At 37.5% G+C, this 106598-nt stretch carries 98 protein-coding genes, 2 pseudogenes, 1 riboswitch and 1 other annotated feature (1 of these 102 only partly in view); of the genes and pseudogenes, 76 read left to right on the forward strand and 24 right to left on the reverse strand.

The window, feature by feature from the left end; genetic code table 11:
* The 15 genes from ACAN53_RS15980 to ACAN53_RS16050 form a co-directional block, all read left to right on the forward strand.
* Positions 1-72 carry the final stretch of a LysE family transporter gene (locus ACAN53_RS15980; RefSeq protein ID WP_379971156.1) on the forward strand. The gene continues 810 nt to the left of window position 1, outside the view, so 72 of the gene's 882 nt are visible here — the last part of the coding sequence; its start codon lies beyond the left edge, outside the window; it ends in the stop codon at positions 70-72.
* A gap of 172 nt (positions 73-244) precedes the next feature.
* Positions 245-820, forward strand: coding sequence for a class D sortase (locus ACAN53_RS15985; RefSeq protein ID WP_379971157.1), 576 nt, complete (start codon positions 245-247; stop codon positions 818-820).
* A gap of 108 nt (positions 821-928) precedes the next feature.
* Positions 929-3052 carry a phospholipase C gene (locus ACAN53_RS15990; protein WP_379971158.1) on the forward strand — a complete coding sequence of 708 codons (2124 nt, stop codon included), beginning with the start codon at positions 929-931 and terminating at the stop codon, positions 3050-3052.
* 191 nt (positions 3053-3243) lie between these two features.
* Positions 3244-3591 carry an ArsR/SmtB family transcription factor gene (locus tag ACAN53_RS15995; protein ID WP_379971159.1) on the forward strand — a complete coding sequence of 116 codons (348 nt, stop codon included), beginning with the start codon at positions 3244-3246 and terminating at the stop codon, positions 3589-3591.
* A 57-nt stretch (positions 3592-3648) separates the two neighbouring features.
* Positions 3649-4008: an arsenite efflux transporter metallochaperone ArsD gene (gene arsD, locus ACAN53_RS16000; protein ID WP_379971160.1), complete on the forward strand. Its 360-nt coding sequence runs from the start codon at positions 3649-3651 to the stop codon at positions 4006-4008.
* Between the two features lie 17 nt (positions 4009-4025).
* Positions 4026-5786 carry an arsenical pump-driving ATPase gene (arsA, locus tag ACAN53_RS16005; protein WP_379971161.1) on the forward strand — a complete coding sequence of 587 codons (1761 nt, stop codon included), beginning with the start codon at positions 4026-4028 and terminating at the stop codon, positions 5784-5786.
* 25 nt (positions 5787-5811) lie between these two features.
* Entirely contained in the window at positions 5812-6093 is a 282-nt protein-coding gene (locus ACAN53_RS16010) for an adhesin (RefSeq protein WP_379971162.1), read from the forward strand.
* A gap of 199 nt (positions 6094-6292) precedes the next feature.
* Positions 6293-7348 (forward strand): ACR3 family arsenite efflux transporter, encoded by a 1056-nt coding sequence (arsB, locus tag ACAN53_RS16015; RefSeq protein ID WP_379971163.1) that lies wholly within the window; start codon positions 6293-6295, stop codon positions 7346-7348.
* Between the two features lie 18 nt (positions 7349-7366).
* Positions 7367-7771: an arsenate reductase (thioredoxin) gene (gene arsC, locus ACAN53_RS16020; RefSeq protein ID WP_379971164.1), complete on the forward strand. Its 405-nt coding sequence runs from the start codon at positions 7367-7369 to the stop codon at positions 7769-7771.
* A 139-nt stretch (positions 7772-7910) separates the two neighbouring features.
* Positions 7911-9077 (forward strand): iron-containing alcohol dehydrogenase, encoded by a 1167-nt coding sequence (locus tag ACAN53_RS16025; RefSeq protein ID WP_379971165.1) that lies wholly within the window; start codon positions 7911-7913, stop codon positions 9075-9077.
* A gap of 233 nt (positions 9078-9310) precedes the next feature.
* Positions 9311-9452: riboswitch (cyclic di-AMP (ydaO/yuaA leader) on the forward strand.
* 221 nt (positions 9453-9673) lie between these two features.
* Positions 9674-9751 (forward strand): K(+)-transporting ATPase subunit F, encoded by a 78-nt coding sequence (gene kdpF / locus ACAN53_RS16030; protein ID WP_379971251.1) that lies wholly within the window; start codon positions 9674-9676, stop codon positions 9749-9751.
* A gap of 45 nt (positions 9752-9796) precedes the next feature.
* Entirely contained in the window at positions 9797-11467 is a 1671-nt protein-coding gene (kdpA, locus tag ACAN53_RS16035; protein ID WP_379971252.1) for a potassium-transporting ATPase subunit KdpA, read from the forward strand.
* Positions 11468-11481: 14 nt separating this feature from the next.
* Positions 11482-13524, forward strand: a complete 2043-nt coding sequence (gene kdpB, locus ACAN53_RS16040) for a potassium-transporting ATPase subunit KdpB (protein ID WP_379971166.1) — start codon at positions 11482-11484, stop codon at positions 13522-13524.
* A gap of 19 nt (positions 13525-13543) precedes the next feature.
* On the forward strand, positions 13544-14107 hold the full coding sequence (kdpC, locus tag ACAN53_RS16045; protein ID WP_379971167.1) for a potassium-transporting ATPase subunit KdpC: 564 nt from the start codon (positions 13544-13546) through the stop codon (positions 14105-14107).
* 75 nt (positions 14108-14182) lie between these two features.
* Positions 14183-16516: a histidine kinase gene (locus tag ACAN53_RS16050; RefSeq protein WP_379971168.1), complete on the forward strand. Its 2334-nt coding sequence runs from the start codon at positions 14183-14185 to the stop codon at positions 16514-16516.
* A 42-nt stretch (positions 16517-16558) separates the two neighbouring features.
* Here the strand turns inward: ACAN53_RS16050 and ACAN53_RS16055 are convergent, their stop codons facing one another.
* The 3 genes from ACAN53_RS16055 to ACAN53_RS16065 all read right to left on the reverse strand — a co-directional run bounded on the left by ACAN53_RS16055 (position 16559) and on the right by ACAN53_RS16065 (position 20997).
* Complete coding sequence (locus tag ACAN53_RS16055) at positions 16559-17857, reverse strand: ABC transporter ATP-binding protein (protein ID WP_379971169.1); 1299 nt, start codon at positions 17855-17857, stop codon at positions 16559-16561.
* Positions 17858-17871: 14 nt separating this feature from the next.
* Positions 17872-19611 (reverse strand): ABC transporter permease, encoded by a 1740-nt coding sequence (locus tag ACAN53_RS16060; protein ID WP_379971170.1) that lies wholly within the window; start codon positions 19609-19611, stop codon positions 17872-17874.
* Between the two features lie 282 nt (positions 19612-19893).
* Positions 19894-20997 carry an AI-2E family transporter gene (locus tag ACAN53_RS16065; protein ID WP_379971171.1) on the reverse strand — a complete coding sequence of 368 codons (1104 nt, stop codon included), beginning with the start codon at positions 20995-20997 and terminating at the stop codon, positions 19894-19896.
* 216 nt (positions 20998-21213) lie between these two features.
* Here ACAN53_RS16065 and ACAN53_RS16070 point away from each other — a divergent pair, with 216 nt between their 5' ends.
* The 8 genes from ACAN53_RS16070 (at position 21214) to ACAN53_RS16105 (ending at position 29087) form a co-directional block, all read left to right on the forward strand.
* Entirely contained in the window at positions 21214-22776 is a 1563-nt protein-coding gene (locus ACAN53_RS16070) for a spore germination protein (protein ID WP_379971172.1), read from the forward strand.
* Positions 22754-23941 carry a Ger(x)C family spore germination protein gene (locus ACAN53_RS16075; RefSeq protein WP_379971173.1) on the forward strand — a complete coding sequence of 396 codons (1188 nt, stop codon included), beginning with the start codon at positions 22754-22756 and terminating at the stop codon, positions 23939-23941. Before ACAN53_RS16070 ends, ACAN53_RS16075 begins: the two co-directional genes overlap by 23 nt.
* Positions 23942-23956: 15 nt before the next feature.
* Positions 23957-25057 (forward strand): GerAB/ArcD/ProY family transporter, encoded by a 1101-nt coding sequence (locus ACAN53_RS16080; RefSeq protein WP_379971174.1) that lies wholly within the window; start codon positions 23957-23959, stop codon positions 25055-25057.
* A 419-nt stretch (positions 25058-25476) separates the two neighbouring features.
* A complete protein-coding gene (locus ACAN53_RS16085) occupies positions 25477-26508 on the forward strand; it encodes an AI-2E family transporter (protein WP_379971175.1) in 1032 nt (343 codons plus the stop codon).
* Between the two features lie 106 nt (positions 26509-26614).
* Positions 26615-27280, forward strand: coding sequence for a PspA/IM30 family protein (locus ACAN53_RS16090; protein WP_379971176.1), 666 nt, complete (start codon positions 26615-26617; stop codon positions 27278-27280).
* 91 nt (positions 27281-27371) lie between these two features.
* Positions 27372-27776: a DUF350 domain-containing protein gene (locus ACAN53_RS16095; protein ID WP_379971177.1), complete on the forward strand. Its 405-nt coding sequence runs from the start codon at positions 27372-27374 to the stop codon at positions 27774-27776.
* A 22-nt stretch (positions 27777-27798) separates the two neighbouring features.
* A complete protein-coding gene (locus ACAN53_RS16100; RefSeq protein ID WP_379971178.1) occupies positions 27799-28305 on the forward strand; it encodes a DUF4178 domain-containing protein in 507 nt (168 codons plus the stop codon).
* Positions 28306-28316: 11 nt separating this feature from the next.
* Positions 28317-29087, forward strand: coding sequence for a DUF4247 domain-containing protein (locus tag ACAN53_RS16105; protein WP_379971179.1), 771 nt, complete (start codon positions 28317-28319; stop codon positions 29085-29087).
* Positions 29088-29104: 17 nt separating this feature from the next.
* On the opposite strand, the gene ACAN53_RS16110 is transcribed toward ACAN53_RS16105, so the two are convergent.
* Together ACAN53_RS16110 and ACAN53_RS16115 are read right to left on the reverse strand one after the other, a co-directional pair.
* Positions 29105-30301 (reverse strand): MFS transporter, encoded by a 1197-nt coding sequence (locus ACAN53_RS16110; RefSeq protein ID WP_379971180.1) that lies wholly within the window; start codon positions 30299-30301, stop codon positions 29105-29107.
* Positions 30302-30485: 184 nt separating this feature from the next.
* Positions 30486-31253: a DODA-type extradiol aromatic ring-opening family dioxygenase gene (locus ACAN53_RS16115; protein WP_379971181.1), complete on the reverse strand. Its 768-nt coding sequence runs from the start codon at positions 31251-31253 to the stop codon at positions 30486-30488.
* 336 nt (positions 31254-31589) lie between these two features.
* On the opposite strand from ACAN53_RS16115, the gene tatC reads away from it, so the two are divergent.
* A complete protein-coding gene (tatC, locus tag ACAN53_RS16120) occupies positions 31590-32345 on the forward strand; it encodes a twin-arginine translocase subunit TatC (protein ID WP_379971182.1) in 756 nt (251 codons plus the stop codon).
* Between the two features lie 72 nt (positions 32346-32417).
* On the opposite strand, the gene ACAN53_RS16125 is transcribed toward tatC, so the two are convergent.
* The 6 genes from ACAN53_RS16125 to ACAN53_RS16150 form a co-directional block, all read right to left on the reverse strand.
* Positions 32418-33077, reverse strand: a complete 660-nt coding sequence (locus ACAN53_RS16125) for a lysozyme family protein (RefSeq protein ID WP_379971183.1) — start codon at positions 33075-33077, stop codon at positions 32418-32420.
* A 478-nt stretch (positions 33078-33555) separates the two neighbouring features.
* Positions 33556-34803 carry a DUF445 domain-containing protein gene (locus tag ACAN53_RS16130; RefSeq protein ID WP_379971184.1) on the reverse strand — a complete coding sequence of 416 codons (1248 nt, stop codon included), beginning with the start codon at positions 34801-34803 and terminating at the stop codon, positions 33556-33558.
* A gap of 330 nt (positions 34804-35133) precedes the next feature.
* Positions 35134-35838: an FTR1 family iron permease gene (locus tag ACAN53_RS16135; protein WP_379971185.1), complete on the reverse strand. Its 705-nt coding sequence runs from the start codon at positions 35836-35838 to the stop codon at positions 35134-35136.
* 231 nt (positions 35839-36069) lie between these two features.
* On the reverse strand, positions 36070-36594 hold the full coding sequence (locus tag ACAN53_RS16140) for a ferric reductase-like transmembrane domain-containing protein (RefSeq protein ID WP_379971186.1): 525 nt from the start codon (positions 36592-36594) through the stop codon (positions 36070-36072).
* Positions 36595-36596: 2 nt separating this feature from the next.
* Positions 36597-37469: an FAD:protein FMN transferase gene (locus ACAN53_RS16145; RefSeq protein ID WP_379971187.1), complete on the reverse strand. Its 873-nt coding sequence runs from the start codon at positions 37467-37469 to the stop codon at positions 36597-36599.
* A 1-nt stretch (position 37470) separates the two neighbouring features.
* On the reverse strand, positions 37471-37884 hold the full coding sequence (locus ACAN53_RS16150; RefSeq protein ID WP_379971188.1) for a hypothetical protein: 414 nt from the start codon (positions 37882-37884) through the stop codon (positions 37471-37473).
* 292 nt (positions 37885-38176) lie between these two features.
* On the opposite strand from ACAN53_RS16150, the gene ACAN53_RS16155 reads away from it, so the two are divergent.
* On the forward strand, positions 38177-38503 hold the full coding sequence (locus ACAN53_RS16155) for a YnfA family protein (RefSeq protein ID WP_379971189.1): 327 nt from the start codon (positions 38177-38179) through the stop codon (positions 38501-38503).
* A 65-nt stretch (positions 38504-38568) separates the two neighbouring features.
* Positions 38569-39414, forward strand: coding sequence for a YitT family protein (locus ACAN53_RS16160; protein ID WP_379971253.1), 846 nt, complete (start codon positions 38569-38571; stop codon positions 39412-39414).
* A gap of 76 nt (positions 39415-39490) precedes the next feature.
* On the opposite strand, the gene ACAN53_RS16165 is transcribed toward ACAN53_RS16160, so the two are convergent.
* Positions 39491-41083 (reverse strand): bifunctional metallophosphatase/5'-nucleotidase, encoded by a 1593-nt coding sequence (locus ACAN53_RS16165; protein WP_379971254.1) that lies wholly within the window; start codon positions 41081-41083, stop codon positions 39491-39493.
* Between the two features lie 194 nt (positions 41084-41277).
* Between ACAN53_RS16165 and ACAN53_RS16170 the strand changes: the two genes are divergently transcribed.
* From ACAN53_RS16170 to ACAN53_RS16210, 9 genes are all read left to right on the forward strand, one after another.
* Positions 41278-42216: a phosphate/phosphite/phosphonate ABC transporter substrate-binding protein gene (locus ACAN53_RS16170; RefSeq protein ID WP_379971190.1), complete on the forward strand. Its 939-nt coding sequence runs from the start codon at positions 41278-41280 to the stop codon at positions 42214-42216.
* A 144-nt stretch (positions 42217-42360) separates the two neighbouring features.
* Positions 42361-43134 (forward strand): phosphonate ABC transporter ATP-binding protein, encoded by a 774-nt coding sequence (phnC, locus tag ACAN53_RS16175; protein WP_379971191.1) that lies wholly within the window; start codon positions 42361-42363, stop codon positions 43132-43134.
* Positions 43131-43922, forward strand: coding sequence for a phosphonate ABC transporter, permease protein PhnE (gene phnE, locus ACAN53_RS16180; RefSeq protein ID WP_379971192.1), 792 nt, complete (start codon positions 43131-43133; stop codon positions 43920-43922). The genes phnC and phnE (ACAN53_RS16180) overlap by 4 nt, the downstream gene beginning before the upstream one ends.
* Complete coding sequence (phnE, locus tag ACAN53_RS16185) at positions 43919-44722, forward strand: phosphonate ABC transporter, permease protein PhnE (protein WP_379971193.1); 804 nt, start codon at positions 43919-43921, stop codon at positions 44720-44722. Before phnE (ACAN53_RS16180) ends, phnE (ACAN53_RS16185) begins: the two co-directional genes overlap by 4 nt.
* Positions 44723-44946: 224 nt before the next feature.
* The gene (locus ACAN53_RS16190) at positions 44947-45603 is read left to right on the forward strand and encodes a TVP38/TMEM64 family protein (protein ID WP_379971194.1); all 657 of its coding nucleotides are present in this window, start codon (positions 44947-44949) and stop codon (positions 45601-45603) included.
* Between the two features lie 250 nt (positions 45604-45853).
* Positions 45854-46489, forward strand: coding sequence for a TetR/AcrR family transcriptional regulator (locus tag ACAN53_RS16195; RefSeq protein ID WP_379971195.1), 636 nt, complete (start codon positions 45854-45856; stop codon positions 46487-46489).
* Between the two features lie 4 nt (positions 46490-46493).
* Positions 46494-49973 carry an efflux RND transporter permease subunit gene (locus ACAN53_RS16200; protein ID WP_379971196.1) on the forward strand — a complete coding sequence of 1160 codons (3480 nt, stop codon included), beginning with the start codon at positions 46494-46496 and terminating at the stop codon, positions 49971-49973.
* A gap of 151 nt (positions 49974-50124) precedes the next feature.
* On the forward strand, positions 50125-51039 hold the full coding sequence (locus ACAN53_RS16205) for a ketopantoate reductase family protein (RefSeq protein WP_379971197.1): 915 nt from the start codon (positions 50125-50127) through the stop codon (positions 51037-51039).
* A gap of 112 nt (positions 51040-51151) precedes the next feature.
* Positions 51152-52258, forward strand: coding sequence for a nitric oxide synthase oxygenase (locus ACAN53_RS16210; RefSeq protein WP_379971255.1), 1107 nt, complete (start codon positions 51152-51154; stop codon positions 52256-52258).
* A gap of 72 nt (positions 52259-52330) precedes the next feature.
* Here the strand turns inward: ACAN53_RS16210 and ACAN53_RS16215 are convergent, their stop codons facing one another.
* Complete coding sequence (locus ACAN53_RS16215; RefSeq protein ID WP_379971198.1) at positions 52331-53383, reverse strand: SepM family pheromone-processing serine protease; 1053 nt, start codon at positions 53381-53383, stop codon at positions 52331-52333.
* A 261-nt stretch (positions 53384-53644) separates the two neighbouring features.
* Here ACAN53_RS16215 and helD point away from each other — a divergent pair, with 261 nt between their 5' ends.
* The 6 genes from helD to ACAN53_RS16245 all read left to right on the forward strand — a co-directional run bounded on the left by helD (position 53645) and on the right by ACAN53_RS16245 (position 62844).
* A complete protein-coding gene (helD, locus tag ACAN53_RS16220; protein ID WP_379971199.1) occupies positions 53645-56002 on the forward strand; it encodes an RNA polymerase recycling motor HelD in 2358 nt (785 codons plus the stop codon).
* A gap of 31 nt (positions 56003-56033) precedes the next feature.
* Positions 56034-57017: a LacI family DNA-binding transcriptional regulator gene (locus ACAN53_RS16225; protein WP_379971200.1), complete on the forward strand. Its 984-nt coding sequence runs from the start codon at positions 56034-56036 to the stop codon at positions 57015-57017.
* 173 nt (positions 57018-57190) lie between these two features.
* Entirely contained in the window at positions 57191-58636 is a 1446-nt protein-coding gene (locus ACAN53_RS16230; RefSeq protein WP_379971201.1) for a sucrose-specific PTS transporter subunit IIBC, read from the forward strand.
* Positions 58637-58703: 67 nt separating this feature from the next.
* On the forward strand, positions 58704-60179 hold the full coding sequence (locus tag ACAN53_RS16235; protein WP_379971202.1) for a glycoside hydrolase family 32 protein: 1476 nt from the start codon (positions 58704-58706) through the stop codon (positions 60177-60179).
* Between the two features lie 21 nt (positions 60180-60200).
* Complete coding sequence (locus tag ACAN53_RS16240) at positions 60201-61178, forward strand: carbohydrate kinase family protein (RefSeq protein WP_379971203.1); 978 nt, start codon at positions 60201-60203, stop codon at positions 61176-61178.
* Between the two features lie 63 nt (positions 61179-61241).
* Positions 61242-61462 (forward strand) — a binding site (T-box leader).
* A 41-nt stretch (positions 61463-61503) separates the two neighbouring features.
* The gene (locus ACAN53_RS16245; protein ID WP_379971204.1) at positions 61504-62844 is read left to right on the forward strand and encodes an amino acid permease; all 1341 of its coding nucleotides are present in this window, start codon (positions 61504-61506) and stop codon (positions 62842-62844) included.
* Positions 62845-62991: 147 nt separating this feature from the next.
* On the opposite strand, the gene ACAN53_RS16250 is transcribed toward ACAN53_RS16245, so the two are convergent.
* On the reverse strand, positions 62992-64014 hold the full coding sequence (locus ACAN53_RS16250) for a YeiH family protein (protein WP_379971205.1): 1023 nt from the start codon (positions 64012-64014) through the stop codon (positions 62992-62994).
* 125 nt (positions 64015-64139) lie between these two features.
* Here ACAN53_RS16250 and ACAN53_RS16255 point away from each other — a divergent pair, with 125 nt between their 5' ends.
* From ACAN53_RS16255 to ACAN53_RS16295, 9 genes are all read left to right on the forward strand, one after another.
* A complete protein-coding gene (locus ACAN53_RS16255) occupies positions 64140-65030 on the forward strand; it encodes a LysR family transcriptional regulator (protein ID WP_379971206.1) in 891 nt (296 codons plus the stop codon).
* A gap of 140 nt (positions 65031-65170) precedes the next feature.
* Positions 65171-65539, forward strand: a complete 369-nt coding sequence (locus ACAN53_RS16260; RefSeq protein WP_379971207.1) for a rhodanese-like domain-containing protein — start codon at positions 65171-65173, stop codon at positions 65537-65539.
* A gap of 32 nt (positions 65540-65571) precedes the next feature.
* Complete coding sequence (locus tag ACAN53_RS16265; protein ID WP_379971208.1) at positions 65572-65868, forward strand: rhodanese-like domain-containing protein; 297 nt, start codon at positions 65572-65574, stop codon at positions 65866-65868.
* A gap of 362 nt (positions 65869-66230) precedes the next feature.
* Positions 66231-66899, forward strand: coding sequence for a response regulator transcription factor (locus ACAN53_RS16270; protein WP_379971209.1), 669 nt, complete (start codon positions 66231-66233; stop codon positions 66897-66899).
* 4 nt (positions 66900-66903) lie between these two features.
* Positions 66904-68145, forward strand: coding sequence for a sensor histidine kinase (locus ACAN53_RS16275; protein ID WP_379971210.1), 1242 nt, complete (start codon positions 66904-66906; stop codon positions 68143-68145).
* Positions 68146-68449: 304 nt separating this feature from the next.
* A complete protein-coding gene (locus ACAN53_RS16280) occupies positions 68450-70369 on the forward strand; it encodes an APC family permease (RefSeq protein WP_379971211.1) in 1920 nt (639 codons plus the stop codon).
* Between the two features lie 259 nt (positions 70370-70628).
* A complete protein-coding gene (locus ACAN53_RS16285) occupies positions 70629-71456 on the forward strand; it encodes a transporter (protein ID WP_379971212.1) in 828 nt (275 codons plus the stop codon).
* 327 nt (positions 71457-71783) lie between these two features.
* The gene (locus ACAN53_RS16290; protein WP_379971213.1) at positions 71784-72194 is read left to right on the forward strand and encodes a MerR family transcriptional regulator; all 411 of its coding nucleotides are present in this window, start codon (positions 71784-71786) and stop codon (positions 72192-72194) included.
* Between the two features lie 123 nt (positions 72195-72317).
* Positions 72318-73637, forward strand: a complete 1320-nt coding sequence (locus tag ACAN53_RS16295) for a hemolysin family protein (RefSeq protein WP_379971214.1) — start codon at positions 72318-72320, stop codon at positions 73635-73637.
* Positions 73638-73739: 102 nt separating this feature from the next.
* Here ACAN53_RS16295 and ACAN53_RS16300 read toward each other — a convergent pair whose 3' ends face one another.
* A complete protein-coding gene (locus tag ACAN53_RS16300) occupies positions 73740-75206 on the reverse strand; it encodes a nicotinate phosphoribosyltransferase (protein ID WP_379971215.1) in 1467 nt (488 codons plus the stop codon).
* A gap of 258 nt (positions 75207-75464) precedes the next feature.
* Here ACAN53_RS16300 and ACAN53_RS16305 point away from each other — a divergent pair, with 258 nt between their 5' ends.
* A complete protein-coding gene (locus ACAN53_RS16305) occupies positions 75465-75959 on the forward strand; it encodes an RNase A-like domain-containing lipoprotein (RefSeq protein ID WP_379971216.1) in 495 nt (164 codons plus the stop codon).
* Between the two features lie 15 nt (positions 75960-75974).
* Positions 75975-76247, forward strand: a complete 273-nt coding sequence (locus ACAN53_RS16310) for a hypothetical protein (protein ID WP_379971217.1) — start codon at positions 75975-75977, stop codon at positions 76245-76247.
* A 4-nt stretch (positions 76248-76251) separates the two neighbouring features.
* Here ACAN53_RS16310 and ACAN53_RS16315 read toward each other — a convergent pair whose 3' ends face one another.
* Positions 76252-77505: a VanW family protein gene (locus ACAN53_RS16315; RefSeq protein ID WP_379971218.1), complete on the reverse strand. Its 1254-nt coding sequence runs from the start codon at positions 77503-77505 to the stop codon at positions 76252-76254.
* Between the two features lie 286 nt (positions 77506-77791).
* Positions 77792-78878: pseudogene (locus ACAN53_RS16320) on the reverse strand (LCP family protein).
* 235 nt (positions 78879-79113) lie between these two features.
* On the opposite strand from ACAN53_RS16320, the gene gloA2 reads away from it, so the two are divergent.
* From gloA2 to ACAN53_RS16370, 10 genes are all read left to right on the forward strand, one after another.
* Positions 79114-79500: an SMU1112c/YaeR family gloxylase I-like metalloprotein gene (gloA2, locus tag ACAN53_RS16325; protein ID WP_379971220.1), complete on the forward strand. Its 387-nt coding sequence runs from the start codon at positions 79114-79116 to the stop codon at positions 79498-79500.
* Between the two features lie 120 nt (positions 79501-79620).
* Positions 79621-80946 (forward strand): hemolysin family protein, encoded by a 1326-nt coding sequence (locus tag ACAN53_RS16330; protein ID WP_379971221.1) that lies wholly within the window; start codon positions 79621-79623, stop codon positions 80944-80946.
* 114 nt (positions 80947-81060) lie between these two features.
* Positions 81061-82194, forward strand: a complete 1134-nt coding sequence (locus ACAN53_RS16335; protein ID WP_379971222.1) for an acyl-CoA dehydrogenase family protein — start codon at positions 81061-81063, stop codon at positions 82192-82194.
* Positions 82195-82369: 175 nt separating this feature from the next.
* A complete protein-coding gene (locus tag ACAN53_RS16340; protein WP_379971223.1) occupies positions 82370-84010 on the forward strand; it encodes a CoA-disulfide reductase in 1641 nt (546 codons plus the stop codon).
* A 139-nt stretch (positions 84011-84149) separates the two neighbouring features.
* Positions 84150-84464, forward strand: coding sequence for a thioredoxin (gene trxA / locus ACAN53_RS16345; RefSeq protein ID WP_379971224.1), 315 nt, complete (start codon positions 84150-84152; stop codon positions 84462-84464).
* A 99-nt stretch (positions 84465-84563) separates the two neighbouring features.
* Positions 84564-84851, forward strand: a complete 288-nt coding sequence (locus ACAN53_RS16350) for an ArsR/SmtB family transcription factor (protein ID WP_379971225.1) — start codon at positions 84564-84566, stop codon at positions 84849-84851.
* A gap of 102 nt (positions 84852-84953) precedes the next feature.
* A complete protein-coding gene (locus ACAN53_RS16355) occupies positions 84954-85217 on the forward strand; it encodes a metal-sensitive transcriptional regulator (protein ID WP_379971226.1) in 264 nt (87 codons plus the stop codon).
* Between the two features lie 23 nt (positions 85218-85240).
* Positions 85241-85537 (forward strand): rhodanese-like domain-containing protein, encoded by a 297-nt coding sequence (locus tag ACAN53_RS16360; protein ID WP_379971227.1) that lies wholly within the window; start codon positions 85241-85243, stop codon positions 85535-85537.
* Between the two features lie 144 nt (positions 85538-85681).
* Complete coding sequence (locus ACAN53_RS16365; RefSeq protein ID WP_379971228.1) at positions 85682-85861, forward strand: H-type small acid-soluble spore protein; 180 nt, start codon at positions 85682-85684, stop codon at positions 85859-85861.
* Positions 85862-85974: 113 nt separating this feature from the next.
* Positions 85975-86256, forward strand: a complete 282-nt coding sequence (locus tag ACAN53_RS16370; protein ID WP_379971229.1) for a hypothetical protein — start codon at positions 85975-85977, stop codon at positions 86254-86256.
* A 67-nt stretch (positions 86257-86323) separates the two neighbouring features.
* On the opposite strand, the gene ACAN53_RS16375 is transcribed toward ACAN53_RS16370, so the two are convergent.
* On the reverse strand, positions 86324-88198 hold the full coding sequence (locus ACAN53_RS16375) for a vWA domain-containing protein (RefSeq protein WP_379971230.1): 1875 nt from the start codon (positions 88196-88198) through the stop codon (positions 86324-86326).
* Positions 88199-88200: 2 nt separating this feature from the next.
* The gene (locus ACAN53_RS16380) at positions 88201-89091 is read right to left on the reverse strand and encodes an ATP-binding protein (RefSeq protein WP_379971231.1); all 891 of its coding nucleotides are present in this window, start codon (positions 89089-89091) and stop codon (positions 88201-88203) included.
* 176 nt (positions 89092-89267) lie between these two features.
* Here ACAN53_RS16380 and ACAN53_RS16385 point away from each other — a divergent pair, with 176 nt between their 5' ends.
* The 3 genes from ACAN53_RS16385 to ACAN53_RS16395 all read left to right on the forward strand — a co-directional run bounded on the left by ACAN53_RS16385 (position 89268) and on the right by ACAN53_RS16395 (position 91216).
* Positions 89268-89543, forward strand: coding sequence for a hypothetical protein (locus ACAN53_RS16385; protein ID WP_379971232.1), 276 nt, complete (start codon positions 89268-89270; stop codon positions 89541-89543).
* A gap of 158 nt (positions 89544-89701) precedes the next feature.
* Entirely contained in the window at positions 89702-90145 is a 444-nt protein-coding gene (locus tag ACAN53_RS16390; protein WP_379971233.1) for a hypothetical protein, read from the forward strand.
* A gap of 126 nt (positions 90146-90271) precedes the next feature.
* Positions 90272-91216 carry a CobW family GTP-binding protein gene (locus ACAN53_RS16395; RefSeq protein WP_379971234.1) on the forward strand — a complete coding sequence of 315 codons (945 nt, stop codon included), beginning with the start codon at positions 90272-90274 and terminating at the stop codon, positions 91214-91216.
* Positions 91217-91259: 43 nt separating this feature from the next.
* On the opposite strand, the gene ACAN53_RS16400 is transcribed toward ACAN53_RS16395, so the two are convergent.
* Positions 91260-91565: a DUF5658 family protein gene (locus tag ACAN53_RS16400; RefSeq protein ID WP_379971235.1), complete on the reverse strand. Its 306-nt coding sequence runs from the start codon at positions 91563-91565 to the stop codon at positions 91260-91262.
* Positions 91566-91721: 156 nt separating this feature from the next.
* On the opposite strand from ACAN53_RS16400, the gene ACAN53_RS16405 reads away from it, so the two are divergent.
* From ACAN53_RS16405 to ACAN53_RS16415, 3 genes and pseudogenes are all read left to right on the forward strand, one after another.
* Entirely contained in the window at positions 91722-92699 is a 978-nt protein-coding gene (locus ACAN53_RS16405) for a LacI family DNA-binding transcriptional regulator (protein ID WP_379971236.1), read from the forward strand.
* 133 nt (positions 92700-92832) lie between these two features.
* Entirely contained in the window at positions 92833-93930 is a 1098-nt protein-coding gene (locus ACAN53_RS16410) for a PcsB-like coiled-coil domain-containing protein (protein ID WP_379971237.1), read from the forward strand.
* A 51-nt stretch (positions 93931-93981) separates the two neighbouring features.
* Positions 93982-94522, forward strand: a pseudogene (locus tag ACAN53_RS16415) (NCS2 family permease); the annotation flags it as partial.
* Between the two features lie 62 nt (positions 94523-94584).
* Here the strand turns inward: ACAN53_RS16415 and qoxD are convergent.
* From qoxD to qoxA, 4 genes are read right to left on the reverse strand one after another with little or no spacing between them, the layout of a single operon-like run.
* Entirely contained in the window at positions 94585-94887 is a 303-nt protein-coding gene (gene qoxD / locus ACAN53_RS16420) for a cytochrome aa3 quinol oxidase subunit IV (protein WP_379971238.1), read from the reverse strand.
* A gap of 2 nt (positions 94888-94889) precedes the next feature.
* Positions 94890-95501, reverse strand: coding sequence for a cytochrome aa3 quinol oxidase subunit III (qoxC, locus tag ACAN53_RS16425; RefSeq protein ID WP_379971239.1), 612 nt, complete (start codon positions 95499-95501; stop codon positions 94890-94892).
* A gap of 13 nt (positions 95502-95514) precedes the next feature.
* Positions 95515-97446, reverse strand: coding sequence for a cytochrome aa3 quinol oxidase subunit I (qoxB, locus tag ACAN53_RS16430; RefSeq protein ID WP_379971240.1), 1932 nt, complete (start codon positions 97444-97446; stop codon positions 95515-95517).
* A 27-nt stretch (positions 97447-97473) separates the two neighbouring features.
* Positions 97474-98352: a cytochrome aa3 quinol oxidase subunit II gene (gene qoxA / locus ACAN53_RS16435; protein ID WP_379971241.1), complete on the reverse strand. Its 879-nt coding sequence runs from the start codon at positions 98350-98352 to the stop codon at positions 97474-97476.
* A 469-nt stretch (positions 98353-98821) separates the two neighbouring features.
* On the opposite strand from qoxA, the gene ACAN53_RS16440 reads away from it, so the two are divergent.
* The 8 genes from ACAN53_RS16440 (at position 98822) to ACAN53_RS16475 (ending at position 106238) form a co-directional block, all read left to right on the forward strand.
* Positions 98822-99277, forward strand: coding sequence for a hypothetical protein (locus tag ACAN53_RS16440; RefSeq protein WP_379971242.1), 456 nt, complete (start codon positions 98822-98824; stop codon positions 99275-99277).
* Between the two features lie 190 nt (positions 99278-99467).
* Positions 99468-100148, forward strand: coding sequence for a response regulator transcription factor (locus tag ACAN53_RS16445; protein ID WP_379971243.1), 681 nt, complete (start codon positions 99468-99470; stop codon positions 100146-100148).
* Positions 100141-101562, forward strand: coding sequence for a sensor histidine kinase (locus ACAN53_RS16450; protein ID WP_379971256.1), 1422 nt, complete (start codon positions 100141-100143; stop codon positions 101560-101562). The genes ACAN53_RS16445 and ACAN53_RS16450 overlap by 8 nt, the downstream gene beginning before the upstream one ends.
* Positions 101563-101656: 94 nt before the next feature.
* Positions 101657-102409 (forward strand): C39 family peptidase, encoded by a 753-nt coding sequence (locus tag ACAN53_RS16455; protein WP_379971244.1) that lies wholly within the window; start codon positions 101657-101659, stop codon positions 102407-102409.
* Positions 102410-102876: 467 nt separating this feature from the next.
* Positions 102877-103764 (forward strand): phosphate ABC transporter substrate-binding protein PstS family protein, encoded by an 888-nt coding sequence (locus tag ACAN53_RS16460; protein WP_379971245.1) that lies wholly within the window; start codon positions 102877-102879, stop codon positions 103762-103764.
* A gap of 80 nt (positions 103765-103844) precedes the next feature.
* Complete coding sequence (pstC, locus tag ACAN53_RS16465) at positions 103845-104741, forward strand: phosphate ABC transporter permease subunit PstC (RefSeq protein ID WP_379971246.1); 897 nt, start codon at positions 103845-103847, stop codon at positions 104739-104741.
* The gene (gene pstA / locus ACAN53_RS16470) at positions 104738-105652 is read left to right on the forward strand and encodes a phosphate ABC transporter permease PstA (protein ID WP_379971247.1); all 915 of its coding nucleotides are present in this window, start codon (positions 104738-104740) and stop codon (positions 105650-105652) included. Before pstC ends, pstA begins: the two co-directional genes overlap by 4 nt.
* A 253-nt stretch (positions 105653-105905) precedes the next feature.
* Complete coding sequence (locus tag ACAN53_RS16475) at positions 105906-106238, forward strand: hypothetical protein (protein ID WP_379971248.1); 333 nt, start codon at positions 105906-105908, stop codon at positions 106236-106238.
* The last annotated feature ends 360 nt before the right edge of the window (positions 106239-106598 follow it).

Genomic DNA, 106598 nt, shown 5'->3' on the forward strand with positions numbered 1-106598 from the left:
GGATTGATTCTATGGGGATTTTCTATTTATTTTGGTTATGAGTTTATTCGGGAGCTTGGGAAGTTGATGTAGTTTATCAGATTTAGTAAAAAATAGCCCTGCACAAATTGTGTGAAGGGCTATTTTTGTATACTCTTCTGTATATATTTGATTTATTTACCAAAAATTCATATTTTATTAATATTTTTTGGAAAAGGGAAGCGTATACTGATTCTTGTGTTTACACAGTAGAGGTGGGATAAACGTGAAACATCGCAGGATTATAGTAGGTAGCTTGGCAATTACGATAGGAGTTTGCTTACTTTTATCTATTCCCTATTTTTTTCTGCAATCGCAGTTCAATACAACGAAATTATTGCAGGAATATAATCAACAGGCTTCTTTGCAATCAAAAAACGATAAGCAAGGCGAAGGTACTGCAAAAGGAACCAATCAAGTTGAAGCAACTGGGAAATTGCTTATTCCAAGTATAGCCTTGGAAACACCAATTGTTGAAGGTACGGAGCAGGATCTTTTAATCAAAGGAGCAGGTCATCTGTCTACGAGTGTTATGCCGGGGATAAATGGGACCAGTGTAATAGCGGCGCATAATGTTACTTTCTTTCATAATTTAGGTCAAGTGAAATTAAATGATAGAATTCAAGTTCAAGAGAAGTCTGGAACACATACGTTTGTAGTGTATGCAACAAAAATTGTAAAGACAGGTGACCCAATCTATAATACAGAAACGCCTAGTCTAGTATTAGAAACCTGTTATCCCTTTAATGCAATGAATTTAACACCATATCGTTATCTTGTATTTGGTAGTTTATCAAGTTAATTAATTATTTAGGAAAAATTAACATTTAAGAAACGTGATTTACATAAAGAATTTATATATTTATAATGTTTCAAATTTTCATATTCCAATAAAAGGTGGAGAAATGAATTGAAGAAGCTTATGTGGGTTGCTTCTGGATTACTTGCTTTAAGTTCTGTTTTAGCTACACCGACTGCTTTTGCTCAGAAGGATACGAGCAGTACTACAACGCCAATTAAACACGTAGTTGTCATCTTTAGCGAAAATATTTCGTTTGATCACTATTTTGGTACGTATCCAAATGCAGCAAATCTACCGGGGGAAACACAATTTACAGCTAAGCCGAACACGCCAAATGTAAATGGACTACAAAAAAACGCATTAAATGGGAACCTTGATTTATTAACGCAGAATCCAAATGCAGCACAACCGAAACGGCTTGCACCTTCCCAGGCTATGACAGCTGACATGAATCATGAATACAAAGCTGAGCAAGAGGCAGTTAATGGCGGAAAAATGGATAAATTTGTTGAATCTACTTCCGGTGGAAGTGATAAAACATTAGTAATGAATTATTATGATGGGAATACAGTTACAGGATTATGGAACTATGCACAAAATTTTGCCATGAGCGATAATTCTTTCGGTACAGTCTATGGTCCATCTACGCCAGGTGCTTTAAACCTTATTTCTGGGCAGACCCATGGTGCAACAGGATATAAAGCTGGACAAGCTGTTGGCGACATTGCAGGGAATGTAGCAAATAGTACAGTAATTGGAGATCCAGATCCTTACTTTGATAAAGCATCAAATCCAAAACGCGCACAAACTGCGATGAACGGTAAAAACGTAGGTAATCTTTTAAATGATAAAGGTGTAACATGGGGCTGGTTCCAAGGTGGATTCCGTGATACATCAGCTACACACACAAATATTGGCGGCGGCTCATCTACCGATTACAATCCACACCATCAGCCATTTCAATATTATGAATCTACGTCTAACAAAGATCACTTGGCTCCTTCTTCCGTTCAAGCAATTGGTCATCAAGGAGATCAAGCTAACCATCAGTATGATTTAACAGATTTCTGGGATGCTGTAAGTGCACACAATATGCCTGCGGTTAGCTACTTAAAGGCTGCAAACTATCAAGATGGACATGCAGGTTATTCTGATCCACTCGATGAACAAACTTTTATAACGAATACAATTAATCATTTAGAAAATACACCTGAATGGAAAGACACTGCCGTTATTATTTCTTATGATGATTCCGATGGCTGGTATGATCATGTGTATCATGCTCCTGTTAATGGATCTAATGATCCTAACAATGATGCATTATTTGGAAATGGAAATGCTGGAACACCATCTCTAGGAAATTACCTTGATCGCGCTGGATACGGTCCTCGTCTTCCATTGCTTGTTGTTTCGCCTTATGCAAAGCAAAACTATGTCGATCATACGTTAACAGATCAAACTTCAATTTTAAAATTTATTGAAGACAACTGGAATTTAGGAAGAATTGGAGATAATTCTTTCGATGCGATTGCTGGTTCTATCAATAATATGTTTGATTTTTCAAAACCATCTGCACCTAAATTGTACTTGAATACAAAAACTGGACAACCACTTCCTTCTAGCGGTTCTGGCTTATTTCAAAATCTAACATCATTTTTAGCATCGAAGGATGGAGGGGTATTTGGACCAATCAATGATGGTACAAGTACAGCTACCGTAACGATTCCTGCAAATGCATTTACAAATGATACACAAGTGAATATTACGCATGCATCTGCAAGTTCATTAGGAAACCTAATTCCAAATGATAAAACATTTGCTGTTGCTTTTGGCGTGAATTTTCCAAGTGATGTAACGCCTGCTGAGCCTATTAAATTAACAATTACAGATCCTTCTATTCATGCGAATAGTGAAATGTATAAGGTTCAAGGTGGGAATCTGGTTAAAGTAGATGCCACTGTACATGAAGGACAAGCTGAGCTTTCCTTTACCACTGATCCAGATTTTGTAGTATTAAATCCAAAGGCAGCATCAACGGAATCAGCACAATCAACCCAGTCAACCCAGTCAACCCAGTCAACACCAACTGTTCCGAAATCTACAGGACAAGTAGTTGTAGGAGGAACTTCTCCAGTAACAGGAATTTCCTTTGTTACTACTTTACTAGGAGCACTAGCTTCTTTAGTAATAGGTTCTTCTCTCGTTCGTTCGTCATTACGGAAATCAAAATAAATTTAAAGTAAAAAAAGAAAGAGGTAATTGCAAATTGTGCAATCGCCTCTTTCTTTTTTATCCCCTATTATCGGGGCGTAGGATACTTACTTTAGTCTTATTCGGTGTGTTTTCCTTGCGAGATATAAGCATATGGTTATATAATTAAAAAAGAAGGAAGATTGAGATTACGTAGATAAAGGAGTGATGATATGGGAGAAGTTACCTTAGATATGGATCGAACAGCTCAAGCGTTAAAGCTACTTGGAGATAAAACACGTTTAACAATCGTGGGAATTTTAAGCAAGCGGGAATGCTGTGTTTGTGAACTACTTGAAGTGTTTGATATGAGTCAGCCATCGATTAGTCAGCACCTTCGTAAACTCAAGGATGCTGGACTTGTGAAAGAAGAACGAAGAGGGCAATGGGTCTATTATTCCTTACATTCACAAAGCGATTTGTATCAAATCATAATAGATGTTTTAAAATATGTACCGGATCAGACGGATAAAATTAAACAAATCGAAACGAGTAACCCAACTCTTCGTTGCGGCTGTTAGAACAAACGGGAAGTAAGTTTGTTCTATCGTACTTTTCGAAAAAGGAGATGACAGATGATGACAAAAATTGAAATTTTCGATCCAGCGATGTGTTGTTCTACGGGAGTTTGTGGACCAGTCGTTGATCCAGAATTAGTCCGCATTTCTATTGCAGTTAACAATTTGAAGAAAAAAGGGATCGATATTACGCGTTATAATTTGACTAGTGAACCGGATGCTTTTGTGATGAACAAAACGATTAGTACTTTACTGAATGAAAAGGGATCTGACGTACTACCGATTATGCTAGTAGACGGAAATGTAAGGAAAGAACAAGGCTACCCATCTAATGCTGAATTAGCCGAATTATCCGGAATGACGGAAGAGGAATTAAGCCAAAAGCCAAGAGTTCGATTAAATTTGAACGTGAATAAATAAGGGAAGGAGTGACTAGCATGTTTGATATGTTTGATCCAAAATCCATTCCGTTAACTCCTTTTTTATTTTTTACAGGTAAGGGAGGAGTTGGGAAAACGTCCATTGCGTGTGCAACAGCCATTTCCCTCGCTGATAGGGGGAAACGTGTACTTCTTGTGAGCACAGATCCTGCATCAAATTTACAAGATGTATTTGACATAGAGCTGCAAAATAGACCGACTTCAATCCCTTCTGTTCCTAATTTATTCGCAGCTAATTTGGATCCAGAGGCGGCAGCGCATGCATACAAAGAAAAAGTGGTGGGTCCGTACCGGGGCAAGCTTCCGGAATCCGTTCTTACTTCGATGGAGGAGCAGCTATCGGGAGCGTGTACGGTAGAAATCGCCGCATTTGATGAGTTTTCCGGTTTATTAACGGATCAAGAATTGCTTTCTACATTTGACCATATTCTGTTTGACACAGCACCGACCGGCCATACACTGCGGTTGTTACAGCTTCCAACGGCATGGAGTGGATTTTTAGACGAAAGCACGCATGGTGCCTCCTGCCTTGGTCCATTAGCTGGTCTAAACGAAAAGAAAACGCTATATAGTCAAAGCGTTGAAGTTCTATCCAATCCTGAAAAGACAACACTATTACTTGTAACTCGTCCGGAAGGATCCCCACTTCAAGAAGCACAGCGAGCATCTAGGGAATTGGGAGAGCTTCATATTCGTAATCAATATCTTCTAATTAATGGGGTACTCGGCCAAGTGGTTGAAGAAGATGAAACGTCTCTTGCTTTGTACACGCGGCAAAGACGAGCGTTAGAAGAAATGCCAAGTGAGCTACATGCGTTGAAAACCTTTACTATTCCGTTGGTTCCTTTTTCTATCTCCGGTATAGAAAATATACGAAATTTATTCGTATATGACCATCAAGATTCCATTCATGCTGCGGAAGCAGAGCCTATTTCAATCCCATCTCTACAGGCAGTAGTTGAAGATATTGCATATGCAAACCAACAGGTAATCTTCACGATGGGGAAAGGCGGAGTTGGAAAAACGACCGTAGCGGCAGCCATTGCAATTGGACTTGCGGAAAAAGGAAAACGGGTGCACTTAACGACAACCGATCCGGCTGCCCACTTAGAATATGTGATGCACGGCGAGAGTAGCAATATTCGCATAAGCCGGATCAATCCAAAGCAGGAAGTAGAAAACTATAAGCAAGAGGTAATCGAGCAGGCAGGAGCAGGGCTTGATGAGGAAGGACTTGCTTATTTAGAAGAAGATTTACGTTCACCATGTACAGAGGAAATCGCAGTATTTCGCGCATTTGCGGATATTGTAGAGCAAGCAAAGGATGAAGTCGTGGTAATTGATACAGCGCCGACTGGACATACGCTTTTGTTGCTAGATGCAGCTCAGTCTTATCAGAAAGAGATTGAACAATCTACTGGGGAAGTGCCGGTATCTGTGCAACATTTGTTGCCAAGCCTACGTAATCCGGATGAAACAGCTGTTGTCATTGTTACATTAGCAGAAGCCACTCCTGTGTATGAGGCAACTCGCTTAAAGCAAGATTTAAAACGTGCGGGCATCCTTACGAAGTGGTGGGTCATTAATCAAAGTCTCTCTGCTACGAAAACGAAACATCCCGTTCTGCAAGGGCGTGCTTCCTCTGAGAGAAAATGGATAGAAGAAGTACAGAAACAATCGAATGGAAACTGTGCTATGATTCCTTGGCAGCAAGAAGATATAATTGGATACGCAGCATTACAAAAATTAACCTTATAAAATAATAAGAAAAGAGCGTGTACAAATGATTATTACCGATCAAGCAAAAACATTTATTATGAATTCTATGGAAGAAGCAAAGGCAGATACACTACGTTTTACATTCGCAGGCCCCGGCTGCTGTGGTCCAAACTTTGGATTGGCACTAGAACCAGCACAAGAAGATGACATTACGGAAGTAGTGAACGGGATTCCAGTTGCAATTGATGCAAAAGTAACAGAAGCAGTCACAAATATTACATTGGATTTTGGCGAAGATGAGCAAGGCGTTGGACTTTTTATTAGCGGGGGAAATAGCTGCTGCTAATTGTATAAATTGATTTGATAAACTTTCTGCTTATAATCGGTGAGTAAGAACGAAATTGTAAGCAGGAAGTGAAATCATTAAGAAATTGTAAAAGGTAATATTTCTCTGGTTTTATATAAGCACTTTACTATATAATTATTTTGAAATGTGGAAGAAAACGTATATTCATATTTAAACGTGATGAAAAGGTAGTGAAAAGATGAATCAAACAAAGAAAAAACGTCTTAGCTTTTTAGACCGGTATCTTACGCTTTGGATTTTTCTAGCTATGGGTGCAGGGATTCTGTTAGGTTTTGCCTCCCCTGGAGTAGTAAGTAGCTTAAATCAATTACAAGTAGGAACCACTTCGATTCCATTAGCAATTGGTTTAATATTGATGCTCTATCCGCCTCTTGCAAAGGTACGCTATGAGGAAATGGGGCGTGTGTTTAAGGATGTGAAGGTTCTTCTTCTTTCACTCGTTCAAAACTGGATCATTGGTCCAATTCTCATGTTTTTGCTCGCTATTATCTTTTTACCGGATAAACCGGAATACATGGTTGGCCTCATTATGATTGGATTAGCACGCTGCATTGCAATGGTCATTGTTTGGAATGATTTAGCAAAAGGGGATGCAGAATACGCAGCCGGTCTTGTGGCATTCAATTCGGTCTTTCAAATGTTGTTTTTCTCCGTGTATGCGTACCTCTTCGTAACTGTTATTCCAAGCTGGCTAGGCATGCAAGGTGCTATTGTTTCCATCACTATGGCTGAAGTTGCGAAATCGGTATTTATTTACTTGGGTATCCCATTTTTTGCAGGGATGATAACCCGTTTTACCTTTGTGAAAATAAAGGGAAGACAGTGGTATGAGAAAGTATTTATCCCGAAAATTAGTCCAATTACGCTGATTGCTTTATTATTTACCATTATCGTTATGTTCTCTTTAAAGGGAGAATCCATTGTAAGTGTACCGTTAGATGTGGTTCGCATTGCGATTCCTTTATTGATTTACTTTGTAGTGATGTTCTTTGTCTCCTTCTTCTTAGGAAAGAAAATTGGTGCGAATTATCCGGTTACGACTACGTTAGCATTTACGGCGGGTAGCAACAATTTTGAACTAGCCATCGCTGTCACAGTTGGCGTGTTTGGCATCCATTCCGGCGCTGCCTTTGCTGCGGTAATCGGACCGCTTGTGGAAGTTCCCGTGATGATTGCATTAGTAAACGTAGCCTTATGGTTTAAACGTAAATATTTTGCAGAGCATGCAGCATAAGAAAAGGTGGAATGTATAATGGAAAATAAAAAAACAATTTATTTTTTGTGCACAGGTAACTCTTGTCGTAGCCAAATGGCAGAAGGATGGGCGAAAAAATATTTAAGTGATAAGTGGAATGTGCATTCCGCTGGGATTGAAGCACACGGTGTAAATCCGAATGCGATTAAAGCAATGCAAGAAGTGGATATTGATATCTCCAATCAAACTTCAGACAAAATTGAACGTACGCTTTTAAATAACGCAGATTTAGTAGTGACACTTTGTGGTCATGCAAGAGACGTTTGTCCGACAACTCCGCCTCATGTCAAACATGTTCACTGGGGATTTGATGATCCAGCAGGGCAGGAATGGACGAAGTTTCAAGAAGTGCGCGATCAAATTGGAGAACGTATCAAGGCATTTGCAGAGACAGGCGAATAATAAATCTGGAGAGGCTAGGAACAAATTGTTCCTAGCTTTTTTATTTTTTTCGCAATACTTTCGCAATCCTAATTTCTTTTCATAATGAAAATTACTTCCTATACTATAGAAAGATATTACCTAAAAAGGAGAGAAAACGATGATACCATTTCTACAACATAACCCAACCCATCTATGGTTTGGCAAAGATCAAATCAAGCAATTGGCAAATGAAATTGGTGACAGGGGCAAACGTATTTTAATTGTATACGGAGGCGGCAGTATTAAGAAAAATGGTGTGTATGATGCTGTGATGGAGCAATTACAAAGCGTAGACGCTATTGTGTACGAATTGTCTGGAGTAGAAGCGAATCCACGTCTAACGACTGTACATAAAGGAATTCAACTATGTCGTGAAAAGAACATTGATATGATTTTGGCAGTAGGCGGTGGAAGTGTCATTGATTGCACGAAAGCAATTTCCGTCGGCGTACCCTATGAAGGCGATGTATGGGATATTATTACGAGAAAGAGTACAGCTGCAAGTGCACTTCCATTCGGTACGGTGTTAACACTCGCTGCGACTGGTTCTGAAATGAATTGTGTGTCAGTTATTACAAATTGGGAACAGGGTGAAAAAAGAGGATGGGGTACGCCGCTTGTGTATCCACAATTTTCTATTTTAGATCCAACCTACACATTCTCTGTTCCGCGCCATCAAACGGTGTACGGCGTTGTGGATATTATGTCGCATGCACTTGAACAATATTTTCATCATATCCCCAATACACCCATGATTGATCGCTTTATTGAATCTGTTTTGCTTACAGTCATGGAGGCAGGGAAAAAGCTTGTTGATGATTTGCGTGACTTCTCACTACGTGAAACGATTATGTATGCAGGCACAACTGCCTTGAATGATACATTGTCGAACGGTACAGACGGCGGTGACTGGGGCTCTCATCAAATCGAGCATGCAATTTCTGCCTTGTATGACATTCCGCATGGTGGTGGTCTTGCAATCGTCTTTCCGAGCTGGCTAACCTATACAGCAGCCATTGATCCTTCTCGAATGAAGCAACTAGCAATCCGTGTATTCAACGTTGATCCAGAAGGAAAAAGTGATTATGACATCGCAATCGAAGGCATTGAAGCATTGCGTGCATTCTGGAATTCCATTGGGGCACCTAGCAAACTAGCTGACTATGGTATAGATGACTCACGATTGGATGAACTTGTTGAAAAATCATTTATGAAGGATCAGGTTGGATCCTATAAGATTCTGAATAAGGAAGATGTAACCGAAATTTTAAAAATGTGTTTGTAAGTTATAATCGTTTCACTAGTAAGTCCGACAATGTAGTTTCATTGCCGGACCTTTTTTGTAGAGAAGAAAAAGTAGAAGTGGATGAGAAAAACAACGGTGGTTTAGCACGATTGACTGGCGGTGCCGTTGTATGAAGGGGTGCTTGTTTTCTAGAGAAAAGGGTAGTAGAGATAGTTTCCTAAATTTTTCTTTACAACAAAAAATTCCAGACGTATAATCAAATCGTTATTTCAATTACATAGTGGCTTAGTCTTGGGTAACCAAGAGCGGAGGAACCAATATTTTGGGGTTAATTCTACGTTTGTAGAAGGGATGAATGTACTCTTTCACCATCCTACCCGTCAGCTAACTTCGTCGGCTAAAGTGAAGGAGGTCGATAGACCGTCTTTTTGGAGCGGCCTTTTATTGTTTTATTCAATAAAATGCTAGTTCTAGAATGTAAGGTCTTTTTTGCGTTTTAGACGGTACAAAATATGAAGATATTATGTTTTTATTCTGAAACTGCTATGAAATATTTTGGGTAAGGTAGAAAATAAAGATGATAGATACAAATTATGTTATTCAGTATTACACTCGTAAGTTTGAGGAGGGTGACCATGCTTGTACCAGGGATTATTGGCGTCTTATTGATTATTTATTTACTGTATGTGCTTATAAAACCGGAAAAATTTTAATACAGGCTGGATTCGAACAAGGGTAGGAGGAAGACAATGATGACAATGGGTTTGATACAAGTAATCGTCACAATTTTGATTATTTTACTGCTAGTTAAGCCAGTAGGGTTATATGTTGTGAAGGTATTTGACTATGAACATACAGGATTGGATCGTGTATTTGGTCCGGTGGAGCATTTGATCTATCGCTTGATTGGGGTAAGAGAGAAAGACAAAATGGGCTGGAAGCAATATGTGATGGCTATGCTTCTTTCAAATATAGTCATGTTTCTATTTTTATTTGTCGTGCTCCTTACGCAGAAGTATTTACCCTTAAATCCAGATCATATAAACAATATGCCAGCTGCCTTAGCCTTTAATACAGCGGCTTCCTTTATTACGAATACGAATTGGCAAGCCTATGCGGGGGAAAATTCACTTTCTTATTTGTCTCAAATGCTGGCAATTACCTTTCCTATGTTTACATCTGCAGCTACTGGGTTTGCAGTTGCGATTGCATTCATTCGGGGATTGATTGCGCACCGTGATAATTTAGGAAACTTTTATGTAGATATCGTTCGCACGATTACCCGGATCTTGTTGCCGTTATCCTTTCTTGTTGCTCTCTTTTTAGTATTTCAAGGGGTGCCGCAAACCTTGCATGGTGCGGCGGATGCAACAACGATAGAAGGAGTAAAGCAGACGATTACGAGAGGACCTGTGGCATCACTTGAGTCTATTAAACACATCGGAACCAATGGCGGCGGCTATTTTGGAACGAATGCAGCGCATCCGTTTGAAAACCCAACGCCTCTTACAAACTTTATTGATATTCTATGCATGATGCTGTTACCTACGGCGCTAGTGTATGCGTTTGGCATCATGATTAAAAATAAAAAGCAGGGCTGGGTGATTTTCACAGCGATGATGGCGCTGTTTCTTACCTTTCTTGCGATTGTTTTTTTTGCGGAGTATAATGGCACACCTGCCATGCAGGCACTAGGTATACACGGCAACATGGAAGGAAAAGAAGTACGCTTTGGTATTTCAGAATCCGCATTGTTTACTGCTGTTACAACTGCCGCAACAACGGGTTCCGTGAATAATATGCATGATTCACTAACGCCAATTGGTGGCCTTGTTTCACTAGGTGAAATGATGCTAAATAACGTGTTCGGCGGCAAAGGCGTTGGTCTGCTAAATGGACTCTTGTACGTTATTCTTACTGTCTTTATATGCGGGTTAATGGTCGGCCGTACACCTGAATTTTTAGGAAAGAAAATTGAAGGAAGAGAAATTAAGTTAGCATGTATAGCAATTCTAACGCATCCAGCGCTTATTTTAATTGCTTCCGCTCTTGCCTTTACGAACTCCGGTGCAGTTAGTTCGATTTTAAATCCGGGATTTCATGGGTTAACTGAGGTGATTTATGCATTTACATCGGCAGCAGCAAACAATGGGTCGGCCTTTGCTGGGTTATCCGTTAATACGGATTTCTATAACATACTACTAGGAATCGTTATGATTCTAGGACGCTATATCTCAATTGTTGTCATGCTTGCAATCGCAGGTTCATTAGCTACGAAGCATGCAGTAGCTGTTACGACCGGAACCTTCCGTACGGATACACCGTTGTTCACTGCGATTTTATTAGTGATTATCATCGTAGTTGGTGCCCTAACGTTCTTCCCAGTAGTAGCACTCGGTCCAGTTGCAGAGCATTTAGGGATGTTTTAAAAGGAGGAAGTAAGATGGTAACGGAAAACAAATCATCATCCAATGACAGTTTGATGCAGGCAGTTGTTAATTCTTTTATAAAATTGAATCCGATTGTTATGATAAAAAACCCGGTAATGTTTGTGGTAGAGGTGGGGACGTTTATTACCCTCTTGCTTGCGATTGATCCGAACCTATTTGGGATAAGTTCGGCTGGAAGAGGATATAATGTGTCCGTTTTCATTATTCTTCTCTTTACATTACTGTTTGCAAACTTTGCAGAAGCACAGGCGGAAGGGCGAGGAAAGGCGCAAGCAGAGACACTTCGAAAAACAAAATCAGAAACAATGGCAACATTACGACAAAAAGACGGTACGTATATGAGCGTAGCTTCCACTACGCTGCGAAAAGGTGATATCGTCCGGGTTGAGGCCGGTGAAGTGATTCCTTCAGATGGTGAAATAATAGAAGGTCTTGCCTCCATTGATGAATCAGCTATTACAGGAGAATCAGCTCCAGTTATTAAGGAAGCAGGAGGGGATTTTTCATCCGTTACCGGCGGAACGCGTGTTATTTCAGATGGTATTGTTGTAAAAATATTAACAGATCCTGGAGAATCCTTTCTTGATCGAATGATTTCGCTTGTCGAAGGAGCGGCACGTCAGAAAACGCCAAATGAAATTGCATTAACAACATTGTTGGCTGTGCTTACGCTTATCTTCTTAATTGTAATTATGACATTAGTTCCAATTGCCGGTTATTTACAAGTATCACTGGATGTCGCAACACTAATCGCACTGCTAGTTTGCCTCATTCCAACGACCATTGGCGGACTTCTATCTGCAATTGGAATTGCTGGTATGAACCGCGTTACGCAGTTTAATGTATTAGCGATGTCTGGTAAAGCGGTAGAAGCAGCTGGTGATATTGATACGATGATTTTGGATAAAACGGGTACGATTACATTCGGAAATCGATTGGCAGATGAATTTATTCCGGTTTCGAGCGTTTCAAAGGCGGATATCACGCTTGCGGCGCTTCAGGCATCTGTAAAGGATGATACACCGGAGGGACGCTCAGTTATTACATTGGCTGAAAAATTAGGTGTAACGTGCAATGAAGCCGATTATGAGAATGCGGGGATCATTGAATTTACTGCAGAGACGCGGATGTCCGGTCTTAATTTACCGAATGGCTTACAAATTCGAAAGGGTGCCGTTGATTCCATCAAGAAGTATGTGGTAGCACAAGGTGGAATGGTTCCAGAAGATTTAGATGAGAAAGCGAGTGAAGTTTCGAAAGCAGGGGGAACACCGCTTGCAGTAGCGACTGGGAATAAAATATACGGCGTTATTTATTTGAAGGATATCGTGAAGCCTGGCTTAAAGGAACGATTTGAAGAGCTTCGGGCAATGGGAATAAAGACGATAATGTGTACCGGTGATAATCCATTAACAGCAGCAACAATTGCAAAGGAAGCTGGTGTAGACGAATTTATTGCTGAAGCGAAGCCTGAGGATAAAATTGCAGCAATTAAAAAGGAACAAGAGCAAGGTAAGCTCGTAGCCATGACCGGCGATGGCACAAACGATGCACCTGCACTTGCACAAGCAGATGTGGGCTTAGCTATGAATTCTGGTACGATGGCAGCGAAGGAAGCAGCAAATATGATTGACTTAGATTCAGATCCAACGAAACTTCTATCCGTAATAGCGATTGGAAAGCAATTATTGATTACACGCGGATCATTAACTACTTTCTCGATTGCCAATGACATAGCGAAATATTTCGCTATTATACCAGCGCTCTTTATTCTTGCAGTGCCACAGTTGCAATTTTTAAATATTATGGGGCTCGGCTCACCGAAATCGGCGATTCTTTCTGCATTAATCTTTAATGCGATTATCATTCCTCTCCTCATTCCGATTGCAATGAAGGGAGTTAAGTACCGGGCTATGGATGCAAACAAGCTTTTATCTCGTAACTTATTAATTTTTGGCTTAGGTGGTGTAGTTGTACCGTTCATTGGGATAAAGATGATTGACTTTATTGTAACTGCATTACATGTAATAGGATGAGTAAGGGGGGAAGAATGTCATGAAACCTATAATAACAGCACTTAGAGCAGCCATTGTGCTCTTAATCATAAGCGGATTGTTATATCCCGTAATAACAACAGGCGTTGCCCAAGTATTATTTCCGAAGCAGGCCGAAGGAAGTCTAGTCGTACAAGATGGTAAGGTACAAGGGTCTATACTATTAGCACAAGAATTTAAGGGAGACGAATGGTTTCATTCAAGAGCTTCCGCCGCCAACTATGATCCGAAAGCTTCTGCTGCTACCAATGCAGCAATTGCCTCTGCGGATTATAAGAAGACAATTACCGAATCTGTTAATCAGTTAAAAAAGGAAAATTTAAATATCGGTGCTTCCGTTCCCGCAGATATTGTGACAACGTCTGGATCCGGATTTGATCCGGATGTATCACCAGAGGGAGCGAAGGCACAAGTGCCTCACGTTTCACAGGCTACAGGTATCACACAGGAACAATTACTTTCATTAATAGATTCGCATACGAATGGACGGCAGCTTGGTTTGTTCGGTGAGCCGCGTGTAAACATATTAGAACTCAATTTAGTACTGCAGCAGATGAAAAAATAATACGAATGGACCGTTATATAATAGGTATAACGGTCCATTCGTATATTCCTAGAAAAAGAGAAGGGAGGTTTAGAAATGAGGGAAGAGCAATTTCGTAGAAAAGCACCAGAGGAAATTTTAAAATCGATTCAAAAAATATCAAAGGGTCGGTTGAAGATTATACTGGGTGCTGTTAGTGGCTCTGGTAAAACATATCATATGCTACAAGAAGGAAATAGTTTAAAAAAACGGGGTGTAGATGTTGTCATTGGTATTGTAAGTGCCCATAATCGTCCGAAAACGACTGAACAAATTGGAAGTTTACAAACGATTCCTTCTATTATATGGGAACAAGATGGAGAGATGCAGTATGATCTCGATGTAGATGCCATTGTAGAGCGAAATCCGGAAGTCGTTCTAGTAGATAATCTCGCTCACCTGAATCACATAGGAGCATCTCGCAGTACGAGATTGGAAGATATTCGTTTTTTACTCAGTAAAAAAATAAGTGTCATTACAACGGTTAATATATATGAGCTAGAAGGCATTGGGGACGAGGCAGGTAAGTTAACAGGGCGTAAAGTAACAGTAGAGTGCCTTATACCAGAAAATACCCTTGCCAGCGCGGATGAAGTAAAGCTGTTAGATGTTACACCTGAAGTTATAATGAATCGCCTGCAAGAGGGTAGTATAGATCAGAAACATGGAAAACGCGTAGAATATCATCTCTACGAGCGAAGCAACCTCGCTGTTTTACGGGAGCTGGCACTACGTTTTTTTGCTAATGAAGTAAATGATACACTTGACGAATATCGCACATCTCACGGAATGATTGGATCGTCAGGTGCCTCAGAAAGAATAGTAGTTATGGCACAGTATCATTGGAATGGTAGCATTCTCGTTCGCCGCGGACATCAAATTGCCAAACGATTAGGTGGAGAGTTACTGGTTGTTTCGTTTCAACCACCTAACCAAAAATTATCGAATGAAGCACTGACATTTAAGCGTTCTATCATAAAGCTTGTTGAAAAAATAGGAGGTACCTTTGAAGAAATTTTCTTATCTAACGGTTCATTAGCCCAACAAATTGTAACCTATGCAACGAGACATAGCGTAACTCGCATAGTAATGGGGCAATCCAAACGAACACGGTGGGAAGAAATGATAAACGGTTCTATCATTAATAAAATATTACAAAAAAAGAGAAATATAGATATTTTCATCGTTGCTGATCGAGCAGAACGTGATGGGGAAAGAGTGCTACCAACGAAACTCATTAGTAAGGATAATGAGCCGTATCGCCGGCTTTCGCAAAAGGAATTGGAGAGTGAAATTAATCGAATAAAACAAGGAAAGCTGAAAGTGTATGTTGGCGCTGCACCTGGTGTAGGAAAAACGTATACGATGCTTCGTGAGGCCAATGAGCTAAGGAAAAAAGGAATAGATGTGGTTATAGGATTGCTGGAATCACATGGGCGGAAAGAAACCATTGAACAGGTAGGAGAACTAGAGAGTATATCTCAAAAACGTGTTTCTTATAAAGGAACTTATTTAACAGAAATGGATACTGAGGGTATTCTAAAGCGAAATCCTGAGGTTGTATTAGTAGATGAGCTCGCGCATACGAATATTCCAGGAAGCGAGCGACGGAAGCGCTACGAAGATGTTGACATCATATTGGCAGCAGGAATCTCTGTTATTGCAACGATGAATATTCAGCATGTAGAAAGCTTAAATGATAGTGTTGAACAAATTACAGGAATACGAGTTCGTGAAACTGTTCCTGACAGCATACTTCAAAAAGCAGATGAAATTGAATTGATTGACGTTTCTCCGAAGGCATTACGTGAACGAATGAGGGAAGGCAATATTTATTCTCAAGACAAAATTGAACAAGCATTATCAAACTTCTTTAAAACTGGAAATTTGATTGCTCTGCGGGAGTTGGCACTTCGAGAAATTGCAGACGATGTTGATGAACGGCTAGAGGCATGGGAGAGGAAACAGGCGCTTCGCGGTCCTTGGCGTCAACAAGAAGTCATTTTCGTTTGTGTTGATCTCAGGGAGCAGAGTGAGAGATTAATTCGACGAGGATTTCGCATTGCGTATCGTTTAAAGGCGACTTGGTATGTAGCATTTGTAAAACAACATCCTTTGACTGAGCATGATCAACAAGTACTAGACAAGATAATTCAGTTAACAAGTCGTCTTGGAGGAATATTTGAAATGTATGAGTCCACTGATCGGCGTCATATTTTCATTGAATTGGCTGAGCATATGAATGAAAAGCATGCAACGCAGGTAATCATCGGACAATCTGAACGAACACGATGGGAAGAAATTACGAAAGGTTCCATTGTGCAGCGTTTGCTTCGAGAGGTTCGTCATATGGATGTGTTAGTCGTTTCTAATCATCATTCACAAACGTAAGGAAGCTGACTCTACTAGGAGTAGCTTCCTCGTTATTACATGCTATTCGTCCTCTGAATCGAGCTCTTCTTCACCGATAAATAATTGATTCGTATCTTCATCATAATCAAATAAGTCTGCATACCGTCCCCAGTCGATAAGGGCATCTAATTGTTTTTCTGATTCTTCTGCATTAAAATGTTGATTTAAAATTTCAATAAAAAATTCCCAGTTCATTGTTTTGTTTGCTTTCGAATTCAATACGTTGACGATTGTAGTCATCATTGGAATCCGTTCCAAAATCTGTTGCTTAAACAAATCCTTTCGATCTTGAACGGAAATTTCAGCAAATTGCTGACCAATTTTTGTTAAGGATATGTCACCGTTCATGGTATTGGTAAATCCTAATAAATCTGAAGAATCAACGAGTGGAAGGAAGTCTTCCAAATCTAGCATGAGCTCTTCCCCAGCTAGTTTGTATAAGTCGATTGTATCTTCATCTAAATCTTGCAGAAGCTCAAGGAATCCTGCAAGCGCACCGCCTGGCACTGTAGAAGGTATTTGTGGCCACTTATTCGTATTTTTCTTTTCAACTATGTTCTTTTCTCTTCGGGTAAGAAGAGAATACAAGTGATCGACAATGCTTGTAAAAGTAGGATGCTCTTTATCGCGAGGACGATCGAGCATGACAGAAATATCAGCGATGATATGTGCAGGATCACGCGATAGAACAATTGCCCGGTCTGACATGTATACAGCTTCCTCAATACTATGTGTAACCATAATGATGGACTTTGTAGGAATTTTTTTCTCATACCAAAGATCTAAAATATCATTTTTTAAGTTTTCTGCAGTTAGTACGTCGAGTGCGGAAAAGGGTTCGTCCATTAATAAAATGTCAGGTTCCATTACAAGTGCTCGGCCAATCCCAACGCGCTGACGCATACCACCAGAAAGTTCTTTCGGATAGGCATTTTCAAAACCCTCTAGCCCAATCATTTCAATAATGTCATCCACTTTATCTTTTTTTTCCTTTACAGATATAGTGAATTTCTCTAAGCCTAACTCGATATTTTCTTGTACCGTTAGCCATGGAAAGAGTGCAAAGGACTGGAACACCATACTGCAACCAGGATTAATACTATCGACTGTTTTTCCATTATAAGTAACAATTCCTTTAGAAGGAGGAACAAGACCCGCTATAATTCGTAGTAGCGATGATTTACCTGACCCTGAAGGACCTAGGATACTCACATATTCTCCTTCTTTTATATCGAGTGAAATGTTTTCCAACACAACTTTATTTTGAGATTTTTCTTTTTCATATAACTTTGTTACATCTTGTACGCGAATGAGAGTCACAGAACATTCCTCCTTTAGTCTAGATGATACTTCGTTTCCGCAATATGGTACATTTTTCTCCAGAAAAAGCGATTCACTACGACGACAAGTGTAGCCATGACGAAAATACCCCAAATGATATGTGGCCAGTTCCCGGCAGTTGTCGCTTGTGTAATATAAGAACCAAGTCCTGTAGCAATAAGATTATTTTCCTTCCATGATACGATTTCTGCTACAATACTTGCATTCCAAGCTCCACCACTAGCTGTAATACCACCCGTTACTAAATAGGGGAAAATGCCTGGTAGAATAAGGGTTGTCCATTTTTTTCTTGTAGATAAATTTGTCATATTTGCCGCTTCTCGAAGATCGGATGGAATTGCCATCGCACCTGCAATAACGTTAAATAAAATGTACCATTGCGTTCCAAGCATCATAAGTGGTATGGCACCAATTTCAAAATTAATATTGTATTTCACATACAATATAGTTAAGAAAGGAAATGCCATGTTTGCTGGAAATGAAGAAAGAACTTGGACAATTGGCTGTGCAATTCGGGATAATCGCGGATTAAATCCAATTGCAACTCCTACTGGAATTGTCCACAATGCTCCGAAAATAGTCGAGATGATAACACGCCCCATTGTTAGTAGACCGAGTCCAATGACGTGGACCATTTCTTGTGGACCGAGTGATGCAACATATTGCACGCCTTGAACGGAATAGGATCCTATAAAAATTATCACTACTAGAAAAACAATTGCTCCAAAAATTCGACCCCAAATCGGTCTTACAACAAGCTTCGGAAGAGAAGGAAGGGTATCCTGCTTGAATGTTTTACGTAAACGGTATAGCAATTCCTTTCTTGCTTCGGCAAAGCGTTCGCTCATTACTTGGAAAAAAGCAGCACGGGTAATAACCGTAAGAACCCAAGAAGATTGCGTTGAAACAGAAGCCGTTTGTTCATTACGAAATTTCTGTGACCAAGTAACAACAGGTCGCCAAAATAGTTGATCGACTAAGACAATGAGAATAATCATTGTCAGAATTGCATAAAACATAGCACTCATATTTCCGGTTGCAATAGCAGTTGCCATGTATGATCCAATACCGGGTAATTGAATGTTGTTATTTAAAACAGAAATGGATTCCGATGCAGCAAGGAAAAACCAGCCCCCACCGAATGACATCATACTGTTCCAAACGAGTCCAATTGTTGAATGAGGAAGTTCTAGCTTCGTAAAGCGCATCCAAGGACTTAATTGACTCATTTTCGTAAATTCTGAAAGATCTTTAGGAACAGATCGTAGGGAATAGTAGAAGCTAAGCGTCATATTCCATGCTTGCCCCGTGAAGATTGCAAAGATAGATGCACATTCAACCCCAAGGAGACTGTTTGGAAATAAGGCCATAAAACCTACCACAGTCGCAGATAAAAATCCAAGAACTGGAACAGATTGTAAAATGTCGATAATAGGAATCATGATACGTTCTGTCCATTTATTCATAATAGCAATTTTGGCGTACATTAAAGTAAAAAGTAAAGAGGCCCCATAGGCTATGAACATGCGTAGCAACGATCGACCTGCATAGTAGGGCAAATAGGCCGGAGATAGGTTAATATCAATATTTTGTTGTGGAGAGAAAGGTACTTTCATTCCTTTTCCTAACAGAATAAATACATACAACAATCCGAAAATAGATAATAATACCACGATATCAGCCCAACTGAATCGTTTCTCTTGTTTTGCTGATGATAAGGTTGTTGCTTTCACTTTGCTTTCCTCCTTGTTTCATCAAGGTGTGTACATATGAATGAACGAAGGATACACAGAATTGATGATTATATCATTTCTATAGCTATCAAACCCAAAGTATCTTTCCTACAAAGCGAATTAGGCAACACATCAAGTTCGTTTTGTAAGGAAGCCTTGTTCAAAATATGTATTTTATGTATGAGTTAAATTTTTTTAACATATGGAAGTTGACCGACTCTATTTTAACATTCTTGTCTCTCATAAATATGTGAAAAATTATGACTTTACATTTTTGTAATATTACTTTACAGAGCCATTCATATTCTGTTCCTTACGAAGCTTCCAAAGTCGATGCATATGCTGCACAATTACTTTTAAGACGGCATAAGTAGGGATTGCAAGAATCAGTCCAAGTACACCTGCGAGGCTCCCTGAAACAAGAAGCAGTGAAATAATGGTTAATGGATGAATAGATAGGGACCGTCCCATAATTTGTGGTGAAATAATATTTCCTTCAATTTGATGTGCAATGATTACAACAATCAATACCTTTACAACCATCGCTGGAGACATCAGAAAAGCAACAATAATAGCAGGAATGCTTGCAATAATAGGTCCGAGAAATGGAATGACATTCACAAGCATCGCTACAATAGCAAGAACGAGAGAATAGTCAATACCGATAATTACATACCCAATATATAGCATAACCCCCACACACATACTAATAAAAATTTGACCTTGAATGTATGAGCTAAGTGCTTTGTCTAAATCTAACAATATCTGATATCCATGGTCGCGTTGGGAGGTAGGAAGAAAGCGAACAATTAGCTTCGGTATATTTTCCCCTTCCTTTAGCATATAAAACAGGATAAATGGAACCGTAACAAACACGGTAACGATACTTGTTACAATGCCAATGATATTTACAACGTTACTACCTAGATTAGATAAAGTGAAAGATAAGTATTTGTATGCTTGGTCAGAAAGATTAGCTAGGCTTAGGTTTCCGTTTGTTTGAAACCGATTAATCCATTCATTATGTTCCAATTCAATAATTTTCAGGCGTGCTGATTCTAATAGATAAGGTGCATTATTTATTAAACTGGTCGTCTGTCGTTGTAAGATCGGACCAAGATTATAAACGATAAGAAAAATAATACTAGCTGCGACTAGATAAATGAGAAAGATGCTGAGAGATCTACGCATTTTTTTAGATTCTAAAAATGATACGAGGGGACGAAATAAATAATACAAAACACCAGCAACTAAAAATGGAGTAAATAAAGTTTGAATAATGACGGCAATGGGTCGGAAAATAAAATTTATCTTGGTTCCCATAAAAATAATGAGAAAAATGAGGAGTATTCCGTACCCGATACGAAATAGTTTGGTTTGTGGCATAGTCTCACCTTCTTTTTATAAATTATAAATACGAACTCTCTAAGCTTAACAAATGAAATAGAAATCAACTACCTATTTTTCATTTTTTCGGTTTAGTAATAACGGGAAAGGGGTAAGAGGAGTAGAAGTGCATAAATATGGAAGAGTTATTACATAAAATAGTGGAGACTGAGGAACGATAGAGGGAAAGCAACTTCTTTGGAAGGTGAAATGAACTTGAAATTACATAACTCTCGTCGTGGGCGTCAGAAAAATAGTAGTGAGTCTAACACTAGCTTAGCTTCTTCTCTATTACAAAAGCAAATTCATACCAATTTGGAAATGTTACAGACCATTATGGGCAAAAGTACGGATATTATTACACGAAAAATCATGATGAAGGAGGAAGAGATATTTGCTGCAGTTGTACACATTTCAGGAATTTCCGATGAAGAACAAATCGATCGAGCGATTATTGCCCCTTTGCTTTCTGCGCAAATAGATTGTAAAGATATACAAGAAGCGGTCTTTCAAGTGAAACAAGCCATTTCAGTTTCAAATATAACAATAGGTGAGAATTGGAAGGATGTTAGTAATGCCATTCTCTCTGGGAGTGCTGCCATTTTTATTGACGGATGGGAGCAAGCTTTTTTGGCAAATACAACAAAAATGCAAAGCCGTTCACTAACAGAATCCACTACACAAACGGTTATTCGCGGACCAAAGGATAGCTTTACTGAAAACTTTGGAACGAATGTTGCACTCGTTCGCAGCAAGCTGCAAAGTCAAAATTTGCGTCTTGAGACGATGAAGATTGGGAAAGAAACGCAAACCAATGTTGGCATGATGTATATCAAAGGAATAGCTAACAATGAGATGGTTGGAGATGTGAAAAAGAATTTACAACGAATCGATATTGACGGTGTATTAGAATCGGCATACGTAGAAACCTATCTTCGTGACGATACAATCAGTCTATTTCCAACTTTAGTAAACACGGAACGACCTGATGTGGTGATTGGAAATTTATTGGAAGGACGAATTGCAATTTTCGTACACGGAACCCCTTATGTACTCATAGGTCCGGCAACCTTTATTCAGTTTTTTCAAATCTCTGAAGATTATTATGGAAATCAATATATAAGTTCATTTATTCGCTTACTTAGGTTTATATCATTTTTTATTTCGATGTTTGTGCCAGCTATTTATATTGCGCTTATTTCTCATCATCAAGGTCTCATTCCAACCCAGCTACTTATTAGTATGGCCGTACAAAGAGAAGGCGTTCCGTTTCCTCAAATTGTGGAGTTATTTGGGATGGAAATTATCTTTGAAATATTACATGAAGCAGGTATTCGTATGCCCCGGGCAATCGGACAAGCATTTTCAATTGTTGGTGCACTCATAATAGGCCAAGCGGCAGTGCAGGCAGGTATTGTATCGGCGACGGTGGTTATTATCGTTAGCATTACAGCGCTGTCCACCTTTGTTATTCCAAATTATAATATGTCGATTGCATCTCGTATGCTGCGGTTTATCTTTATCTTGCTTGCAGCTTTTCTTGGATTGTATGGGATTACTCTAGGCTTTCTTATTGTTGTGCTTCATATGTGCGGCTTACGTTCGTTTGGGGTACCATATATGGCTCCTATTTCGCCTTTGCGAATCGATGAATTAAAAGATACATTCATTCGCTTTCCCTTACCAAGCTTACTAAAGAAGAGACCATCTCCGGCTAGTTCGCAAAATAAAACACGAGAGGAGATCCATAATAATCATGAAGGTTCGAATGAAAAGTAGTATATTCATTCTCATTTTGTTCCTCTTACTTGCTGGATGTTCGAATTATAAAGAACTGAATCAATTAGCCATTGTACTTGCATTAGGAATTGATTATAACGAAGACACAAAGCAATATGATATCACATTTCAGGTTGTCAATCCTCGCGGGGTTCCCTCAAGCTCTGCTGCTGGAGGAGGTGAGACTTTAGCTGTAGTAAATTTATCGGGAAGCGGATATACGTTAACTGAGGCTGCACGTAATACATCCTTAAAATTTGCACGAAAAAGTATATACTATCATACATCACTAATCGTAATGGGAGAGGCAGCTGCAAAAAAAGGTCTTTCTACTATTTTAGATTCAATTGAACGTGATCCAAAAATTCGAGCGAATATACCTATTTTACTTGCACGTGATATAAAGGCAAGCAAGTTGCTAGAAATCATTCCTCCGTTTGATAAAATCCCGACTAAATCTCTTCTTGGGAAATTGGATAATACTGTAACTAAATATGGTGGAAGTAATGGAGCAATGGTATATCAAGTAATTTCTGCTTTGAAAAGTCAAGGAAGAGAGCCTGTTATCAGTGCAGTAAGCATTTTAGGTAATCCAAAAAAAGGAGCGTCAAAAGCAAATTTAGAGAGTCTTGATGCGGTCTATACGTATTTGAATGGAATGGGAATTTTTCATGATGGAAAACTAGTCGGATGGATGGATGGTGAACAAATAAAAACCATTCAAATACTAGCAAATAAAATGGAAACAACAATTATTACGGTACCTTGTGGAAAAGGAGAGCATTTAACAATGCAAGTTTACCATACAAAGAGTAAGGAAGAAGTAAAAATAAATCAGGGTGTACCTGACATTGGAATCAATGTCTTTATGAGTGGATATATGAGTGAAAAACTATGTGTAAAGGACCTGACAAAAGAATCTGTATTGGGAGGTGTTCAAAAGCGTGCAGAAAAAGTAGTGAAAGCGTATATAGAGAGCAGTATAAAGGAAGCACAGAAATATAAAAGCGATATATTTGGTTTTGGAGAAAATATCTCCCGCTCAGATCCGAAAGTGTGGAAACAGGTACAAGGGGATTGGGATGAATTATTTGCTAAGGCAAATGTAAACGTAACTGTGAAGGTGAAAATAGAAGAAATTGGAATGCGTTCGAAACATTACTGAGTGGAGGAATGTAACGTGAAAGAGATAAAAATAAGTACCTTTCAGTTTTTTTATTTAGTCGTTATGTTTGAACTAGGAAGCGCTTCGTTATTAGATGTCGCAGCGCCTGCCAAGCAGGATGGTTGGATTGTATTATTAATAAGTGCAATGCTTGGAACGTTAATCTATTTTGTTTACGTAGCTTTATATAATAAATATCCAAACATGACTTTTACAGGATATTCCAGAGAAATTTGGGGGAAATATGTAGGGTGGTTGGTTGGATTTGTATACGTCCTGTATTTTATCTATATAGCTGCAAGGGTACTGAGAGATTTTGAAGAGCTTCTCATGATATCAATATATCAACAGACATCCATTTTTTTACTTGGCTTATGTATGATTCTGACGATTATGTACGGTATTTACAAAGGATTTGAAGTGTTTATACGATCCGTTTGGATATACTTTTTCGTGTATTTTTTTATTTTATATTCTATTATTGGTTTAGAAATCATTAGCGGTCTTATATCCTTGCAAAATATAAAACCCATTTTAGGTGATGGATTGGGACCTGTTTTTAAGCAAATATTTCCGATGACACTCACCGTTCCATTCGGAGAAATGGTGGCATTTACGATGTTACTACCATATTTACAAAATCAAAAGAAAGCCCGGAAAATTGGAGTCATTGCTATTCTCGTTAGTGGTCTCTTACTAGCAAACGATGCACTGCGTCATGTTGCCATATTAGGGGTAGACGTGGAACAACGAGCGATTTTCCCAATCTTAACGGTTGTCAGTTATATTAACTACGCTGGCTTCATTCAACGATTGGAAGCGTTAGTTATTCTATTGTTGGTTATTTTAGGATTTGTAAAAATTTCAGTTTTCTTTTTTTGTGCTGTAATAGGGCTAAGCGATTTATTTCGCGTATCAAAGCCTACGACACTTATTTACCCAGTCGGAACGATTATTTTTATCAGTTCTATTGTCATGGCTCCCAATTATATGAATCATATTCGTGAAGGATTAAAAATTGTTCCGTATTATTTACACATTCCTATTCAATTCATTATACCTTGTTTACTTCTGCTTACCGCTAAGATACGAGGAAAAAAGAAAGTGACACCATAGGGAATAGGAATAAACCTCCACTTTGTGTCACAATCAATCAAGCTTTCCTTAATTTTTTTTTCTTTTCTTCTTAATAAATGTAAGAAAAATAAATGATGTAATAAAAAGAAAAGTAAGTATATAATCTTCATTTTCCATTCTATGTTTTGCACTTATGAATGTATGTATCAAGTGTGTAGGATCTCGATGCTGTACTAAATCCAGTAAAAAAATTAAGGCTAGCATTGCAATACTTGTAATGATAAATATAATTAATGTTTTCATAATCAATCCTTTTTATTATTATTATTAACGGAATTATTGTTTCTATACGGTAAATAAATTATAGTAAATGGTGTAACAGGCGCACGATAGATGGATATGGGTTTATGGTAATGTGATAGAAAAACATTAGATTATGGAGAGGCTGGGATGCACAATTGTTCTCATGGACGAGGAAATATTTTCAGAGCTATAGCTTTCAACGGGTTTTAATCTTACTGTTTTTAGCGCTCCTATTGTACAGCTTACGCAGCATGATCAACTTAATTTTACTTACTTTTATATTTACCTTTTTAATGGGTCGACTACATAAATTTCTATCAACACGCCTCCAAAAAATCATCTCATTAAATCGTAAGTTTACGGTAGCAGTGTTATATATCATACTTGTTATTGCTTTATTCATAGTGATTTATAAATTTTTACCGGTCGTCACCACACAGATTATTCAACTTGTAAAGCAATTAAAGGCATTTTATAATCACCCACCTAATGATCCCATCATTCTTTATATTATTGACACATTAAAACAAAATGAACTTTCGGGATATACAACACAGTTTATTGATATGATGTACAAATATGCAACAAACGTGGGAAAACTAGGGTTTGATGTATTTTTATCGCTTATTTTAAGTTGTATTTATCTTTTAGAAAAGCCTAGAATTATTGAGTTCACGAATCGTTTCGAAGACAGTAAGATTTCGGCTATTTTTACAGAAACGAAATATTTTGGGGAACGGTTTGCTAGGTCGTTTGGAAAAGTAATTGAAGCACAGTTCGCTATTGCCTTTGTGAATAGTATATTAAGTGTTATAGCTCTCTACTTCATGGGCTTTCCACAGTTAATTGGTTTAGGGCTAATGATTTTCTTTTTTGGATTAGTACCTGTTGCTGGTGTGTTCATTTCTTTACTTCCATTGTGTACAGTTGCATATACAATTGGTGGAATGATGTATATTGTATATGTCATTATTATGATTACAGTGCTCCATATGCTAGAAGGCTATGTACTTAATCCAAAGCTCATGTCATCAAAGACCAATTTGCCGATGTTTTATACGTTTACGATTCTTATTTTTTCAGAGCATTTCTTAGGAATTTGGGGGTTAATTATTGGCATTCCTATTTTTATGTTCTTTCTTGATATTCTGGATGTGGATACAAATAAACAAAAAAGCAACAAGTAATGTAATATATTATCTTTGATTATAAATTTTTTATCAGGATACATATTATGTTACTATGAATGTAGTAAGCTTCTATCTTTACAAAAATGAATGGAGGAATTTGTTCATGTCAATTTTCAAAAGATTACGTGATCTAACATTGTCAAATGTATATTCTCTTATCGAAAAAGCTGAAGATCCAATTAAAATGACAGATCAATACTTACGCGATATGCAAGAGGATTTAGAAGAGGCAGAGAAAAGTGTTGCGGCACAAATTGCTCTAGAGAAGAAGTTCAAATTGTTATATGAAGAACAAGAAGCCTTAGTGAATAAACGTGATGAACAAGCAAATTTAGCTGTACAAGCGAAAAACATAGATCTTGCACGAAGAGCCTTGGAAGAGAAGAAAAATGCCGAGCAAAAACGTGATGAATATAAGGCTAGCTATGAGCAAAATAAGTTGGCTGCTGATAATCTTCGTGAAAAGCTTGAAGAAATGCGCAAGCAAGTGACCGAATTAAAAAACAAACGGGAAACACTTGTTGCACGCGTTAATGCTGCAAAGGCGCAAAAAAATATAAACAAAGCTATGTCTGGATTTGATTCCAATACTGCACTTTCAGGACTTAAGAGAATGGAAGATAAGGCACTTCAATTAGAAGCAGAAGCAGAAGCGAGCGGAGAAGTGTATAAAAAGGAAAAATCTATTGATGAAGAACTGGCAAGCATGAGCAAAGACAAAGAAATTGATGATGAGTTAGCACAATTGATGAAGAAATATGAAAAATAGAATCTAAAAAAAGGCTTCGCATCTCTACCAAAGCATGTTTTGGATGTAAGGAAACATGCTTTGGAACATACTTGTGAGGAGAGAAAATGCAATGACGTGGATGAACGTTGTAGCCATGCTAGTCTGGACTGCTTCAGGAGCAGTCACCCTTTTCATACTTATGTGCATTGATTCTTTGTTTACAAAATATAAGGATTTAGCTGAGATGAAAAAAGGAAATGTCGCAGTTGCAACAAGATTTGCTATGAAATTATTTGCGCAAGGATATATTTTGTCACAGTCGATATTGAAATCCAATGATTTATGGCAAGCATTGCTTGCTTCTGTTATTTCCTTTTTTATTCTAGTCCTTCTTCAGTATGTTGTGCAGTTTATGTTACAACGCTTAGCTGATTTTGATTTAGATGAAGGAACATTGCAAGGTAAGATTGCATATGCTCTCGTAGGCGGTTCCTTGCATGTGGTGGGAGCGCTTATTTTAGCTGCTTGTCTATAATGATTTAAGGGAGAGTATACTTGTGGGTATATTTAATCGAATTAAAAATATTATGAAGAAGCCAGAGCCACCAAAGCAGGAAAAAAGCGTTTTAACATTAGCTCTGGGAGATATTCTAGAGGTATCGTTAGTTACCTATGAAATTATTGGTAAGACGAGTTTGCAGAGTCGAAATGAGATCTTTTTAACATTACAAGATGGAAACACGATGAGATATTTAAAAGTAGAGAGCAGAGAAAAACTATATTATGAATTGTATACGCCAATCGATGGACGTCTCGATTCTATTCAAGAAGTACCAACAACCATTCATATGGATGATGTAGATTATTACATGGAAGAAAATTATTCTACTTATGTAAGTAATCAAGGAAAAACCCCTTTTCCCTCTTCCAGTGAACAATATATTTGGGAGTTTCAGTCTGACAATCATAAGCTACTACGACTTGAATGGCAGGATGGCCGCATGATGATGTATGAGGGAGAATCTGTTCTTACTGCTGATGTACAGATTATACGAGGAACATAGGAGGGACGATTATGCTAAAGCGGTTCGTTACTAGTATGAAAGCAGCCATAGCAGTTGTACTCGTTTCTTCGTTACTGTTTGGCTGTACGAACCAGCAATCAGTTAGTTCACTCTATCCTCTCGATTCAGCCGTGAATAACGGAAGTCAGCAATCCTATGTTTACCGTGCTGAAAACAAAACTGTTCCAGAGGTAGCAAGTCAGCTGAGTGAACAGAAAAAGCCAGAACAAATTTCAAAAACAGACGATAATCAAATGTTTCTTGTCTATTCCGATGAATTATATAATATTCAAAAGGATAAAGATAAGCCGACAGATACATTAATTGAAGTGAGTAATCAAGAATTTGTTCGAAATAATTATAATCCATCCTTTTTAGAAGGGTATTTGTTAGCCAGTGTATTGGATCGCGTATTTTTTCAAAAAGGGACGAATTATGGTGATTACCGGGGCTATTCAAACCGAAATACCTATAAACCAAATATTGATTATCATAAGCCGACTGTTGAAGAAAAGAAAACGCTTCCGCCTTTGACGAAACAAGGGGTAGGAAGTATTATTAAGCGAAGTGATTCGGGTGGGAGCGGTACGTCAGTAGGGTCTCAAGGGACGATTACCGATAAGAGCACACCATCAACAAATCAAAACCAGGGAAATGTTATTAAGTCGGATACACCATCTAGTAATGTGAATCCAAAGCAATCTACTATTACTCCTCCTAAGAGCAACTCACCTCCGAAAACAAAGGTGGGAAGCAAAGGAACCATAATAAAACGAAAATGAAAAGAAGCGATGAATCATCATAGATTCGTCGCTTCTTTTTTAGGCTGTAATTCAACTTTCTTTTTAGTCACAATAAAATAGCCAAGCATGGCAAGAAGAATAACAAAGGTACTATAGAAGTATAGAGAACGAAATCCGATGCCAGCTGCAAGTCCTACGACAACCGATCCAATTCCTATACCTGTGTCAAATATAGATAAAAAGGTAGCTGTAGCTACTCCTTTTCGTGAAGGAGCTGCATTACGAATGGCAATCGTCTGGAGAAACGGAAATAAAGTACCCCATCCAAGACCGATAAGCGCTGCTGATAGAAGAAATAAAAGTGCTGAATTTGCTGTACTTAACACGACCATGCCAATAGCAAACAAGAGAATTGAAGGATACATTACTTTATTTGCGCCATACAAGTCAAACCATTTCCCAGTAAATGGTCTTGAAAGAATAAGTACAACTGCATAGACAACAAAAAAGTAGCTTGCTGAAGATGCAAACCCTATTCCTTTTGCATAGACAGATACGAAGGAAAGTATGGATGAGTATACCAGTGCAAATATGGATGCCACCAATGAAATACGAATCGCCGATACCTCAAACAGATTTGAGAAAGAGAATTCTATATGTGGCACGGAGGGATTGTTTTCTGGCAAGTACTTTGGAATTTTAATTAATAAACCAATAAGAAGAGATAGAAAGGCAAATGAAGAGCTTATTATAAATAAGTTTGATATGCCAAAATTTTGATAGATTGTTAATCCGATAAATGGTCCCAATACCATCGCTAGATTTGTTGACATGGTGAAATACCCCATACCTTCACCTATGCGGGAACTCGGAATTACATCGGCGACAATTGTTCCAGCCACCGTTGTTGCCATTCCAAATCCAATTCCATGTAAGAAACGTAGAACCAATAGACCGGTAATCCCCTGCGGGACAAAATATAATAGTGCAACTACAAAAAAAATTAAGAATGATACTGTAAGAACAGTTCGTCTCCCCAGTTGTTCAATCCATCTGCCTGTTAATGGGCGTATAATTATTGCCGCAAATAGAAATACAGTAACTAGTAAGCCTGCTGAAGAAGCATGACTATGAAATGTTTGCATGGCATATATAGGTAGAGTGACGAGTAGACAATAAAATACTAAAAACAGAAAAAAATTACTGATTGAGACACGGATGAAATTCGGTGTCCATAGCTTCGGTTTTGTCATGTACGTTCCTCCTGATAAATGTGAATCTTTCGTTAACAAATTACTTACCTAGGTAAACTTATCATGATAAGAGAAAATGAGTCAAGAAAAGAAGAAGAAATGAGATTGAAAAAATGAAAGAACGTGCCATCTCTTGCATAAGATAGCACGTTCTTTACATTATTTTAGGTTATTTACCTACAATTTAAAATTCTAAGCATAGATAACTTAATGTACCAAGATCATACGAACGGTTAATAATCTTAGCTTTTTGATTAGGATTTCCGCTTCCCATTGCAATAAATAATGGTACAAAGTGTTCAGGACGTGGAACAGCTAAACGAGCTTTTGGTGCTAATTTCGCATAATTGAAAAGGGATTGTAAATCATTTTTCTGGATATGATCGATTAACCAGTCGTCGAATTCCAAAGCCCATTTTTCAGGTGTTGCTTGATCCCATTCTAACATACCTAGGTTATGAACAGTTACGCCGCTACCAATGATAAGAATGTCTTCCTCTCTTAATTCACGAATAGCTTCCCCAATCTTATATTGCTCAGCAGGGGATAGATAAGGATGAATGGATACTTGTACAACAGGAATATCTGCTTCTGGATAAATTCGGTGTAATAAAGTCCAAGCGCCATGATCTAAGCCACGTGATGTATCTCTCCTTACACTTATTCCGCTTTTTGTTAGCTTTTGGGCAAGCTTAGAAGCCACTTCGGAAGAACCTTTTGCACGATATTTAATCGTATATAGTTCTGGTGGAAAACCACCAAAATCGTAAATGGTATCATATTCATCATCAGAAGAGGAAATCGTTAATTCACCGCTTTCCCAGTGAGCAGTAAATACAATGATTGCCTTTGGACGAAGTTGCTCCCCTAAATCTGCTAAAAACTGTGTATATGGTGTTTGCTCTATCGCAAGCATGGGCGATCCATGTGCTAAAAATAAAGATGGCATCATAGTAATAATTCCTCCTTAATGTTACATTAGTTAATTACTTTATGTAAGTAAGTATATAATGGTAATTATATTTCGTCAAGTAAAAATTAAGCTGTCATAATCTGTTCTTATAATAGTCTTGAATAGGATGATATTGCGTACTATAGTATGTACGTACTAATGAAAAAATATAAAGAAGATTATATCTAGTGATAGATACAAAAAATAAGAGAGAGAACATTATTTGTATTTATTATTCTTATCAGTAGTCTATCCGTAGGAAAATGGTAATACGATACAGAAAATGAAACCTTAAAATGTGGTATTAACATTACTTCTACATGAGGAGTTGAAATGATGAATCTTGAAGAATTCCATTATATCGAACATATTAACGAACTAAGGAAACGTCTTATTATTACAAGTATATGTTTTGTTATATTCTTAATTATTGGTTTTGCAGAAGTAAAGCCATTGTATCATTTTATTACGAGAAATTTAGTGACAAAGTTAGTTGTACTTGGACCTGGAGACATATTATCACTTTATATTACATTAGCGGCTATCATCGCAATAATCGGTACCATTCCTGTGGCGGCACTTCAGTGTTGGCTCTTCGTAAAGCCCGCGCTACGGGAATATGAAAGAAAAGCGACTCTTATGTATATTCCTTTATTATTTGTGTTATTTCTTATTGGTCTCGTAATTGGTTACTTTTTTGTTCTACCCAATATTCTTTCCTTTATTTCGTTTCTAGCCGGGGATGTATTCCGACAAATGTATACGGTAGATAAGTATTTTGATTTTATCTTTCATCTTGTTATTCCATTTGCTCTATGTTTTGACATGCCGGTTGTATTTATGTTTCTCACAAGTATTGGGATTATTAAACCAGCGCATTTACAAAAATCTAGAAGATATGCGTATTTTATCTTAGTTATCGTAGCATGTTGTATTTCACCGCCAGATATTATTTCTCATCTGTCAGTTAGTATTCCGCTTATTCTTTTATATGAGAGTAGTGTACTTGCCTCTCATATCGCATATCGGAACAAACAAAAACGAGAGCAGGCTTATATGGAAACTGAGGGAAATGAATCTCTAAGTGTATAAATAAAAAGAAATCGCAGGTTACATTACCTGCGATTTCTTTTTATTTGGTGAAGTAACAAGGAAAAGTCTTGATTACTTAGCAAATGCTACTTTTGAGTTGTTTGTTTGTATTGTTTTTTCTACAACGGCTAGTTTCTTTTGAACCTTTGAGGCATAACTGAAATCTCCAAAGCAGTAGGGATAACGAAAATTACCTTTAAATCCACCACATGTATACATGGTCGGATGCTTATCGACCTGCATTTTAGAATAGGATTTTGCTAATTCCTCTGTATGTTTATATCCATTTTCAGCTACATAACGGATGTAACCTGGTCCCATATTGTAGCTTTGAATAATTGTATCCATATCGACCTTACTCTTCTTGCCGAGCTCATACATTTGATAAAAATGCGATACACCTTGTTCAATGCTGGATGAGGGATTCGTAATTGCGTTTCGCTTTAATCCTGCTGATTCTGAAGCCTGCATCGGATCATTTCCTTCTCCGCGGCTTTCTTGATACATAATTGCTAGTAATACGGTAGTAAACTCTCCAAGCTGATATTTGTTCAATTCCCTTTGAATATCGGATTTGTAAGTGAGTACCTTACTTGGCGAACCTACTGAGTCTGACGACTGAAAAAAAGGAAAAATATTCTCATTTTCATTAATCCAAATCATTAAAAAACCGAGTACTATGGGGAGTAAAAAGAGGGGAATGAGGATTCGTCCCCGCTTTCTTACATTCATGCTAAAATCCCTCCGTTATTAACAAATATATAGAACTGAAATTGTATCTTCTGTATAGGTTTTAATTCCCTCAAAAGTACAATTAAAATTAGTAAGTTGAATTAGTTCTCTATAATAGTATCACACTTAGGGGCATTGTCTTATTACATGTAGTTTACAAATTGTTGAGAAAATGTTGAGTTATTCGACAATATTTTTAGGAAAAAAGAACTTGACAACAATGATTAGTGTCGAAATTCCTCGAAATACCGCCCTCTTTTTTGAGTTGATCACTGAAAAAGTACTATGTTTTAATGGCCCCAATTAGGAGTTTAGGAAGGAAACGATGTAGTAGAATTGTGCCTGTAACAGAGAGCAAAGAGGTGTAATAAAAGAGCACCAATCGTGCCCTTTTATTACACCTTTTTTCGAAGTCTATGATTGTTCACCGCCTTCTTTTTTGAGAAGAAGGCGGTTTTTCGAGGCTATCTCATTTTAGTTATACAATCATTTTAAAAATGGTTAAGCCAATCCCTATTAAAAATCCACATACGGCTCCGTTTACTCGAATCCATTGAAGATCTTTACCAACGTTTTGTTCCATCATCGTAACGAGTGTTTTATTATCGAGCTTGTCTAAGTTTTCTTGTACAAGTTTTCCAATTTTGGAGTGGTTTTTTTCGATTAAAACAGTAGATTGCTCTTGAATCCAGCTTTCAGCTTGTTGGCGATAGGTAGCATTATTTTTTACATTTTCCCATTTTTGAAGTACATAAGGGAAAAGGTGGCTATTAACATAGCTGCTATCTGCTAGTGTTAGCAGCAAATTTTGTTTTATCTTTGAAAGTAATTCTGTTAGTTGGTTCGTCCCGTCCCATTTGGAGAGGAGTGTTTCTTTCCATGTTTGAATCGTTGTTAGTAAGGATTCATTTTCCTTAGCCTTTTGGAGTTCATCTTTCACCGCGCGTAACACGTTTGCTCTATTTTCATTTTCTTCTTGCTGTAAGCTCGTAATGCCGCCTCGTAGAAAATCTTGAATGATTTGTCCAAGCTTATCTTCGTCAACAATATTTATAAATGATTTAAGCGCAAATTGTAGAAATCCATCTAGTTCAATATTCATCAGTGCCTTCATAGCAGCACTACCAAGCTTGTGACGGGAATCGTCCTTTTCTACCCAATTTTTTACCTTATCTAGTAAGAAATCTAGTACGTTTTCTTCATAGTTATAAAGAAGTATTTGGTCAATTGCAGTTTGTAACAAAACATCCGTATCAATGGTATGTAAGTACTTCTTAAGTTCTTTTGTAGCAAATCCAGCTATCTTTTCTTCATCTATCCTTAGAATGGTTTGGCGTAAAATTGTTAGTATTCCTTCTTGTACGGAACTTTTTTGAAGTTCTTTATCAATAGCTTCTATTATTTTTTCAACAATTTGAATTTGCTTTAATTTTGATGTGATGCTTTCTTTTGTAAGCCACTCGTTCTCGAGCATATTAATTAGACCGTTTGTCATTCTTTGACGATTTCGTGGTAAAAGTGCTGTGTGTGGGATTGGAATACCGAGGGGATGACGGAAAAGTGCTGTAACAGCAAACCAATCGGCTAGTCCACCAACTAGGCCAGCTTCGAATCCTCCCTGTGCAATGGTTCCAATGATAGATTGTTGAAATGGTAATGTAGCAAGAAAACCGCTTCCCATAATTCCTAAGGAAACACCTGCTATTTGTTTTGTTCGAATTTTCATTCTTTGTATTCACCCTTTACGATACATTTATGATATGGACATATGTATAGCTTTATAACAAATTTAGGCCATATGTATTACATTTTTCTTTATTATAACGTATTATAACTGGAACTCATGAATGAAATGCATAAGAGTTTGAAAAGACCGATGAAATAAGGACTGTAAATGGAAGAGGAGAGTTAATGATTTACTTATCTCATGTCAAAGACTAATTTTACAGGATTGGTTATCAGTAATCTGGACGGGGGTAGAATGGAGTAACAAAAAATGGACCTTAATTGGTAAGGTCCATTTTGAAGTATGTGAATAATGATTGAAAGGGTCCAATTATGCATTTGGAACCTTTCTCCATTTTTGTATATCAGGTTTTAAGAATATATAAAGAGCGGGAACGATAAAGGCAACCATGCCTATTTTTTCTACTAATTCTCCGCCAGTTTGCCAAAGTCTTATTAAACCTTCACTAAATAATTCTCCGCCAATCAATATTAAGACGATACCTAATACTTTAAAGATAATGCCAAGATTAAATTTGATAGAGGATTTGAAGATAATACTTGCGACTGCTATTGCTAATGCAATTCCAAGCACACTTCCAAGAACGATGGAAGAAGCACCATTTGTTATTTGGGTAAGATTAAAGATAACAAGCTCTAATCCTTCGCGAAATACGGAAACGAATGTAATAATAAATAAACCATAACGATCAGATTTTTTGGATACTTGAGAGCGAATGTCTGCACCTTGTTGATTAGATCGGTGAAGCCATAGTATAAAGTAAGCAATCATTGCAGCAGCAAGAAGCATCATTATTCCTTCGAATACTTTTGTTCCTTCTCCTTCAAATCGCTGCGCACCTTGAAATCCAAAAAAACCAACTATACAACTTACAATAAATCCTACTAGGGCACCTGCGTACACGGTAGAAGTTAAATTTTTACGATTCATTTTTGATAGTTGTGCTAGTATTATGCCGACAACTAGTGCTGCTTCGAGTCCTTCACGAAAAGATAAAAACAAGCTTGATAGCATAGTAGATAACCCCTTTGATAATGATTTTCAATATCATCATATTATAAGGAATTCGCTTACATGTCAATATGATTTTGAGAATTATTCTCAAAATCATATTGGAAAGAGCAGAATACTAGTTTCGTATGGTTATTGGTAGGTTGGATGATTGTACTTTAGAGGTACGGTTGAGGACAACGCAAAAAAAGGAGAGGCTTATCCCTTTTTGGGTTAGCATGTTCTCCCCTTATATTATGCGGTAGCTTGTGAATCGTGACGTTTCATAAAGATCCAACTAAATGTAATAACCGGAATCAAGTTGATTAGCATCACAATGGTAAGTTGGAAATCTGTTCCGATTAGAACGGAGTGAACCGTAACGAGAATGTACATAATTGGTGTAAAGACGTGAAGCTTACGCCAAAATTTGATACCGATTGCTTTTCTTAACTTTGTTGTAATAATGGTAATGGTTAGAATGTAAAGTGAAAATATACCTAGTGCCATTGGCAGTGGCTTATAGCTGGTTGAGAATGGAATTAGTAAATCAGTCCATGTGAACTTTGCGTAAGCGTCAAAGAATAAAAATCCAAGATGAGCAAGAACAAGAATAAATGCCCAATTTGATAATGGCTCATGTAGGTTTAGCCAAGTATTTATTTTCCGCTTTTTTCTCTTTAAAATTTGTGTATAGAGCCCTATAATCGTGGCAACATATAATAATATATATGCCACAGTCCCTGTTGCACGAATCAAGTACCAAATATATTCATTCATTCTTATTGCTCCTTCCATATAGAGCCGTCTTGACCTACAAGAACAGCATGTATACCTTTTCTATGAATCCACTGCTTTCCTTTTTCTTCCCCTAATAGAAGAACGACCTTTGCCCATACATCTGCTTGGACTGCGCTATTTGCAGTAACCGTTGCAGAGATGATTGGACTTTGAGATGAGTGTGCTGTTGCGGGATCTATAAGATGATGGTGATACTCACCGTTCACGAGCCATTTTCGCTTAGCTGATGTTGAAGTAGCGAGACCTCCTGAAGTAATATCAATGGACGAAATATAACCAGTATTAGATAGTGGGTTTTCTATATCTAGGTGTAGAGGGTATGGCAGCGTTCCGAAAACACGTATATCCCCGCCTATATTAATAAATCCATCTGCATGTGCTTCTAGCAGAGCTGCGATATAATCTAACGCCCATCCTTTCGCTATCCCACCTAAATCAATTCTAGTGTGAAGAGTAACCGTTCCTTTAGCTGTATTTAGCGTAAACGGAGGTTGTGGAACAATCGAGGTAGAAAGTGTAAGTGCCTCCACTTCCTTGTCTCGAATGTACTCAATGGATTTTGTATATCCTTCTTGTTCCAAGGTAGTTAGAATGCCTGGATTAAATATTCCATCTGTATCCTTGTAAAACTCCTCAGCCTTTTCTAAGATTTGAAAGAGGGAAAAGGAAACTGCTCTTTCTTCGCCTACATGCTCGTTTAGCTGAGAAAGCTCACTGTCTGGTCGAAATCGGCTACATGTATTTTCAATTGCGCCTAGCCAAATCTCCACTTGATGAAGAATTTCAGAATCTAAATAGGAAACAATTCCAAGTTCAACCTTTGTACTCATGGCATGAAAGGAATACTTGTTCATATTATGAGCCTCCAGTAGTAGAACTGTAGCTCTTCTTACTATGAGAAGGAGCACTATATCCTTGTGAAGGACTTACACTGCTGCTAGAATTGCTGTTACTAGAGTAGCTATTAGAATTGTTACTGCTGGAATTGTTGTTACTTGAATTATTACTGTTTGAATTTCCATTATCTGAATTCCAGCTACTAGAATTGCTATTACTACTTGTGTCAGGCGGTGTAAAGGATGAATTATCATCTGATTTAGCATTCGTATCAGTTTCAGGGGCATCTTCAGAATTTTGGGAAGGGATAGAGACCCCCGCATTATTATTTTGTGCAATCGTATTTGTATATCCTAAATAAGAAACCATTCCTGCGACAAGAGAAACACTGCTTATTCTAACACCCCAAGTAATCAATGTTTTTTGGCTCATGGTATTGTGCTCCTTTTTTGTATTTGTATTGTTTATATATTGTATAATAAGGGCTAATTCTTAAAATAACCTTAACCCTAATGAAAAATTTTAAAAAAGTCATTCGAGTTTTGGACAAGAAAGTATGTAACAATTTATTTTTAACTTTTTGCAGATGTTTGTATAATGGAAGAATAGGGTATAAAATGTTTTCGTTTTTCAAAAAAGGATAAGTATGAAGTGTATAAAAATATGGGTATCTCTAAAGAAAATAATTTGATATACATGAAAAAAATAGAAGGGGTGTTCAGAGATGGCTCAGTCCTTTCTTTTATTTATTGTAGCCGGACTTGCTGAAATTGGTGGTGGATATTTAATTTGGCTATGGCTTAGAGAAGGTTATACGGCTAGTTATGGTGTATTTGGTGGAATCATTCTCATAGTATATGGGATTATTCCTACCTTCCAATCTTTTCCGTATTTCGGGCGTGTATACGCGGCGTATGGAGGGGTTTTTATCATCTTATCTCTTCTATGGGGATGGGCGGTCGATCGTAAGGTGCCGGATCTCTATGATTGGATTGGAGCAAGTATGTGTGTCATTGGTGTTGGTATTATGTTAGGGGGACCACGCCATTAAGTCATAAAGGGGGAGTAGATTTGAATGTAGAAGAGCAGTTGCAAATAAAGGTGAATCGTAAAGGTATGTCGATACGTAATGTAGCAAAGCGAGCTTTTTTTGTTACAATAGGTGCTATATTAATGGCAGTCGGACTTGAAGTTTTTCTTATTCCAAATAACGTAATTGATGGTGGGATAACAGGTATTGCAATTATGCTTGCCCATATAACGGGGTTACCTCTAGGAGTTTTTATCTTTATCATTAATCTTCCTTTTTTCTTTATTGGATATAAGCAAATAGGGAAAACATTTGCAGTTTCCACTTTATACGGGATTATTGTACTTTCAATAAGTACGGGATTATTACATACAGTTCCCAAACTAACGGGAGATATTTTACTAGCGACTGTTTTTGGCGGTGTTCTGGCAGGAATCGGTGTTGGATTAGTGATTCGAAATGGTGGATCCTTAGATGGAACAGAAATCACGGCTATATTAATTAATAGTAGGGTTCCGTTTTCAGTCGGAGAAATTATCATGTTTTTTAATATATTTATTCTTGGAAGTGCAGGATTTGTTTTCGGATGGGATAGAGCAATGTACTCATTAATGGCATATTTCATTGCATTTCGTACGATTGATGTGGTAATTCTAGGTCTTGACGAGTCGAAATCTGCTTGGATTATTAGTGATCACCATCAAGAAATTGGCGAGGCAATCTTAGCCCGGTTAGGTCGTGGTGTTACATACTTGAGCGGCGAGGGTGCTTATACAGGTGATGATAAGAAAGTTATTTTTGCTGTTATTTCAAGATTAGAAGAAGCAAAGCTTAAATCAATTGTTGAGGAAAAAGATCCAAATGCCTTCTTAGCTGTAGCAAATATTGCAGAAGTACGGGGCGGTCGCTTTAAGAAGAAAGGGATTCATTAAAAGGAAACAGGAATGGCCTTTCATCAGCCATTCCTGTTTCTTTTCTTATGTTCATCAGATGATTTTGTATCCAAGATTAATACAACGAATCATCTGCAACTACCTTCCAGTTATGATTCACGGTAGCCTGTACTGTTTTTCTTTCTAGTATATAGTTTGTAATAAGCTCTGCCATATCCATTGGAATGTCTTTTATGATGGGCTTATTTTGATACATGGTGTAATTTCCCCCGCCACCAGCACGGTAGTTATTCATTACAACATCAAATTCTTCTTCGAGATTGAGTGGTTTCCCCTCGTATTCTAGTTGTTGGACACGGTCGCCAACTGGCTTTGTAATGTTTAAAACGTAGGAAATCCCTTCCCACATGTCATAATTGTAGTGCTGTGGCTTTGGTTCCATGAATGCTGGATTCACGATGATATTCTGTTTTTCATCTAGTAGGAAATAGTCTGCAGATTGCTCCAACGCATCTTTAATATCCTGACCAGTAATTCGAATGACCTTTAATGTATTGGGATAGATATAATTCGATACGATATCACGCATTGTAATATTCGTAGGAAAACCTAATGAATGATTGTGAAAAAGGGCAGTATTTGAAATATTTACATGTGCAATATCCATTTGTACTTTATTAATAAACTCAATAACAGCATTATCCTGCATGCGTATTTGCATCGCATCCGATATACTCATATCCCCTTCGATTTTTCCAATCGGCTGATCCAGCCATTGTTGTGTGATTTCTTCATAAGAAGAAGTCAATTTCAATATTTCTTCATCTGGCACAACATCTTTTGTAGAAAGTAGCTCTGACTGACTCTGTGCTACGTTCCACTGCGTACCATTATGTTCGAAAGTTACAGACACCTTTCCTAGCGCGTGACCATTAAAGCTTGGTTGCAAAACGGTTACACCATTTACTTTTTCGCCTGCTATGGCACGATGTTGATGACCGGTAAGAAGGACATCAATCCCATCAATTTCATGACAAATAGCATATCCTTGATTTTCACCAGTAAGTTTTTCGATTGGTTCACCCGTCTGTAAATCTCTTTCAAAGCCGCCGTGATAGGAAACGATGAGTAAATCAGGATTTACTTTTTCACGTATGTATTGTACCCATTTTTTTGTTGATTCAAGAGCATCTTCAAAGGATAAGGCTGCAATATAGTCGGGATTCTCCCAATTTGGAATGTAATGAGTGGTAACGCCAAGGATTGCAATTGTAATATCCGGTTGTATTTTTTTTATTATATAAGGTGCTCCAAAGTATGGCTCGTTCGTTTGTGCATCTAAAATATTTGCACATAGATAGGGGTAGGTGGAAGAAGTGATAGCATGCATTAATACGTCCATACCATAGTTAAATTCGTGATTACCAATTATGGCTGCATCGTAGCCGATATGATTCAAAATAAGAGACATCGGATTTTCTTGTTGGAGCATAGATTTTGCATAATGATATGTAAGAGGAGTTCCTTGAATAAGATCACCGTTATCAATAACAATTACCTCTTCATGAAGAGAACGTTCTTGTTTAATAAGCGTAGCGATTTTTGCAATACCTACTTCTGCAGGTTGATTGTTACTATAAGTAATCGGATAAATGTTACCGTGTATATCACTGGTCTCCAATATAGTCAGTTGCACTTGCTTGTGCATGCTCACTGAAATGCCCCCTTGTTCATTATAAAAAGTAAAGTAAGATATTTTAATATACATTAAATTACAATTGTAAACAAACTGTGTAATTAATGTAATAATACTGTTTATTTAGTATTATAATGGAAATTGTATGTTATATTACCTTCTGGTACTAGATTATTAATAAAATTGTTATAAACGGAGGTAAATACATGTTTAAGAAAATTGTTGCGATTTGTACTACTCTTGCTCTAACAGCTAGTATTCTAGCTGGATGCGGAACGAAAGAAAATACAACAGCAAGTACACAACCTACGAATCAAGGATATGTTCCCAAGTCTTTAACAGTTCAATTTGTACCATCACAAAGTGCGGATACACTAGAAGCAAAAGCTAAGCCACTCGAAAAGCTATTAAGTGATAAGTTGGGTATTCCAGTAAAAGTTAGCGTTTCAACTGATTATAACACTATCATTGAAGCGATGGCATCTAAACAAGTAGATGTTGGATTTTTGCCTCCAACTGCTTACGTTTTAGCGCATGATAAGAAAGCAGCAAACGTAGCACTTCAAGCACAACGTTTTGGTGTGGATGATGCAACAGGTCAACCTACTAAAGATTTAGTAGATTTCTATAAAGCAGAATTTCTTGTGAAAAAGGATTCCCCAATAAAAGATATTAAAGATTTAAAAGGTAAGAAGATTGGATATCAAAACGTAACTTCTTCTGCTGGATATGTATGGCCTGCAGCTGTCCTTCAGGATGCAGGAATCGATCCATTAAAAGATGTTCAACCAGTAACGTTAAAGGGTCATGACCAAGCTGTTATTGCTCTTTTAAACGGAGATGTAGATGCGGCAGTTGTGTTTCAAGATGCACGTAATACGGTGAAAAAAGACTACCCGAAAGTATTTGAACAAACGCAAATCATTAAGTTCACAGAAAAAATCCCGAATGACACGATTTCGGTTCGGTCTGACATGGATCAAGCTTGGGTAGAAAAAATTCAACAGGCATTCATTGATCTTGGTAAGGATCCAGAAAGTCAAAAAATCATTAGAGACATTTATTCCCATGAAGGTTATGTGAAATCGGATGATAGCAAATTCGATATCGTACGCCAATATAATACAAAAGTAAAAACAAAATAATTGTACTTGTTAAGAAATTACTTTCCATGATATAGAATATGGCCAGCTGTATTGCGTGTTATATTGACATGTAATACGGTTAGTCATTTTTCTAGTTAAAGAAGAAATCATACGTTCACATTTAATAGAAGGTAGGGCACATACGTGATTGAGTTTCATAATGTTTCGAAAGTATATCCGAACGGGACAGTCGGTTTAAATAAACTTAACTTTACAATCAATAAAGGGGAATTTGTCGTTATTGTAGGACTTTCTGGTGCGGGTAAATCAACACTACTTCGTTCAATTAATCGTCTTCATGAGATTACAACTGGTGAAATAAGTATTGATGGGAAATCGATTACAGCTGCAAAGGGAAAGGAGCTTCGCCACATTCGCCGTGACATCGGCATGATTTTCCAAAGCTTTAATCTCGTAAAGCGTTCTTCTGTACTACGAAACGTATTATCGGGCCGCGTTGGTTATCACTCTACATTACGCACGGTGCTTGGATTGTTTCCAAACCAAGATATAGAGCTAGCTCTGAATGCCCTTGATCGAGTAAATATTTTAGAAAAAGCATATTCTCGTGCAGATGAATTATCCGGTGGGCAGCAACAACGGGTTTCAATTGCTAGAGCACTTGCACAGGAGGCAAAGGTGATTCTTGCAGATGAACCGGTCGCATCTCTTGATCCCCTCACGACAAAGCAAGTGATGGATGATTTAAAGCGAATTAATCAAGATTTGGGTATAACTACCGTTGTGAATTTACATTTTATTGATTTAGCGAGAGAATATGCAACGCGTATCATTGGCTTACGCGCAGGAGAAATCGTGTTTGATGGAACCGTAGAGGAAGCAACGGATGAGGTGTTTGCTGAAATTTATGGTCGTCCCATCGACAAAGATGAATTATTAGGAGAGGTTGCCAAATGAGTAGTGCTACAACAAAGAAACTACCTACTCCTCCTAGTAAGCTAAAGCATACATTTACGGCTATTTTGTTACTTTTATTATTTTTCGGAAGTGGAATTCAAGTTGATGCTTCGCTTTCAAAGTTAATAGATGGATTACCGAATATGTTGGATTTACTAAAACAAATGGTACCTCCTGATTGGAATTACTTTTCCAAAATAACAAGTGCTATGCTTGATACTTTGCGTATGGCTATTCTTGGTACTACATTTGGTGCCATTCTTGCTGTTCCACTTTCTCTACTCGCAGCAAATAATATTGTTTCATCTCCTATTTTGTATGGATCAGCTAGGTTTCTTTTAAATTTAATTCGTACGGTACCTGATATACTTCTTGCCGCCATTTTTGTAGCAATATTTGGGATAGGGTCTTTGCCAGGTATTTTAGCCCTAACTGCTTTTTCGGTAGGTCTGATTGCTAAGCTATTATATGAAGCAATAGAAGCGATTGATAAAGGACCATTAGAGGCCATGACAGCCGTTGGAGCAAATAAGATTCAATGGATTTTTTATGCGATTATTCCACAAATTACAGCGCAGTTTATCTCCTTTGTACTATATACGTTTGAAGTAAACGTTCGGGCTGCAGCAGTGTTGGGATTAGTAGGAGCAGGAGGAATTGGTTTGTATTATGAGCAAACGTTAGGATTCTTACAATATCAGCAAACCTCTTCTATTATTATTTATACGTTAGTCATTGTGTTGCTCATTGACTACGTTAGTACAAGTTTACAGGAGAAACTGCTATGACTACTAATTCGAAAATGATACAAAAAACTAGAAAAATAAATTTATATCGTTGGAGTATTGTTGCGGTGCTAGCCCTCATTTACGTATGGGCATTTTCAGGAATGCCTATTCATGGAATTAAACCAACAGCAGGTCAAATTACAAATTCAATCCTCTCAGGCATTATTCACCCAGATTGGAGCTATGTGCTGCTTCCTGATGGAGAAGACTTAGTTCATGGATTGATTGATACACTGGCCATTGCGGTGCTAGGAACATTTATTTCTTGCGTATTGTGTGTACCGTTTGCATTTTGGGCAGCAAACAATATGAGCAAAGGAAGGGTCATTTCTAGAACAGGAAAATTTGTGCTCAGTTTCGTACGGACATTTCCTGAAATCGTTATGGCGCTTCTCTTCATTAAAGCGGTGGGGCCAGGCTCTTTCGCCGGAGTGCTAGCCCTTGGATTACATTCCATTGGTATGCTAGGAAAGCTATTCTCAGAGTCTATTGAAAATATAGATTTGGGTCCAACCGAAGCCCTTATCGCAACTGGCGCAAATAAAATACAGATTCTATGGTATGCGGTGTTGCCACAAGTATTGCCGGATTTTCTATCCTATACACTGTATCGATTTGAAATCAATGTTCGTTCTGCTGCGATACTAGGGGTAATTGGTGCAGGAGGAATCGGTACACCTCTCATCTTTGCACTTAGCTCACGTAATTGGTCACGAGTTGGAATTATATTACTCGGGATTATTATTATGGTGACGCTCATAGATTTGATTTCCGGATATATACGAAAAAAATTAGTGTAATGGTATCTGTTGAAAAGGGACTAGCGAATGCTAGTCCTTTTTGTACTTGGGAAAAAGGAGGATTCGAAAGAAAAATTAAGTGCTGCCAAGATTACATGGATTTTAGCTAGCCCATTCGATATTGCATACTAGTAAGTTTGTGAAATGCTTTCTACTAGGAGTTTATTTTTTGCAATAGAATCGTTATGATGGATGAGGAAACCATTTAGAGAGGAGCAAAGCACATGAAGCGTTACTGGATTGAACACAAAGCATATATTTTGCTTGGATTGCTTGCGATTCTCTGTCTATTTGGTATTTATCGTACAGGTGTTCTTACACCAAGCAATATCGATTCGCTTAGTCATTGGATGAGAAAGGAAGGAATAGTAGGTATGCTACTTTTTATTCTTGCCTATACCATTCGTCCGCTCTTCTTTATTCCGATGCTCCCTGTTACGTTATTTGGTGGGTATACATTTGGAGCAGTTACAGGGACCCTTTTAAATATTATCGGAGCGGGCAATAGTGCCGTTATTGCATTTTATATAACTAGAAACATAAAAAGTAAAAGAATCCGGTCTTTTCTCGAAAAGCATAGAAAACAAATCATAAGTGATCAAATTGAAAAGCATGGGTTTCGTGTTGTGCTCTACATCCGTCTTATCCCGTTCATTCCATTTGATAGTATTAATTATGGGATGGGATTATCGAAAGTGAAGGTACGCGATTATATAGTAGCCTCATACATTGGCATTATTCCTGGTATTTTCGTAGCCAATTTCGTTGGAAATTCTTTGCGGAATATATGGAGCATACAATTTATCGTGGCAATATTATTATACGGATTTGTGATACTTATTCCGTATATTTATAACAAATGGAATAAAAAGAATGATTAAAGTAAAAGATTTGAAATGAAAGTGATTTTTATCCCGATTTACAATAGAAAATCCAAGAAAACTGTATAGTAGCATCATGGAAATCAACGATCGAATTCACCTTCAAATATCTTCAATATCTCTATTATTCTCTTTCTGTTTTTACAAAATCAATCATTTAAAATCTTATCATTGTTACTTCGTTGACAATGATAGGGGATATCGATATATTTGGTAAGTAAGTATTTACTTATTAAAAAAGGAGAGAGATATGACCCAAAAACCTACTAAGGACCGTATTGTAGAGGAGGCACTCAGCTTGTTTGCAAAAAAAGGGTTTGCCGGAACTACAATTGCAGATATTGCGAAAGGTGTTCAATTATCCGAAGGTGCGCTATATAAACACTTTAAGAACAAAAAAGAAATATTTATTGCATGCCTGCTCCCGCTTATCGAAGGAGAAATTGATTCTTGGTTACCCCAGCTAGAAGATGTAAACACATTGGAAGATATCATTGCAATTATGGTACGGCATCGATTTGAGCTGATTTTTCATAATTTAGATGCATTCAATATTTTATTTACTGAATCGCTTCATGATGAAGAACTAGGTAGATTGTTTCAGAAGCGCCTCATGCAAACGCAAAAACCGGAGTTGATTGCACAAAAGGTAAGACATATTCAAACAATGGATCGGCCTATGCCTTTACCAAATGGAACGTTTTTAAGTATTGGGCTTACAACAATGATTTGGGGCTTAGCGAATGACTATAAACGCAATTTGAAACAAATTGGAATAAATTTTCCTTCGAAAGAAGCATTGCTTGATGAATTAACGAGGTTTGTCCTATACGGAGCCTTGGGTAATCCCCATTCCAACTCGCAACTTTCTAAAGAAAAGGAGTAGGTTCATGAATTTTCTAACTAAATTCTCTATGAAAAATGTAGGATTCATTTTTATCATCATTGCTCTCGTTTTTGCGGGGGGAATTTACTCTGCACGAACGATGAACCAAGAAAAGTATCCGAGCATCGATGTTCCGTATTTATCCTTTCAAGTCCAATATCCGGGTGCCACTCCAAATCAATCGCTTGAAGATATCGGAAAACCATTAGAGGAACAGCTAACAAAGATTAAAAATGTTCAAAATTTGTATGTTACCTCCTCAGCAAATAACATAAATGTAATGATTGAATTTTCTCTTTCTGCATCTATGGACCAAGCAGAATCAGATGTGAATGGTGCGATTTCAAAAGTAAAGTTACCTGACACTGCGAAAACAATGCCACTGCAGCGGAAAGGTCCAAGTGCCCAGCCAGTTTATTTATTCGCAGTGGACGGGGGCGGAGCTTCGATTGATGATGTCCAATCATTTACAGATAAAACGATTAAAACTAGTTTACAATCTGTGCAAGGTATTGCCGATATTGAAGTTGATGGTATTTCAACAAAGAAGGTATTTATTAAAGTAGATCCTGAAAAGCTTAAGCAGCAAAATCTGACGCTGGATAAGGTGAAACAAGCATTGCTAGCCAATAATGTTACGGCTCCAACTGGGGAAGTGACGATGAATGATAAAACGATGCTTGTGCAAGTTGGAAAGCAGTATTCCAATTTAGATGAAATTAAGGCTACTCAGATTATCGTAACGCAGCAAAACACTTCAGGTTTGCAGGATGCCTTTACAAACATTGGACAAGGCATGAATACGTTAGGAAGTGCAGTAGGTGGCTTAGGGAAAACGGTCGGCATCAGTGCAAAGCAACAAGAATTGATGCAACAAGAGATTCAGTTATCTGGAGTAATAACGCAGTTGTCTGGACAAATACAAGCGGATAAAGTTCAGTTGCAAGCCCTGCAGTCACAGGCAGCAACTACTTCTGCTCAAGCAAAGGCGAATCCTACTAATCCACAACTAGCAAAAGCAAGCAGCGATTTAGCGACGCAAATGAATCAACTCAATCAAAAAATAGCAGGGGAAGAAGCAAAGCTTACAGAGCTACAAAACTCGATGACGCAGCTACAAGCAGCGATTACAAGTTTATCTAGTACGAGTCAGCAATCTTTACAAAGCGTGCAGCAAAGTGGTTCACAAACGACGCCATCTTCCAATTCTTCTGTATCGATGGGAGGATTAACGATTCGTTCTCTTCCATTATCGGATATTGCGGATGTAACCTATGCAAACGAGCAGCAATCAACGATAACTAGGCTAAATGGACATCCAGCAATTAGCATAGGGATTATTCCAAATACGGATGCGAATACGGTGGATGTTGTAAAGAAAACGAATGATCAGCTTGCAAAGATTACGATGCCAAAGGGGTATTCATTCACTACCTTGCGTGATGAGTCGAAGGAAATTCAGCAGTCTGTCAATAGTATGATGAGAGAAGCGTTGTTTGGTGCACTTCTTGCAGCTGTCGTCACATTGCTATTTTTGCGGAACATTCGTACCACAATCATTGCCATTCTTTCGATTCCGTTATCGATTTTCATTACCTTAATTCTATTAAAGCAAATGGGATATACGCTTAACATGATGACACTTGCCGGTATTGCGGTCGCAGTTGGGCGTGTCGTGGATGACAGTATTGTCGTGATTGAAAACTTGTTTCGCCGTATTCGGCATGCAAGTGAGGAAGAACGAACGAAAGACCTCATTATGGAGGCAACCGGCGAAGTATCCCATGCGATTTCATCGTCTACGATTACAACCGTAGCGGTATTTATTCCGCTTGCCTTTGTTCCTGGTATCGTAGGGAAGTTCTTCGCACCATTTGCGTGGAGTGTTGTAATTTCTATCTTGTTTTCTTTCCTTGTCGCAGTATCGGTTATTCCAGTTCTTTCGAGATTAACGTTATTAAAGATGAAGCCAGAAGAGAATAAAACGAGCTGGTTAGAACAGGCATACCGCATCGTATTACAATGGACGCTTCGTCGAAAATGGATTGTAGTAGGAATTTCATTGTTGCTATTAGTTGGCTCTGGATTATTGGCATCGAAAATTCCTGTGAATTTCTTCCCTACAGAAGCTACGAAATATTATAACGCTTCTGTTACAATGCCAATTGGTACTTCAATTGATAAAACGAATGAAGTTGCTACAAAGCTTGAAAAAATTATAGCAGATACAAAACAAGTCGATAATTATGAAACGGTAGTTACCGGCGGGACAATCTCCACGCAAATTACATTGAAAGATAACGTGGATACGAAATCGTTCGAGCGTGCCGTTCGTGACAATACGGCAAAGTTCGAAAACGATATTACGACAACATTAACAGCAACAGGTAGCTCTCCGGGTGGTGGAGGGTTAGCGATGATTATTACAGGTCCGGATTCAAAAACCATTTCTGATGCAGCAGCTAATTATGAAGATGTCATTAAGAAGATGCCGGGAATTGCTGATGTAAAATCAAATGTAAAAGCGGTTCGTCCGCAAATTTCTGTATCTGTTGACAACACAAAGGCTGCAGAAAAAGGTGTATATCCTGCCTCTGTTTCAGGCGCAATTCGTGATATGCTATCAGGTTCCACCATTTCTACGATGTCGCTTGATGGAAAAACAACAGATATTAATCTCGGACTGAAAACCGATGCGCTGCAATCGACAGACGCAATCGCTGCGCAAAAGGTAACGAGTATGGCCGGTGAGGATGTTACCATTGGAGATATAGCTAAGGTTGAGCAAACAACTGGACCCACCTCGGTTCAACGTTTGAACAAAGCTGATTATGTTTCCATTTCAGGTACTTTTACAACAGATAATAGTCGTCAGGTACAAACTGACATTAAAAATGCAGTAGCCAAAATCTCTGTACCGACTGGCGTTAGCTATTCATTTGAAGGGGAAGCGAAGCAAATTAATGAAGGATTTTCAAATATGTTTGCTGCGATAGGAATTAGCATTATCCTCGTCTATGTAATCATGATGATTACATTTGGCGAAATGCTTGCTCCATTTGCCATTATGTTCTCCCTGCCATTTATTTTTGTAGGTGTCGTCCTAGGTTTATTTATGACAGGACAGTCGCTTGGAATGCCTGCCTTGGTAGGGATATTGATGTTAATCGGTATTGTTGTGACGAATGCAATTGTTCTAGTTGACCGCGTGAAGCATAACGAAGCAAGTGGAATGTCAACGTATGACGCGCTAATGGAAGCGGGTATGAAACGGATTCGTCCCATCCTAATGACTGCGGTTGCGACGGTCGGAGCATTAACGCCGCTCGCTCTTTCATCAGAGGGTGGATTAATCTCAAGGTCACTTGCGGTTACCGTAATTTCAGGGCTTACGACGAGTACAATTTTAACTTTGGTAATTGTACCAATTATGTATTTAGCCTTTCATAACTTACGAGCAAGAATGTTTGGCGAAAAGAAATAACGAGGAGCAAATATGCACGAGAGGGAAACGAATAAGGTTTCCCTCTTGTTTTTTTGTTGTATCCTATATGTTATCACCGATATAATGATGCTAAGTATAGATTTTACAAAGCATGATAAGGGATATTTTATTTTGTAAGGAGGATGGATCCGTGAAATTCTTAGTAGTGGGTGCCGGAGCAGTAGGTGGATATTTCGGAGCAAGATTGGCGGAAAAGGGTGAAAATGTCACATTTTTAGTTCGTGAAAAAAGAAAAACGCAGCTGCAAGCAAGGGGATTGCATGTAAAAAGCATTCACGGAGATGCAGTTATTCATCCGAAATTAATCGCAGCAGGTGAGCCTGGTGCGTTTGATGTTATTCTTATTGGAACAAAGGCTTATCATTTAGAGCAAACGATACAGGATATAAAACCGTATGTGCATAAGGGAACAGTTATTATTCCGATGCTAAATGGTATGCAGCATATTGATATGTTAACGAACGCCTTCTCGAAGGAATCTGTAATAGGTGGGTTATGTTTTATTGAATCTACGTTGTCAAGTGAAGGACATGTTATTCAAACGAGTCCCATTCATCGATTTGTATTTGGGGAATGGAACGGGGAAAGAACGGAAAGAATCCGTAATATTGAAAAGGCATTTCAAGATACACGGGCCATGATAAGCGTGAGCGATAACATTCTCCGTGATATGTGGCAAAAATATTTGTTTATTACGACTTTCTCAGGCGTAACTACCTTATTTCAAAGATCAATTGGTCCCATACGAGATGTTAATAGAGGAGTACAATTGATTGAAAGTCTACTACAGGAAACAGCACAAATCATGAGGGCAGTACAAGCTCCCATTAAAGATAATATTGAAGAAAAACAAATGCAAACCATGGGAGAAATGGGCTATAATATGAAATCTTCTATGCTGCGTGATATGGAAAAGGGTCTATCTGTAGAGGTAGAAGCATTGCAAGGATATTTACTATCGTTAGCAGAGGAGAGAGGAATTGCTGCACCTACTTTGCAAAGTGTATATGTAAATCTGAAGTTATATGAGAAAGATAAGGAATAGGATAAAACATATAACAATTGTATGTTTTGAAAATATGATAGAAATGTGACAAATATGCATACTAGTATGGTCAAAAGAATTGGTCATGTATAATGAAGCAAAGAAATACACCATGAAGGAGGATCACGTGCATACGAAACATGTGCTTTTTCAAGAAGCGGAGCAGTTTATTACAACCTGTTATAGGGAATTAGATAAATCGAAAGAGGAACGTGACATACGGTTACACGAGATTGAACAGATGATAGACAGGTATGGCTATTATGAGCATACGTTTGAAGAGCTTGAACACGGTGCACGAATGGCTTGGCGTAATAGTAATCGCTGTATCGGGCGATTGTTTTGGAATACATTAACGGTATTCGATAAGAGGACGCTACAACAAGAAGACGAAATATTTGATGCTCTTTTGGAACATATTACATATGCCACGAATGATGGGAAAATCAGACCGACAATTACGATATTTCAGCAAAAAGAAAACAACCAGGAGCGGGTGCGGATTTGGAATCATCAAATCATTCGTTATGCAGGGTATGAAACGGAGAATGGAATAATCGGTGATTCGTCTTCTATTTCTTTTACTCGTGTTTGCGAAGGCCTTGGGTGGCGCGGTAAGCGAACCCATTTCGATATTTTGCCAATTGTTATTGCAGTCGGTGGCAAGTTACCTATTTGGTATAATATTCCTCATGAGTTTGTGCTTGAAGTACCTCTTGTGCATCCGGAGTTAGAGTCGTTTGCAGATTTACACCTTCGTTGGTATGCAGTTCCAATGATTAGCGAAATGAAGCTTGAAATAGGAGGTATTACCTATACAGCCGCTCCGTTTAACGGCTGGTATATGGGCACAGAAATTGGAGCTCGGAATTTAGCAGACGAAACCCGCTATAATATGCTGCCAAAAGTAGCTTCTTTGTTAAATCTAGATATATCTCGGCAAGCAAGCTTATGGAAGGATAAAGCGTTAGTTGAGCTCAACATCGCTGTACTTCATTCTTTTAAAGAAAAAGGAGTTAGCATTGTGGATCATCACACGGCTGCAGCGCAATTTCAGCTATTTGAAAACGGAGAGGGAGAAGCAGATAGAGATGTCAAGGGAGATTGGACATGGCTCATTCCTCCTGTTTCACCGGCAACAACGCACATCTTCCATAAATCTTATCCCAATGAAAAAGTAACACCGAATTTTTCGTATCAAGACAAACCTTACGCATAAAGAGAGGGGTCCACAAGAAAATGGGACCCTCCTTTTCTTGTCACATCAAATAATGATAAAATGGGCTGTTATTTATTTCTTTACACTCGGTGAAACCGGTGATTTTTGTAAATAGGTAATGGCATCTTTCAGCGTAGCCACTGGAATGATTTTCATCGAGTACTTCTGTTTTGCAGCTTCATCTAAAATATCCTTCGTATTGTTATCTCCAGGCTTTTGATCCTTTGGACAGAAGAAGATGTCAATCCCGGTGTCATGCGCTGCAATAATTTTATCGCGTATTCCACCAATTTGACCAATATTTCCATCAACGTCAATTGTACCGGTCCCAGCAATTTTATAGCCTTTCGTTAAGTCTTCATTTGTAAGCTGATTCACTATTTCTAATGAAAACATAAAGCCAGCGGAAGGACCACCGATATCTTCAGTTTGGAAGGAAACATTTCGTCCTGTTTTCGCTGTAAATTGATCTTCTGGAAGGATGCCAAGTCCGGGTTTATCCTTGCTTGCATCAATTGAAATAAGTTCAATGTCTTTCTTTTGTTCTATTCCCTCATGCTTCCAGCCAATTTGTACTTCTTGTCCTACTTTTTTATTTGTAGCTATATAATTCATAAAATCTGATGTGTTTTGAATGGGATGAGTATCTACAGAGGTGATTATATCACCTGGTTTAATAATCCCTTTTGCTTTGGATGTTTGCACAACATTACTTACAAACACACCTTCATATGTAAGGGTCACAGGTTCGCCAACTTGACGAAGAGCTGCTGCTATCGCATTTTGCTGAGACATAAGCATCATATGATTAAGCAGGCTTGCGTACTCCTCGGAGGTATACGTTCCTTGTACATCCTGCTCGGCCCGAATTTGTGTATGAGGCGTTAACAAGCCATACAAGATATCATACACATTTCTCGCTTTTATTGATAATACGGTAGTTAAATAAAAATTTCCGGCTTCGGATTTATGTCCATTTTCTACCGTAACCTTTGGTGAAATTGCTTCAGCAGGACCAGGTTGGTACAAATAATAAGGTGTAGGGATGAAAGCTGCTGTTATGAAACATATAGAAATAACAATTGTATATAGGGTTAGAAATTTTTTTCTAATCAAGACTCTCATAGTGATTCCTTTCTAAATACGGAAGTATGTACATGAAAATAAATGCATAGGCGTAGTTCGGAATTAAATACCATTTATATTATAACGTAATCTATATTTTTAAAGTAAAAAATGTAAGCCTGCTCTATGAAATTGATGTAGGTGAGGGAGGTATTGGTGTTTTTCCATTAATTGATAAGACACGTATTTGTATGGTAAAATCAATGACAAAATCAGCAAAATGTACGTGTGCTATTCATCTCGTGAAAAGGAAGTGGCTAAATGGACAATCAGAGTGAAGAGTATAAATGGGAACAACGACGTGTTGATGAAGTAGTCGAAAAAGCTGCTGCCAAAGCCAGTTTCCTTCAACAATACGTAGGTACGATCAAATCAACCATTGTTGGTATGCGCAAGAACTTTTGGGAAGATGTCACAGTAAATTTTGAAGATGCAACCGAAGCGGCGGAAACACATGCGAGTCTGAAACAGCAGGCTGAACTTCTTTCAGAACGGGAACGGAGCTACACACATAGTCAAAATGAAGTAAAAACTCTGCAACGATTGCAGTATTCTCCTTATTTTGGCCGTATTGATTTTAAAGAAGATGGTGAGAAACAAGCAGATTCCATTTATCTGGGTATAGGTTCTTTTTATGATGAAAAAACGGAACAATTTCTTGTATATGATTGGCGCGCGCCAATTTCAAGCCTCTATTATGATTACACGGTTGGTCCGGCTACATATAAAGCACCGGTTGGCATGGTATCAGGTGAAATGACGGTTAAACGACAATTTCTGATTCGCAGCGGAATCATAGAAAGTGTATTTGACTCTAGTGTCACAATTGGGGATACACTATTGCAGGAAGTGCTAGGTAAGCAAGCAAATACGGCGATGAAATCGATTGTTGCAACGATTCAGCGTGAGCAAAATGCAATCATTCGAAATGAAACGAGTAGAATGCTTATTGTTCAGGGGGTAGCAGGTAGCGGAAAAACATCAGCTGCCTTGCAACGAATTGCTTACTTACTTTATCGATATCGCGAATCATTGCTGGCTGAGCAAATACTATTGTTTTCTCCAAATCCGATATTTGGTAGTTTTGTTTCGACAGTTCTACCAGAGCTTGGAGAAGACAATATGCAACAGACGACCTTTCAAAATTATATCGAACATCAACTTGGGAAAGACATATTACTAGAAGATTCGTTTACACAAATGGAATATGTATTGTCTGCCTATGCAGATAACAAGTATGAAGCACGAATTTCGTCTATTAAGTACAAGGCTTCACAAGAATACATGAAAGTACTTGATTCCTATGTTATTTTTTTAAAAGAGCAGGGCATGTTATTTCTTGATGTTGAATTTCGAGGAGAACAAATCGTATCCGCAAAGCAAATAGAAATCTATTTTTATTCGTTAGACCGGGCACTGTCGCTTGCTAACCGGGTTAGGCTGACAACAGAATGGCTTATTCAGCTATTAAAAACAGAAGAGAAAAAAGAGCGGAAAAAGCCGTGGGTAGAAGAGGAGATGGAGCTTGCAGATCAACATTTGCTAACTCTCGTTCACCAAAAGCTGCAGCGAGAAAGACGTTATACAGAGGATACCTTTGATGATTTTGAACGAGAGCAACGGCTGCTTGCTGCAATGATCGTGCGTGAACATATGAAACCGACATATAGATTCGTTAAACAGCTTCAATTCTTACATATCTATGCTGTATATCAAAACCTTTTTTCTAATTCGATGTTTGCGTTGCAGTTTGTATCAGAACAAGAATTACCTTCAGAATGGCAAGAGATATGTAAAGTGTCATCTGGATTGCTAAAAAACAGCAGTATCCCTTATGAAGATGCAACAGCTTATTTGTACGTTAAGGAGCAGCTGGAAGGAGTACAAAAAAATACTTCAATTCGTCATGTTTTTATTGATGAGGCACAGGACTACTCGCCATTTCAATTTATATTTTTAAAACGATTATTTCCATTTGCCAAAATGACGGTGCTTGGTGACTACAATCAAAGTATTCATGTGCAGTCTGAAAATGTAAATTTGTTTCACTTAACATCTTTATATGGGGAGAAGGCAACGGAACGTATTGAATTAACGCGTAGTTATCGTTCTACAAAGCAAATTATCGAATTTTCCCGTATGTTGCTTCCGAGTGGTCAGCATATACAACCGTTTCAACGAGAAGGGAAAAAGCCAGTTGTAATAAAAGTGACTGATGAAGACCGGGTAAGTCAAATTGTAACATGTGTGAAATCTTTGCAGCATCATACGATTGCAATCATTTGTAAAACTGCAAAAGAAAGTAAACTGGCATATGAATTGTTGCAGCCAGGCATAGATGTTCGCCTTATTACAAAGGAAACAGCATCCTATGATCATGGTGTACTTATTATACCGTCGTATTTAGCAAAAGGTATTGAATTTGATGCGGTAATCATATATGATGCTTCAAAAACCCAATATGGGCGAGAGAATGAACGGAAGTTATTCTATACCGCTTGTACGCGGGCCATGCATGAATTATATCTCTTCTATACCAACGAAGTAAGCCCGTTTTTACATGAGGTTACTCAAGAATTATTTGAAAGAGATGGATTGGAAGAATACGAGATAGAATAAATTTTTCATTTGGGTTAGAGAGGGAACGAAGATGAAGACGATATCAGACATTGCAAGCATAGCGGGAGTAGCAAAAAGTACGGTTTCCCGGTTTTTGAACGGAGGATCGGTAAGTGAGAGAACGAGACAAAAGATTGAACGAGCGATTAAAGAAACCGGTTTTGTTCCCAATCCATTTGCACAAAGTTTAAAGGCTAAAGTACCAAACATTATTGGTACCATTGTTCCGCGTTTGGACTCATATGCGGCTTCGCAAACGTTAATTGGTATTGACGAGTATTTGCGAGAATTAGGCTATCAAATGTTTATTGCAAATACAAGTCAAAGCTTAGAAAGAGAAATCGAAAGTATTTATACACTCGCACATCAAAAGGTAGCCGGGATTATTTTATTGGCGACCCAAATTACGGAAGAACACATTGAAGCATTTCAGAAAATTAACATACCCATTATGCTTGTCGGACAGGAATATAACAAAGTGTATAGTGTGATTCACGATGATTACGGGGCAGGGTATGAAATGGGTAAGTATGTCCTTGGGCACGGTCACCGTAAGCTTGCCTACTTAGGTGTCACTGAAAAAGATATTGCGGTTGGGGTAAAGCGAAAAGCTGGTTTTACACAAGCGGTGCAGGAACAGGCAGGCTGTGAGGTACGCTATTTTGAAACGAGCTTTAGTATGATGGATTCCATCCAGATTGTAAGTTCGATTATTCATACCTATTCTCCGACAGTAATTGTATGCGCGACAGATAATTTAGCATTAGGTGCGATGAAGGCTGCTTATGTAAACGAGCTGCAAGTCCCGCATGATCTCTCAATCACCGGCTTTGGTGGATATGATGTAGCAGAGATGCTGCATCCAAGTTTAACGACGACGAAATTTTATTACAAACAAGCAGGAAAGCGGGCTGCTGAGCGAATCGTAAAACTTGTGAACAAAGAAGAAATTCCGTTACAATTAATTTCAAACTTTAAAATTGTAGACCGTGAAAGCGTTGACAAAAAAGTATAGTCATCATATAATCTATTTGAAACCGGTTCCAAAAATGGCCGGTTTCAAAAAATCGCTCTTTTTGGAACCGGTTCCCGATGATTGCACTTTATAAATCTAGCTATAATCAATTCTGTTCACCTTATATTGGAACCGGTTCTGAATCATACTATAAATAATAAGGAGGATTTACAATGAACTACAAAAGCATTGCGAAGGAAATCCTAGCAGCAATCGGCGGAAAAGAAAATGTTTCAGCTGCAGCACACTGTGCGACGCGGTTACGCCTCGTGTTACACGATGAAGAGAAGATCAATCAAGTAGAACTGGACAAAATGGATGCAGTCAAAGGGACATTCTCTACTGGTGGACAGTATCAAATCATCCTCGGCTCCGGAACGGTAAATGAAGTATACAAGGAATTTGCTAGTCTTACCGACATAACAGAAATGTCAACGAAGGATGTAAAGGATGCTGGAGCGAAAAAAATGAATCCACTTCAACGCTTTGTGAAAATGCTATCTGATATCTTTGTTCCAATTATTCCAGCTATCGTTGCCGGCGGGTTGCTAATGGGGATTAATAACCTATTAACCGCAAAGGATTTATTTTTTGCTGGAAAGTCTTTGGTAGAAGCGAATCCTAGCGTAGCAGATCTAGCATCGCTGATTAATACCTTTGCCAACGCAGCATTCGTCTTTCTACCTATATTAATTGGGTTCTCAGCAACGCAGCGCTTTGGAGGAAATGCGTATCTTGGGGCAGCTCTTGGTATGTTAATGGTACATCCAGATTTACTAAATGGTTATGGATATGGTGCAGCGTTATTGGCTCATAAAATTCCGTACTGGGATATATTTGGATTCCATATTGATAAAGTCGGGTATCAAGGTAGCGTACTTCCTGTTTTAGCGGCTTCTTATATTCTTGCAAAATTGGAAACGTATCTACGAAAAGTGATTCCTTCTGCATTAGATAACTTATTGACTCCTTTATTAACAATTTTTATTACAGGTATTTTAACGTTTACGATTGTAGGACCGATTACACGTGCAGCTGGTAACATGTTAACAGACGGACTTGTGTTCATGTATAATACGACTGGATTTATCGGAGGAGGCATATTTGGATTTATTTATGCACCAATCGTTGTAACAGGAATGCATCACAGCTTCATTGCCGTAGAAACACAATTGCTTGCCGATATGGCAAAAACAGGCGGATCTTTCATCTTCCCAATTGCAGCGATGTCAAACGTCGCACAAGGTGCTGCAACACTTGCTGTACTTCTAATTACTCGTGATACAAAGCTAAAGAGTGTGGCATCGGCAGCAGGTATTTCCGCATTGCTCGGAATTACAGAGCCAGCGATGTTTGGGGTCAATTTAAAGCTTCGCTATCCTTTCATCGGAGCAATTATCGGTTCTGGCGTAGCATCTGCTTTTATTACTTTTTATAAAGTAAAAGCGATCGCATTAGGTGCCGCTGGTCTTCCAGGTATCATTTCGATGAAGCCAAGCAGCATTATACATTACATTATCGGTATGATTATTTCCTTTGCTGTGGCATTCTCAGTAACCATTATTCTTTCAAAGCGTGCAAAAAACAAAGAAGCAGCAATTGAGGAATCTGCTGCATAAAAAGAGAAAAGTAAGGGGGAGGAGAATTGCCAGATTCTCCTCTATTTATATAAGGAGATTGATAACAATGGAATGGACACAGCAGCAACGCTATCGTAAAGTAGAAGAAGTATCTCCAGACGAAATAAAACTGCTAAAAGAACGCGTAAATCATAGCCCATGGCGTCAAACGTATCATATACAGCCTTCGACTGGATTATTAAACGATCCAAATGGTTTTTCATATTATAACGGCGAGTACCATTTGTTTTATCAATGGTTTCCGCTTGGAGCTGTACACGGAATTAAGTACTGGTATCATATGAAATCAAAAGACCTTGTTCAATGGGAGAAAGTCGGCATTGGGATTAAGCCTGATTGCGATTATGATAGTCACGGAGCATTTTCGGGTAGTGCAATTGAGCATGAAGGAAAGCTCTATTTACTATATACAGGAAATACAAGAGATGAGAATTGGGTACGTCATCCCTATCAATGCTTAGCCATCATGGATGACCACAATCATATTACAAAATGGCCGGTCCCCGTTATTTCAGAAGTGCCGAAAGGATATACTGAACATTTTCGCGATCCAAAGGTGTGGAAGGAAAACGATCAATTTTATATGGTAATCGGGGCGCAGCGAACGAACAAGACGGGCACAGCTATCCTCTATCACTCTAGCAATTTAACAGATTGGACATTCCAAGGTGAAATCGAGGCGGTTGGTCTTGAATTCGGTTTTATGTGGGAATGTCCAGACTACTTTCCTATAGAGGATCAAGGGGTCCTTCTTTTCTGTCCGCAAGGGTTACAACCAGAAGGGGATTTTTATCAAAATATTTATCAATCGGGTTATGTGATTGGAAGTAAACTTGATGTTGCAACGTGTTCTTTTCAGGATGGACCATTTACCGAGCTTGATCGAGGATTTGATTTCTATGCCCCGCAGACAATGTTAGATGATAAAGGCCGTCGTATTTTAATCGGATGGATGGGTCTTCCAGACATTGCATATCCGACAGATGAATATGGCTGGGCGCATTGCTTAACACTTCCAAGAGAGTTATCGATCGTAAATGGAAGGCTTCGTCAGCAGCCGGTTAAGGAATTAGAAATGCTGCGTGGTCCATTGTATGAACGAGTAGACATTCTGGCTGATGAGATGAAAATGTATGAAGGATTTTCTGGAGAGCAGTATGAGTTACGTTGTACCTTCTCCGCCGCTACTGCATGTCAGTATGGAATCGAATTTAGGGTTGGTGACAAGGAAAAAACAGTTTTATACTATGAGGCAGCCCAGAAAAAAGTCATATTAGACCGCTCTGCCTCTGGCAAGGAAGTAGCTGCTTCCTATGGAACGAAAAGAGCTTGCTATGTAGATTCAGATATGATTACATTCCATCTTTTTGTAGATACATCCTCTGTAGAAATCTTTATCAATGACGGAGAAGAAGTATTTACGAGCCGAATTTTTCCTCGTTCTACGAGTACGGATATTCGTTTCTTTGCTGTGGGAGGAGAGGTACATCTAGCAGTTATGAAATGGGATTGTACACGATAAAAATGGAAGGATGCGAGCAATATGCAAAGACTATTTGCCATTGGAGAAATATTGATTGATTTCATCCCACAGCAAAAGGGAAAAGCTCTAAAGGATGTTGTATCCTTTGAACGTGCTCCGGGCGGTGCTCCTGCAAATGTAGCTGCTGCTGTAGCAAAACTTGGCGGGAACTCCTATCTCATTTCGAAGCTTGGAGAGGATGCATTCGGTGACTTTCTAATCGAACAGCTCCAAGAGGCTGGCGTAAACGTGGATAAAGTACTACGAACATCGGAAGCAAATACAGGGCTGGCCTTTGTATCGCTTCGAGAAGATGGGGAACGCGATTTTTCTTTTTACCGCAATCCATCGTCTGATTTATTGCTAACAGAAGATGAAATTGACGACTCTTGGTTCCAAGAAGGAGATATTTTGCACTTTTGCTCCGTTGATCTCGTCGAAAGTCCGATGAAGCAGGCGCATAGAAAAACGATTGCGAGTATGAAAGAAAAAGGTGGTCTCATCAGCTTTGATCCGAATGTTCGTTTGTCGCTATGGCACAGTAAAGAAGCGTGCCGAAAGACAATTTTAGAATTCATTCCACTCGCGCATCTTGTAAAAATATCGGATGAGGAATTATCCTTTATTACCGGAATTGAGCAGGAAGAGAAAGCGATTCAATCGTTGTTTGTCGGGGACGTACAGGTTGTTGTCTATACGAAAGGCCCAGACGGTGCTTCAGTTTACACGAAGAATGCGGCATATTATCTAGGTGGCTATAAAGTAAATGTACAAGATACAACAGGAGCGGGGGATGCATGGATCGGCGGATTCTTGTATCAATTGCTCGAAAAAAAGATTACGCAGCATACAATGGAGCTAGGATTGCAAGCCCATGCAAATGAAATTCTCGCCTTTGCGAACGCCAGTGGTGCCATTACCACAACAGGTAAAGGGGCCATTTCCTCCCTTCCTATGAAGGAAGAAATTTGTGCGTTTATGAAGGAAAGAATAGAGTGAACCTTTGATTGACATTGTATCAATATATCGTTATAATTTCCTTGGAAATATGTTATAGCTGAATAACATGCGTTGAAAGGAACATAGTAGCATTCTTCTCCCTGTTGTAGAGAGCTGATGGACGGTGGAAATCAGTACAAAGAAGAGTATGAATTTCACTCCAGGAGCATCTTTTTTCATATATCATGAAAAAAGACGGTTACATGAACCGTTATAAGAACGAAGATGGCAGATGTTAGTCTGCAACTAGGGTGGTACCGCGATTATATTTCATCGTCCCTACTGATTATCAGTAGGGGCTTTTTTATGTAGAAGGAGGAGAACAATGAGTTCAGATCAAAAGAGTCTACAAAAAAATTTATTACCTAGGCATGTGCGCCTAATGGCGTTAGGTGGTGCGATTGGAACCGGAATTTTTAAAGGGACTTCAGAAACAATTTCTCTTGCAGGTCCAGCCGTTATTTTTTCTTATATCATTGCCGGTCTTTTATTACTGGTCGTGATGAGTGCGATTGCAGAAATGGCAATTGCTATACCAGGAACGAATATGAAAGGGTTTATTCGAATGGCCTTTGGAAGCAAGGTTTCCTACGTGATCGGCTGGATGTATGCGATTATGTGGCTTATCGTTTGTATTATTGAAGTGATTGCAGCAGGAAGCTTTCTACAATATTGGTTTCCATCCGTTCCGCTTTGGTTATTAAGTGTCATCTGTGCTATAGGAATTATTTCCATTAATACGCTAAACGTAAAATATTACGGGGAATTTGAGTTTTGGTTTGCCGGTTTAAAGATTGTCATGATTATTCTGTTCATTGTATTAGGAGCAGGTATTTTGTTTGGCATTATTCCAAGTCATGAAGCGCACTACTTTCAAAATTATACGGCTAATCAAGGGTTCTTTCCTCATGGCTGGTCTGGCGTCTTTGCAGCGCTTATCGTCGTTATTTTTTCATACGGTGGTACTGAGCTTGTTGGTCTTTCGGTTACTGAAACAAAGAATGCAGAACAAGTACTACCGAAAATTATTAAAGGCGTAATTGGTCGTATTGTTATGTTTTACACATTGCCTGTTTTGATCATCTGTGGTTTGATTCCGTGGAATACAATCTCCCAGCAGTCAAGTCCGTTCGTTCAAGTGCTTTCCGTGGCTGGGTTTAATGGCGGCGCACAGCTCATGAATTTTGTATTAATTACGGCAGTCTTATCTGCTGCCAATTCCGGCATATACGGTTCTTCGAGAATGTTGTATTCATTAGCAACTGAAGGCGAAGCTCCTCAGGTATTTTCCTATGTCTCCAAAAAAGGTGTTCCTGTATATAGCTTGCTGTTTGCAGCAGTTGTATTGATTGGTGGATCCCTAATTGCCTATCTTTCACCGGATCGTATATTCAGCTATTTAATGGCGATTCCAGGCTTTACCGTTTCAATTTTATGGATTGCCATCTGTTTAGCCGAAGTAAAGCTACGTAAATCTTATGAAAAGCTACCACATTTTCTTGTGTGGGGGTTTCCTATCATTCCAATCGTAACTGCGGTATTACTCGGTATCAATTGTATTTTCTTTATGTTTAGTCCGGAAAACCGAGTAAGTGTATTCGTATCCATCGGCATCGTAGTATTTTTAGCAATTGCCTCTATGTTTCAAAAGAAGGAAACGAAATAAGGAAAATGAACTAGCGCGAGATGGAATGCGCTAGTTTATTTTTGTGAAAATATGTTAATGTTCTTGTGCTTTTGGTATTAATAAGATAATTTCTATATCCGTATCCATAAAAAAAGTGCGCTGAAAGTTTATTTCAGCGCACTTTTTTTAAGTTAGATGAAACAACTGTATGAGCCCATATCCGAGCAACGAAAGTAGAATGGAACCGATGAACCCAGCAGCAAAGGAAGGAAGCCCAAGCTTTCGGAAGGTGTGCAAGGAAATTTGTAAACCTAAGCCTGCCATTGCCATGGCGAGCAGCGTATAGGCGAGAGTTACGAAAGCAGCAGCTACGTCTGATGATACGATGCCAAAGGAATGAATGCAGCTCATAGTAACGAACCCAAGAATAAACCAAGGGATAGGGAGGCGTCTGAAACTTGTTTTCCCGCTTTCATTTGAAGAGATATTTTTCCAAATTCCAATCGTAATCGCAACAGGAATAAGAAGTGCGACCCGTGTTAATTTCACAATGACGGCAAGATCGACTGCTTCCTTTCCACCGATTGATGCTGCAGCAATGACATGTGCGATTTCATGTAAGGTTGATCCGGCAAAGATTCCATACCCGTGCGGGGATAGTGAAAGAACAGGATAGAGGGCAGTGTAAAAGAGCGTAAAAACAGTGCCAAGAATTGCGATTGTAGCTGCTCCTACTGCAGTTTCTTCATCTTTTGCATCGATTTGCTGGGCGATTGCCACAACCGCAGCTGCTCCGCATATAGCAGTACCGCAGGCTGTTAATATAGAAAGATTTTTGTTTACATGTAACTTACGTGATAGTAAATATACGACCACTAACGTAAATAGGATTTGAATGACAGCAATGAAAAAAACAGCTGAACCAGCATGAATAATGTCAATTAGGCTTACACGCATTCCTAGTAAAATAATTCCAACACGCAGTAGTGTTTTACTGGAAAAAGAAGTTCCGCTTAGTATATAGGGCTGAACGCCGGCTATGGATGCCCATAGGGTGCCGAGAAGAATGGCGATCACGAGTTGACCCATAATTGAAAAAAAAGGTAGTAATGCAATATATTTTGCTGCAAGTGCTAGAACAAATGTTAAGAGAATGCCTAATGTACATCCGTATATTTTGGTATTTTTTTGTAAAATAGTTGCTTTCAAATTTATCACTCCTATGTAGATTCCTATCTTACTGTAACGAGAAATATATAATAAATAAAATATATATTTTTTATCTCAATCATTAAAAAATCGTATAATATGGATATGGAAGGGAGGAGCGATTGGTGAAAGTAGATGCACTCGAGATTTTCATTGCAGTAGTAGAATTAAAAAATTTTTCCCGAGCAGCTGAGCTATTACATGTAACACAGCCTAGTGTTAGCGTAACGATTCGTAATTTAGAAAATGAATTTGGAACAAAGCTGTTACATCGTTCCCCGAAGCATGTACAAGTCACAGAAGCAGGGAATATGTTGTATGTGCATGCAAAACGAATCGTTTCACATTATGAAGAAGCAAAGCAGGAGATTCATAATCTATTACATGTAGTAACAGGTACATTGCGAATTGGAACGAGCTTTACGATTGGAGAATACATTCTTCCAAAAGTGCTTACTGAATATGTGAAACAATATCCGCTCGTAGATATTCAAGTTATTATTTCTAATACAGAAGAAGTGATAAGAGGATTAGAATCTAATCAATATGATATTGGACTAATAGAAGGGAAAACTACTCATTCTCATGTTGAAGTAACTCCGTTCATGCAAGATGAAATGATTGTTGTAGCTCCCATTCATCATCATTTATCAGGATTTCGGATAATCGATCCCTTAATGTTACAAGATCAAGTCTGGGTTCTAAGAGAACAGGGATCGGGGACTCGCACCTATAGCGATGTGTTCATAGAGGAACTACATCTAAAAATGAAACGGTTTTTCATTTTTAGTAGCATACAAGGTGTGAAAGAAGCGGTGATGGCAGGATTAGGAATTGCACTTTTATCAAAATGGACGGTACGAAAAGAATTAGAGGCGGGGGAACTTTGTTCATTGTTCTTGCAAAATAAACGTACATATCGCTCTTTTTCATTTGTTCAAAATAAACAAGATTACCAATCCAAAGCGACGGAAATGTTTATTCGAAAAATGGAAGAATTTGTGATTATACATTAGGATGTGCGCTTTTTTCTAAAAAGAATATGAGTTGACAAAAAGAATAAAGCCATTTAATATATACCCCGTAAGGTATTTAAATTATATGCTAATTTGTTTTTGATTTTTCGTTACACACTAAATAAAATGAGGGTGAAATCATGAGTACCAGTACAATCATTAATATTGTATTAATAGCGTTAGCAGCTTGGCTGATCGTGCAACGTTTTATACCAGTTAAGGGGATTAAGAATATTACGACTGGAACATTAAGAAATGAACTGGGGAAACGTGATAAGCAATATGTGGATGTACGTACACCTGGGGAATTTAATGGAAACCACATTCAAGGTTTCAAAAATATTCCTTTGAACCAACTAGCGAGCAAATCTAGCAGCTTAAAAAAGGAACAAGAAGTAATTGTTATTTGTCAAAGTGGAATGAGAAGTAAACAAGCAGCAAAACTGTTAAAAAAGCAAGGGTTCCAAAACATTACTAATGTAACTGGTGGAATGAGTGCTTGGAGATAAAACTAATAAGATAACAAGGGAGAGAATTGATTATGAAACAAATTACAGCGAATGATGTAGCAACTAAACTTGAAAACGGTGAAGCATTAAATATTATTGATGTTCGTGAAACATCAGAAGTAGCACAAGGAAAGATTAGCGGTGCTGTAAATATTCCACTTGGACTAATAGAATTTCGCTTAAACGAGCTAGACAAAAACAAAGAGTATATTGTTGTTTGTCTTTCTGGCGGTCGTAGTAGCATGGCTACAAGCATTCTAGAAAGCCAAGGATTTAATGTGACAAATATGGTAGGCGGAATGATGGCTTGGCAAGGACCAGTTGAATAAGAGTAAATAGAAAGCTAAACAATGCAAAAAAAGTCGAGAATGTATGGTTCTCGGCTTTTTTTTATGCAATTAATCCATAAACTATAAACTTTTAAGGAGAAATTAAGAAAGAAAATGAATAATGGATGTATCTAAGTTACTCTTTTCTATAGAGTTCATATACAGTTTTAACATGATACAACCATATCGTGTCTCTCAGTTTTTGACACCGTACTAAAGGGAATACTTCTTTTAGCATTCCAGATAGATAAGAAATTCTAAAAAATAATAGTTATACATGTTTCGATTTATTGGTTGGTAGTGGTAAAGTGAAAGATGAAGCATCGCATTGTTTTTATTCGTAACAGTAGGGAGATAACGATATGCGTTTATTAGTCGTCGAGGATAATATTTCATTATTACAATCCATAGTAGAAATAGTAAGTGATGAATTTGAAGCAGATAGTGCTTCAAATGGTGAAGATGGATTGTATTTAGCACGTCAAAATATTTATGATGCTATTTTGTTAGACGTTATGCTACCAGGAATGAATGGATTTGAAATTATTCAGCATCTACGTGAGGAAGAAAACCATACACCTGTTTTATTTTTAACAGCGCGAGATTCTTTGGAGGATCGTGTGAAGGGACTAGACTATGGCGGAGATGATTATCTAATTAAGCCGTTTCAAGCACCGGAACTTATGGCTCGCATCCGCGCCTTATTACGTCGTAGTGGAAGTCTTACGATGAGTCAAACTTTAGTATATAAAGGCATGGAATTGTTTAATAAAGAAAAAAGTGTAACTATTGATGGAGAGGCACTTAAACTTACATTTAAGCAGTATGAGCTTCTTGAGTATATGATTCAAAATAAAGGAGTCATTTTAACGAAGGAGCAAATTTATGATCGTGTTTGGGGCTTTGATTCAGATACTACCATAGCCATTGTCGAAGTATTTGTCCATCATTTACGAAAAAAACTAGAACCATTTGGCTATCATAATGACATTAAAACGATTCGTGGAGTCGGATACATGTTAAAGGAGTAATCATATGTTCAAACGCACACAGATTAGACTTACTCTTTTGAATTCTCTTATTTTTGTAATATTAATAGGTACGTTAGGATTTACTATTTATTATTATATGCAACAACGTTTATATAACGATGTCGATAATTCTTTACAAATGGTCATAACTCATCAAGAGGGAACGAACAGGGATTCAGGATATGTGGAAAAAAAACCGAAAGATTTCGGGATTTCACATGATCCCCGCTTGTCCATTATTATTCGAGATGAGAAAAATGAAATTATTGCAACTAAGGGTGATATGGGTTTTTTGTTACCATATGAATCTACGATAAAACCTAAGGAATTAAATACAATTCAAAATATGCAGGTAGGAAATTTCACATTTCGAACATTAACGGTAAAAGACGATACGACTGGCACTACCATACAAACACTTCGAAACATTGATTCAGAAAATGGCTTACTAAATCGATTATTACTCATTATGTTAATTGGATGTGGAATTGGCATTCTATTTGCTGTGGCGGCTGGTTATTTCTTGGCAAGACGAGCTCTTGTACCGATTCAAAATGCATGGAATAAGCAGCAAGAATTTGTATCTGATGCTTCCCATGAGTTGCGAACACCACTTGCCGTCATTCAATCGAAAACAGATTTATTGTTTCGATCTCCTTCTTCTACCATCCAAGATAAGGCACTTGATATTTCAATTATTTCTAAGGAATGTCGGCGGTTGACCAGGCTTGTTTCTAATCTTTTAACGTTAGCCCGTTCTGATTCTAATCAGATTGAAATGGAAAAAAAAGAGTTTAGTTTAAATGACCTATTCGAGGAGATTATGAACTCCTATGAGGATCTTGCTATTTATCAAGATAAAACATTACGCTTACAAGCGGATCAAAGTCTTGTTTACGTAGGAGATAGAGAAAAATTACATCAATTACTTGTTATATTACTTGATAATTCCCTAAAGTATACGAAAGCTGGTGGAACAATTATTCTTTCGTGTACGCAAAGTGCTTCACATATTACACTTCAGGTGGAAGATAACGGGATAGGGATTGCCGAGGAGGATATACCGAAAATATTTGATCGGTTTTATCAGAGTGATAGAGCAAGAACATTGGCAAAGGGAGCTGGACTTGGCCTTTCCATAGCAAAATGGATTGTGGAGAAACATCAAGGTAAAGTAAAAGTATACAGTCAGATAGGGAAGGGAACACGATTTGAGGTTGTACTTCCTAAGCATAAAAAGAAATAAACATCTTGTAAGCTGCCGTGCATTTCTTAGGAAATGTAGGACAGCTTTTTTATTGTATTGATCAAAGGGTGCGTCAAATGTAGTTCGATAATGAGATATACGAAATCGCAAAATGGGGTTATTTTTCCTCTAAACACCTAGCCTTTTTATTTTATGAATGACGAAACGTAAAAATTGTCATATTATGAATAGGGTACAATTATATGTGAATGTTTTCATACATGTTCACATATGATTGTGAAAAAATGGCTGTTTCGTATACATTAGAATAGTCTTACATATTAGTTGATGGAGGAAATTAGAAATGCAATTCGATCATCAAACGGTAGTAAAATTTCTTGAGGCCATTGTTTTCGTCGGGGCACTATTGGCTTTGTGGTCATCCGTTACAAATTTCAGCAGCGTTAAGCGATTTTTAATAGGACGTCCCATGCGAACGGCAGAATTACATGCACAGCATACCAAATTAATTTGGTTTATTGCACTCCCAATATTATCTGCTGATTTGTATTCATCTGTTTCCTATGGACCGGAATCAGGAATAACGGAGCTTATAAAGTTAGGTCCAGATGCAAGATGGATTATTTTGCCAATTACTATATCGACGGTTATGTTGCTTGCTATTTTAATTCTATCTTATATTATGGGGATTTGGGCTTATCCAAACGGTGGCGGTGCCTATGCTATTGCAAAGGATAACTTTAAACCTAGATACGTTGCACTTATTGCATCTAGTTCTTTGCTAATTGATTATGTACTTACAGTTGCTGTATCTGTATCAGCGGCAATGGAGGCTGTTGCATCTGCATATCCTGTTGTTGCACCGTATGAGACAATACTAGCTATAAGCTGTGTGTTATTTCTAGTTGTCGTAAATCTTCGAGGAGTTGCAGAATCTGCCAAGCTATTTGCTTGGCCAACAATAGGTTTCATGATATGTATGCTTATTCTTATTTTCACCGGATTTTTTGATGAAATCAATCATGGTTTTGTTCAGCCACAAACACCTTCCTTTGGTACAGTTCCGCAAGGATTAACTACATTGCTTATACTAAAGGCATTTAGTTCAGCTTGTTCAGCACTTACTGGAATTGAAACGATTTCAAATGCCGTTCCTGTATTTCGAGAACCACAGCAGAAGAATGCCATTAAAACGTATATAGCATTGGGAACAGTAACAGCAATAACATTACTTGGATTTGCATATCATTTATATGTTCAAGGTATTTCGCCAAATCCGCAAAATACGATGCTTTCACAATTAACTGGCATTTATTTCGGACATGGTGTTATGTATCAAATTATTATTTGGTTTACATTTATTGTTCTAATATTGGCTGCAAACTCTACATTTACAGGATTTTCTCAACTTGCTGCGATTGTAGCTGCAGATGGATTTCTTCCTCGAGGCTTGTCAAATCGTGGAGATCGCCTTGGTTATTCTAACGGCATCATTGTTTTAGCTGCGTTAGCATGTATTTTAATTATTACATTTCGTGCTAAAACGAATGCACTTATTCCGCTTTATGCCATCGGAGTATTCTTATCCTTTACGGTTGCTCAGTTTGGATTAATGCGGCGATGGAAACGAGTGAAAGGGTCGAATTGGAAAATAAAGTTTGCAATCAATACATTTGGAGGGATACTTACTTCGGTTGTAGCCGCTATTTTTGCCTTTACGAAATTTACGGGCGGAGCATGGGTTGTTCTTATTGTTCTTCCAGTGATCATCTTATTTTCGTTAGCAATTCGAAATCATTATGATAACATTGCCGAACAATTGCGTATTGATTTAAATCTTACACATCCAACCGCAAATAAAGTAGTAACGCTCGTTCTCGTATCTGGTGTGCATCAAGTTGTCAATAATACATTGTCTTTTGTTAAGGGATTAGATGTTGACCCCATAGCGGTGTATGTAGGATACGACGATGAATCAACTGAAAGAATGGAGAAGAAATGGAAGGATTGGGGTTCTCCTTGTAGACTAGTTGTATTACGAAGTAAATATCGTTCTCTTCTTGAACCTTTAATGCGTCTAATTCGTGCAATTGAATTAAAAAACGAAGAATCTGTTACTGTGCATGTCGTTATACCGCAATTTATTCCAAGAAAGTGGTGGCATAATTTATTACATAATCAAAGTGCACTCATGCTAAGACTTTGGTTGTTACGTAATAAAGATATTGTCATTACGTCGGTTCCCTTCCATCTTCAAAAATAGGTGATGATCGACACATACATGAAAAGTAAAATGAGTCAAAAAGGAAGTTCCTTTTTGACTCATTTTTTATTTTCTTAAGCTAAATTTAAGGAATGTGATTCATACTTATTATGAGACAAGAGTCAATTTTACATAATTGTTGGAATGTATGATTATGAAATCTTATATGCTCGGTTAAACTTTACATATAAAGTCTCTTAGCAAGCTGACATGTAATCGACATAAATGATAGATACAATAGGATAAGGAGGGATTCGTTATGAAGAAAGCGATATTGTCTGGTATTTTCATTACATTGGCTGCTGTAACTATTAGTAGCATAACGGTATGGGCTAGTCAAAATGATGCTACACCGACTTCTTTGCCAAACAAAAAGCAAGAAGTGAAAATAAACTCCAATACGCAAGATGTTATGAATAAGGCAAAAGAACTGGGAATAGCAACAGAAGGTAAAGATGTGCTTTTGTTAGAGAAAGAGATACGGGAAGCTGAAGTTATTAATGAAGCAAAAAGTCTAAGTATTGATACGAATGGAAAAAATGTAGATAACTTATATATAGAAATATATGAAACGAAAATGAAAAATGAAGCAAAAAGCTTAGGAATAGCAACGGATGGGAAAGAAGTGTCCGAGCTTATGAAAGAAATGAATGATAAAAAGCTAATGCAAGAAGCAAAACAACTCGGAATAACGACAGAAGGTAAGGATTCATCTGCAGTAGCTGAAGAAGTGTACGGAACGAAGCTGAAGGAAGAAGCAAAACAGTTAGGAATTCAAACGGATGGAAAATCTCAAGAAGCCATTATCCAGGAGGTTGGCGAAGCAAAAACCGTTAATGAAGCGAAATCGCTTGGAATATCAACGTATGGAAAAGATATTTTTCAGTTAGTTACAGAAGTGAGAGATACACAAGCGAAGAAAGTTGCTAACGAACTTCACATTGATAGTAATGGAAAAAACACGGATGATCTTATAAAAGAAATTACTGCTGTAAATCCTGATAAAGCGAGTACAATTGAATTTTCACCATGGACCTCTACAAGCCAAGAAGAATTGTATTATTATTTGTTGCCAGATTCAGAATAACAAAAAATGGCTGGAGCCTATTCAAGGCCACTGAAAAATTACTATTTTTCAGTGGCCTTATTTATGAAATAGGAATGGGAAAATCTAGCTTGGATTATGCCCGTTCGTGGGAAAAAAGCTTGCGAGCAGTAACAAAATGCTCGCACTGATAAGTTACCATTGTACCTGTTTTTCGAAGTCCATGCTTTTTCAGTGTCCTCGCCTCTTCCAGGCATTTTTTTGTTAAAAATCATCGAAAATTGCATAACTGTACCGTTTGACTGTACGCTTTTTGGTATGGTAACATTACATAATATAGTAAGGTGAGGAGGTGTCTTCATTGGGAATGTGTACCGAATCGGAGAGTTGGCGCAAATTACTCAAGTTTCAAAGCGAACCATTGATTATTATACGAATCTAGGTCTGTTGCAACCATCTCGTTCTGATTCCAATTATCGCTATTTTGATGAAACAGCATGTAACGAGCTCAAGTATATTGAACAATATAAAAAGCTTAATATGCCACTTGCGCATATTAAATTGCTGCTTGAACAAAAGCGAAATCCCGTATATGAAGACAGCTTAGTCGGTGAACAATTGGATGAAGCATCATTTCACATTCATCAATTAGAAAAAGAGCTATCAGAATTACAATCACTTGTGGACGGACTGCCAGAAAATGAGCGGAATGTCATGATGAAACATATATCTGGGAAAGCTGGTATGCTTATTAATTCCTTAATATTATTTTTAAGATGAATTTCGATAGAAAATTAGAATACATGGGACATAAAGAAACGAATGTTTGCTCAACTTGGATGAAGAATAACTGATATATACACAGGAGGTGAACACCTTAGTTCTTCGAACTAAGGGAATTGCTTGGAGATATTTAATTTGGTCATGGTGGCGATATTAATCGCTTTTACAGGCTTCTTCGTAGCTGCCGAATTTGCAATTGTAAAAGTGCGTAGTAGTCGAATTGATCAACTGGTCGCAGAAGGAAAACGAGGGGCGATAGCAGCAAGGAAAATAATCTCTAGTTTGGATGAATATTTATCAGTTTGTCAGCTTGGGATTACCGTCACTTCACTTGGTCTCGGGTGGTTGGGAGAACCAACTGTATATCATTTGCTCGAGCCATTAATGACACAATTGAAACTTGCTGAGGCTGTTGCAGGAACCCTTTCGTTTTTCATCGCGTTTTCATTGATTACATTCCTGCACGTCGTTGTTGGAGAGTTAGCACCAAAAACACTTGCAATTCAAAAAGCGGAACAAGTAAGTCTGCTATTCGCACGACCTTTAATATTCTTTTATTGGGTAGCATATCCCTTCATTTGGCTATTAAATTCTTCTGCCCGCGTTGTTTCAGGAGCATTTGGTCTTAAACCAACCTCTGAACATGAAGTTGCCCACTCAGAGGAAGAGCTTCGTTTAATTCTTTCCGAAAGCTATGAGAGCGGAGAAATCAATCAGACAGAATTTAAATATGTGAACAATATTTTTGAGTTTGATAACCGGGTTGCAAAGGAAATTATGGTTCCACGTACAGAGATAGTCGGATTATATATGAATGATCCTGTTGAAGAACATATGGAAATTATCCAAAATGAAAAATACTCTAGATATCCAGTATTTGGTGAGGATAAGGATGATATTATTGGGATGGTTAACGTAAAGGACTTTTTTATTCGTTATATGAATGGGTCCACCGAAGAACTGGCGTCGGTACGTAAATTTATGCGTCCTGTTATTGAAGTAATGGAGACGATTCCGATTCATAGTTTATTATTGCAAATGCAAAAACAACGAATACCAATTGCCATCCTCTATGATGAATATGGTGGTACGGCTGGTTTGGTCACCTTAGAGGATATATTAGAAGAAATAGTTGGGGAAATTCGAGATGAATATGATGAAGATGAAAGTCCGCCAATTCAACATATTTCTGATTATCATAAAATTGTAGATGGTAAAGTATTAATTAGTGAAATAAATGATTTATTCGGATTGCGTATGGATGAAGAAGATGTAGATACAATCGGCGGTTGGATTATGATGCGAAAGCATGCTATTCAAGAAGGGCAGCTTGTAGAAGGAGATGGGTATTCATTTAAAGTGTTAGAGAAAGATTCCCATCAAATTAAACGAGTGGAAATACGTAAAATAGAAATAGAAGAGCAAGCGGCAACCGTTTAAAGTTGTTTGCTTGCTCTTTTTTTGTCTTCCGAAAATGTAGAAGCTCATACATGACGTAGCGATAGGGAGTGTTAATCATGTATAATCGGTTTCTAATCAATACTACTCCATACTTTTTAACACTTTCTCACGCACTGCTTGTATATGAGACATTTTATTATCCCAACAAGCTTGACTTAAATCGACTGGATATTCCTCTGGATTTAACATTCTTTTGTATTCATCCCAAAGAAGGGTCAGATTATTCGAAGCATAAGCTTGAATAGTTTGAATATCAGGTAGTTTATAAACTATTTCGCCATTTATGAAAATATCTGTATGTAAATCCTTTGCTTCAAAGTTTGTTATAAATTTACGAATGTATGTATGCACGGGATGAAACATCTTTAATCGTTTTTCAAGTTGTGGGTTTTCTATTTCAAGCGTAATATAGTCTCCTTCTGCATGACCATTCTCTTTATTTATAATTCGATATACATTCTTTAAGCCAGGTGTAGTTATTTTTTCTGGATTGGACGAAATTTTGATCGTGTCGACCATATTACCATGTTCATCTTCAATAGATACCATTTTATAAACGGCTCCAAGAGCGGGCTGGTCAAAGGCTGTAATAAGTTTTGTTCCAATTCCCCAAGCATCTATTTTAGCACCTTGCGATTTTAAATGCATGATTGTATATTCATCTAAATCGCTTGATGCAACAATTTTTGCATTAGGAAATCCTGCTTGATCTAACATCTTACGAGCTTTTTTCGATAAATAAGCCATATCACCGCTATCTAGTCGAATGCCAATAAAGTTAATTGTATCTCCTAGTTCCTTTGCAACACGAATGGCGTTGGGGACACCTGATTTTAAAGTATCATATGTATCAGCAAGAAATACGCAATCCTTATGTGTGCTCGCGTATTTTTTAAAAGCAGTATATTCGTCTCGGTAGGCTTGTATAAATGCATGTGCATGGGTGCCAGATACAGGAATGCCAAATAGTTTTCCGGCCCGTACGTTACTTGTTGAAGAAAATCCTCCAATATAGGCTGCTCGTGTTCCCCATAGCGCAGCATCAAGCTCTTGTGCACGGCGTGAACCAAATTCCATTAACACTTCACTGTCAGCAACCTGCTTCATACGAGAGGCCTTGGTTGCTATTAATGTTTGATAATTCACAATGTTTAGTAATGCTGTTTCTATAATTTGTGCTTCTGCGAGCGGGGCTTCTACTCGTATGATTGGTTCATTTCCAAAGACAAGCTCCCCTTCACGCATGGAGCGAATGGTACCCGTAAATTTCATGTCTTTCAAATAGGCTACAAATTCTTTTGCATAGCCTAATTCATTTTGCAAATAGTCAAGATCAGTTTCGGAAAATCGAAAATTTTTAATGTAGTCTATTACTTTTTCAAGACCTGCAAATAGGGCATAGCCATTGCCAAAGGGCATCTTTCGAAAATATATTTCAAACACAGTACGACGTTCGTGAATGCCATCCTCAAAGTATGCTTGTGCCATGTTAATTTGGTATAAATCTGTATGCAATGCTAAGCTGTCATCTTCATATCGTTTCTTCATGTATTCGTCCTCCGTTACAACGTTCTATTAATAGTAGCAGGAATGGGGAGGGGCAAACTTCAACAACGCTAGAAGTATTCTCTCCTAATAAGTATGTGCTATCTGTAACCATACATTCCAGATAGGGTATTCATTTTCCTGTTTAAACTTGAAAAACAGTATAAAAAGTGGGAGGATTTTGTTCAAAATGTTTTGAGTATGGGAAATTATGTCCATTATCTTTCTTTTTTTGTATACTAGCATTATAGAGGTGATAAAATGAAGTACCTGCGTTTTCTATGGATTACAATGCTTATAATGTTTTTATTAGGTGGTTGTTCACAGTCTTCACAACCGCAGCACACAACTACGAGTAATCCAAAAAGTACAGATAAAATATTAGATGAGATGGAAGGTCCCCCTAATAATGGACATACATTAGAACGTCATGTTGGCAAAACAGATGAACAGCTAAGACAACGATTGCAGCAGGAAAGTGTATCGGCAGCTAGTACATATTATGATAAAGCTAGTGCAGTAAAGGCTGTAAATGAGGTACTAACAAAGCATGATAAGGAAATCCAGCAATGGCTGAAAGATGGAAAGCAAGACCGTCTAGTATTAAATACTCATCATACTTTCTCGACTGGGAAGTCAGTGCTTCGAAAAGATATGAAGGTTCATGATAATGTTATGGATACTGTAACGGTTCTTGCCAGAAGTTCTACAAACTCTCGTGGTTATAGTCTATTAACGTCATATCCAAACTTATAATAAGGTGGGATTCCTTTGTATTTACAGTTTAAGTATTTTTTACAGGCGTATTGCACGTTGAGCTTGTATGAAGAGGAAATGTGGAATGTGATTCAAGAATTTAAAAAGCATGAGAGTGATGAAATAAAGGGGCAGCTAGGTAAAGAATTGCAATCCATTAAGAATGAAGAAGCATGGGAAATGGTAGTAGAGTGGATTCGGAAGTACGGAAATAGAGAGTTTTCAAATGAAAGGGCGAAAGAGTGGATTTTATTACTTATAAGTGAATTACAAAACAAAAAGGCGTGAGAATTCACGCCTTTTTGTATGTGCTTTTTGAAATACGTCCGTTGGAAATGACTACGCCGTTTTGTGTAACGGTTTTAAAGGTGTCCACGTATATTTTATCATTCGTTTCACTTGTAACTTGAGAGGAAACTTGAACATTTTTTCCAGTGGAAGTTCCAAAAATTCGAACAACTGCATCATTATTTTCAACCATAGCTTGAATGTATATATAGTGTCCCGTATTATTTTTAAATTTAAAGTCTGGACCATAATCAGCAACCGTAGCATCTTGGCCAAGTGGCACGTAATGAACAGGAAGGGAATGATTGCTTCTTGACACAATTGATAAATCGGCTCGTAATACTGCTCCATATAGTGTACTACTTACTTGGCATACACCACCGCCAGCACTTTGTTCCACTTTTCCATCCACGTAGATTGGTGCAGATTGATAGCCGTGATCCGCATCAGTAATGCCAACACGGTCATTAAAACTAAATTCTGCATCTGGTGCAAGAAGGACACCAGATAATGAATTAGCTGCACGTGACACATTAAACACTTGACTACCGTCTCTTCCACCCGTAGATGTATGAAATTCACCAATTACAGTTTGGATGCCCATATTTTGCATGTCTTCCGTTGTATGTTCTGGTTTTACAGTAACAACGGGCAGTGCAATATTCGTTGATGAATTTTTAATAGCTTCTGCTGTTAATGTTGACAGTTGGCCTTTGTCGACCTTCGAACCATCCTTACTGGAAGTAATGGAGATATTCGTTCCGGTAACGGACAAGGAAGCATCTTCTGGCTTAGTTAACAGATCATTATACTTATCTTTTATAAATGCATCATATTTAGCAGTATCTAAATAGGGTTGCACATGGTATTGTCTGTTTAATCCCACACTTTGTGCTTTTTTTCGTAATTGATAGCGATCAAGTAAAGAGCCTTGCTGTTCTTTAAATAATTGATCGACAATTTCTGTTCCATTGTACCCGACACCTAAGTCTTTCCAATTATACGTGTTATTTTGCTCATTTAAAGTGTATGTAATCTTTTGTTGATTGTACTGTTCTACCTTTTGGTTAATAATGGTTCGAACTTCATCCTTTGTTTTTCCATCTAAAGATATGCCTTCAAATGTTGTATGCGGCAAAACGTAGGTATCCATTTCTTTGTTTAAAGTAGAAGCATAGCTATATCCATAACCTCCTAATGCAGCGAGGCCAATCCCTCCAGCAATTATGGAACCTATGATGTATTTACGAACTGCCATTTGATTCCCCCCTAACTTGTATCAACTCTTCTTGCTGAAGAAAAGCTCTTTGTTTTGTTTACTAGTATACTATTAAATTTATAAACTGTGTAACAAAAAGATTAAGAATGTTACGTCATTGTAATATTTTAGCTTGAACGCATTTGCCGTATATGTTAATTATAAACGATAATAATCTAAATTGTTATAAAATTAGATTATTTTGTAAACATAAGTAATAAATTGTATTTTTTATGTATGTGAACCCAAATAAAAAAAGCAGAAACATGCTAAGAATCTGCTTTTTCTAACCATTTGGAGTGGAATTCTGAATAGAGTTATCTCCTATATTTAAATGTGTTCGTAAGATATTTGTCGTATTTCGGAGTTCAGCTTCATTTGGAACATAGTAATAAATGTCTTGTATATATTGATCCTCACCTTTGACTTGTAGTTTTTCTAAATGTAATGGGGATGTGACCATATTGTTTGCAATTTTAATCATATCATCAAGTGTTAGATTTGTTTTTAAATCACTTCCGATTGCCTCCAAGATTGTTCCTAGTTTTCCTAGTGTTTCCACCGATTGTGCTTTTTTAGCAATTGCTTCGAACACGATTTGTTGTCTGCGTCCCCTCATATAATCACTGTCAATATGCCTTGTTCTTGCTAAGGCTAGAGCCTGTTCCCCATTTAAATGATGCTGCCCCTTTTGCAGGGTGATTGCATTCGCTTGGTCAAGACTATTTTGTTCCGTTACATTGACAGGAACCTGTACGTCTATGCCCCCTAGTGCATCAACANGCTTGGTCAAGACTATTTTGTTCCGTTACATTGACAGGAACCTGTACGTCTATGCCCCCTAGTGCATCAACAATTTTCGTAAAAGACTTGAAATTGAATTTCACATAATAATCTACCGGAACATTTAAAAAGTGCTCTACCGTTTGAATGGTGCTATCAACCCCGCCGAACACATGTGCATGGGCAATTTTATCCTTTTTCTGGCGTGATGAAATATATACATAGCAATCTCGAGGTATACTAAGTAATTTGACGGACTTGTCATGTTTATTTATGGTTGCAAGTAAGAGGGCATCAGTTCGAATTGCGTCTCCGTATTCTTTGTATCGTTCTTCGCTTTCGTCTACTCCCATAATTAATAGTGAAAGATTATCTGATAGCGGTTCTACTGCTTTTTCTCTTTGTTCTGACACAGAACCCCGTTCTAAGTCTTTATAGGAATGATCTGTAACTGCCTTTACTTTCATGTATACATATGAACAGTAGCTAACAGTACCTACAAATAGTAGAGAAATGAAGATAAACAAGAGTAGACGGCTTTTTTTTCTACGATGTTTGTTAGTTCTGTCTTGTTGTATAGTTGCTATTATCGTTACCCTCCTTTATTATATTGCTACAAGCTGTATCAAAATAAGTATTCTGATACAGAAAAATATGGAATGGCTGTATAATATAATATAGATTTTACAATTTAGGTTGATTTCAACAATATAGCCGAATAAATAGTGTAAAATTGTGAAATGAAATGCTTATTGAGTAGAATACAGTGTTTTTTTATAGGATAAACAGTTAAAATAAAGATATTCATGAGAGGAAGAAAATGAATTGAAGCTACTTAGTATTCATCATACAGCAATCATTTGTTCTGACTACGCAGTATCCAAGCGTTTCTATGTAGATCTACTTGGGTTTTCTGTAATAAAGGAAATATACCGATCAGAGCGTCAGTCGTATAAGCTTGATTTAGCAGTAAATGGTGAATACCAAATTGAACTATTTTCGTTTTCAAATCCACCCAAGCGTCCTAGTTTCCCAGAAGCTGCTGGATTACGACATCTTGCATTTGCAGTAGATGATGTCGAAGAGGCAGTAAATGAACTGAATGCGAGAGGAGTAAGTACGGAAGAAATTCGAATTGATTCTATTACCCATAAAAAATTTGTGTTTTTTCATGATCCAGATCAACTGCCGTTGGAATTATATGAAGCATAAAGCTTCTTAAACGGAAAGATTTTAGGGGAGTTTGTTTTAACAGAATGAGGAACAATACAGATACTTAATTTTTTTGAAATACAGGAGGTGACACCTTAGTTTTCGGACTGAGGGTCTTTGTTGGACGGATGGAATTTATTATTGATTGTTTTAATTATTGCAATTGCAGGATTTTTCGTTGCAACTGAGTTTGCAATCGTGAAGGTTCGAACGAGTCGAATTGATCAACTCGTTGCAGAAAACAAAAAAGGTGCATTAGCAGCTAAAAAGATTATTTCAAATTTAGATGAATATTTATCAGCAACGCAGCTGGGAATAACGATTACTTCCCTAGGTCTAGGTTGGTTGGGAGAGCCTACGGTTTATCACTTAATCGAACCATTACTTGAAAAATTAAATGTAGCGCCTGCTATATCGAATACAATTGCGTTTGTTATTGCTTTTTCCTTCATAACATTTTTACATGTTGTTGTCGGTGAATTGGCTCCGAAAACCTTGGCAATCCAAAAAGCAGAACAAGTGGTATTGTTTTGTGCAAAGCCACTCCTTTATTTTTATAAAATCACATTTCCATTTATATGGATGTTGAATTCATCAGCTCGTTTTATTGCAGGTTTGTTTGGATTGAAGCCTGCTTCTGACAATGAAGTTGCGCACTCAGAAGAAGAATTGCGTCTTATCTTGTCAGAAAGTTATGAGAGCGGCGAAATTAATCAAACAGAGTTTAAATATGTAAATAATATTTTTGAATTTGATAACAGAATTGCAAAAGAAATTATGGTTCCTCGTACGGAAATTGTTGGTTTATATGCGGAAGAGCCAATGGACGAGCATATTCATACAATTCGAAATGAAAAATATACGCGATATCCGGTATTTGGAGAAGATAAAGATGAAATTCTGGGTATGGTTAATGTAAAGGACTTTTTCGCTCATTATATTAATGAAGAAGATCAAGCATTTGAATCGATTCAATCCATTATGCGTCCAGTTATAGAAGTTATGGAAACAGTGCCTATCCATGATTTGTTAATCCAAATGCAGAAGAAACGAATTCCATTAGCAGTTTTATACGATGAATATGGTGGAACAGCTGGGATTGTTACGCTAGAAGATATTCTAGAAGAAATAGTCGGAGAAATTCGCGATGAATACGATGGCGATGAAAAACCACCTATTCAGGATGTGAATGACGATTACAAGATATTAGATGGAAAAGTACTCGTAAGCGAAGTAAATGATCTTCTAGGTGTAAATATAGAAGAAGAAGATGTGGATACAATAGGTGGTTGGATTTTAACCCAAGATTCCACTATTGCACTGGGGCAAACATTTCGTATAGATGATTGGATATTAAAAGTAACAGAATTAGATTCACATCAAATTAAGCGTGTAGAAGCGAAGCGTCTCCATAAAGAAGTTCAAGTAGAGGTACCATCCTTATAAAAGCAGGTTAATGCCTGCTTTTCGTTATTTGGATGAATAAGATCCTTTTCATTGAAAAAAAGGAAGGATTTTCTTGCAATATGGGATAATACATGAAAAGAGAAGGTGGGGAATTTGGATTTATTTGTTACAACAGAAACCCAGCATCGTATCATTCAACAAATTGAGCAGCTGCTGCCGAAATTTGCAGAACGTGAGTATACCCTTGATGAGTTAGGTTCATTTCCATTTCAGAACATAGAAGACCTAAAACATATCGGCTATACTATGCAAACTGTGCCTACAGAATTTGGAGGCGGAGGTATTTCCCTTTATGATTTTCTGCTATTTCAAGAGAAAATAGCGGAGGGTGATGGTGCAACGGCCTTGTCAATAGGATGGCATATGGCAATTGTACTAGAACTAGCAGAAACTCGTGCTTGGGATAAGAAAATCTTCTCATGGATGTGTGAGAACATTAACAAGGGAGCTCTCCTTAACCGTGCTGCTTCTGAGCGAGCTACAGGAAGTCCTGCACGCGGAGGAAAACCAACAACCACTGCTTATAAACAAGATGATGCATGGATCATTAACGGGCGTAAGACATTTACATCTATGTCACCAGTACTTGATTATTTCATTGTTACGGCAACGATTGCAGATACTGATGAAGTTGGTGGCTTTTTAATTCCACGTGGGACTAGCGGATTTTCTATTGAAGAAACATGGGATAGTGTAGCGATGAGAGGCACAGCAAGTCACGATATTGTACTTGATGAGGTAAAAGTACCTCTTGCTTATTTAGTTGAAATAAAAGGAAAGAGCAAGGTAAATGGTTCCCTTCTTCATATACCTGCCTGCTACTTAGGTATTGCAAAAGCAGCTTTTGATTATGCTGTTACATTTGCCAAAACCCATCAAAATAATAGTATACCAGAGCCGATTGCAACTCTTCCTAACGTTACAAGATTGATAGGAGAAATGGAAGTAGAACTCATGCAAGCTCGTCATTTCATGTATAGTGTGGCACAGCAATATGATCGCGGCTATCGTCAAGAGATAAAGGGAGAGCTAGCTGCGGTTAAATATGTTGCAACGAATGCAGCCATTGTAGTAGTTGATAAAGCAATGCGAATAGTGGGGGCTAGAAGCTTATCAGCTAAAAATCCATTACATCGTTATTACTTGAATGTAAGAGCAGGTCTACACAATCCACCAATGGATGATATTACCATATCTTTGTTGGCAAAATTAGCAACAGAGGAATAAGAGCTTAGAGTAGAATTTTATGTCTACTCTAAGCTTTTTTATTTATTTCGTTTGCAAATTATACTCCGTTTTCTTTATTCATAAAGTTGTAATAAGATCAGCTTTACATTATACCCATAAGGGTATATGATGAGCTTGTGAAAGATGAGTATATGTGTAAAAAGGGGGCTTTACTATGAAAATTATAATTGTTGGGGGCGTTGCTGGTGGTGCAACTGCAGCTACACGTCTTCGTCGTCTAAATGAGGAAGATGAAATTGTCTTGTTTGAACGGGGAGAATATATATCATTTGCTAATTGTGGATTACCCTATTATATCGGAGAAGTAATTCAGGAACGAAAGAAGCTTCTTGTACAAACCGTAGAGGGACTATCCACACGCTATAAATTAGATATTCGTGTAAATAGTGAAGTGACTGCCATTCATCGCGATCGAAAAACAGTCTCCGTTATAAATAAAGAAAATGGAGAAAGTTATGAAGAGGAATACGATACTCTCATTCTTTCACCAGGATCAAAACCTATTGTACCACCTATTCCTGGCTTACAAGAAGCAAAGGCATTGTTTACATTACGTAACATTCCTGATACGGATCGCATAAAGGAATACGTGGATGAACAAAAACCGAAGCGTGCCGTTGTAATTGGTGGAGGATTTATTGGAATAGAGATGGCTGAAAACTTAAGAAAACGTAATGTAGCCGTAACGATAGTAGAACGAAATAAGCAGGTTATGGGGCCAATCGATTTCGAAATGGCTGCAATTGTTCATAAAGAATTAGAAAAGAATGGTGTAGAGCTCGTATTAGAAGACGGGGTAGAATCATTTAAAAATGAGGGTACGGTTGTTAAACTTACAAGTGGTAAAGAAATTGAAACAGATATGATTATTCTTGCAATTGGCGTTGTACCTGAAAATGGTCTAGCGAAGGAAGCTGGGTTAGAATTAGGACTTCGCGGGGCAATCGTAGTTACAGATACACTCCAAACATCAGATCCATCTATATACGCAATCGGAGATGCCATCCAAGTTCGTGATTATGTAAATGGACATGAAACATTTGTGCCACTTGCTTGGCCAGCAAACCGACAAGGCCGACTTGTTGCTGACTATATCAACAGAAAAAATGTGAAATATAATGGTACAATGGGCACATCTATTGTGCAAGTATTTGACATAACTGTCGCAGCAACAGGAAATAATGAAAAAACATTACAACGTCTCGAAATTCCGTATGAAGTGGTACATGTACACCCTGCTAATCATGCTACCTATTATCCAGGGGCTGCACCGCTTTCATTAAAGCTTCTATTTAATAAAGAAACAGGGGCTATTTACGGTGCCCAAGTCGTTGGAAAAAATGGTGCAGATAAGAGGATTGATGTAATTGCTACGGCAATCAAAGGAAACCTTACTGTATTTGACTTGACAGATTTAGAAATTGCCTATGCTCCTCCTTTTGCATCTGCGAAAGACCCGGTTAATGTGGCTGGATATGTTGCGTCGAATGTTGCAAATGAAGAAGTAAAAACTGTACAATGGCATGAAATTGATGAACTAATTAAGCAAGGTAATGTTCTAATTGACGTGCGCAATCCAAATGAAGTTGCCAATGGAAGTATTAAAGGATCTGTGAATATTCCCCTTGATGAGCTTCGCGAACGAATGGATGAAATTGATAAAACACAAACGGTTTATGTAACTTGTCAAATTGGATTACGTGGATACATTGCAAGTCGATTATTAGAACAATATGGATTTACTGTGAAGAATTTAGATGGAGGATATAAAACATATTCAAACGTATTTTGCTAAAAATAGAAGAGCATTTGACAGTTTTATTTCCAAAAGCTAACACCATTTATTTTGAGTTTTGATACCCTGTATAGTAAAATGGTCACATATGAAAGCATGATGTAAATAATAAAGAAAACATATGGTAGGAGGAAGAAAGATGGCAATTGTACATGCAACTGATGAAACATTTAATAAAGATATAGAAAAGGGACTAGTATTTGTAGACTTTTGGGCACCTTGGTGCGGACCTTGTCGTATGGTTGGTCCCGTACTGGAAGAAATTGATAGTGAAATGGGAGATAAAGTTAAAATTGTTAAAGTAAATGTAGATGAGAATCAAGGAACGGCTGGACGTTTTAGTGTAATGAGTATTCCAACATTAATTTTATTTAAAGATGGGAATCCACTTGGTCAAATCGTAGGATTCCAACCCAAAGAAGCATTAGTTGAGATTTTGAACCAATATATATAAGATAGAAGTAATCTACTCTTTCATCTTAGTTTCTACTTTTACTAAGTAGAGACTAAGATAAAATGTGGGTTAATAGAGATAGAAATTGAGGGGAAACACATGTGTCAAAATCAGTTTGATTACCAAATTTCCGACGATGATGTTCAAATGCTACGTGCTCTCGCACATCCTTTGCGGTTACGTCTCGTTCAAGAGTTGATGAAGAGGGGAACGTGTAACGTATCTAAGTTACAAGAAATTTTAGATATTCCACAGTCTACCGTTTCGCAGCATTTAACGAAACTAAAGCAAACTAAGGTTGTACAATATGAACGTAAAGGTCTAGAAGTGTATTATAAAATACATGATGAAAAAATTAACAATGTAATGAATACTTTATTTTCTTAATACGAAAAGAGCGAGTATGTCTACATTGCTTTTGACTCCTTTGACATTTTTTGTACCCTGTAATACGATACCTCTAAAGGTATTGGTAAAGGAGAATTCGTTATGGAATACACACAAGAGATGAAAAATCGTCTCAAAAGAATTGAAGGACAAATTCGAGGTATACTTCGAATGCTAGAAGAAGAACAGGATTGTAAGCAAGTAGTGACACAATTAAGTGCTGCACGTTCAGCTATTGACCGTACAATTGGTGTTGTTGTCGGCTCAAACTTAGAACAATGCTTACGAGGTCAAATGGAAAACGGCGAATATGAAAATCGTAATTTAGTGAAGGAAGCAGTGGAACTGCTTGTGAAAAGTCGCTAATTAAAAAAAGAAGGAGGATTGGCATGAAAACCATTTTACCACAAGAAGTAGAAAATCAATTAAAAGCAGGTCAGTCCTTGAATATTATCGACGTAAGAGAGGACGAAGAAGTAGCACAAGGAATGATTCCATCTGCAAAACAATATCGTTTAGGTGATCTACCTGTCACATATACAGAATTAGATCCGAAGAAAGAATATATTGTTGTCTGTCGTTCTGGTAGACGTAGTGCACAGGCGTGTGCATTCTTAGAAGAAATGGGTTTCTCAGTTACAAACGTTGAAGGCGGAATGTTAAATTGGACTGGAGACGTCGAGTAACGAGAGACGGTGAAAGTTGAGTAGAAAGTAGTACCACAGTATACAGACTGTGGTACTTTTTTGTGTTCAAATAGAAAAATGCAAGAATACATGTTCATAATAGGGAAACCCTAACAGAAGATAAAGGAAAGGAGGGACCATACTTTGCATGTAAATAGAGTGAAACAAATTCTTTCATCACCATCTTCTGTTAAAGTGGAATACAACGGGGTATCTGTTTGGATAACAAATTGTAACGAGCAAACGGAAACAGCCCATATATATGATGTGGAAAATCCAAAAGAACAAGTAGAAGTTCCTATACAGGAATTACAAGAAATATAAAAAGGACGAGACGTTTTTTTTGTCTCGTCCTTTTTGTTATTCCATCTGCTTTTTCTGTTTTTCTTATGAATAAGGACGTATATAGCGGACATACTAATAGGGGAGGTGTAGCTATGGAAACACATCATTTTTCATATGATAAAAGGCCAGCTTATTTAGTTGGCGGTGAGAATGATATTATCTTGTTATCTGATGAAGAGTATACGAGCATATGGAATGGAAATGTAGCCACACCTAAAGTTGTGCATAAAGGCTATTTTTACAGTACATATGATCAAGGATTAAATAATGGATTGTTTTTTGAAGATACAGCCAACATAATTGCCGAAGTGCGTAATGGACAGGTTTATAGTGTTAGCACAAACGGGATGACTCCTTTTCCTAGTGAAGGATAAAAAAAAAGGAGAGGAAGGGGGAAAGCCAAGAATGAGGATTCTTGGTTTTACTCCCTCTTTTTTTGATCTATTGAATAATCCGCAGTAGAAGTTTTTTAAGCAATGGTTTTATTTTCATGCGCAAATCTTTTGCATGATTAGCTATGAGATAATGATGGTTATATATATTTTTCATTAGTTCTTGGGTTTCATCCTTTACCTCACCTTCTTCAATGAAAATCCCAATGACATCGATTCCCTTTTTACGAGCTAACTTTACTGCTTCATGAGTATCAAGTATCCCGTCTTGATGATAATCAAATGCTGATGGTTCACCGTCAGTGAAAATAAGTAAAAATTTATGTTTTTCTGGTCGCTTTGCTAACTGCTCTGTTATAACTCGTATGATATAGCCGTCTCGGTTATCTTCTTCTTCATGAAGTTGCATAATTTCAGAACCGTGACCATGAAGAGAGGTTTCATATGAAATGATTTCGTGTATTACATTGGGTTTCACCTTTTTATTGGCATTCGATGCATCTTCCCAGAATCCGTTGATCGCATGAGGTATATGTAATGATTGCAGTGCTTCATGAAAAAGGATGACACTTTTCTTCGTTTCTTCCATTTTATTATACATACTGCCAGAACAATCGATAAGTAGACTGAATACTACATCGAGTTCTTTGGATTCATGCCCTTTTTTGAAAAACAGGCGTGGCTGCTTTTCTGTATAAATACGAAGGAATTTTCTTCGTAGTCGACCGTAAAATTTGTCTGCTACTGCATTTTGTTTATTTTCGATCGTTTTTTCAATGGTTTTTTTAAGTTCTTGTACGTCTTTTTTTACAAACATTTGGATCGTTGCATACGTTTTTCTTTCCTCTAATAAAGGATGGCGTACTTGTTTTACCGTATGAACAGCACCTATATTAAATTTGCCGTACGGTTGCGTAGTTATCAAAGTAGGTCTTTTTGCAGTCTCATCCTTTGTCTCTTCTTGCCCTAAGGTGTTGCTACTCCTTTGTGAATTTCCTTTTACAGAACCAAGTGCTTGGTCCTGATCTTCAGATTCACGAGCAGTGTTTCCTGTTATATTTGTTTTAGTCCCACGTTCTAATTCAAAACGCATAAAATTCTCATGTTCATTGTTTTTATTCTCACGATGCCAAGTCGATAAGGATTCGTCTATAGTGTCTTTATTATCTTCATCCTCAATTTGCTGTACGTCACAGTTTTCTAATTTGTTATGAGATAATTCACTTTCGTCTGTGTTGGGAGTCTTTATAGGTGCAAGACCGAAATAGATATTAATCATGTCACTTGGCATATCTTCTTCGAGTCGATAGCGTATGTTTTCGATAATGCGCACTGTATGTTCGGTTTCCTGAGATTGATAAGATTCGTATAGCATAGGTTGGATTGCTTCCCAGTAAGGGTTTGGAAAGCTAACATACGAATCGCTTGATAATGTCAGATAACAAAGACAAAATAACATATCAGCTTGAAAATTTCGTATATGGTTGACTTCATATTGTGATGTAAAGTAAGAGCGATATATTTCTGTTCTTCGTTTGAACAGAATCTTTGTTCCAGGACGATTCTGGATTACTTTCTCCTGTACACGAAAATCCTCAAGTAAAACGAACAATTGAGTTAGAAAACTTCGTAGGGGAGAGTGTTGAATCTCTGTTGCAAACTCTCGTATTTTTGCCATATTACTGTTGTATTTGTAACCAAGTGCTTTGATGTATACTTCGCTTTTTAAACCTAGTATACGGTCAGTAGAATGGCGAGAATCCCAGAAGTGACTCATGACAACTGTATGGTCTCGGTCATCATAGTAAGCTTGAAATCCATACTCTAAGGAAGCATTCGGTTCTTTTAAAAGTGCAAACATAAGATTTTCCAATTGTAAGAAGAGGGAAGCGTCAATTTTTTTATCATCAAATACTTGTCTCATTATTATTCCTCTGCAAAGTAGCTTCGTGCAAGCTCACGAATTGTTTCTTGTTCGGTTTCATCGCTCATTTTGCTTACAATGCTACGTTCAATTGCACGTAACGCTGGAATATAGGTGCTTAAATCACAGGCATCAATCATACAACGGATGCTTGCAGCTTCCTCACTAATGCGTCCGTCTTTGACAAGAGGGATGAGATCACTTGAAAATTGGGTGAATTTCTCTAGTATCATCCTATTGGTCTGTTTGGATTCTGCAGCAAGTAGCTCGGTTAACAGTTCTCCTTGTATATAGGGTACCTCAATAATAATAAAGCGATTTTTTAATGCTTCGTTCAGTTCACTTGTACCCACATAACCTTCATTGATGGCAGCGATGACCCGAAATTCTTGATCTGCATTTACAACTTCTTGGGTAAATGGATTTGTGATTCGTTTTCGATAATCTAATGCACCGTGTAGCAATGGCAACGTTTCAGGCTTAGCCATATTGATTTCATCTATGTATAAAAAATGTCCGTGCTTCATTGCTTTCATTAGAGGACCATCTACAAAAATAACTTCTGCTGCCCCCTCTATAGTTTTAAGAGTGTTATAACCTAGAATTCCTTCTATATCTAAATCAACGGAGCAGTTAATGCTATGCATGGGCTTTTGAAATAAAGAGGATAGCATTTCGGCTAATACGGTTTTTCCACTTCCTGTCGGTCCTTTAAGTAGAATGTTTTTTCCAAGAAGTAATGCTGTAATGGCATCTTCAATAATGCTTGGATCTTGCGCTTTAAACATTTTCTTCCCTATAAGATTACGATTCTCACTTTTTGCTTTATTTTGTTCATGAATTGTTAAAAGCTGTGTACGTAATGGCTCATGTAGGTGAATAGATTCTATCATTGTAATCCCCCCCAATCAATTTAATCATAGTGCCTATATAATACCTTGATTTTCTTTCTAGTGTAAAGAAAGGGAGTTTCTGATTCTCTCACTAGACGGATACGTGCCCAATCCCTCCGCTCTTATCTTGCATATAGTGAACAGAAACAATCACGAAGGAAAAGGAGGTAATTTTTATGCCACACAATCAATATGGCGGCTATCATCAAGGAAGCTTCCAAGGAGGATATCATCACCATGGCGGCTATCATCCGTATCCATACGGGGGCGGATTTGCAGGCGGACTATTAGGAGGTTTGGCAGCAGGTGCTTTATTGTCACCTGGATATGGTGGGTATCCAGCGCCGTACCCAACTCCATACCCTGTACCATATCCTTCTCCGTATCAAACATATCCTACAACATATCCTTATGGAACCGGTTATCCATATTACCCTACAGGACAGTATTAATTATTTATAAGAAATATGAAAAAACATTCTCTTTTTTCAAGAAGGAGAATGTTTTTTTGTATTTTTCCTTTTCAATTTGCAAATTGTTTTGTAGGATAGTAAACGTACGATTTTTCTATGAGATACGAGAAGAATCATAGAAAAGGGGGGGAGTACGTATGAAATTTTCAATTAACAAAGATGTAGTATTTGTGGCGATCTCAATCAGTCTTTTTCCGGTAGCAATTCTTTTATGGATAGCCGGCATAAAGGCAAGTGGGCTTATGTCGTTTATAGCAATGTTACTTGGTCTTGGTAGTTTATTGGCTGGTGGTTTTCTTACATGGGCGTTGTTTCATTCATACATTGAGCTTACAGATGAGTATGTTATTCATCACTTTGGCTTATTTGAAACGAGAGTTACACTTGATCGGATTAGAGAAGTACGCGTTCTGAAAGATTCTACACCTGCCTTTTGTACATCCGTGATTCGCATGCAGCTTTGGTTATATCCACAGGAAGTGGTAACGATAACAAGTGTAAAAGAGGATAAAGAATTTTTTGAAGCACTACAACAAAAACTACCAACTGTATATATTGCAAATAGTAAAGCTATGATCTAATGAAAAGAGTCTGGCTCGCAGGGCTCTTTTCAAAAATATATGAAAATTCACTGTATTTCTAGTTTGTGATATGCTAAAAGTGAATATTTGAGGCTATGTGAGTGCTGCAAGGAGGGGGAGAGACTTTTGACGAAACAAGTTCCTGTTTATATACTAAGTGGATTTTTGGGAAGCGGTAAAACAACAGTATTGCTACATATGCTTGAGTATTTCCGAAAAAGAAATGAAAAGCCTGCTATTATCTTAAATGAATTAGGCAAAGTAAATGTAGAAAAGCATTTGTTTTCAGAAGAACGCGTCAATGAATTACTGGACGGCTGTATTTGCTGTAGTATGCAAAGTAACTTTCGAGGTGTATTAGACCAATTGGCAGCAAATTATGATGAAATAGACGCTCTAATTATAGAAGGAACTGGAGTAGCCAATCCAATTGAACTAGTAGATGTATTAACAGATAGTAATTACCGCGATTTATTTGAACTGCAATCAATTATTGGAATCGTGGATGCCGCGCGCTTTCTGGAATACACTCACTTATTTTTAAGCTCTGCATCCATGCGTGTATTATTTAAGGATCAAATTAAGTGTTCATCCTATGTAATATTAAATAAGGTCGATACAATCTCAGAAAAAAAATTACACACGATTGAATCTAAGCTACATTCCTTTATAGGGGAAGGGGTTCCTGTTATCCATACATCCTATGGAGAGGTAAAAGCCGAGGATTTGCTACAAAAAAGAATGATTACAACTGTCACGAGTGAAACAGCGCATCATCATCATCACGGATCAATTCAAGCCATTCGTGTTGAAATTATCCCGGCACTTGATAAAAAGAAACTGAAGGAATGGTTTCATTCGCTTTCTGAGCATGTGTATCGAGGGAAAGGGATCGTGAGAATAGAAGGAAAGCCAGAATTGTATGAACTACAATATGCATCTGGACAATTAAAAATCAATGCTATGTACATTGATGATGGTACAGTTGCCTCAAATATCATCTTAATTGGTGAAGAAAACGCAGCAAAAACAGCAGCACAAAGTTTTGAAGCTCAATTTAAGGAAAGATAATCGTAATACCTCCTTCTCGTCAAAGCATAGAAGAAGGAGGTATTTATAGTAAAAAAGCAGAATGAAGTAGCCAAAAAGCATGCATAAGTATAACAAATCCGTATAATATAACTGATCCATACATACAAGCTTTAACAATTGTATGGGAAGACGTAAATTTTGTAACAAAAAACAGATACAATAAAAAAGATAAGATAAATTTACCGATAAGAAAGAGATAAGGATTTACATTGTATAATTCCTTCATTAGTATATTTCCTTCTTCAATTCTACTGAAATAAAGCCCTACATGTGTTAGAATTCCATCGATGGCGTTCATCCACGCTAAATATAGAAATATAACATGCATGAATTACCTTCCTTTCATTATAAAATCCAAGCTAATATAATAATTTTTGTTACTATCATTTACGAGCATAACCAGATATATCCTCTTTTAATTGTATTTTTTTGTCACTTACTTATAGGATAATTAGTGGGACTTTTTTAAAAGGAGAGCGGACAAATGGCAAATATTAAAGAAATCGCTATATTAGCAGGAGTATCTGTTACAACCGTGTCCCGTGTGTTAAATGAACATCCTTATGTCAGCGATGCCAAACGTAAGGCAGTTTTAGATGTCGTAGCTAAGCTAAATTACACACCCAATTATAATGCTGTTTATCTTTCTAAAGGAAAGACACTTACAATTGGGGTTCTTGTACCATTTTTAAATCATCCTTATTTCTCAGCCATTACACAAGGAATCGCAAATGGGGCGCTGCAACATAATTATCGAATTGTAACATGCCAAACGAATTATGAGGCTAGAGAAGAAATGAAAGCATTGCAGCTACTACAAACGCGACAGGTAGATGGATTTATTATTTGTAGCAAAACCATGGAATGGGAAGAAATCGCACCTTTCACTTTATATGCCCCTATTATTGCCTGTGAGGATACTACAAATGATTCTATACCATGTGTACATATTAATCAGTATTTAGGGTTTACTCTTGGCATGGAGCATCTAATAGAGCGAGGGCATTGTCATATTGGATATTGCATAGCAAGACAAACGAGTTTTAATAGCAAACAAAGAAAACGGGCGTATGATGATGCTCTTACTAAAATAAATGAACGAATTCATGAAGAATGGATTTTTGATGGGTGTCTAGAGATTCAAGATGGGGTAAGGGTAGTTAGAGAATGGATGTTGCTAAAGGATAGACCGACAGCATTACTTGTTTCCTCTGATCAAGTGGCAGCAGGTATTGTAATAGAAGCAAGAAAGAATGGGATTGGTATTCCAGAGGACTTGGCTGTTATTGGCTTTGATAATCACCCTATTTCAGAAATTATGGGTATTACAACGATAGAACATCCTAGCTTAGCATTAGGGGAGAGCGCATTTCAATTGCTTTTTAATCAAATAAATGGGAATTGTTTACAGAAAAACAACATTGAATTGGCTTTACGATTAATAAAACGTAACACAACCTAGTGAAATATTACAAATATAATACGAATCATTACAATATGTTTCGTTATATTAGAATCTGTAAATAGGATTTAAAGAGACTGTAAAATAACTCCACTCAAAATATGTTATAACTATATAAGAGAGGAGTCGAGACATGAAATTTATGAAAATAGCGGTAAACTCTGTATCTGTTTTTCTTTTATTTTTTGTTGGTACAGTGAGCACTCATGCCGAAACGAATCAATCTAGTACACAACAGCAATTACAGCAAAGTGATGCTAACATACAGGCCAAAGAACAACAAAAAAGTAATTTACAGAAGCAAATTCAATCGATTCAATCAGATTTAGCCAATGTAAACAGTTCAATAGCAAAAACAAAGGGTGAGCTAGAAAAAACACAGAAGGATATCGATCAAACAAATGCGTTGATTGAGCAGAAGAAGGAAGAAATTGTTCGTTTGGAAGATAAAGTAGTTGCTCGTAAAGATGTAATGAAAAAGCGGATGGTTTCTGTGCAAAATAATGAAAGTACCAACATAATAATTGATATTTTAGTAAACTCAAGTAATCTTGGAGATTTAATTGAGAAGATGGGTGCGGTTGCTACAATATTAGATGCGGATAAACAAATATTAAGTCTTCAACAGTCTGATCTCGAAAAAATTGAGAAAGACAAGCAAGATATTAAGCAAAAAGAAGCAGCGTTGGAGGTTGACCGTACGAAGCTTGCAAAAAGTCAGGCAGAACTAGAGTCTGATATGCAAAAGAAACAGCAGGCACTTCAAGATGTACAGAAGCAGTATTCTGATATTTCGAATCAGCTAACACTTGCTGTACAGGACAAGCAAAATATTGAGAATAGCTTAAACAGTATTAAAAATACGATAGATTCGAATCAGTCGGCAGTAAATGCGATTAAAACTTCTACTAACCAAACTCCTAGCTCTGCCCCTTCAGGTGGTCGTGAGCTTTATGTAAAAGCGACTGCTTATAGTGTAGAACAAAGCTTGAAGCTTGGTGAAGGAGTCTCCACTTTAGGAATCAACCTTCAATCGAATCCGAAGTTAATTGCGGTTGATCCAAGTATTATTCCACTAGGTAAGCACGTTTGGGTCGAGGGCTATGGAAATGCTATTGCTGGAGATACAGGTGGAAATATTAAAAACAACTGGATTGACGTTTTGGTTCCTACTCAAGCAGATGCGATGAGTTGGGGCGTTCGATACGTAAAGGTAATTGTTCTAGATTAAATAAATAGGTGTAAAAACAGTCTGATGCATATGCATTAGACTGTTTTTATTTTGATAATTAATTTTCCATTCGTATTGTTATTGGATATAACAGGAGCCTTGCTTGGTCTTGTGGAACAAGCTTGATTGCAAACAACTTATACGGAGAAGAGATTTGGTAAGGCGTTTGTTGCCGACAAGTGCTATATTTGGAACAAGTCCAATAGAGGCTACTATTGAATCCTCTTCAGGAATTGTAGCAGGGGAAAAAACGATCTAACAGGGAGTAGTTGTATTGCTTACGATAATTACCGCCTTTTTCAGTCCAGTTATTGCTTCCTTATCTAGCGTAGCTGCGATAACAGCACCTTCTCAAATTATTGTAGGAAGTTTAACGGTGAAAAATATACTGGATATTGATTGGAATGAATTCGAAGAGGTACTTCCAGCTTTTCTTACGGTCATCTGCATCCCATTAACCTCTAGTATTGCAAATGGAATTGTAATAGAACTTTCTTTATCCATCTTAAAAGTCGCTCGTGGCAAAGCAAAAGAGGCTCCTTTGCTGCTGTATGTATTTGTAATCTTGTTTGGATGTTATTTGCTTTTATAAGTTAGATATAGTCGAATAAAAAAAAGAGACCATATGGTCTCTTTTTTTATTCGACTAATGATTTAATGTCCACCCATTGAGAAGAAGATCCAAACGGTACCTACAACAGTTGCAACAGCAATGAAGAAACCGAAGCCAATTGCAATTTTTTGTGCAATGCCTTCTCCTTCAGATATGTGCATGAACATCACTAACTGTATTAACGCTTGAACTACTGCTAATGTGATAATTACAGTTAATATTGTAGCTAATGGAAGAGACGTATATAACGCCACGTACATAGCTCCAAATGTTAATACAAGGGAAAGAATAAAACCAAAAACGTGTTGCCAAGGAAAGCTATTATGCGTATTATGTTGTTCCATCGTTACGCCACCATCCCATTCAAGTAAACTAATGTGTAGATGAAGATCCAAACGACGTCAAGAAAGTGCCAGTATAAGCTGATAATGAACACTTTTCTTGCTGTAATAGGAGTTAAACCTCTTTGTACAAGTTGAATAATAACTCCGATAGCCCAGAATGTACCTAACGTTACGTGGGCACCATGTGTTCCGAGAAGAACGAAGAATCCAGATAGGAAACCACTCGTTTGCATGGTTGCTCCTAAATGTACATAGTGAACAAATTCATTAATTTCCATGTACAAGAACCCGCCACCAAGAAGTAAAGTAAAGACTAACCAAGTTAATAAACCTTTCAAGCTACCTTTACGCATTTCATGTACGGCGATACCACAAGTGAAACTACTCGTTAAAAGAAGGAGAGTTTCGATAACAACAGGTTGCAATTCAAAAAGTTTCATTGGCGAAGGACCGTTACCAACACGACCAGCCAGTACCAGGTAAGAAGCGAAAAGTGTCGCAAACAGCACGATTTCCGCTCCTAGGAAGATCCAGAACCCTAGAATGTTCAAGCGACCTTGGGCATCTTGATACTCTAGAGGGGCATTTTTATATTCTTCACTAATTGCTGCCATTATGCTCCACCTCTCATAGTATATTTTCTGTCTTTTTAATTTCTTCTAAGCTTACGTGGTAACCATGATCATAGTCAAAAGAACGAATGTACATGCAAATGAATATGGCGATAAGCCCAACAATTGCAAGAGGTATCCATTTGAAAACCATGGCGAATCCAGCGATGCCGAAGAAGACAGCCATTATAATTGGTAGACCAGTGTTACTTGGCATATGAATAGGCTTAAGATTCTCTACATCAATGTGAGATTCTCCTCTTTTCTTCATGTACCAAAATGCATCAAGCTCTTTAATTTCAGGTAGTGCAGCAAAGTTATAATGTTGAACAGGAGATTGTGTAGCCCATTCAAGTGTTCTACCACCCCATGGATCACCAGTTACATCACGTTCACCTTTTAGTGCACTCCAAACGATGTTGTAACCTAAGATGGCAAATCCAGCTGCCATCATAAATGCTCCGACAGTAGCAATTTGGTTTAATCCAGTCCAGCCAAGGCTAGATGAGTATGTGTACATACGACGAGTCATTCCGTCTAGACCTAAGAAATACATTGGGAAGAAACAGATATTAAATCCAATCATCCATAACCAGAATGTCCATTTACCAAGACGTTCATTAAGCATATGACCGAACATTTTTGGGTACCAATAAATTAAACCAGCAAACATCGCAAATACTGTACCGGCGATTAATACATAGTGAAAATGCGCAACAAGGAAGTAGCTGTTATGGTATTGATAGTCAGCTGCTGCCATTGCAAGCATAACCCCTGTGACCCCACCAATAACGAAGTTAGGAATAAATCCTAATGCCCAAAGCATCGGAGTTGTAAAGCGAATTCTTCCTTTGTAAAGGGTGAGTAACCAGTTAAATATTTTAACCCCTGTTGGAATGGCAATTGCCATCGTTGAGATTGAGAAGAACGAGTTAGCAGCAGGACCAGCACCCATTGTAAAGAAGTGATGGAGCCATACAATCCCACTTAATACAGAAATAGCAACCATTGAATAAATCATTGCTTTATAACCAAATAGACGTTTACGAGCAAATGTACTAAATATTTCTGAGAATATACCGAAAGCAGGAAGAATTACGATATATACTTCAGGATGTCCCCATACCCAGAATAAGTTTGCCCAAAGCATTGGCATACCATCGTTTGCCATCGTAAAGAAGGCTGTTCCGAAAGTACGGTCAATACTCATAAGAGCAAGAGCTACAGCTAATACTGGGAACGCAAACAGGATAATGACAGCTGTTATTAAAATAGACCATGTAAACATCGGCATCTGCATAAGCTTCATGCCTGGTGTTCTCATTTTTAAAATCGTAACAAGGAAGTTAACCCCTGTCATTAACGTACCAATACCGGAAAGTTGTATAGCAATCGCATAGTAGTTATTTCCAACACCAGGGCTGAATTCTGTACCAGCTAAAGGCATATAAGAAGTCCAACCAGCATCAGGAGAACCACCAATTACGAATGCGATATTAAATAGCATTGCTCCGACAAAGAATAACCAGAAGCTAAGTGCATTTAAGAAAGGAAACGCAACGTCACGCGCTCCAATTTGAAGCGGAACGGCAATGTTCATTAATCCAAAAACGAAAGGCATCGCCATGAAAATAATCATAACTGTACCATGTGTTGTAAATATACCGTTATAGTGTTCTGCATTTAAATATGGTGTATCTGGGAATGTTAATTGAATACGCATCATCATTCCATCCATACCACCACGGAATAGCATAAGTACAGCTGAAATAATATACATTATTCCGATTTTTTTATGGTCGACAGACGTTAACCATTCGTCCCATAGCCACTTCCATTTTTTGTACTTCGTCAGTACGAAAAGGATACCTAGTGTTACGAGAGCGATAGAAGCGTCGGCGCCGTAAATAATCGGGTCACCTGTGACAAAAAATTGATCAAGCTTCACTATCTTCACTCCAATCTGTAGTATGCTCTATTTTTTATTTTTGTAGTAGTTGTAATCGCAATATTCAAGTGATTTCGGATCAACATATTTTAAGTGATTACTAGAATAAGACATACGACCTACTACGCCAGGTTCAATGATGCTATTATATTTGTCTTCTGAAAGCTTAGGAGCAGTTTGTTGTACATCTTTTACCCATTTTTGATAGTCATCTTTTGATTGAGAAACAACTTGGAACTCCATTGATGTGAAGTCTTTACCAGAAAAGTTAGAGCTACGTCCTAAATATTCGCCAGGATTATCAGCTTGTAAGTATAAGTCCATGACCATACCATTCATTGTGTACTTCATACCACCAAGGTCTGGAATCCAGAAGGCATTCATTGGTCCTACAGAAGTAAGTTTGAATTTAATAGGTACACCCGCTGGAATGTTTACATAGTTAACGGTTTCAATATTTTCTTCAGGATAACTAAAAATCCATTTCCAGTTGGCTGATGTTACGTAAATTTCGACAGGTTTTACATTACTGTCCGTATTTACAGGTGGTTTTTCTAACGCAAATGTTGTTTTTACAGTAGGGATAGCTAGTGCGATAACAATGATGATAGGAACTAGAGTCCAAATGAATTCAAGTACTTTATTTCCTTCTTGTTCCGGTGGTTCATAATCCATGTTATCTGGGCGTTCACGATACTTGATTACTACAATCGTAAACAAAGTGAAAACAACTACGATAATGACAAGCATTAATGCAATTGACCACATAATCAAGTTGTATTCGCTTCTTGCAACAGGACCTTGTGGATTCAGCACCGAGATATTTTGGCATCCCCCAAGGAACGACAAAATGAGTGATAGTGGAAGAAGTGAAGCAAGCTTCCAAAATGGTTTCTTTGGTTGCACGTTATAAAACTCCTTTCTCTTTTGAATTACACTTACCTAATTAAATAATATAGTCTTTTGCTAATAAAATTAGCAATAGATTGACGTATATTGTTGAAAATTAGACACAAATACATCTTTTTTACGTTGAAAAAGTATTTCAACGTATTTATATTGTAAACTATTTTTCTAGATTGTCGTTAGTTTTTTGCATATTTTTTTCTGTAACATTTTGTAAATAAGAAAATTGTTATCTACATATATAAAATAAGACTAAAAAGTTGATAAATCAATAATGAAAATGCTTTCTATAAATAGAAAAATTAAGGATATTACACAAAAATCCCGTATGTTTTATTATGCTTTTTAAGAGTAATAGATTGAATTGTATGTATTTTTATACTTTAATATACATTTGATATGGACGTTTTTCCGACACATTTCTACTCTACAATAAGAATGAAACTACTAGAAATAAGGAGGATTCATTATGAATAAGAAGATTATCGTGTTCTCACTAGCTGGAGTTTTAGTTACAGGAGGATTATTGGGAGTTAGTAATGCGCTTGCTGCTCAAACGAATACACAAAGTAGTCAAACAACTATTTCCGATCATTTAAAACAAGCGGCATCTCGTCTTGGAATTAACATCGATGGTAAAACTAAGAAAGAGGTACGTAAGGAAGTTCGTCAAGCAACAAAAAGTAAAAAAGAGCAAAATCTTACTAAAGCTGCTGCGAAATTAGGAATTTCTACTGAAGGAAAAGATACGAAGGAAATTCGTAAAGAAGTGAAGGAAGCAGTCCAACAAAAGCGTGTAGATCACTTGAATAAGGTAGCGAAGAGTTTTGGTATTACGACTGATGGAAAGTCCGTTGAGCAAATAAAAAAAGAAGTAAAGGACGCAAGAGCTGCAAAAAAACAACCAACACAACCACAAGCTTAATAAGTTTAGTCTTAATTAAATGAAAATACTAAATAAGAAGGGTAGAATCGTTTCCCCTTCTTATTTAGTATGTATCGATTTTTTACATTGATAATAGTATAAATGAATAAGCGTCAGCATTCATAAAGTTAGGGAAGGGTCAATGGAATAAACTCCTTCCAAACTATGCATGTAGGATAAGGGTGAAAAAATGAAGAAAGTATTAATTGTAGAGGATGAAGTAGCAATTGCGAAGGTGTTAAGTGCCTATTTACGAAAAGCTGGATTTGATGTGTTTATGGTTCAAAATGGAAATCATGCTTTAGAAATATTTCAAGTGAGTAAGCCGGCACTAGTTATTCTTGATGTTATGCTACCAGGCCGAAATGGATGGGAGGTTCTTTCTTATATAAGAAAGACAAGCTCGTGTCCAGTAATTATGCTAACAGCATTAGGACAAACGAAGGATAAATTAAAAGGATTTTCAGCAGGAGCCGATGATTACATTTCTAAGCCGTTTGCGCCGGAAGAAGTAGTTGCACGCGTAAATGCGATTTTAAGACGTCCGTCATCACTTGTTGAGAAGAATAGTGTATGTTTTGGCGGACTCAAAATTGATTTTAGCGGTTCTGCTGTATATTTAAATGGAAATGCTATAGAGTTAGCACCTAGAGATTTATCTTTGTTGTTTTACTTAGCAGAATACCCTAATCAAACCTTTACAAGAGATCAACTTCTTGATCAGGTATGGGGTATGGATTATGAAGGGAGTGATCGAGCTGTTGATTTGTCGATTAAACGATTACGACAAGTTCTAAAGGAATGGGGAGCAGAAGAAGGAGAAATTAAAACATTACGAGGAGTGGGGTATCAACTTTGTGTCTATGAATAAAAAAGTACCTTTATTACAATATTGGACAAGACGATATGTAATTATATTATTTACAAGCTTATTAGTGGTAGGGATTTTATCCGGTGTATGGATAAATCGTTCAACCAAGGAAAATCGTTTGAAAATTATAGAGGTTTATGCACAAAGCATAGCGGAAAAAATTGCTCCGTTTCTAAATGATCGAAACCCAGCCACTATTAATAAGCAGGTTCGGCAAAGAGAAAAAAATTTTTTTGAGAAGAAAACAATTGTGAAGAATGTTGATTTACACTTTCGCATTGTTAATGAAAATGGTGACCTTCTATTTGAACATAATCCCTTCTCAGACACTGTACCTATTCTACCTACATCTACGGAGCAACAAACCCAAAAGTGGCAAGATAATAAAGGAAAAATATGGTATGAAATTACAACCCCGATTATACAGGACGATAAAACAGTAGGTGTACTTTATGTTATCGTGCCAGATCAAGCCCTTTTTGGAAAAACAGATATCACCAAATACTGGTATGTACTCATGTTTTTAATAACAGTAGGTTTTGCAGGTTGGTTTGTTATTTATTTGCTTTCTAAAAAGTTAAGTACCCCTATTCAAAAGCTGGCTATTGCTGCAGAGCAAATTAGTGTTGGAAATTATGATGTACAAGTTGACGAAGAGTTAGTAGAACAAGAACTGTATGAACTAAGTACTTCGTTTCAAGCGATGGCAGAGCGATTAAGAGAGTTAGAGGAATTACGAACTGTTCTTCTAGCAGGTGTAACCCACGAACTGAAAACCCCAGTTACTTCCATTAGTGGTCTTATTCAAGCGGTACGAGATAAAGTTGTAACTGGTCAGGAGGCAGATGAATTTCTAGAGATGTCACTTACGCAAGCAACAAGGTTGCAAACTATGGTAAATGAACTTCTTGACTTTAATGCATTTGCATCAGGGGTATTTCAGATGAATGTATCTGTATTTTCATTACAGACGTTGTTTCATGAGATTGAACAACAATGGAAGATAGGAAAAGAAAATGAAGCAGTCACACTCGAAATAGACACTCCGGAACAAGAGCTACTTGTAAAGGCAGATCAAAACAGAACACAACAAATTTTATTAAATCTTTTAAATAATGCACGTGACGCAAGTAGGGAACAGGTATTCATTCAACTCACTGCCACAGATGAAACTGAAGACGCATATGCAGTTCGAGTGACAGATTACGGAGTTGGAATACAAATAGATGAACAAAGGCATATTTTTGAACGCTTTTACCGAGGTGAAAATAAGAAATATCAGAAGCGTGGTCTTGGTCTGGGGCTGTCAATGAGTAAAATGCTAGCTGAAGCTATGGGGGGATCACTTGTTTTGGAATCCAGCATACCGAATAAGAAGACGACTTTCTTATTACTTCTTCCTAAGGCTAAATAGCAATGAATGAGCATAGGAAAGTTCTACTTTATAGTTGCAGGCATCTCTGTATCTTGTACAATAAGGATATAAATGATGTGGGAGCTAGAAACAAATGATAAAGAAGAGAAGACTATTCATTCCGTTTTTGTTAATCGTTTTGGTTGGAACAGGGTGCAAAAATGGGGCCTTGGATTTGGTTGATCAAGGTAAAAATAAAATAATTCAAACAACACAACAAATTCGATTTGATTTATCAGGATCGGCTAAAGAACATGCGATGATTGAAGGAGTACCGTTTATTCAACAGTTACCGGAACTACGACGGGGATGTGAGGTAACAAGTCTCACGATGCTGCTTCAATATAATGGAATTCAAACCGATAAGATGAAGTTAGCAAAGGAGATAGAACGGGTACCGTTTAAACAGAATCAAATTCATGGAAATCCAAACGATGGGTTTGTCGGAGATATTTATTCTACTTCTAATCCGGGCTATGGTGTTTACCATAAGCCAATTTATCGTTTAGCACAAACTTATGCACCAAATAAAGTGATGGATTTAACCGGACGTGACATAGCTGATATTTATAAATCTGTAAGTATGGGTTCGCCTGTGTGGGTTATTACAAACACTACATTTGAACCGTTACCAGATTCTGAATTTGAAACATGGAGCACGAAAGATGGCGATGTTAAAATTACATATCATGAGCACAGTGTTGTTATTGTAGGCTATGATAATAACAATGTGTATGTGCAAGATCCGCTTGCTGATGGACCGAAATCAGCCATACCACGTGACAATTTTGAAAAAGCATGGGAACAGATGGGAAAGCAAGCTATAGCAATCATTCCGAAAATCTAAATTGATAATGAAATTGAAAATAGTTCCGAATTATATTATCTACTCTACTATTAAGAAGAAAATTATTGTGTACAACATGTTGCATGAAAGAAAACGCTTCAGGGAATACCATCAATGTATAGTAAGAAATAAAGCGATAGGAGGTTAGATGAAATAAATATCCAAATTCTAGGTTGTATGGATACATCTCTCGTTTACATTAAATACACAATCATTACACTAAATTTACAATTAGGATTGTTTGTTAATTGAATACTGAAAATATAAGGGTGCTAAATCATGTGAAAACAATGTACTTAGTATTTAAAGTAGTGGTATTTCATTAATGTCTAGTAATAATAAGGCATTTACTTAAAATTAAAATTTGATTAATACTTACACAATATTAGTGTCCTAATATTAGATTGTACTGAAAAGTAGGCAATAACGGTCAAATAAGAAACTTAAAATTGTATGGGGGTTCGGAAATGATTAAGAAAAGTTTAAAACTTACTTTCGCTGCTTTACTAGTTACAGGTGCTCTTGCAGCATGTGGACAAACTACAGACAACAAGACTAATACTGCAACACCAGCACCAAAACAAGAAATTTCTGGTACAATTACAGCTGCTGGATCTACAGCATTACAACCACTTGCTGAAGAAGCTGCTACAGCATTCATGGCTGCAAACCCAAAAGTTTCTATCACAATCCAAGGCGGCGGTAGTGGAACTGGTATTAACCAAGTAGCTTCTGGTGCTATCCAAATTGGTAACTCTGATGTGACTTCTGCTTCTAAATTAGATGCTGACAAAGCTAAAGAACTTACTGACACAAAAGTTGCAGGGATTGCATTTGCAGTTGTTGTAAATAAAGATGTTGAAGTAACAAACTTAACTACTCAACAAATTCAAGATATCTTCTCTGGAAAAGTAACAAACTGGAAAGATGTTGGCGGTAAAGACGCAAAAATCAACGTAATCAACCGTCCTGCTTCTTCTGGTACTCGTGCTACATTTGAAAAGACATTATTAAAGGGTACAAAAGCTAACGACAGCATCGGTACTGCTCAAGATGCTAACGGTTCTGTAGAAACTGCAGTTAATTCAACTTCTGGTTCTATCAGCTATCTTGCAATGTCTTACTTAGTTGGAGATAAAAAAGGCGCTCTTAAAACTTTACAAATCGACGGCGTTGACGCTACAACTGAAAACATTGCTGCTGGAAAGTATCCGTTCTGGTCTTACGAATACATGATTACTAAAGGCGCACCTGCAGATGCTAACAAAGCTTTCATTGATTACATCGCCGGTAAAGATTTCGAAAAGAAAGTAACAGACATGGGTTATATCCCAATGACAAAACTTAACAAATAATTCAATCGATTTTCTTAAACAGGCTGGCCAATAGAGCCAGTCTGTTTATTCAATTTTATGTAGGTAAGGTGATTGCTTAGATGAAGGGGAAGAAACAAATTAACTACGTTAAAGACGAGTATATTGGTAGAGCACTCGTTACATTTTGTGGGCTTTTAATTGTATTAACTACGTTAGCAATTATTATTTTTATCTGTCAAAAAGGGATACAGTCATTTTTTCAAAGTGGAGTATCTCTTTCTCAAATGCTTACTAGTCTTGAGTGGGGACCAAATGCAACTGTTCCAAAGTATGGGGCACTCATTTTTATTGTTGGATCAACGGCAGTTTCAATAGGTGCCGCAATTATTGCAGCTCCAATTGGTATTGCTCTAGCGGTGTTTATGAATTATATTTCACCTAAATTTGGAAGTAAAGTATTACAACCGGTTCTTGAATTATTGGTTGGAATTCCTTCCGTTGTTTATGGACTTCTTGGAGTAACAATTCTTATTCCACTTCTACGTCAACTATATGGTGGAGTAGGATTTAGTTTAATAGCAGGTATTATCGTTTTAAGTATCATGATATTACCAACAATCGCTAGTATTGCTTCTGATGCTGTACGAGTTGTGCCTTTTGAGTTTTTAGAGGCTTCTTATGGACTTGGCTCAACAAAATGGCAAGCTATAAGCAGAGTAATCGTTCCAGCTGCTAAAACAGGGATTTTAACAGGGGTTGTTCTTGGTTTAGCTCGTGCATTTGGTGAAGCATTAGCTGTCCAAATGGTAATTGGTAACACAATTAAGCTTCCTTCTGGGTTGTATAGTCCTACCTCAACGTTAACAGGTATTTTAACAATGGATATGGCAAACACATTGAATGGTACAGCTTGGAATAATGCATTGTGGTCATTGGCGATGATTCTACTTGTCATTTCCTTTATATTCATATTAATTGTTAGAGCTATAGGGCAAAGAGGTGGACAAAAACAATGAATGCAAGAACAGTTAATTCAATTTGGACAGCCATATTGTATACAATTGCAGTATTAGTCGTTGGTTTATTGGTTTTTCTTATGATTGATATTATTTCAAAGGGATGGGGATTCTGGAATCCTAAATTTCTTTTCGGTAATCCTAGTAATATACGTGCAGGTGGCGGGATCGGACCTCAACTTTTTAACTCATTTTATATGCTCTTTATTACTTTAGTTATTTCTATTCCACTTGGCTTAGGTGCAGGAATATACTTAGCAGAGTATGCTAAACAAGGTCGTTTTTTAAATTTTGTTCGTTTATGTATTGAAACGATGGCTTCTTTACCATCTATCGTTGTTGGGTTATTCGGTTTACTAGTGTTTGTTACTATGACAGGCTGGGGATATACATTAATTGGCGGTGCTTTGGCACTCACAATTCTAAACCTTCCTGGTTTAACTCGTGTTTGCGAAAATTCAATTGCTGATATACCTGCAAGCGTAAAGGAAGCAAGTTTAGGATTAGGTGCAACAAAGTGGCAAACAGTAGTAAAAGTAAGTATACCTTCCGCACTTCCGCAAATTATTACAGGCGTTATTTTAGCAGCAGGAAGAATATTTGGAGAAGCAGCTGCACTTATTTATTCAGCAGGCTTAACGACTCCAATGCTTAATTCTTCAGCTAGTATTTCTAGCCATGTTAATCCATTTAATCCATTTCGTCCTGCTGAAACATTAGCAGTTCATATTTGGAAACTAAATTCAGAGGGAATTGTTCCGGATGCTAAATTAATTGCAACCCAATCAGCAGCAATTCTTATCATAATGGTATTGTTATTCAATATTTTAGCTCGCTTAGGTGCATCTATACTTCATAAGTACTTGTCTGGAACGAAAGTAAGAAGTAGTAAGACGAAGTCTGTAGCTTAATAAATAAAAAGTGGAAAAGAGATAACTCTTAAGGGATAGATTAAATCCTTTTTGAGTTGTCTTTTTTGTGTTTTTAAGGGTTTATGTATGGTTACATTGCTAAATTAATTTAGCTAACTAGTTGTAGGAGAGGATCTTCTTATTATTTCCAGTTCATTATAATTGACGTATATTTCGTACTATAGTAGCATACCCTTGTGGGTAAAAATCTGGCTTTATTTTATAATCTCATTCGCATGAGGGTGGTTTTTGAATGTATGTTATTTTGTTAATCCTTCTATTAATTTGCTATCAATTATATGAGCGTTATGTACCGGTTTATGGAGTAAATAAGATTACAAATGAAGATTGTAAAGAAACAATAAGAAATGTAGTTTGCCTAGATGTAAGAGATTATCAGGATGCGTATAAAGATCCAATTGAAGGAAGTAAAAATTTGCCATATGGATATTTAAAACGATATTTAGATGAAATTGAAAATCGTGATATTGTTATTATTGCTTCAGATGCTATTTTAAAAAACATAAGTATTCGATTATTGCGTAGACACGGATTTCGTATTCAAGGTTACTATATATATAAGTAAGTATTTATTTTGCCATTCCATTTTAGGCCTCGGTTTTAAAAAGTTGAAGTGAGGGAGAAACCCTCACTTTGAAAGGCTTCAAGTTAAGTAGGAAACACATTCAGGAAATAGTGACACAACATTATAAAAAAACTATTGCATTATGACCTGCTAACTGGTATATTTATATGCGTTGTCACTGACAAAAGTTAATTAGAAATAAATGTTGTTGACATCATTTTCTTCACGTGTTATTATATTGAAGTCGCTTAAAACGGCGATGAGTTCTTTGAAAACTAAACAAAACATGAAACGTCAGTTTTATTTTTTAAAGCTTAGACAAACTTTAACTTTTATGGAGAGTTTGATCCTGGCTCAGGA

Origin of the sequence: Ectobacillus soli (assembly GCF_042610425.1) — a bacterium.
Lineage (GTDB): Bacteria > Bacillota > Bacilli > Bacillales > Bacillaceae_G > Ectobacillus.

What these genes read in the sequence shown, in the direction of transcription:
- ACAN53_RS15995 (WP_379971159.1), top strand. Translation starts at nt 3,244, where the DNA reads ATGGGAGAAGTTACCTTAGATATGGATCGAACAGCTCAAGCGTTAAAG.
- arsD (WP_379971160.1), top strand. Translation starts at nt 3,649, where the DNA reads ATGACAAAAATTGAAATTTTCGATCCAGCGATGTGTTGTTCTACGGGA.
- arsA (WP_379971161.1), top strand. Translation starts at nt 4,026, where the DNA reads ATGTTTGATATGTTTGATCCAAAATCCATTCCGTTAACTCCTTTTTTA.
- ACAN53_RS16010 (WP_379971162.1), top strand. Translation starts at nt 5,812, where the DNA reads ATGATTATTACCGATCAAGCAAAAACATTTATTATGAATTCTATGGAA.
- arsB (WP_379971163.1), top strand. Translation starts at nt 6,293, where the DNA reads ATGAATCAAACAAAGAAAAAACGTCTTAGCTTTTTAGACCGGTATCTT.
- arsC (WP_379971164.1), top strand. Translation starts at nt 7,367, where the DNA reads ATGGAAAATAAAAAAACAATTTATTTTTTGTGCACAGGTAACTCTTGT.
- ACAN53_RS16025 (WP_379971165.1), top strand. Translation starts at nt 7,911, where the DNA reads ATGATACCATTTCTACAACATAACCCAACCCATCTATGGTTTGGCAAA.
- kdpF (WP_379971251.1), top strand. Translation starts at nt 9,674, where the DNA reads ATGCTTGTACCAGGGATTATTGGCGTCTTATTGATTATTTATTTACTG.
- kdpA (WP_379971252.1), top strand. Translation starts at nt 9,797, where the DNA reads ATGGGTTTGATACAAGTAATCGTCACAATTTTGATTATTTTACTGCTA.
- kdpB (WP_379971166.1), top strand. Translation starts at nt 11,482, where the DNA reads ATGGTAACGGAAAACAAATCATCATCCAATGACAGTTTGATGCAGGCA.
- kdpC (WP_379971167.1), top strand. Translation starts at nt 13,544, where the DNA reads ATGAAACCTATAATAACAGCACTTAGAGCAGCCATTGTGCTCTTAATC.
- ACAN53_RS16050 (WP_379971168.1), top strand. Translation starts at nt 14,183, where the DNA reads ATGAGGGAAGAGCAATTTCGTAGAAAAGCACCAGAGGAAATTTTAAAA.
- ACAN53_RS16065 (WP_379971171.1), bottom strand. Translation starts at nt 20,997, where the DNA reads ATGCCACAAACCAAACTATTTCGTATCGGGTACGGAATACTCCTCATT.
- ACAN53_RS16075 (WP_379971173.1), top strand. Translation starts at nt 22,754, where the DNA reads ATGAAGGTTCGAATGAAAAGTAGTATATTCATTCTCATTTTGTTCCTC.
- ACAN53_RS16090 (WP_379971176.1), top strand. Translation starts at nt 26,615, where the DNA reads ATGTCAATTTTCAAAAGATTACGTGATCTAACATTGTCAAATGTATAT.
- ACAN53_RS16095 (WP_379971177.1), top strand. Translation starts at nt 27,372, where the DNA reads ATGACGTGGATGAACGTTGTAGCCATGCTAGTCTGGACTGCTTCAGGA.
- ACAN53_RS16105 (WP_379971179.1), top strand. Translation starts at nt 28,317, where the DNA reads ATGCTAAAGCGGTTCGTTACTAGTATGAAAGCAGCCATAGCAGTTGTA.
- ACAN53_RS16110 (WP_379971180.1), bottom strand. Translation starts at nt 30,301, where the DNA reads ATGACAAAACCGAAGCTATGGACACCGAATTTCATCCGTGTCTCAATC.
- ACAN53_RS16115 (WP_379971181.1), bottom strand. Translation starts at nt 31,253, where the DNA reads ATGATGCCATCTTTATTTTTAGCACATGGATCGCCCATGCTTGCGATA.
- tatC (WP_379971182.1), top strand. Translation starts at nt 31,590, where the DNA reads ATGAATCTTGAAGAATTCCATTATATCGAACATATTAACGAACTAAGG.
- ACAN53_RS16125 (WP_379971183.1), bottom strand. Translation starts at nt 33,077, where the DNA reads ATGAATGTAAGAAAGCGGGGACGAATCCTCATTCCCCTCTTTTTACTC.
- ACAN53_RS16130 (WP_379971184.1), bottom strand. Translation starts at nt 34,803, where the DNA reads ATGAAAATTCGAACAAAACAAATAGCAGGTGTTTCCTTAGGAATTATG.
- ACAN53_RS16135 (WP_379971185.1), bottom strand. Translation starts at nt 35,838, where the DNA reads ATGCTATCAAGCTTGTTTTTATCTTTTCGTGAAGGACTCGAAGCAGCA.
- ACAN53_RS16140 (WP_379971186.1), bottom strand. Translation starts at nt 36,594, where the DNA reads ATGAATGAATATATTTGGTACTTGATTCGTGCAACAGGGACTGTGGCA.
- ACAN53_RS16145 (WP_379971187.1), bottom strand. Translation starts at nt 37,469, where the DNA reads ATGAACAAGTATTCCTTTCATGCCATGAGTACAAAGGTTGAACTTGGA.
- ACAN53_RS16150 (WP_379971188.1), bottom strand. Translation starts at nt 37,884, where the DNA reads ATGAGCCAAAAAACATTGATTACTTGGGGTGTTAGAATAAGCAGTGTT.
- ACAN53_RS16155 (WP_379971189.1), top strand. Translation starts at nt 38,177, where the DNA reads ATGGCTCAGTCCTTTCTTTTATTTATTGTAGCCGGACTTGCTGAAATT.
- ACAN53_RS16160 (WP_379971253.1), top strand. Translation starts at nt 38,569, where the DNA reads ATGTCGATACGTAATGTAGCAAAGCGAGCTTTTTTTGTTACAATAGGT.
- ACAN53_RS16165 (WP_379971254.1), bottom strand. Translation starts at nt 41,083, where the DNA reads ATGCACAAGCAAGTGCAACTGACTATATTGGAGACCAGTGATATACAC.
- ACAN53_RS16170 (WP_379971190.1), top strand. Translation starts at nt 41,278, where the DNA reads ATGTTTAAGAAAATTGTTGCGATTTGTACTACTCTTGCTCTAACAGCT.
- phnE (WP_379971192.1), top strand. Translation starts at nt 43,131, where the DNA reads ATGAGTAGTGCTACAACAAAGAAACTACCTACTCCTCCTAGTAAGCTA.
- phnE (WP_379971193.1), top strand. Translation starts at nt 43,919, where the DNA reads ATGACTACTAATTCGAAAATGATACAAAAAACTAGAAAAATAAATTTA.
- ACAN53_RS16190 (WP_379971194.1), top strand. Translation starts at nt 44,947, where the DNA reads ATGAAGCGTTACTGGATTGAACACAAAGCATATATTTTGCTTGGATTG.
- ACAN53_RS16195 (WP_379971195.1), top strand. Translation starts at nt 45,854, where the DNA reads ATGACCCAAAAACCTACTAAGGACCGTATTGTAGAGGAGGCACTCAGC.
- ACAN53_RS16200 (WP_379971196.1), top strand. Translation starts at nt 46,494, where the DNA reads ATGAATTTTCTAACTAAATTCTCTATGAAAAATGTAGGATTCATTTTT.
- ACAN53_RS16210 (WP_379971255.1), top strand. Translation starts at nt 51,152, where the DNA reads ATGAAGGAGGATCACGTGCATACGAAACATGTGCTTTTTCAAGAAGCG.
- ACAN53_RS16215 (WP_379971198.1), bottom strand. Translation starts at nt 53,383, where the DNA reads ATGAGAGTCTTGATTAGAAAAAAATTTCTAACCCTATATACAATTGTT.
- helD (WP_379971199.1), top strand. Translation starts at nt 53,645, where the DNA reads ATGGACAATCAGAGTGAAGAGTATAAATGGGAACAACGACGTGTTGAT.
- ACAN53_RS16225 (WP_379971200.1), top strand. Translation starts at nt 56,034, where the DNA reads ATGAAGACGATATCAGACATTGCAAGCATAGCGGGAGTAGCAAAAAGT.
- ACAN53_RS16230 (WP_379971201.1), top strand. Translation starts at nt 57,191, where the DNA reads ATGAACTACAAAAGCATTGCGAAGGAAATCCTAGCAGCAATCGGCGGA.
- ACAN53_RS16235 (WP_379971202.1), top strand. Translation starts at nt 58,704, where the DNA reads ATGGAATGGACACAGCAGCAACGCTATCGTAAAGTAGAAGAAGTATCT.
- ACAN53_RS16240 (WP_379971203.1), top strand. Translation starts at nt 60,201, where the DNA reads ATGCAAAGACTATTTGCCATTGGAGAAATATTGATTGATTTCATCCCA.
- ACAN53_RS16245 (WP_379971204.1), top strand. Translation starts at nt 61,504, where the DNA reads ATGAGTTCAGATCAAAAGAGTCTACAAAAAAATTTATTACCTAGGCAT.
- ACAN53_RS16260 (WP_379971207.1), top strand. Translation starts at nt 65,171, where the DNA reads ATGAGTACCAGTACAATCATTAATATTGTATTAATAGCGTTAGCAGCT.
- ACAN53_RS16265 (WP_379971208.1), top strand. Translation starts at nt 65,572, where the DNA reads ATGAAACAAATTACAGCGAATGATGTAGCAACTAAACTTGAAAACGGT.
- ACAN53_RS16270 (WP_379971209.1), top strand. Translation starts at nt 66,231, where the DNA reads ATGCGTTTATTAGTCGTCGAGGATAATATTTCATTATTACAATCCATA.
- ACAN53_RS16275 (WP_379971210.1), top strand. Translation starts at nt 66,904, where the DNA reads ATGTTCAAACGCACACAGATTAGACTTACTCTTTTGAATTCTCTTATT.
- ACAN53_RS16280 (WP_379971211.1), top strand. Translation starts at nt 68,450, where the DNA reads ATGCAATTCGATCATCAAACGGTAGTAAAATTTCTTGAGGCCATTGTT.
- ACAN53_RS16285 (WP_379971212.1), top strand. Translation starts at nt 70,629, where the DNA reads ATGAAGAAAGCGATATTGTCTGGTATTTTCATTACATTGGCTGCTGTA.
- ACAN53_RS16300 (WP_379971215.1), bottom strand. Translation starts at nt 75,206, where the DNA reads ATGAAGAAACGATATGAAGATGACAGCTTAGCATTGCATACAGATTTA.
- ACAN53_RS16305 (WP_379971216.1), top strand. Translation starts at nt 75,465, where the DNA reads ATGAAGTACCTGCGTTTTCTATGGATTACAATGCTTATAATGTTTTTA.
- ACAN53_RS16315 (WP_379971218.1), bottom strand. Translation starts at nt 77,505, where the DNA reads ATGGCAGTTCGTAAATACATCATAGGTTCCATAATTGCTGGAGGGATT.
- ACAN53_RS16340 (WP_379971223.1), top strand. Translation starts at nt 82,370, where the DNA reads ATGAAAATTATAATTGTTGGGGGCGTTGCTGGTGGTGCAACTGCAGCT.
- trxA (WP_379971224.1), top strand. Translation starts at nt 84,150, where the DNA reads ATGGCAATTGTACATGCAACTGATGAAACATTTAATAAAGATATAGAA.
- ACAN53_RS16350 (WP_379971225.1), top strand. Translation starts at nt 84,564, where the DNA reads ATGTGTCAAAATCAGTTTGATTACCAAATTTCCGACGATGATGTTCAA.
- ACAN53_RS16355 (WP_379971226.1), top strand. Translation starts at nt 84,954, where the DNA reads ATGGAATACACACAAGAGATGAAAAATCGTCTCAAAAGAATTGAAGGA.
- ACAN53_RS16360 (WP_379971227.1), top strand. Translation starts at nt 85,241, where the DNA reads ATGAAAACCATTTTACCACAAGAAGTAGAAAATCAATTAAAAGCAGGT.
- ACAN53_RS16370 (WP_379971229.1), top strand. Translation starts at nt 85,975, where the DNA reads ATGGAAACACATCATTTTTCATATGATAAAAGGCCAGCTTATTTAGTT.
- ACAN53_RS16375 (WP_379971230.1), bottom strand. Translation starts at nt 88,198, where the DNA reads ATGAGACAAGTATTTGATGATAAAAAAATTGACGCTTCCCTCTTCTTA.
- ACAN53_RS16380 (WP_379971231.1), bottom strand. Translation starts at nt 89,091, where the DNA reads ATGATAGAATCTATTCACCTACATGAGCCATTACGTACACAGCTTTTA.
- ACAN53_RS16385 (WP_379971232.1), top strand. Translation starts at nt 89,268, where the DNA reads ATGCCACACAATCAATATGGCGGCTATCATCAAGGAAGCTTCCAAGGA.
- ACAN53_RS16390 (WP_379971233.1), top strand. Translation starts at nt 89,702, where the DNA reads ATGAAATTTTCAATTAACAAAGATGTAGTATTTGTGGCGATCTCAATC.
- ACAN53_RS16400 (WP_379971235.1), bottom strand. Translation starts at nt 91,565, where the DNA reads ATGCATGTTATATTTCTATATTTAGCGTGGATGAACGCCATCGATGGA.
- ACAN53_RS16405 (WP_379971236.1), top strand. Translation starts at nt 91,722, where the DNA reads ATGGCAAATATTAAAGAAATCGCTATATTAGCAGGAGTATCTGTTACA.
- ACAN53_RS16410 (WP_379971237.1), top strand. Translation starts at nt 92,833, where the DNA reads ATGAAATTTATGAAAATAGCGGTAAACTCTGTATCTGTTTTTCTTTTA.
- qoxD (WP_379971238.1), bottom strand. Translation starts at nt 94,887, where the DNA reads ATGGAACAACATAATACGCATAATAGCTTTCCTTGGCAACACGTTTTT.
- qoxC (WP_379971239.1), bottom strand. Translation starts at nt 95,501, where the DNA reads ATGGCAGCAATTAGTGAAGAATATAAAAATGCCCCTCTAGAGTATCAA.
- ACAN53_RS16440 (WP_379971242.1), top strand. Translation starts at nt 98,822, where the DNA reads ATGAATAAGAAGATTATCGTGTTCTCACTAGCTGGAGTTTTAGTTACA.
- ACAN53_RS16445 (WP_379971243.1), top strand. Translation starts at nt 99,468, where the DNA reads ATGAAGAAAGTATTAATTGTAGAGGATGAAGTAGCAATTGCGAAGGTG.
- ACAN53_RS16450 (WP_379971256.1), top strand. Translation starts at nt 100,141, where the DNA reads ATGAATAAAAAAGTACCTTTATTACAATATTGGACAAGACGATATGTA.
- ACAN53_RS16455 (WP_379971244.1), top strand. Translation starts at nt 101,657, where the DNA reads ATGATAAAGAAGAGAAGACTATTCATTCCGTTTTTGTTAATCGTTTTG.
- ACAN53_RS16460 (WP_379971245.1), top strand. Translation starts at nt 102,877, where the DNA reads ATGATTAAGAAAAGTTTAAAACTTACTTTCGCTGCTTTACTAGTTACA.
- pstC (WP_379971246.1), top strand. Translation starts at nt 103,845, where the DNA reads ATGAAGGGGAAGAAACAAATTAACTACGTTAAAGACGAGTATATTGGT.
- pstA (WP_379971247.1), top strand. Translation starts at nt 104,738, where the DNA reads ATGAATGCAAGAACAGTTAATTCAATTTGGACAGCCATATTGTATACA.
- ACAN53_RS16475 (WP_379971248.1), top strand. Translation starts at nt 105,906, where the DNA reads ATGTATGTTATTTTGTTAATCCTTCTATTAATTTGCTATCAATTATAT.